Raw genomic sequence first — 82,317 nt, 5'->3', positions numbered from 1 at the left:
ATAGAAATGCGGCTATGGTCGCTGCCTACTCGACCGGCGGTTATAGCTACCAACAGATTGGGGATTTCTTCGGTGTGCACTTCACTACCGTGGCCAAGGCAGTTCGTCGTGAAAAGACCGCGAAATGAACGGTATAAAAGATAGACCTGACCCCGATTCGCACTGACCCCGATTCGCATTCTCCGATTCGCATTCTGGTAACAACTGACATTCGCGCAAACCAACTGAAGTAACTTGAAGGAGTTCCGTAATGAAGCTCCAATTCTTGGCAACGAGTTTAGTTTCAATGACTCTCACAGGGTGCGGCATTACTCATGGCCCATTCGGGATTGCTGCTCAGCCTGCCCCGCCCACATACGAGCTGTGGGTCAAGCCCGGAACTACGGAAGTAGAGGTTAAAAAAGCCCTGCTGGAATGCGGTGAACCCTCTACCGTCAGAGACACATACATCTATGAAAAAGCTCTGGGATTAAAAGGCACCAACGAATTACGAAACCATTTCTTTTTGGTGGATCGTTGCATGGAAGAGTCTGGATTCATCGCATCAGGAACTAAAACAACTTTGGAGTATTGCTTATGGGACCGACACCGACATCTTCCCGCCTGCCAAGCCGAGACTTCGCCTCCAGAACGTAGCGTGGAGCGTCGTATAAACAGCTGGTACTGCAAGATCAAAATCAATCAAGAGTATTGCCGAAGCCACTCCTTTAAAACTGAAACATGCGACGATCCAAACAGAACATTCAATAAGCCCCCACCGGAGTGCCGGATGTGAATAGGCCCAGTCAGTTCAAATTACATCTCAGCGAATCCGAATCAGGGTCCGAATCAGGGTCAGGTCTAGATTTTATACCCCGGAAAAGTCGCACCGCGCCATATCGTTAGTGCGGCCATGGTCGCCGCTTACTCGACCGGCGGTTATAGCCACCAACAGATTGGTGATTTCTTCGGTGTGCATTTCACTACCTTGGCCGAGGCAGTTCGTCGTGAAATGGGTGCGAAATTAACGATATAAATATAGACCTGACCCTGATGTCTCGACCCTGATGTCTCATATTGGAATGATGGTGGATCAAGCGCACGCGCGACGTCTCGTCAGATCACACCGCCCCCAGAAAAAACGGGGGGCTATTAGAAGCTTCTCGCAAATGCCACACACGGCTTACAAAAGATGACGATGTTCTAGACGTGTCGGACGGCGCTTGCTATATTCGCCCGCCACCAGAGCGCGTCTTCGGGCGCCGGGGTCCCGGCCATAGCGTGCAAGGATGCATCGCCACAGCCCTCCGTGTTCTGCCAACCACACCCATTGGGTTACGAGGTCAATCGAATGATCACCACCGCCGCATTCGGCAAGAAGGCCGCAGCCCTGATGTTGTTGGCTGCATCACTGCAGCTGTACGGTTGCGCCACCGAGAGCCACCGGACCTTAGAGGTACCGAAGGTTGCTGCAGCAGCCACGCCGTACACGGGAGAGCGCAGCCTGATTTCGGTCGGCAAGTTCGACAACCGCTCCAACTTCATGCGCGGCGTCTTTTCGGACGGGGTTGATCGGCTGGGGAGCCAAGCGAAGACGATCCTGATGACGCATCTGCATCAGACCGGGCGTTTCAACGTGCTCGACCGCGACAACATGTCCGAAATCCGACAGGAAGCTGCCCTCTCAGGTGCCTCGCAGCAACTGAAGGGCGCCACCTACGTCATCACTGGCGATGTGACCGAGTTCGGCCGCAAGGAAGTCGGAGACCACCAGTTGTTCGGAATTCTCGGCCGCGGGAAGTCGCAGGTTGCCTACGCCAAGGTGAGCCTGCAGGTGGTCAACGTCGGCACCTCTGAAGTGATGTTCTCGTCCCAGGGCGCCGGTGAGTACAGCCTGGACAACCGCGAAGTACTCGGCTTCGGCGGCACCGCGAGCTACGACTCGACGCTGAACGGCAAGGTGCTTGACCTCGCCATTCGCCAAGCGGTGGATGGACTGGTGTCGGGCATCCAGTCGGGCGCATGGCAGCCGGGGCGTAAATGACCGCCGCAGCAAAGCTCAGCGTGCGCGCGCCGTCACTCTCCTTCGCCACACGAATGCTCGTCATCGCCGGCGCGCTGTCCCTTGGGGCATGCGCGACGAACGAGCAGCTGTATTACTGGGGCGACTACCAGCCGCAGGTGTATGGGCATTTGACCGGGGAGAAAGGCCCGGACGAGCAGATTGCCAGACTCGAAGCGGGGCTCGAGAAAGCTCAGGCAAAGGGCAAGCAACTGCCGCCGGGGTACTTTGCGCACCTGGGCATTCTCTATGGCGAGAAGGGCGACGGCGACAAGATGCTGGGCTATTTCGATGCTGAAAAGCAGCATTACCCTGAGAGCACCGCCTTCATCGATTTTCTGATGAAGTCCAAGAACGGAAGTGTCAATTAAATGCGCCATTCAATGACCCGTTTTGCTGTCTCGCGCGCATTCATGCTTGTCGCGGTCGCGCTGCTTGCGACGGGCTGCGCCACCCAGCGTCCTTATGACTACACGGCCTTCAAGCAGAGCCGCCCGACTTCTATTCTGGTGTTGCCGCCGCTCAACAGCTCACCAGATGTCAAGGCGACCAACAGCGTGCTGTCCCAAGTCACCTATCCGCTCGCTGAATCCGGCTACTACGTCTTTCCGGTCACGCTGGTGAATGAAACGTTCCGGCAGAACGGGTTGGCCAATGCGGGCGAGATTCACGAAGTACCTCCCGCCAAGCTGCGTGAGATCTTCGGCGCCGACGCCGCGCTGTACATCACGGTGCAGCAGTACGGAACAACCTACGCCGTCATTGCGAGCGAGAGCCGCGTCACCGCCACGGCGCGCCTCGTCGACCTACGCTCGGGGAGCGTGATCTGGTCAGGCACCTCGACGGCCTCGAGCGCCGAGGGGCGCAACTCCAGCGGCGGACTACTCGGGATACTGGTGACAGCGCTGGTCAGCCAGATTATCGAAAGCTCGACCAACCAGGCCCACCCGATTGCCGGCGTAATGAGCGGCCGGCTGCTCGCCGCGGGCATGCCCAACGGCCTGCTTTACGGACCGAGATCCCCCAAGTACCTCAGCGACGGGAACGCGCGGCCGTAAGCGGGCAAATCGCCGCATCACTGGTTCAACGCACAAGGCCTCGGCAGAACATCGCCGAGGCCTTGTGCGTTCAGAGCCGATCAGGCGGCGAGGAAGAACGCTCCGGCGGCGGCGATCAGGCCGCCGAGAACGCGCTTGCTCCACATGGCGGCAGGCGTTTCGGGCATGCAGCGGGCCAGCACGTAGCCCGCTGCATGCAGCACCGCGGTGGCCAGCGCAAAGCCGGCGGCGTACAGCCATACCGATCCGTGGCCCATCTCGGTGAAGTGCGCGTGGCCGTGGAAGAGTGCGAACACAGCGACCATCGGCACGGCTGCCGCAAGCGGCAGCTTCACGACCAGCGCGATGAGCAGGCCCAGCACCAGCACTGACAGCGCGATGCCGGCTTCAACGGCGGGCAGCGCCACGCCGAGTGCGCCCAGACCTGCGCCCGCCAGCATGGCGAGCACGAAAGCCACCGGCAACGCCCAGCGTGCCCGGCCGACCTGGCGCGCGGCAAGCAGGCCGACAGCCAGCATGGCCAGCAGGTGATCCGCACCGCCAACCGGGTGACCGAAACCGGAGAAGAAGCTGGCGGATTCATGGCCGCCGTGGCCGGGGTGGGCAAGCGCGGCACCGGCGAAGAGTGCCAGCGGCAGGGCGGAGAAGAGTCGTTTCATGGTCGGGTTCCTCATGATGGATTCGGTCAGACAGGCTCGGGCGCGACGAGCAGGCCCTGGCGTTCGATGAAGTCGATGATCTCGGCCAGGCCCTGGCCGGTTTTCTGGTTGGAGAAGATGAAGGGGCGTTCGCCACGCATCTTTTTCGAGTCGCGGTCCATCACTTCCAACGAGGCGCCGACCAGCGGCGCGAGGTCGATCTTGTTGATCACCAGCAGATCGCTCTTGGTGATGCCGGGGCCGCCCTTGCGCGGGATCTTGTCGCCGGCCGAGACGTCGATGACGTAGAGCGTCAGGTCCGACAGCTCGGGCGAGAAGGTCGCCGCCAGGTTATCGCCGCCGGACTCGACAAAGATGATCTCAAGCCCCGGAAAGCGGCGGTTGAGCCGATCCACCGCTTCGAGGTTGATGGAGGCATCTTCGCGGATCGCGGTGTGTGGGCAGCCGCCGGTCTCGACGCCGATGATGCGGTCGGCTGCCAGTGCCTCGTTGCGCACCAGAAACTGCGCGTCCTCGGCGGTGTAGATGTCGTTGGTGACGACGGCAATGTTGTACTTGTCGCGCAGCGCGCGGCACAGCGCCAGCGTGAGCGCGGTCTTGCCGGAGCCGACCGGGCCGCCAATGCCAATGCGCAGTGCCTGGGTGGGTGTAGTCATGATCTGAACAGCCTCGTGTATTGCGTTTCATGCCGGCTGCTCGCAAGCGCGAGGCCGGGGTTGAAGTTGCTCCATTGCGGTTCGGGCAGCGTGACCGCCCGTTGCGCGAGTTCGGGAATGGTCTCGCCGAGCGTCGCGAGCAGCCGTTGGCCTGCGCTCTGGCCCAGCGGCACGGCCTTTACCGCCGCCATTACCTGATTTTCCAGCCACGCCCACAGATAGGCGGCAATGGCCTGCCCGCAATCGATATCCCACGCCGCCGCGGCCGCCGTCCAAGCCGTCGGAAATGCCGGCTCGTCCACCGCCAGCAGTCGTTCGCGCCAGCCCGGCAAGGCCGCGAAGGCGTCGAGATCGCCGAGCAGGCGCACCAGCGAGTACCCCATCTGCACGGTCTCGGCGCGCAACTCCATGGTTTCGCGGCTGGCGTTGAAGTCGGCGTTGAGTTCGGCGACGCGCGCATCGTCACCGTCGCGCCACGCCTGCATCAACGCGGCGGCGAGCGGCGCTTCGAAGCACGCGAGGTTATGCGCAAGCGCATCGCCGATCCATTGCGCCGCACCGGCTTCGTTCTTCACGGTGCCGTTCTCGGTGGCCCACTCCAACCCCTGGGAGTAGGTGTAGGCGCCGACCGGCAGGGTCGGGCTGGTGAGTTGGAGGAGGCGGATGAGGGGGAGCATCAGATGAGCTCCTTGTATTCGCGCTCCCCGCTGAACGCGTGGTGGCTCTCGATCAGCGTTCGTTGGCCGGGACTCGCCCCGGCGAGCGACCTACTTTCTTGTGATGCAACAAGAAAGTAGGCAAAGAAGTGCACCCCGCCGTCTCGGCCCTTGGGGCTTCCCTCGCTCCGGGCGGTTTCACCGGCCGGTCCTGAACTCGCTTCGCTCAGACAGCAGGACCGGACTTCCCCGGCGAAACCACCCTGCACTCGGCGAGCCAGAGGGGAGTTGGCACCAGGTGAACCACCAAGGCTGTAAAGAGCGGGGCGCGGTGGGCACGTCTTGTGTACCAACCCCTTGTGAGCCGCTGAGCGAAGAGCGCTCACGGCGGGGCCTTCCGGCCTTGCTGTTTGAGCGACAGCGAGTTCGCAAGGCCGGCCGCCGGGAGTGCTCGCAGCGAAGGGAGCCCGAAGGGCCGGCGAGGAGGGCACGCTTCTTTGCTTCCTTTCTTGGCGTGCACCAAGAAAGGAAGTCGCCCGCCGGGGCGAAATCCCGGCCGGTCGAGGCATGAATGACCGACTCCGCCCGCACAAACCAATGCGGCGCAATGCGCTGCGCTTATTGCGCCCTGCGCTCGGAGTAGGCGGGCAGGCGTGCCCCATCACGCACTCATCATGTGGATGCGCGCCCCGCTGCCATCACCGGGATGCTGATGCCCATGCGCATAGGCGCCGGCCTCCGGCTCGAACGGCGCCGACACAGCCTGCACCTCGGCGCCGAGGCCAACCAACATGCCTTCGAGCACGTGATCGGCCTGGATGCGCAGCCAGCCGTCCCCAATCTGTACTGCGACGTGGCGGTTGCCAAGGTGGTAGGCGGCGCGGGCCAAAGCGAAAGCGCCGTCGCAGCGCGCTTCGAGCAGGTCTTCGGGTGCGGACACGACTTCGACGATGCGACCGTCCTTGGCGCGCAGCTTCTGACCGCCTCGCAGCACGGTGCCGCGCTCAAGGAACAGGCCGACGTCCTCGCCGTTGGCGAGCTTGGCGCGCAGGCGGCTCTTGGTGCGGTAGCCGAAGTCGAGCTCCAGCTTTTCGGTGGCGGGCTCGGGGCCGTCGTAGAGGGATTCGAGTAGCAGCATCGACATTCTCAGAACAGGTAGTAACGCTGCGCCATCGGCAGCACCTCGGCCGGCTCGCAGGTGAGCAACTCACCGTCGGCGCGCACCACGTAGGTTTCGGGGTCGACGTCGATCGCCGGCGTGGCGCCGTTGTGGATCATGTCGCTCTTCTTCACGTTGCGACAGCCGCCGGCCGCCACCAGCGGCTTCTGCAAACCCAGCGCAGCGATTGCCGGATTGTTCAGCGCGGCCTGCGAAACAAAGGTGACCGAGGTCTTCAGCGCCTTGCCGAAGCTGCCGAACATCGGGCGGTAGTGCACCGGCTGCGGCGTGGGGATGGACGCATTCGGGTCGCCCATGGCGGCCGCGGCGATCATGCCGCCCTTGAGGATGACGCTCGGCTTGGTGCCGAAGAAGGCCGGGCGCCACAGCACCAGATCGGCCAGCTTGCCGACCTCGATGGAACCCACGGTATGCGCGATGCCGTGCGTAATGGCGGGGTTGATGGTGTATTTGGCGATGTAGCGTTTGACGCGGAAGTTGTCGTTCCCTTCTTTCGCCTGCACCGCAGGCGACACTTCGCTCCCCTCGCCCCCTTGGGGAGAGGGGTTGGGGGTGAGGGGGGCCGGCACAGGCGCCAACCACCCGCGCTGCACCTTCATCTTGTGCGCGGTCTGCCAGGTGCGGGTGACGACCTCGCCGACGCGGCCCATGGCTTGCGAGTCGGACGACATCATCGAGAACACGCCGGTGTCGTGCAGGATGTCTTCGGCGGCGATGGTTTCGCGGCGGATGCGCGATTCCGCAAAGGCCACGTCCTCGGCAATCGACGGATCAAGGTGGTGGCACACCATCAGCATGTCCAGATGCTCGTCGATGGTATTCACGGTGTAGGGCCGCGTCGGGTTGGTGGACGACGGCAGCACGTTGGGCAGGCTCACCGCTTTGATGATGTCCGGCGCGTGGCCGCCGCCCGCCCCTTCGGTGTGGAAGGTATGGATAGTGCGGCCTTTGAAGGCGGCAATCGTCGTCTCGACAAAGCCCGATTCGTTCAGCGTGTCCGAGTGGATGGCCACCTGAATATCGTATTCCTCGGCCACCGACAGGCAGTTGTCGATGGCGGCCGGCGTGGTGCCCCAGTCTTCGTGCAGCTTCAGGCCGATGACGCCGGCCTCGACCTGCTCGCGCAGCGGCTCGGGCAGGCTGGCGTTGCCCTTGCCGAAGAAGCCGAGGTTCATCGGAAAGGCTTCGGCCGCTTCCAGCATGCGGTGGATGTGCCACGGCCCCGGCGTGCAGGTGGTGGCCAGCGTGCCGGTGGCAGGACCCGTGCCGCCGCCGAGCATGGTGGTGACGCCGCTCATCAGCGCCTCTTCGATCTGCTGCGGGCAGATCCAGTGGATGTGGCTGTCGATGCCGCCGGCGGTGAGGATCATGCCCTCGCCCGCGATCACCTCGGTGCCGGCGCCGACGGCAATCGTCACGCTCGGCTGAATGTCGGGGTTGCCGGCCTTGCCGATGGCGGAAATACGCCCGCCCTTGATGCCGACGTCGGCCTTGACGATGCCCCAGTGGTCGACGATCAGCGCATTGGTGATGACGGTATCGGCCACGTCGGCCGACACGCGCTGGCTCTGGCCCATGCCGTCGCGGATGACCTTGCCGCCGCCGAACTTCACCTCGTCGCCGTAGATGGTGAAATCCTTCTCCACCTCGATCCACAGCTCGGAATCGCCCAGGCGCAGGCGGTCGCCGGTGGTGGGGCCGAACATCTCGGCGTAGGCACGGCGCGAGATGCGGGCGCTGGAGGTCTTCGCGGGCGAGGCATTGGCCGCACCCAGCGGCCCCATCACGTCGCCGGCAAAGCCGAACACCTTGCGGTCACCGGCCAGTGCGACCAGTTCGACCGTGCGCGACTGACCCGGCTCGAAGCGCACCGCCGTGCCGGCCGCGATGTTCAGGCGAAAGCCCTTCGCCGCAGCGCGGTCAAAATCCAGCGCGGCATTGGTCTCTGCAAAGTGGTAGTGCGAGCCCACCTGCACCGGGCGGTCGCCGGTGTTGGTGACCTTGAGCGTGATCGTCTCGCGGCCGGCGTTGAGCTCGATGTCGCCGTCCAGCGTCTTCATTTCTCCGGGGATCATGTCTCGCGCCCTCTTAAATAATCGGGTTGTGGACAGTGACCAGTTTGGTCCCGTCGGGGAAGGTCGCCTCGACCTGGATCTCCGGAATCATCTCCGCCACGCCTTCCATGACCTGTTCGCGCGTGAGGATGGTGGTGCCGAAGTGCATCAGGTCGGCCACCGTGCGGCCGTCGCGCGCACCTTCGAGGATGGCGCAGGTGATCAGCGCCACCGACTCCGGGTAGTTCAGCTTCACGCCACGCGCCAGTCGGCGTTCGGCCACGAGGCCGGCGGTGAAGATCAGCAGCTTGTCCTTCTCGCGGGGGCTCAGTTCCATTCGGCTCTCCAACGGGGCAAGGCCCCGGTTCAGGTGTTCCAGATACGCGGCGTTGCGGCAGGCCGACCGGTCAGCACCGGCCGCATCTGCGCCCACAAGCGCGCAAACCATTCACGCCCCGGCTCACAGGCCGGGCCCAGCCAGCGCGCCACCAGCACGCCCGGCAGCAAGGTCACGGCGCCCTCGCCCGCCTCGGAGGCAATCTCGCGCAGGGCGTCCCGCAGGGTCTCGTCGACTTCCGGGCCGATCAGCCACAAGGTGCCGCTCACCGGCAGGCCGGCCAGCCCCACCGGCGAATCAAGCAGCGCTCCGCCGCCCTCCACACAGCCGCGCTCGAGCCACAGCGGCTTGCCAGCAAGTTGAATGCGGGTATGTGTTGCAAAGCGCCCTTGGGTGAATCGCTCGCCCGAGCCGGTGCGCCCAAAACACGTCATCTCGGCGCCGATGAAGCGCGCGCCGGCTTCGAGCTCTATGTGCGTTGTCAGCGTGCCCTCGGCGCCATCGAACACAATGGATTCCTGCGGCAGCCATTCGCAAACGCCACCGGCCGCCACCTGCACGCTCTGCGACATCGTGGCCGGCCGGCCACCGCTGCGATACCACTTGCCGGCGCCCGGCGTGGTCAGCAGCGCATGTGCGCCCGCGCCGACGTGGGCAGTGATCTCCAGCGAGTCGCCGCCGACGATGCCGGCCGGCGGGTGCAGCACGATGGCGTGACACACCGCGTCGCCTTCCGGGTACAGGGGTTTCTGGATGCGCAGCGGTCCGAAGTGACGATTCCCGGCCAACACCGTGCGCTCGCCACGGCGGGCGAAATCGAGCGCAAGTGTCGCCTTCCAGCCCGTGGCACGCACGGCGGCGGGGGTGTCGTCGAGTTTCATGCGCGTACTGTAGCGAATGCCGCGCCGGACCACACTACGCAGGATTTCGTATGGCGCGGGTCCGAACGGGAGGGGAACGAGCGTCGTCGCTCAGCGCGGATGCCGAGCGACGTAAACCGTGCAGGATGATTCACCGCCGGTATAGGGGTTCGGGAACGGCACAACGTGCGCCGCCACCGATTCGAAAACCTCGCCGAGCAGCGCCTCGAAACCGGCGTGCGGCGGGTCGTCCGACCACAGCGCGAACACGCCGTCGGGCTTGAGCTGGCGCGTCATCGCACGCAGGGATTCGGCGGTGTAGAAGCCCGCATGCGATTCGTTGAGCACGTGCTGCGGCGTGTGGTCGATGTCGAGCAGGATGGCGTCGAAGCGCCGGCCCGGCTCGGCCAGAAAGCCGTCATCGGCCACCGCCAGCCGGAAGAAATCGCCATGCACGAAGCGGCAGCGCGCATCGGCCGTCAGCGTCGGCCCGAGCGGGCAGATGCCGGTCTCGTGCCACTCGATCACCGGCGCCAGCCAATCGACCACGTGGAGCGATTGCACCGCCGTGTTCTCCAGCACGGTCGCGGCGGTGTAGCCCAGGCCGAGCCCACCGACTATCACGTCCAGTTCCCCGCGCTCGAACGGCGCCAGGCCAAGCCGCGCAAGCGCTTCCTCGCTGGCCGTGAACAGGCTCGACATCAGGAATTCGTCGTTGAGCTTGATCTCGTACACGGTCACGCCGCCCAGACGCACCTCGCTGCGGCGGCGGATGCTGACCGCTCCGATGGGCGTTTCGCGGTAGTCGAGTTCGACAAAATCGATGTGCATGTCTGTGCGGGCCGGGCGGCCTCTCTGAAAACGGGGTTGGCAGCGCCGCGAGCGTCCGACGCCGCGCCGCTGCCGCGTCTTAACGCTCGGCCAGGCAGTCGGCGCAGAACACCACGGTAACGTCGCGTTCGAGTCGCTCGGGTTCGAGCGCCACGCCGCATTCACAACACGTACCGAAGCGGCCGCTGTTGATGCGGTCGCGGGTAGCGAGCAGTCTGCGGCGGCGCAACTGGATGCGCTCGACGGTAGACGGATCCTGCGGCACGGCGCCGCCAAGGGACGCATCGATGGAGGCTACTTCGTCATCAATGCGTGCGTGAAACGGGTGAGCATGGTGGGTCATCGCTGCTCCCGCGGTTGCCCGCGTCAATAAATCTGGTTATGCACTTCGTTGTGCTGCATCGCAGCAGGCACTATCATGCTGCCCTTCCGCTGCACACCCTCCTGCCGGAGCAGTCCGTTGTAACACGTTCCCCCGCCTGACTTCCGCCGACGCCAAAATAGTTCGGCAGATATCCCCGCCTTGCCGCTTCACGCTGCGACGGCGCGCGCTTCACGTGCCCGCTCGCGCTCGACCCCTGCCCATTTGCCGGGCCTCCGGACGAAGAACCATGTATCTGCAAACCATCCGAAAAGACTGGCTTTCCAACGTTCGCGGCGACGTGCTCGCCGGCCTCGTCGTCGCCCTGGCGCTGATTCCAGAGGCCATCGCGTTCTCGATCATCGCCGGCGTCGACCCCAAGGTCGGGCTCTACGCCTCGTTCTCGATGGCCGTCGTCATCGCCTTCACGGGTGGCCGCCCCGGCATGATCTCGGCCGCCACCGGCGCCATGGCGCTGCTCATGGTCACGCTGGTCAAGGAACACGGCCTGCAATACCTGCTCGCCGCCACGGTGCTCACCGGCGTGCTGCAGATCGCCGCCGGCATGCTGCGGCTCGACCTGCTGATGCGCTTCGTGTCGCGCTCGGTGGTCACCGGCTTCGTCAATGCGCTGGCCATCCTGATCTTCATGGCGCAACTGCCCGAGCTGATTAACGTGACGTGGGTGGTGTATGCCATGACCGCCGCCGGCCTCGGCATCATCTATCTGCTGCCGTTGGTGACGCGCATCGTGCCGTCGCCGCTGGTGACCATCGTCGTGCTCACCGCGGTTGCCATGTGGCTGAACCTGGACGTGCGCACGGTGGGCGACATGGGCGAACTGCCCGACAGCCTGCCGATGTTCCTGATCCCCGACATCCCGCTCAACTTCGAGACGCTGGCCATCATCTTCCCGTACTCGATGACGCTGATGGTGGTTGGCCTGCTCGAATCGATGATGACCGCCACCATCGTCGACGACCTCACCGACACCACCAGCGACAAGCGCCGCGAATGCATCGGCCAGGGCACGGCCAACATCGCCACCGGCTTCATCGGCGGCATGGCCGGCTGCGCGATGATCGGCCAGTCGGTGATCAACGTGAAATCCGGCGGCCGCGGGCGGCTTTCCACGCTGATCGCCGGCGTGGTGCTGCTGCTCATGGTCGTGTTCCTCGGCGATCTTGTCGGCCAGATCCCGATGGCCGCGCTGGTGGCGGTGATGATCATGGTGTCCATCGGCACCTTCAACTGGGCGTCCATCCGCAATCTGCGTGATCACCCGCCCAGCTCCAGCATCGTCATGGTCGCCACCGTCGTTGTCGTGGTCGCCACGCACGATCTGGCCAAGGGCGTGCTGGTCGGCGTGCTGCTCTCGGGCATCTTCTTCGCCCACAAGGTCGGCCGCGTATTGCGCGTGAGCTCGCGCACCGACGACCACGGCCGCGTGCGCCACTACCAGGTCAGCGGAGAGGTATTCTTTGCCTCGGCCGGCACCTTCAACGCCAGCTTCGATTTCCGCGAAGTCATCGAGCGCGTGCGGATTGACGTGACGCGCGCGCACTTCTGGGACATCACCGCCATCGACGCGCTCGACCGCGTGGTCATGAAATTCCGCCGCGACGGCACGGAAGTCGAAATCATCGGTCTGGATGAAGCCAGCAAGACGCTGATCGACCGCTTCGCCATCCACGACAAGTCCGACGCCGAAGCGCGGATGTCGAGCGGGCACTGAGGAGACGCACCCATGAACAACAAAGTAATCGGCTGCATCGACGGCACCGAAACCTCCGCCACGGTGTGCGAATACGCCACCTGGTCGGCGCTGCGCATGGCCGCCCCGCTCGAATTCCTGCATGTGCTCGACCGCCATCAAGAGGTCGCGCCCGTCAGTGACTTCTCCGGCAACCTCGCCGTCGGCGCGCAGGAAGATCTGCTGCGCCAGCTCGCCGACCTCGACGCCCAGCGCAGCAAGATCGCGCAGGAACACGGCCGCATGCTCATCGACGCCGCGCGCGGTCGCGCCGCCGAACTCGGCGTCAAGGCGCCCGAAGGCCTGCAACGCCACGGCACGCTGGTGGAAACGCTGGGCGAGATGGAAGAGACCACGCGGCTCATCGTGCTCGGCCGCCGCCACGTCGGCCAGGGCGCAGCCGACCAGCCGGTGCAGAACCACCGCCTGGAACGCGTCATCCGCGCCATCCACAAACCCATTCTCGCCACCGCCGCGCACTACAAGACGCCCGAGCGTTTCATGATCGCCTTCGACGGCAGCCCCACCGGCCGCAAGAACGTCGAACGCGTCGCCGCCAGCCCGTTGCTGGTCGGCCTGCCGTGCCACATCGTCAGTGTCGGCGGCGGCGCCTCGGTGAGCGACGCACAAGCCTGGGCACAGTCGAAACTGAACGCACGCGGCTTCGACGTCACCCTCGCCACTGACGACGGCGAGCCGGAAAAGGTGCTCGCCACCTACGCCGCCACCCACGACATCGACCTCGTGGTCATCGGCGCCTACGGCCACTCGCGCATCCGCCAGCTGATGATCGGCAGCACCACCACCAACCTCCTGCGCACCCTGCCGGTGGCGGTGCTGGTGTTGCGCTGAGCGCAAGCCCGCACTTGCACCGCCCTTCAAAGAAACCGCGCCCGCTGCAGGACACCCTGTAGCGGCGTCCCGCATTGAATCGGCTCGCCCGCCAGGCGCCCGCCTCCCGCCGCAGCACGTCCCCTAATCCTCAGCCCCATTCGTTGCGGACCTCCGTCTGCGGCCACCGTGCACGCCCCCCATCGGCTGATGGGAACCCTCCACCGGCACGCCACCGCTGCCGTGGGCTTCTCTTCGCTCGGCGCGACCCATGTCGTAATGCTATTCATCTATACAAAAAATCGGATATTTCAATGTGTTTCACGAGCGTAATCTGACTCGGCAATGACGTACGCCGTCGCCATGAATGCGCTCAGAACGCGCCCGTGGCGACCGCAGTGCATCACGCCGTCATCAAACGCATCAGCGGATCACATGGAGAATCCATCCGTGCATAACAACGCCTTTCATTCGACGTATCTCGCCGACCGGATCGGCAAGGTCGAACTGAGCAGCGACGCCGAACAACACGTCGCGGGCAGCTTCGGGGAGTTCGTGCTGACCTACACGGCCGGCTATTTCGGCATCGACGACACAGGCAGCCTGAAGATCGTGCATCGCTTTGCGAGCGACATGGGCAAGCCGCAGTTCGCCGACCCCAAGGGCTGGAACTACGTCACCGCCGAGGCCAGCAACGGCGCGGTGCTGGAAATGCGCTACGACCCCAAGGGCAACATCCGCCCGTGGGACAAGACCATCCACATCAAGGTCATGCGCGGCTTTCTGCGCGAGGGCGACACCATCACCATCCGGCTGGGCGACCGCCGCCAGGGCTCGCCCGGCATGCGCGTGCAGACCTTCTCGGAGCCGACCTTCGAGTACAAGGTGCTGGTCGACGCCTTCGCCACCTACAACTTCGTCGAGATCCCCGAGCAGCCGCCGATCTGCGTGGTGGGCGGCCCGCCGGTGCTGTTCAAGGCCATCCTGCCGACGCTGCGCCGCACGAGTGACCGCTTCCAGTTCGGCTTCAAGGGCGAAGACCGCTGGGGCAACCCCAGCCCCGCCGTAAGCGGGCGCTACCGACTGGTTGCGAGCCTGCCGGTCGAAGGCCTGCCGGAGTTCATCGACTACCCGCTCGGCGAACTGTCGCAGCGCGTGAGCGGGCTGCGGGCAAGCACGCCGGGCACGCTGGTGGTGAAGGTGCTCGACGCCTCGGGGCAGACCGTATGCGAATCGAACCCGATGACGATCGTCGAGGCCGCTGCGCTCTTGCCGTTCTGGGCCGACTTGCACGGGCAGTCCGAGGAAACCATTGGCACGAATTCTGCTGAAGATCTGCTTGTCTTCGCACGCGACCATGCCTTTCTCGACGCCATGAGCCATCAGGGCAACGACTTCCAGATCACGCAGAAATTCTGGCGTGAACTCAATGTGCTGACCGCACGGTTCAACCGGGACGATGAGTTCATCATCTTTCCCGGCTATGAGTGGTCCGGCAATACCGGGCTGGGCGGCGACCGCAACGTGATGTTCCGCGAGGAAGGGCGCCAGATTCACCGCTCGCACCACGCGCTGATCGATGACCTCTCCGACGCCGACACCGACGCGCACAGCGCCGAGGACCTGTTCGACGCGCTGCAGGACGAGGACTGCGTGGTGTTCGCCCACATCGGCGGACGCTACGCCGACATCAAGATGGCGCACGACGGGCGCATCGAGCGCTCCGTCGAGGTGCATTCGGACTGGGGCACCTTCGAGTGGCTCATCGAGGATGCGCTTGAGCAGGGCTACCGCGTGGGCATCCTCGCCAACTCCGACGGCCACAAGGGGCGCCACGGCGCGAGCCACCCCGGCGCCTCGCTGTTCGGCGCCTACGGCGGCCTGTCCTGCCTGCTCGCCGATCGGCTCACGCGCGACGCGCTGTTTGAGGCGCTGCGCAAACGTCACCACTACGCCACGACCGGCTGCCGCGCGCATGTCGAGACGGCGGTGAACTTCGACGCACCGGCCGAGCTCTTCGACGACGACCCGAACATGGGCGGCAAGCCGGTGGCGAACGTCACCACCTCGATGATGGGCGACATCCTGCGTTCCGACGCCGACGCAGTGACGCTCGACATCACCGTGAACACCGCATCACCGATCGAACGCATCGAAATCCGCAACGGCAAGGAGGTGCTGGAAACCTGGCGCCCCTACGCGGAAGCCGACCTCGGTCGCCGCATCCGTGTGATCTGGGAAGGCTCGGAATACCGCGGGCGTGGCCGCCAGTCGGTATGGGACGGTTCGGCCGAACTCGTCGGCGACCGCTTCGAGTCCTGCACGCCCATCAACATGTGGAACCTCGACAAGCCCATCGTGCGCGAGGACGAAACGCGGTTGTCGTGGAAGGCGCTCACCACCGGCGGCTTCGGCGGCTTCGACGCCGTGCTGGCCGACGGCGCATCGGGCCAGCTCAAGCTCGACACCCAGCTCGTAAGTGCGCAGCTCGCGCTCGACAGCATCGGGCTGGAAGACACCACGCTCACCACCGATGGCGGCATCAAACGCCAGATGCGGGTGTTCCGCCTGCCCGACACCCTCACCACCACGCGCGTCTCGCTGCGCAAACGCATCCCGTTGAGAACGGACGCGGGCGACAACGCGATTTACCTGTGCATCACGCTGGAAGACGGAAATCTGATCTGGACCAGCCCGACCTACGTTATCCGGTGACCCCGGTACGACGTTCCGTGACCGCGCCGCAGCCTGGTGTTGCCACTCAAACCTCCAAGGAGATGTCATGAAGTCAATCGCCGCTGTCATTGCCGCAACCTGCCTCGCCGTGGTCGCCGTACCGAGCTTCGCCGAGGACTATCCGTCGCGACCGATCCGCATGCTCGTACCCTTGGGCCCGGGCAGCTCCGGCGACATCCTCGGGCGCACCATCGGCGCAGAAATGGGCGAGGCCCTGGGTGCCAACGTGGTCGTCGAGAACAAGCCCGGCGCGGGCGGCACCATCGCCATGCGAGAGCTGTCCGGCGCCACCGCCGACGGCTACACCATCGCCCTGGCCTCGCAGGGCAACCTGGTGTTCAACATGGCGCTGTACTCCAAGCCCGGCTACGACACGCTCAAGGACTTCATTCCGGTGATCGAGATCGGCGGCGTGTCGAACGTGATGATCGTCCCGCCGAACAGCGACGTGACCACGCCGCAGGACCTCATCGACAAGGCCAAGAAGAATCCCGGCAAGGTCACTTTCTCGTCCGGCGGCGCGGGCACCAGCCATCACCTGTCGGGCGTGCTGTTCGGCCAGATGACGGACACCGACCTGCTGCACATTCCGTACAACGGCGCAGCCAAGGGCATCCTCGCGGTGATGGCGGGTGAAGTCGACGCCGGCTTCTTCAACACGCCGACCGTGGTCAGCCAGATCCGCGACGGCCGCCTCAAGGGGCTCGCCGTAACCAGCCTCACCAAGTCACCGCTGCTGCCCGAGCTCGCCACCCTCGACAGCGCCGCGATCAAGGGCTACGAGATCAACACCTGGTTCGGTCTGGTCGTACCGGCCGGCACGCCTGATGCCGTCGTCGCCAAGCTGCATGCCGCCGTCGCCAAGGCCCTGGGCAACCCGGAAGTGCAGAAGAAGCTCGGCGACATCGGCTTCGAACTGTCGCCGGTCGCCAGCTCGGACACCTTCAAGGCCCATATCGAGAAGGACTTCGAGACCTGGCCCGGCATCATCAAGGCCTCGGGTGCGGCGGTGAACTGATCGCACGGGCGGTCGGCTCCGGCAAGGCGCCGGGGCCGACGGCCATTTCCGAACGTAGCGAAGGACGCAAATGAGCTCCAAAGACGTCAAGGACATCGCCGGCGGCCTGTGCATGATCTGCATCGGCGTGTTCGCGGCGTGGTACGCACAACGCTACCCGATCGGCGAACTACGCAGGATGGGGCCCGGCTTCTTCCCCGTGGTACTGGGCGCGCTGCTCGTGCTGCTGGGCGTCGTCATCGCCATACCGGCCTTCTTCCGCAAGGGCACGCCGTTCCGCTTCGAAGCGAAAGGCTTCTGCTGGATCATGCTGAGCGTGATGATTTTCGCCTTCGGGCTGGTCAAGCTGGGGCTCGTGCTTTCCACCGTGGCCTCGGTCATCGCCGCGTCGATGGCCAGCGGCGTGAGCTGGCGAACCCGCATCACATTGGCAATCGCCGTCGCCGTCGTGACCTGGGCCGTCTTCAGCCTCGGGCTCGGCATGGCCGTGTCGGTCTGGTCGCGCTTCGGATGACCTCGATGACGACTTCCCCTTCAATCCGAATTCCCTTGAGGACCGCCTGATGGACTCCGGCACGATCGACGGACTGTTGCTCGGCCTGCAATCCATCATGCAGCCCGAACTGCTGTTCTACTGCTTCGCCGGGGTCTTCCTCGGCACCTTCGTCGGCGTACTGCCGGGCATTGGCTCGATCGCCACCATCTCGCTGCTGCTGCCGATCACCTATCACCTGCCGCCGGTCGGCGCCATCATCATGCTCGCCGGGGTGTATTACGGCTCGCAATACGGCGGCTCGACCTCGTCGATCCTGCTCAACGTACCGGGTCACGCAGCGGCGGTCGTCGCCTGCCTCGACGGCAACCCGATGGCCCGCCAGGGGCGCGCCGGCGTGGCGCTGTTCATGACCACGATCGCCTCCTTCGTCGGCGCCATGCTGGGCCTTGCGGCACTCGTGCTGTTCTCTCCGGCCATTGCCGAGGTCGGCATGCGCTTTGGCCCGGCGGAGTACTTTTCGATGATGGTGCTGGGGCTGGTTGCGGCCTCCACGCTGGCCTCCGGCTCACCGGCCAAGGGGCTCGCAATGGTCGTACTGGGCCTGCTGCTCGGCACCGTCGGCACCGACATCAACACGGGCACGGCGCGCTTCAGCTTCGACATGCCGGAGCTGATGGACGGCATCAACCTGGTTGCGCTGGCAATGGGCCTGTTCGGCATCTCGAAGCTGATCTCCAGCCTCGGCATGAACGCCGAGCCGCCCATCACCGACCGCATCACGCTGCGCTCGATGATCCCGACCCGCAAGGATGTGAAAGATTCGATCATGCCGATGCTGCGCGGCACCGGCATCGGCAGCCTGTTCGGCGCGCTTCCGGGCGCCGGCGCCTCGATCTCGGCCTTCATGGCCTATGCGGCCGAGAAGCGCCTCGCGCGTGATCCATCGCGTTTCGGCAAGGGCGCCATCGAAGGCCTCACCGCACCGGAGGCCGCCAACAACGCATCGGCCCAGACGGCCTTCGTGCCAACGCTTTCGCTGGGCATTCCCGGTGACGCGATCATGGCGCTGATGCTCGGCGCGCTGATGATCCACGGCATCCAGCCCGGCCCGATGCTGATCAACGATCAGCCCGAGCTGTTCTGGGGCCTGATCATGAGCTTCGCGGTCGGCAACGTGATGTTGATGGTGCTGAACATTCCGCTCATCGGGCTGTGGGTATCGGTGCTACGGATTCCGTACAACGTGCTCTACCCGGCCATCCTGGTGTTCATCTGCCTCGGCACCTACAGCGTGAACAACAACTGGTTCGACATCGTGCTGGTCGGCCTGATCGGCGCCTTCGGCTACCTGATGATGCTGCTGGATTTCGAACCCGCCCCGCTGCTGCTCGGCTTCGTGCTCGGCCCGATCATGGAAGAGAACCTGCGCCGCGCGCTGCTGCTCTCGCACGGCGACCTCACGACCTTCATCGACCGGCCGATCAGCATGTGGCTGCTGGTGGGCAGCGCTGCGATCATGCTGTCGTCGGTGATTGGTGTGCTGCTCCGCTCATGGCGCCGCAGGGTGCGCAACGCGGCAATTGCCGAAACGCTGGGCGCCGAGGGCAAGGCGGGCTGAATCCGGCAGCGCCTACTGCTCCTGCTGAAAGCGCCGCGCCTCGTGCCGCACGATCTGCATGAAGGCCTGAGCGGCCGGTGAAGTCGGGTGGTTGGCCTGACGCACGATCGACACCGGCCAGTGCAGTTGCGGGTTCCGCACGTGCACCGCCTGAATGCTGCCAGGCATCTGCGAACGCACGAAACTCGGCAGCAGCGCCACACCCATACCCGACTGGATCATGCCCACCACCGTCGACAGCAGCGTCACGCGCTGCTCGATCCGCGGATAAATGTTCTTGGCCAGCAACTGGCGGCTGATCTCAAGCCACGGAGGCGCATTGGGGTTGAGCTGAATGCACTGCAGCTCCGACAGCACCGACGCATCCACCTCTTCCGTGCGCGTCAGCGCACTGTCGGTGCGCACGAACAGCGCCACCCTGGACTCGAACACCGTCTCGGTCGCGATCTGCGAATCGCGCGACGAACTGACCGCACCGAGGCCCAGGTCGACCGCGTGCGACAGAATCTTGGCCTTGATCTCGTGCGCCATGCAGTCGGTGATGATGAGCTCCACCGTCGGATGCGCGCGCTTGAAGTGGTTGAGGATGCGCGGCAGCAGCACGGCGGCCGTCATGTGCCCCACCGCCACGCTGACCGACCCCGACTTCAGCGCCGCCTGGTCCTGACTCTCCTGCAGCGCCGTGTCGATCGACAGCAGCGCGCGCCGCGCCACGTCGGCAATGTGCGCGCCCTCGGGCGTGAGTTTCACATCGCGGCCACGCACCACCAGCGCCTGTCCGAGTTCCACTTCAAGCCGCCGGATCAGATGGCTGACCGAAGGCTGCGACAGGCCGAGCTGCTCCGCCGCCACTGTGAAACTCGCGGTCTGCCCAACTGCAATCAGGGCGCGCAATTGGCGCAGGGATACATCCGTCATCGGCTCATTCTGGCACGGAACATCGCCCGTATTGCTGCGCAATCCGTGCAGATTTCCTCACACCCATCCGAAGCATTCCTTCCCGCCAACTCGCACGCGAAGTGTTTGACCAACATATCGAAATTGTCATAGCCGCTGACAGCCTGACCCTGCCATACCGCAGGGCGTCGGAGCCCAGTGCACTGCGTCACATGCCCGCCCCAAAGCCGATGCAGCAACCCGAATACGCGATATGCATTTATTGTGCAGCCTTCCGAGCATCACCCGCGGAGGCTCCGCATGCGTCGCCTTGTCTGTCTGCTCTGGCTTGCCCTCACACCGGCACTCACGCTCGCCGGCGAAACCGCGCTCCCGCCCATGCTCGCCGACCGTTACCACGACGGCATCGACCCCGCGCCGTACTGGGTCAGCGAGAAGTACGACGGCGTGCGCGCCCGCTGGGATGGCCACGCCCTCACGCTGCGCGGCGGCGGCGCCATTGCCGCGCCGGATTGGTTCACCGCCGCACTGCCACCCGAAACGCTGGATGGCGAACTGTGGATGGGTCGGCGCACTTTCGACCGCCTCTCCGGCCTCGTCCGCCGCAACGCCCCCGACGACCCCGCCTGGCGCGAGGTGCGCTACATGCTCTTCGACCTGCCCGGCGCACCCGGCCCGTTCACCGCCCGCGTCGAGCGCATGCGCCAACTCGCCGCCACCGCCAACGTCCCGTGGCTGCAAGCCGCCCCGCAACGCCGCGTCGCCAACCACGCCGAACTGCAGCAATGGTTCGATGAAGTCGTGCAGGCCGGCGGCGAAGGCCTGATGCTCCACCACGCCGACGCCCACTGGACCCCCGGCCGCAACACCGCCCTGCTCAAACACACCCCTTGGCTCGACGACGAAGCCCGCGTCCTCGCCCACCTGCCCGGCAAAGGCCGACTGGAAGGCATGACTGGCTCGTTGCTGGTCGAATCCTCCGACGGCCGCCAGTTCCGCCTCGGCAGCGGGCTCACCGATGCGCAACGCCGCGATCCACCTGCGGTGGGGACGTTGGTGACGTATCGGTATCGGGAGCTGACGCCGAAGGGGATGCCGCGGTTTCCGGTGTTTGTGCGGGTGCGGGAGTTGCCGTGACCACTCTCCCGCCAATTGACAGCACAAACAGCCGAGCACAAACTAGTCAGGAAACTAGTCATATAGGTGAAATCATGCACTCATGGCCCGTACAAGACGCCAAGGCGCGGTTCAGCGAATTTCTGGATGCGTGCCTCGCTGAAGGCCCGCAGATGGTGACTCGGCGCGGTGCCGAGGCTGCCGTGCTGGTCCCGGTCAGCGAATGGCGCCGCCTGCAGTCCGCTGCCCGGCCTTCGCTCAAGGAACTGCTGCTGTCGGATCAGGCACGCACAGAACTGCTCGTGCCGCCTCGCGGCAAGGCCCGACGCCGCACGCCCGAAGCCCTGAGCTGACCAGCATGTACCTGCTCGATACCAACGTCGTCTCCGAACTGCGCAAACCCAAGCCGCACGGCGCCGTGGTGGCTTGGCTGCAGTCCGTCGATGATTCCTCCCTGTTCCTGTCCGCCGTCACCCTGGGCGAGATACAGGCCGGCATCGAACTCACCCGTGAGCAAGACCCGGCCAAGGCGACCGAAATTGAGGCTTGGCTGGAACTCGTCGCCAGCGCCTACAACATCCTGCCGATGGATGCAGCGGCCTTCAGGGCTTGGGCGAAACTCATGCACCGCAAATCCGACACGCTGTACGAGGACGCGATGATTGCAGCGACAGCGGCAACGAATGGGCTGGCGGTGGTGACTCGGAATGTCCGGGACCTCAAGGCGCTGGGCGTCGATGTCATCAACCCTTTCGCATAAGCTGTAGTGTCGGATCGGTGGGTCCGCCAAAACTACCAGCGGCGAAATCGTGGTCTGTCCCCTATTTGCGCGTGATGGCGTAACCCGATGTGCCGTGGGACATATGATGCTGCGAGGACAATGTAGTCCGGAGCTCAACATGCAGGGGACGCGATGGTGAAGGTATTTTTCTCATACACCCACAAGGACGAGGACTTGCGTAACCAGCTCGAAGCGCATCTTGCGTTGCTCAAACGCCAAGGTCTCATCGACAGCTGGCACGACAGAAGGATTGCGGCGGGAGACGAGCTTGATGAGTCTATTTCCGCGAATCTTGAATCCGCGGATATTGTGTTGCTCCTGGTCAGCAGCGATTTTCTTGCGTCGAATTACTGCTATTCGCGTGAGTTGGCCCGCGCGCTTGAGCTTCACGAGGCGGGTGGCACCCGTGTTATTCCGGTCATCCTGCGGCATTGCGACTGGCATTCGGCTCCGTTCGGGAAGCTCAGAGCGTTGCCGCGCGACGGACGCCCCGTGGTTGCATGGCCTGACCTGGACGAAGCCCTCGCAGATGTCGCGCGCGAGGTGCGGGCTGTCGTCGAGGCGGGCGCGCATCCGGGGGAGCGAGTTCCTGGCGTACTGGGTAGTGTTGCGAGGAGCATCTCCATGAGCGCTCCGCCCACAGCGCAGCATCAGCCTCGCTCAAGCAACCTGCGCCTGAAAAAAGAGTTCTCGGAGCGGGACCGTGATGAGTTCCTGCGGTCGAGCTTCGAGTACGCGTGCCGATACTTTGAGGGCTCGATTGATGCGCTGCACGAGCGCAATTCCGATGTCGAAGGTACATTCGAGCGAATTGATGGGAGAAGAATGGCCGCCGTGCTCTACCGCGGCGGCAAGAAGGTTGCGGAGTGCTCCGTTCGACTCGAAGGTTTGGGACGGGGAGGAGGCATCGCCTTCTTGTTCGATGCTTCGGCAATGTCCGGGGGATACAACGAGATGCTGAGCGTCGACGCTACTGACCAGCTGCTTTACTTGAAGTCGCTCGGCATGAACCATATCGTCGGACGCGAACAGCACCTGTCTGAAGAGGGGGCAGCCGAGTTCTTTTGGGGGATGTTTATCGCCCGATTGCAGGGTTGAATGCCTGTATTTCCGGAGGGGAATATGACTGACTTGCATCGTTTCCAGGTGGATGAAATCTGCGAGCGTGCGTTCGACCGCAAGCGGGAGAATTTCATCGTGGACCACGGGTTGGAAAATCAACCCGCAATCATCTGGCAGTGCATGCCCGTGGAACGCCTCGTAATTGATTTTGCGTCGGGATCTTTTGCGGCAATGCTTGAGACCGCTTCGAGCGACCTGTCGGATTTCCGGGATGGGTGGTGGTATGGATTCAGCACTGGACAGCGCGCGGCGAGAGTCTTTGACGGGTTCGCCTCCGCCAGTCCGCAAGACGCCTTAGCCCGTCACGGATGGGCCACCCAGTTGCACCGGGACGGCCATTTTCTCGCAGGTTTATGGAACTTCCCGGAAACGCATGAGCAGCAGGAGCACGCCAAACCGTTGGTGGCAGCGTTCCACGTCGAGGCGTTCGTCGATTTCGGCAGTTTGAGTGCTCGCCTCTTCGAAACTGCCGGGTATGCGGGCCCTGTGCTGTTCACCACCACGATGTGTTTTGCGGAGCGGTTCCGGTTCACGAATGACCACGGAGCAGTGAGTGCAACGCAGGTGAGACGTAAGCAGCTTCGCTGGTCGCTGGTCATGGCCCCGACGCCGAAGATGATTCCGGAAGTGTGTCTGGACATGGCACGTCAGTTCATGAGCGCCTTCGGTGTTGGCTTGCGACGACAGTGAGCGTTCAGCCCCTTGTGTCATGTTCCACAAGAATTTGTGGAAGCACCTCTCGGCGGGGCGGCCGCCCTTCAAGACTCCGAAAAAAGACATTCCGCGACCCCGAGCATTTCAACTTAAACCGCCAACTCTTCCCTCACGCCATCCGCATCCATATCCTCCCCCGCCCCGCGCATGACGATTTCGCCGCGCTCCATGAGCAGGTAGTGGTCGGATAGATCACGGGCGAAGTCGTAGTACTGCTCGACCAGCAGGATGGCCATTTCTCCGGACTCCGCCAGCATGCGGATGGCGTTGCCGATGTCCTTGATGATGGAGGGCTGGATGCCTTCGGTGGGCTCATCCAGGATGAGCAGCTTGGGACCGAAGGCCAAGGCGCGGCCGATGGCGAGTTGCTGTTGCTGGCCGCCGGAGAGGTCGCCGCCGCGGCGGTGCATCATCTGCTTGAGCACGGGGAACATGTCGAAGATGCGCTCGGGGATCCTTGCGCTGCCGGGGCAGGTGGCGAGGCCCATGAGCAGGTTCTCTTCGACCGTGAGGCGCGGGAAGATTTCGCGGCCTTGCGGCACGTAGCCGATGCCGGACGACACGCGTTTGTAGGACGGGGCTTTGGTGATGTCGGCGCCGTTGAGCGTGATGGCGCCCTGGGCTGAGGGGACGAGGCCCATCAGCGTTTTGAGCAGGGTGGTCTTGCCGACACCGTTGCGGCCCAGCAGGGTGGTGACCTTGCCGACGGGCACTTCAAACGACAGCCCGCGCAGGATGTGACTGCCGCCGCCGTAGTACTGGTGGAGGTTTTCTACCTTAAGCATGCCCGTTCACCGTCCCAAATAAACTTCAATCACACGTTCATCCGCCTGCACCTCGGCCAGCGGGCCTTCGGCCAGCACGGAGCCTTCGTGCAGCACGGTGACCTTGCCGCCAAGTGCTTCGACGAAGCTCATGTCGTGTTCGACGACGACCAGCGAGTGTTCGCCGGCGAGGCTGACGAAGAGTTCGGCGGTGCGTTCGGTTTCGTCGTCGGTCATGCCGGCCACGGGCTCGTCGAGCAGCAGCAGCTTGGGCTCCTGCATCAGCAGCATGCCGATTTCCAGCCATTGCTTCTGGCCGTGCGAGAGCAGGCCGGCGACGCGGTCGGCAGCGTCGGTGAGGCGGATGCGCTTGAGGGTGTCGGCGATGCGGTCGCGCTCGGCGTCGGACAGGCGCGCGAACAGCGCGCGACGCACGCGCTTGTCGGTTTTCATGGCGAGTTCGAGGTTTTCGAACACGGTGAGCTGCTCGAACACGGTGGGCTTCTGGAACTTGCGGCCGATGCCCATGTGGGCGATCTGCGGCTCGGTCATCTTGGTGAGGTCGATGGTCTGGCCGAAGTAGGCCTTGCCGGAGTCGGGCCGGGTCTTGCCGGTGATGACGTCCATCATGGTGGTCTTGCCGGCGCCGTTGGGGCCGATGATGCAGCGCAGCTCGCCCACGTCCACCGCCAGCGACAGCTTGTTGAGCGCGCAGAAGCCGTCGAAGGACACGGTGATGTCGTCCAGATACAGGATGACGTTGTGCGAGAGGTCGAGCTCGCCGGCCCGCACGACGTGCGGCGAGGGGCCGGTGGAGTGGCCACGCGGCTCGGCGCTGGTGGCGTCGTCCTCACGGCCACGCAGGAAGAAATCGGCATTCATGCGCCTGCTCCTTTCACGGCCGGGCCGCTGACGGGTTCGGTGGATTCATCGCGGGCAGATTCGCGCGCGGCGGGGGCAGCCGGAGTTTCGGGCTGGCTCTTGCCCTTACGGATGCGCGCCCAGAAGTCGCGCACCAGGCCGACGATGCCGTTGGGCATGAACAGCGTCACCGCAATGAACAGGAAGCCGAGCACGAAGGGCCAGTATTCGGGGAACGACACGGTGAACCAGGTCTTGGCGAAGTTCACCACGCCGGCCCCCACCACCGCCCCGACCAGCGAGCCGCGCCCGCCGACCGCCACCCACACCGCGATCTCGATGGAGTTGGCCGGGCTCATTTCAGACGGGTTGATGATGCCGACCTGCGGCACATACAGCGCGCCGGCCAGGCCGCACAACACGGCCGACAGCGTCCAGATGAAGAGCTTGTAGTGCAGCGGGTTGTAGCCGATGAACATGACGCGGCTTTCGGCATCGCGAATGGCGGCCAGCACGCGGCCGAAGCGCGAGGTGACCAGATAGCGGCCGAGCAGCAGGCAGAAGATAAGCAGCAGCGCGGACAGGGCAAACAGCACCACGCGGGTTTCCGGCGCGGTGATGGAATGGCCGAGGATGCGCTTGAAGTCGGTGAAGCCGTTGTTGCCGCCAAAGCCGGTTTCATTGCGGAAGAACAGCAGCATGGCGGCGTAGGTGAGCGCCTGCGTGATGATCGAGAAATACACGCCCTTGATGCGCGAGCGGAACGCAAACCAGCCGAACACAAAGGCCACCACGCCCGGCAGCGCCATGGCGAGGAAGATGGCCCAGACGAAGGAATCCGAACCCGCCCAGTACCAGGGCAGCTCCTTCCACGCGAGGAAGACCATGAAGTCCGGCAGATCGGCGCCGTAGCTGCCGTCGCGCCCGATCTGGCGCATCAAATACATGCCGAAGGCGTAGCCGCCGAGCGCGAAGAACATGCCGTGGCCCAGGCTAAGAATGCCGGCGTAGCCCCAGATCAGGTCCATGGCCACGGCGACGACCATGTAGCACAGGATCTTGCCGAGCAGGCTGACCCAGTAGGCCGACAGGTGCAGCGCGTGATCGGCCGGCAAGCCGAGGTGCGCAAAGGGCACCCACAGGAAGGCGACCAGCGCGAACACGGCGAGCGCGATGCGGGCCGAGGCCGGCATGTTGCTGAAGAGACGGATGGTGAAAGGCGTGCGCATGCTTCCGGCCCTTATTGGTCAGCGAACCGGCCCTTCAAGGCAAAGATGCCCTGAGGACGCTTCTGGATGAACATGATGATGAAAGCCAGCACCAGGATCTTGGCGATGACCGCGCCGGTCCAGCCTTCGAGCAGCTTGGAGAAGATGCCCAGACCGAAGGCCGCCGACACTGCGCCGGCGAGCTGGCCGACCCCGCCCAGCACCACGACCATGAAGGAATCGACGATGTAGCCCTGCCCCATGGCCGGGCCGACGTTGGCGATCTGCGACAGCGCGAGGCCACCGAGGCCCGCCACGCCGGCACCGATGGCAAAGGCCATGGTGTCGACCCGCGCGGTGGGTACGCCGACGCAGCCGGCCATCGGGCGATTCTGCGTGACGGCGCGCACGAACATGCCCAGCCGCGTCTTCTGCATCATCAGCCAGATCAGTGCGAGCACGAAGAACGAGAAGCCGAGGATGAAGATGCGGTTCCACGGCAGCGACAGGCCGGCGAACACCTCGACGCTGCCGGACATCCACGACGGGTTGGTGAGCTCAAGGTTTTGCGGGCCGAAGATCACGCGCGCGGCCTGGATCAGCACCAGCGAGATACCCCAGGTGGCCAACAGCGATTCGAGCGGGCGGCCGTACAAGTAGCGCAGCACGGTGCGCTCCATGACGATGCCGACCGCCGCCGCGACAAAGAAGGCCACCGGCACCGCCGCCAGCACGTAGTAATCAAAGTATTCCGGGAAGTGCAGGCGGAACAGGTTCTGCACCAGAAAGGTGGCGTAGGCGCCGACCATCAGCAGCTCGCCGTGCGCCATGTTGATGACGCCCATGACGCCGAATGTGATGGCCAGACCGAGCGCGGCGAGCAGCAGGATGGAGCCGAGCGACAGGCCCGAAAAGGCGGTGGCGACGGTCTGCGCGAAGGCCACGCGGCGCTCGATGGCGGTGATGGAATCGGTCGCGGCGGCGCGCACGGCGGGGTCGGCTTCCTGCCAGTTGCCGGCAGCGTCGCGCTCGACCAGCGGGGCGAGCAGCGTGAGTACGGCGCGCGAGGAAGAAGAGCCGAGTGCTTCGGCCGCGGCCAGACGTTCGGCGGGGTCGTCGGAGGCAAGCTGCACGCGCGCCATGGCCTGAATGATCAGGTCGCGAATGGCCTCGACCTTTTCGTTTTCGATCACGCGGCGGAACAGCGGCAACAAGGGCTCGGAAGCGTTGTTGATGAGGATTTCGGCGGCGGCGAGGCGTTCGGCCTGGCTGCCGGATTCAAGAGTAAGACCCGCCTTGGCGGTCGCGACGGCGCGACGCAGGCGGTTGTTCAGGCGCAGCGGCGAGACCTCGTCCGCGGCGATTTCCAGCGTTTCGCCGGTGGCCAGATCAATCACGGCGCCGTCACGCAGCAGCACGGCACGGCCATCCACGGCCGCGAAGTTGCCGGCTTCCATTGCCTCGACCACCTCGGCCCCGGTCGCACCGCCAATAGCGAGCGCCTCGATGGCGGAAATGCGGGTGGTGAAATCGGCCGAACCCAAGCCTTCGAACACTTCGGCGGGCAGGGTGGCGTGAGCCGGCGCAGCAACAAACGCGCAGACCAGAGCAAGGCGGCACAACAGCGTGCGGAACATGATCGGAACCTCGGAGAAACGGGAACGGCGGGAGACGGGGCCGCGCTGGCCGCCGCCCCCCGCCCGGTGCAGGCTTACATGCCCTGCTTGGACTCGTTACCGGCGATGAACGGGCTCCACGGCTGAGCGCGAACCGGCTTGTCGGTCTCCCACACCACGTCGAACTGGCCGTCTTCCGTGACTTCACCGATCAACACCGGTTTGTGCAGGTGATGGTTGGTCTTGTCCATGGTCAGCGTGAAGCCCGACGGCGACTTGAAGGTCTGGCCGCCCATGGCCGCGATGACCTTGTCGGTGTCGGTGGTGCCGGCCTTCTCGACGGCCTGCTTCCACATGTGGATGCCTACGTAGGTGGCTTCCATCGGGTCGTTGGTGACCACGGTGTCGGCGTTCGGCACGTTGTTGGCCTTGGCCCAGGCCTTGTACTTGGCGATGAAGGCCTTGTTCTCGGCATTCTCGACCGACATGAAGTAGTTCCACGCGGCGAGGTGACCCAGCAGCGGCTTGGTATCCACGCCGCGCAGCTCCTCTTCACCGACCGAGAACGCCACCACCGGCACGTCGGTCGCCTTCAGGCCTGCGTTACCCAGCTCGCGGTAGAACGGCACGTTGGAGTCGCCGTTGATGGTCGAGATGACCGCCGTCTTGCCACCCGCCGAGAACTTCTTGATGTTGGCGATGATGGTCTGGTAGTCGCTGTGACCGAACGGGGTGTACTCCTCCATGATGTCGGAGTCCTTCACACCCTTGCTCTTCAGGAAGGCGCGCAGGATCTTGTTGGTGGTGCGCGGATAGACGTAGTCGGTGCCCAGCAGCACGAAGCGCTTGGCGCCACCGCCCTCGGCACTCATCAGGTATTCGGTGGCCGGAATGGCCTGCTGGTTCGGCGCGGCGCCGGTGTAGAACACGTTCTTCTCGAGCTCTTCACCCTCGTACTGCACCGGGTAGAACAGCAGGCTGTTGAGTTCCTTGAACACCGGCAGCACCGACTTGCGGCTGACCGACGTCCAGCAACCGAATACCACTGAAACCTTGTCCTGCGAGATGAGCTGACGCGCACGCTCGGCGAACAACGGCCAGTTGGAGGCCGGGTCGACCACCACCGGCTCCAGCTTCTTGCCGAGCACACCACCGGCGGCGTTGATTTCCTCGATGGTCATCAGCGCGACGTTCTTCAGCGCGGTCTCGGAAATCGCCATCGTGCCGGACAGCGAGTGCAGCACGCCGACCTTGATGGTGTCAGCAGCGGACGCCGCGATCGGCATGCCGATGGCCGCGATGGAGGCAGAAAGTACGAGTGACTTGATGAAGGTACGACGGTTTTGCATGACGGTGTCCCCTGAACGTTGGAAAGGAATTCGCGTGTTGCAGTGCGAGTTCAGGGTAGGTCTGCAGTGATGCAGCGGGAATACGCAACATGGCGTAGGGGGTGCGTAGGCGGGCGCGCCGAGGGGCGCAGCGCAGCCCACACGGCATCCCCAAGCGCGGCCAGGATGGGCCAGCGAAGAGCGCGAAAGCCAAGCTCCAGCGCGAGAAGGTCCGCTACGGAAATAATCCACAAAGCTGACGCAAAACCGCCATACCGCAAACTTAATGCTGATGCGCTATGCCAATGCGCTGATACCATCCGGCGACACTTTCACCGGAGCCTCCCCGCCATGGGCACGCACGCATCATCCCAGACCACGCGAATCCTGACCCTGATGCTGCTCCTCGCAGCGGTGTTGCTGACTGGCTGCGCCACCCACTCACAGCCGCCGATCCGGCTCACGGCCGACACGCTGGCAACGTCAGATGAGACCATCGGCATCGCGATGGCCGCAGTGCCCACCGCCGACACATACTTCCCGGGCGCCAACTGCCTGCTGTGCATCGCCACGGCGCGTGGCTGGCATTCCACCATGACCACCCACGTACGCACGCTGCCGCGCGACGACCTCGACAACCTCAAGGAGGATCTGGCAAAGGCCTTTGAGCGCAAGGGGATGCGCGCGCAGGTGATCAGCGAGGACATCGCGCTCGACGACCTGCCGAAATTCTCGCGCAAGGAGGTCAATTTCGCCGTGCTCGACTTCTCGTCGCTCAAGAGCAAGTACCAGGTGAAGAAGCTGCTGGTGGTGCACTTCGAATCGCTGGGCGTGACACGCAACTATTCAGGCTACGCTCCGGTCCAGCCGCCGCAGGGCTTCGTGAAGGGCCGCGGCTATATCGTGGACCTCGATACCAACCGCTACGACTGGTACTCGGATCTGTGGATCGGGACCTCGGTTCGCGGCGCCTGGGATGAGCCGCCCGCTTTCCCCAACCTCTCCAACGCCTATTTCCAGTCACTCGCAATGGCGAGGGAGCGCATTCTTGCGCAGGTTGGCAATTAAGGCGGCCTCGATGACCCGCTCCGCGAGACTTCCCCTGCGTCCTGCTGCCGCTGCCTTGCTGGCGGCAGCCCTCGCACTGCTGGCGGCGTTGCCTGCGAGCGCCAATGAGGAGCAGGTGGTTTTCCGCTCGTCAGACGAGGCCGCAGTGTTCAAGGGGATGCAAGGCATCGGAGTTGGCGGTGGCATGGACACAGGGCAGTTCCTGTACCCGGCCCCGGACGCCGGCACCTTTCTGGTGTCGGTACTCACGCACGCCTTCATTGCCGACTCCGCGCAAAAGCGTGCGCAGCAAAGAATCGCAGAGGCGACTGACCGGGTGGTGCAGCCCTTCCTGCCCGACCTGGCCGATCTCACGCACGACAGCTTGTTGCGTCAGTCGGCAGTCGAGCTCGGGTTCCCAGACAGCGCTGTCATCGCCGCCGACGCTGCGCTGCCACCACAGGGCTGGACGGTACAGGGTCGGCCCGTCTTCCGGCTGACGCAGGATCTGCGCGCGCTGGTCCTCGAACACGCCATTACGATTTCCTTCCTCGATTCCGAGCGCACCCCGCTGCCGCTCCTGGTGGCAGTCGTGTCGTCCCCGCTCCACGATGACGAGCACATTGATCTTGATTCGACGGGGCGAATCCAATGGATACGGCAGACCAGCGCCGGCCTGATGGCTGAATCGCTGCGCATCGCGTTGCAGTTCGCGCGTAACGACATCACTGACACGCCAGAACAGCAGCGCACCCACAAGTATTTCGAAGGCAGCATCCTGCGTTACGAGCGCGGACAGCAGTTGCACGAAACCTGCAAGCGACGGGTGCTCATGACGCTACGCGGCGGCTTGCTTTCCATACCGGTTAGCACCAACAACGCTGCTGCAAGCGGGTGCACCGAGACGCTGTGACGCCACGTTCGGCCAACGCCGGCGAACGACCCGGACATCCCGCGCCCTTCCCTCTCCCGTCCATACACCTTGGGCTGCAAGACCTGATCCCGCGCCTCATGCACCATTGAGCTTGATCACAATATGATCGGATCACTCTCATTTTTCGACATCGGGCTGCCTACATCTCAAAGCAGCCAACTCTTTAGGATCACGAGCCAACTAAAGCCGTGACATTGCGGTGCCAAAGGGGTTTTGCTGATCATCATGTTCGCTGGTAAAGAACGGCGCGCCCTCAATGTGATAAACGCACGGCTCTTCCGAGAGGCACTCCTCCAAACCCCTCATAAATACTCGATGATCTTCACTCGCTTCGAAGCCTGGCGTGTGATCTTCGAGTGATTGCCACCGCACGATCAGATTGAAGTGCTGTGGAGTTTCGATCCCTTGCGCGAGCAGGTGACCGCCGTAACCCTTTGCGCGCCTGAGCAAAGGAGCCACTTCGGCGAATGCACTTTTGAACTGTTCAATTTGTTCTTTATGAACGGGCAGCACAGCAATTTCATACACCATGGCGATCTCCAAAGATGGCTTGAATGCTTAAGTACGATCCGGTGCGAGCGACGGCTCGACTGCAATCGCGATTTTTCCTCGAAGGCCGTTGTTGGGGCTCTCCAGGCGAGCATGGGCGAGGGCGAGGTCGGCAAGCGGGTAGACCGCGCCAACATGTGGCCGCAGCTGACCGCGCTCGATCAATGCGCTTAGCTCATCAAGCTTGCCGCGGTTCTGCCGCGTGAAAACGAAGTGATAGCTGGCGTTTTTGCCCCAGGCCTGAACAAGGTTCTGTGGCTTTGCGATGTCCACAATCGAGACCACACGGCCAAGCTGTGCGAGCGCATCGGGGCTACGGGTCAAGGTGTCGCCGCCGATGGTGTCGAACACGACATCAACTCCGTGGCCACCGGTTTCGCGCAGGACGGCGGCGACGTAATCTTCCTTTTCGTAGTCGATGAGCACATCGGCACCCACGCTTTCTGCGAACTCGAAGTTTTGTTCGCGCACCGTCGTGAAGACCTTGGCGCCCATGGCTTTTGCCAGCTGGATCGCCACATGGCCCACGCCTCCCGCGCCGCCGTGCACGAGGATGCTTTCGCCGACTCTGAGCTGCGCACGCACGACCAGTGCTTCCCACGCGGTCCCGCCGACCAGGGTCAGGCTCGCCGCCTCCAGATGGCTCAGCGCCGCTGGCTTCTTGCCGACAATGCTTTCGGCAGCCACGTGGTATTCAGCGTAACTTCCTGGCCCGTCAAAGATTTGCGGGGTGTACCAGACCTCATCGCCTGGCGCGAAGCTCGTCACGCCCGGCCCTACGGCTTCGACGACACCTGACACGTCGTGGCCGGTGATGGTCGGCAGCGGCACCAGGTCGGCATAGTCGCCACGTCTGACCTGGAAATCCAGAGGGTTGATGGAGGTTGCGTGCACCCGAACCAGTACTTGCCCCGCATGCGGCACCGGCTTGGGTACCTCACGGAGTTCGAACGATTCCGGGCCGCCAAATGACTTGAGTATCATCGCTTTCATGGTAAATCCTCGCTTCGGTAAAGTTGAATATCGAGATTTCTAGATGTTAAGTGGTAAAAAAAATTACGCGGTTTCTTGATGCTCTCAGTCCATAGCAACTCCTCACTTCTGTAAAAATAAATATCGCGATTTTTCGATATAACTGCTTAAATAATTACAGCTCTTTCCCCATCAGCTCGGCGAGAGCGCGGATGGCTTCTTCATTGCGCTTGTAATAGGTCCACTGACCGATGCGCCTGACTTTGACCAAACCCGCTCGCTGCAGAGTTGCCAGGTATCCAGACACCGTCGACTGCGACAGTCCGATACCTTCTTGAATGCTGCTAACACAGACCCCCACCGTGTGAACGTCACCTTCATCCTGTGGAGGAAAGTTCTTCTCGGGATCCTTCAAACCCTTCAGGATTTGAAGGCGTGTAGGGTTCGAGAGCGCTTTGAATATTTCGATCAGGTCCATGGCCGCCATAATATCGATATTTTTCGATATGTCAATGCACAGTCAACCGCGGTCAAGCAGGTGGCGATTCGGAACCTGCTACCTGCCCCCAATTTCAGCACCACGTACGGCTTCGGAGCCTCTCGGGGGGCTAGAGAGTCTCTTCCTTCGCTTGCGGCTTCCCGATCCGGCCGCCAGCGGCAGATCCGCCGCTGGGACGGCACTGACGGCCATCTGGAGTTTGGCAGCAAGCGCCGTCCCCGCCACGCCTTGATCATCGAGAGCTTCGACATCGACGTCTCCGGCGCCGGAGACGGCCGGCGCGCTACCGAGAGCGGAATATGCATTCGGAGGCCTTAGGCGGCCCTTACGATTTGTCATTACTCGACTTCGCAAATATCACTAGGATGAAAAGCCACAGCCGCGGATCAAGCAGGCTTCTTGAATGAAGCAGTACGGCTTCGTTCATGCAATGTCGGGCTCGCGGCTCTTGAGAAGAGTGGATTCTGAGCTGCTGGCACGCGGCGGCAGATCGTCATAGAGGAGACATACATGGCCAAAACCATCTACGAAGCACTGCGTGAAAGTCACGAGCTGCAGCGCTCACTCTGTCGACGGCTCGTAAGTCTCACGCCCGACTCAGGACACCGACAGGAAACCCTGCGGGAACTGCGAATAGAGCTGGCTGCGCATGCCGCCGCCGAAGAGCGATTTCTCTACGCGCCCATCCTGATGGACGACATGGGGCTGAACTCGTCGCGCCACGCGCTGGCGGAACACCATGAAATCGACGAATGCGTTGAAGACATTTACGGCGCAGATTACGAAGGCGGTAGTTGGCTGGCCAAGGCCAAGCAGCTTGCGCATCAGGTCGAGCACCACTTGGAAGAGGAAGAAACCAAGTTCTTCCAGATTTCGGGAAAGATTCTTTCCGATGCGCAGAAGACCGCGTTGGCCAAGCAGTACGAATCCGATTATCAACGCATGAAAGAAAAGCTATCCAAGGCCTGATGCCGACTGAATGAACTGCATTCTTCCCTGCATGCGACGAACCACTTTCTGAATGTTCAAGGGGATCGGGGCACTCACCGGCCCGGGGACCAACCGGCGGCGGTTACTTTTTCAGCCCAGTGTTTTGCTCACAGCCAGTCTTTGTAGCGCTCTAATACCCTGCCCAGCATGGAGTTTTGAGGGTAGGGCGTGTTCTTGTCGGTGCCGGACCGGCGCCACAACTCGTTGTAGCAATGCAGAAACCACGTTTCTTCCGGCACCTCATCGGCACCGGAGATCAGTCGTTGTGGGCAGTCCCACCAATCGACGGGATTGGCGAATTCGGGACTCATGATGGTCGGGGCGAGCGCCGGATAGGCTTTCACCAGCGTCGTGACCAGCTTGGGGCCGATGTCGCCATAAGTCAGCCTTTCAAGCGGGAAGCGGTCGGCAATGACGCGCGCCAGGTCAACGACATCACCGGGCGTGGGCGCCGGGTGGTGGATGACGTTGACGTTGATCTGCACCGATAAATTCTTTGTTCGCTCGGTGACGATAAAACCGTTCTTGCCCAGCGCATTCACAGAGTGTGCGGGCGCGAGACAAACCACGTCGGTATCAGCCCACAAGCCGCCTTCCTGGGACAGTACGAAATATCGAAATAAATCGGCAAAGCCCGCGTAGGAGCCGCCGTGATAGGTGAACACCCGGCTCTCGGGGACGACCCGGCGCGCATCGCAAAATTCCACGCCCGGCGGGACGTTCTTGATCTCGTCGTAGCTCCAGAGCTTGAGCCTGAAGCCGTTGGCGACAAAACTGACCGCGGCAAGTCTTTCGAGCATAGAGAACTCGCCATACGCCCAGAACATGTGTGCCTGGACCGGCGCGTCCTCGCTGCGCGCGTTCTGATTGCCCGGCGGCTTGCCGGCGATAGTGACCGGGAGGTCGTGGTCCTTGACGAACGAATAGCCGAAGCGGTTCGCAAGCTGGTTGATCGCCTTTCTCGGGTTCATCGGGCTTCGGAACGAGTGGTATCAGGACAAGGCTGCGGAGGCGTCGCGGCGGGCCGGCGAAGCGGCGTCCTCGTCATCATCCACCAGAAAACCACCGCTCTGATGCGACCACAGGCGCGCGTAGATACCGCCCTGCGCTAGCAGGCTGCGGTGGTCACCCTCTTCGACAATTCGACCTTGGTCGAGCACGATCAAACGGTCCATCGCGGCGATGGTGGACAGCCGGTGGGCGATGGCGACCACGGTTTTGCCTTCCATCAGGCGATAAAGGCTGCCCTGAATGGCGGCTTCGACTTCCGAATCGAGCGCGCTGGTGGCCTCGTCGAGCAGCAGGATGGGCGCGTCCTTGAGCATCACGCGGGCAATGGCGATGCGCTGGCGCTGCCCGCCGGAGAGCTTCACGCCACGCTCGCCGACATGGGCGTCGTAGCCACGCCGGCCCTGCAGATCGGTCAGGCCGAGGATGAAGTCATGCGCCTCGGCGCGCTTGGCGGCGGCGATCATCTCTTCGTCGGTGGCGTCGGGGCGCCCGTACAGGATGTTGTCGCGCACCGAGCGGTGCAGCAGCGAGGTGTCCTGCGTGACCATGCCGATGTGTTCGCGCAGGGATATCTGCGTGACGTCGGAGATGCTCTGGCCGTCGATCAGCACGCGTCCCTGTTCGATGTCGTAAAAGCGCAGCAGCAGATTCACGATGGTCGACTTGCCCGCGCCGGAACGGCCGACCAGGCCGATCTTCTCGCCGGGGCGGATGGTCAGCGTCAGGTCGTCGATGACCGGAGGCATCTCCGGCCCGGCGCCATAGGCAAAACGCACCTGGTCGAACTGGATCTCGCCGCGCGGCACGGCCAGCGGCTGCGCATCAGGCTGGTCGACAACACGGCGCGGCAGCGACAAGGTGTTGATGCCGTCCTGCACGGTGCCGACCTGCTCGAAGAGCTGCGCCATTTCCCACATGATCCAGTGCGACATGCCATTGAGCCGCAGCGCCATCGCGCCGGCCGCGGCCAGCGCACCGACACCGACCTGGCCTTGCGTCCACAACCACAGCGCAACGCCGGTGGTGCTCATGATGAGCAGCATCGACAGGACGTGATTGACGATCTCGATGCCCGACACCAGCCGCATCTGCGCGTGCACGGTGCCCATGAATTCCTTCATGGCGCCGCGCGCGTAGGCAGCTTCACGGCCGGCGTGCGAGAAGAGTTTGACGGTGGCGATGTTGGTGTAGGCGTCGGTAATGCGCCCGGTCATCAGCGAGCGCGCATCGGCCTGCGCACGCGAGACCTTGCCGAGCTTGGGCACGAACACCCACAAGGCACACAGATACAGCCCCAGCCACACCATGAAGGGCACGACCATCCACAGGTCGAAGCCGCCGACCACGAAGATCATGGTGACGAAGTAGATCGTCACGAAAACAAGGATGTCGGTCAGGATCAGCACGGTGTCGCGCACCGCCAGCGCCGTCTGCATGACTTTGGCGGACACGCGCCCGGCGAACTCGTCCTGATAGAAGCTCATGCTCTGGTCGAGCATCATGCGGTGGAAATTCCACCGCAGCCGCATCGGGAAATTGCCCGCCAGCGCCTGATGTTTGACCGTGGTCTGCAGCGCCACCAAGCCAATGCTCGCGACGATGACGCCACCGAGAATCGCCAGCGTGCCGCCCTCCTCCGCCCACAGATTGGCGGGATCAACCGTGGCCAGCCAGTCCACCACCTTGCCCAGCATGGCGAACAGCACGGCCTCGAAGGCGCCGATGCAGGCGGTCAGCAGCGTCAGCCCGATGACGAATGGCCGCAGCCCCTCGGTGCCGGCCCACAGAAAGGCGAAAAAGCCCTTGGGCGCCGGCGCCGGCACGGTTTCGGGATAGGGATCGACGCGGTTTTCGAAGAAGCGGAACAAAACTTGGATGCCTTGGGACTAGCCCTTGTGTAGCTCAGGATGGAACGGCAAGTGCTGCTGCGGGCAAGTCGTAACTGCACACCACTCGCACCCGGAAACTCGACGGCATGCCGTACATGAACGTGGTGGATTCGTGGCGCCTGCCTGCGGCGGCCGACGTGCCTTCCAGCGCGTCCAGCAGCGTGCCGACGAGTGCAGCGGGCAGATGCGCTGCCTCTGACTGCGGCGAAGTCTCTGTACGAGCGCCGCCTAGCCGGCGCAACGCTTCCCACAATCGGCCCAATCGTCTGTAGATTTTCCGCTCACGCTCAAGCCTGATCAGACAACGACATCGCGCACCGTCACGCCGCGCCTGCGGCAGCCAGGCGCCCAGTTGATCAACATTGAAGGTGATCTCGGGATAACCAGCACCAGGACGTCCGGCCGCGCTCTCGAACGCTGCGTCCACCAGACCACGAAGATACGCTCTCTGTTCCCACGACAGATCGCCCGAAATGCCCGCAATGGTCATCCAGACGTACTTCGCATAGCGATAGAAGTTGTGATGCCGTCGGTTGTCGCGCCTCGACTTCAATGCGGAGTAGGCAAAACGCTCGTCATCCGTGTGGCTGATGGCCTCGACAAAGGCCGCGGGATACTCGCCCTCGGAGAAGCCGGCCAGTTGCATGCGCGCATACAGATCAGCGTCCTCGCCACCCCAAGCCGTGAAGAACTCGTCATACCCGCCCAGAGCATTCCAGACCGACCGCTCCATGAGCGCCGTTCCCCAGGTCTCGTTCCCACGCTCGCCGTCGACCAGACCCGCGCGGTAAAAGCGGCCGACTGACAGGTTCTGACGCATCCACGACACCCAGCCTGACTGGACCAGGATGTCCGCATCGATGAAGCAGACCCATTCAGCCGTTGCCGCCTCGGCACCCATGTTCCGGGCCCGAGCGACACAGAAGCCGGGGTCATCATCCACCCGCACGACCGTAACCTGCGGCCAGTTGGCTTCCACCCAGTCGCCGGTGCCTTGCGGGCAGCCGTAATCGACCACCACGATCTCGTCCACACCGTCGGCAACCCAGCGCGGCAAGGTCTGTTGCAGATGGTGCAGGCGGTTCTTGCAGGTCGTGACGAAGGCAATTCGGTCCATGGCCACTCCGATCAATCGCGGTACAGGTTCCGCGCGAGGTCTGCGATACTCACTCACAACTACTCTGTCGGCAAGTTGAATGCCCTCCCCGACCACGCAACGCATCCTCGTCACCGGTGCGGCCGGTTTCATCGGCTCCCACCTCTGCGACCGTCTGGTCAACGCCGGGCACGCGGTGCTCGGGGTCGACAACTTCTACACCGGGGCGCAACGCAACGTGCAACACCTGCTCGACCAGCCGGGCTTCGAGTTGCTGCACCACGATGTCATCCATCCATTTGAGGCAGAAGCGGACCGCATCTTCAACCTCGCCTGCCCCGCGGCCCCGGTGCACTACCAGCGCGATCCAGTACGTACGACCGTCACCAGCGTGCAAGGCGCCATCAATCTGCTGGAACTGGCGCGCCGCAAGGGCGCCCGCATCCTGCAGGCTTCGACCAGCGAGGTGTATGGCGACCCGCTGGTGCACCCTCAGCCCGAAAGTTACTGGGGCCACGCCAACCCCATCGGACCGCGCAGTTGCTACGACGAAGGCAAGCGCTGCGCCGAAACGCTGTTCTTCGACTATCGCCGGCAGTACGGCATGCCGATCAAGGTCGCACGCATCTTCAACACTTATGGCCCGCGCATGCATCCCGACGACGGCCGCGTGGTGTGCAACTTCATCGTGCAGGCCCTGCGCGGCGAGCCGATCACGCTGTATGGCGACGGTTTGCAGACACGCTCGTTCTGCTACGTGGACGATCTGGTTGACGCGCTGATACGGCTGATGGACACGCCGGACGATTTCACCGGCCCCGTGAACCTCGGCAATCCGGTGGAAATGAGCATGCTGGAACTCGCGACCCTGGTGCTCGACCTGACCGGCTCGGCCTCGCCGCTGGTCTACCGCCCCCTGCCGCAGGACGATCCGCGCCAGCGCCAGCCCGACATCACGCTGGCGCGCAATGCGCTGGGCTGGGAGCCGAAAGTCGAGCTACGCGAAGGCTTGCGGCGCACGGTCGAATACTTCGACACGGTACTCAGCGCTTCGCGCGTCTAGACGCAGCAAACACCTCGGTTCATGCCCGCGCAGGCTGCAACGAGAATTCACAGCAAACGCCAAGGTGCAACGGCGACGGCAACCGGGCGCCATCCCCTTCTGCCCGGAGCGTGAGCGCGCGCGGCTCGCTTGTATCGGCGAACCGCCTGCGGACGGTGCTCACGATCTGCGCCTCGATGGCGCTGAGACCCCGCAAAGGCACGCCACGCAGTCGCGCAAGGGCTTTGCGCGCATCGCGCCGGACGCGGTAGCAGAAGTATCTGAGCCGGCCGTCGCCCCGGACAGGATGTGCTTCGACAGTCAGGGTCAGCGTGCAACGCGCGAGATGCCGGTACATCGCCGGCACCCAATCGCCTAACTCCAGCATGTCCAGCCGGATCACCAGCGGCGAAGCAAGCGCCCCGCCAGCCCACCCGCTGACCGCCGACTCAATGACCTGACTGATCCGCTTGCGCTCGGCGAATGGCAGCTCATCCGTGACCGATGCCAACACCATGCTTGCATGCTTGGCGCTCAGGTACAGCACGTTTGCGCTCAGCTGTCGGGCACGGTCGGGAAACTGCGAATACGTCAGGCGCTCGTTGTCACCGTGCGCGATGGTCGAGACAAAGTCGCATGGAAAGTCCGCCTCACTCAGACCTGAGCTGTGCAGGCGACGGTAAAGATCCCCGTCCTCACCGCCCCACCCCCGCAGCAACTCGTCATAGCCACCGCAATGCTCAAACGCATCACGCTCGACGATGAACGTCCCCCACAACTCTGGTTGCCGCGCCGCACCGGCCGGCGCCACCCGGAAGAAACACCCTGGCTGCAGAGCATTCCGCATCCAGCGCACCCACCCCGGCGCCACCACGGTATCGGCATCAACGAAGCAGATCCAGTCGGCCGTCACCGCCGCCGCGCCAAGATTGCGCGCTCTGGACAACGAAAACCCCGGATCGTCGTCCACGCACACCACCTTCACGTCCGGGAAATGCTCTTTCGCCCACGCCGCCGACCCTTGCGGACAGCCGTAGTCGACCACAATGAGTTCATCCGGCTGCTCTGCGACGAAGCGCGGCAAGGTCTGCTGCAGATGATGAAGCCGACCCTTGCAGGTCGTGACGAAAGCCACTCGGTTCATGAATTCCCCCAACATCCATCTGCAACGACACACCGGAACCCGCGCCCTCAAACACCCATGACAAGCCCGAATGGAAACCGGCTCTAACGCAGTAACACCAGCCGCGGCACCGCATCCTCGCCGCACAGCACCACGCCATTCTGCCGATGCCGCCTCCCCAGCGCCTCGACGATGGCTGGCGGGCAGCCCAGCGCGAGATATCCCGGTTCATCCATCCAGCGACCCGTCGGGTCTACCCCGCGCGCCGGCAGCACCAGCGGCGCAAAACGCTCCAGCTCGGCGCCCAGCGCGTTCGTGCGGGTGGTGTTGTCGGCCGCACCGAGCAGCTGCCCGTGCGGATTGCAGGCCGTGATAAAGGCCGCCGACGGCATGGCCTTATCCGCCATCAGCCCCGCAAGGTCCGAGCTGTGCTGTCCGATGCGCAGCACAAAGGGCACCTCGCCCAGCACGTGGTACTCCGCCGCCTCGTAGGCCGCAATCATCTGCGCCGGTACCGCGCTCTTGCTCGTCATGTCGATCACTTCACCGGAAAGTCGAAGAAGGTCTGCGGATGTGGCTCGTCGCGCAAGGTGTAGTGCCACCACTCTTCAGGCAGGTTGTTGAAGCCGTGGCGGCCCATCAGTGCCGCGAACCAGGCGCGATTGTGACGCACATGCGGAGGCATGTCGGGGTTGGCGGTGTGCGACAGCGGGTCGAACAGATCGAACGGCGAGCCCATATCGACTTCGGCATCCGCCTCCAGCGCCCCTTGCAGCACCGGCGCCGCACGCGCCGGATCGGTCACGGCCAATGTCAGGTCCACCGTGCTGCCGCGGCTGTGACCGGATTTCGCGGCGATGTAGCCGCGCTCGAACAACTCGCTCTTGGGCACGCGCGGGTAGTAGGTGGCCATCCGTTTCAGATCGTCAAGATCGCGTCCCCAGCGCACGAAATCATCTACTGCCCGCTGCGGCCGGAAGCAATCGAAGATCTTCAGCGTCAGACCATTAGCCTGCGCCTCGCTCTGAACCCTCGCGAGCGCCGCGGCAGCCGGATGACTGAGGATGCAGGTCGCCCGCTCGTAGCCCACCACCGGTCGGCCGAGGAAGTTCTCAGAACCCGCGTAGCGGATGTCGTACTGCGCCTCGGGGATGTGCGTCGGGACGTCGACAAAACCATCGGGGAGCGCAGCGGCGAAAGCTGGCGGATTACTCAGCAGCAGAACCAGGAAAACCAGGCGGGCTGTTTGCATCGTGATACTCGGATCGATTTGCACAGCGACGGATTATCCCATGCTGGCAATGATGTGCCCGGGCAGCCATGTATCGCCATTGTTGCAACATTCCCACCAAGCGGCTATGGTTCCTACATTGTCGATACACCGGAGATTCTCATGCAGATTACAGTCAAGAAATGGGGCAACAGCGCCTCAGTGCGCATTCCCGCCACGGTCATGTCGGATGCCCAATTGCAGATCGACTCGGTGGTTGATGTCCGGGTCGAAGAAGGTCGGATTGTCCTCGAACCCGTCCACCCGGATACGCTGGCGCTCGAAACACTGCTGGCCGGCATCACCCGGGAGAATCTGCACGGCGAAACCGACTTCGGCGAACCCGTCGGGAAGGAGGCGCTCTGATGGGCGCCTACACCCCCGAGGCCGGCGACATCGTCTGGCTGCAGTTCAACCCCCAGGTCGGTCACGAGCAGGCCGGCCACCGCCCCGCCGTGGTTCTGAGCCCTGCAACCTACAACGGACTGACCGGACTCATGCTGTGCTGCCCGATGACGACGCAGATCAAGGGCTATCCGTTCGAAGTCGTAATTGCGGGCGGAAACAAGCCATCTGCCGTGCTGTCAGATCAGGTGAAGAGTCTGGACTGGCGGATACGGCGGGCGGCCTTCAAGGGGAACGTGAGCCGGGATGAACTGGCTGAGATACGGCGGAATGCAGTGGCGCTGATCGGACACGGGGCGGGATAACGGAGGCTCACGCGACGTCAAGCGGCGTGACTGAGACGCCCTCTACCTAAATACATACTCCATCAAATTTGACGCCTACCATTTCTCTAAATTGGCATAAACAGCTTCGACAAAGCTATCGAAGACCTCTGACAAGCTGACTCTCATGGAGACCTCCTTCTCATATACATAAAGCTTCTCAACATCGAAAGCTGCGCCAATAAATGCGGCCTTTCGTCCCAAATAAATCGTATTCGCAAGGGTCAGCTTGGTGATATGGCTGTATTGACTGTAAAACTTCTGAGCAGACTCCAGAGGGCACAGTGCATCGTCGTTCAACTCTAATTTTCTCCAATTTCTCGCCAAATCTCGAACAGCGTTTTTCGTCGAATATTTATCGTCGATAAACTGCTGTAAGAAGCCCCACTCTTTATTTGAACACAGCAAAGAAAGCGCCATTGCCTCAACAACCTGCCGCATCAAGTTACCTGAGGCGGAGGCATGCCCAGACATGAGCAATTTAAACGACGATATGTGCATTGACATGGCAAAGTGCACCAAGCCTGAAACATAGGCACGACGTTCATCACCATTACACTTATCGACCGCCTCCCAGTAAGGAACAGCTCTCGCCATTGCCGCCGAAAACTGACGCGCCTCTTGGTGGAAGTGCCGCAAGTACTCGGAGCGAACATCAGCATCGGTGGAAGTCAGCACCTCATATATCACTTCTTCGGTTTTTGCTTTCATGGACGCATTCTCTCCGGGCCTTACCGTGACCTATTGCGGCGGTCGCACTGCCTAAAAGCTAGCTCAGCCCTGCAACCTCTGCATCGCCATGCCCGCCGCCGCCGTGCGTGTCTCCACGCCAAGCTTCTCGAACACATGCTCCAGATGCTTGTGCACGGTGCGCGGGCTGGTGCCGAGGATGTCGCCGATGTCGCGGTTGGTCTTGCCGCGGATGACCCATTGCAGCACTTCGGCTTCGCGGTTGGTGAGGCCGAAGGCGGACATCAGGGTTTCGACGGCGCTGGCGTCGTCTTCCTCGCGCAGCACGACCAGCCATTCGCCGTCGCCGTCGTCGTCGCTCTGGTCGTGGAAGGAGCCGAGCAGGCGCTTTTCGCCGTCGGCGGCGATCAGGGGCGGGACTTCGCGGCGCTCGCTGCGAGAGCGACGGGCGACATTGACCCATTCGGCGAGGCGTGCGGGGCAATCTTCGCTCACCGGCTCGAACCACTCGCGCAGCAGCTTGCGCGCCAGCGGGGTCTGCCACACCAGCCGGCCATCGCGAGCGCGCACGGCGACGGTGGCCTGGCCGAAGGCATCCAGCGCGGTGCGCGCCTGGCGCATCTCGCGGGCGTTGTGCACGTGGGCGGCGATGCGTGCCAGCACTTCGGCCGGGCGGATGGGTTTGGTGACGTAGTCGGCGCCGCCGGCGGCAAAGGCGGCGACGACGTGTTCGGTTTCGGTCAGGCCGGTCATGAAGATCAGCGGAATGGCGCGAGTGGCGAAGTCAGCCTTCAGCCGCCGCGCGACTTCGAAGCCGTCCATGCCCGGCATCATCGCGTCGAGCAGCACGACATCGGGCAGGCTCTGGCGCGCGCGCGCGATGGCCGCCTCACCACTGGTGGCGACCAGCACGGTGTAGCCGGATTCATCCAGGGCGTCGTGCAGCAGCGCGAGGTTGTCGGGCACATCGTCAACGATGAGGACGATGCCTTGCGTTGCCTCATTGCTGAACATCGTTGCCCTCCCCTGGTGTGCCGTCAGCGCGCAGCATGTCGCGCAAGGCGTCGAAACGGAAGGCCCGCGCCATTTCTCGGGCCACGCGCACGAAGGCGCCGCATTCGGGCTCGGTGTTCTCGATGTCGGCCAGTCGCGTAAGGATGCCGCGCAAATAGCCCAGTTCGATCACGGCATCGAGTTCGCGTCTTGCGGCCGCCGAGGGCAGACGCAACGGCTCGGCCACCTGCGGCGCGGGCGGCGACGGGGGCACAGGCGCGGGCGCCTCGACACACACCCACTCCAGCTCCAAGCGACGGCCGATCCAGTCGAGCAGGTCGTCGACACGAATGGGCTTGAGCATGAAGTCTTCCGGGCCGATGCCGACATCGTTGTCGAGGTTGCGGTCGAAGGCATTGGCCGAAATGATGGCGGCCGGCACTTCGTGGTGTTCGCCGGCACGCAGACGGCGCAGGGTCTCCCAGCCGTCAATGCCGGCCATGGCGAGATCCATGAACACCAGATGCGGACGCACTTCGCCGATGCGCTCCAGGCATTCCTCACCGCTGGCCGCCTGCGCCACCTCGAAGCCGAGTGGTTCGAGCACCGAGATCAGCAACTCACGATCTACGCGCTCGTTGTCCACCACCAGGATGCGACGTCGCACGCCCTTGTAGCCGATGCGACGCGCGCGCGGCAGCGCTTCGGCCGCTTGGCTGCCATGCAGGTGCGGCAGGAACAGGCGCACGCGGAAAGTGCTGCCCTTGCCGGGCACACTGTCCACAGTAAGTTCGCCACCCATCAGATTGGTCAGCATGCGGCTGATGGTCAGCCCGATGCCGGTACCCGCGGTGGCGCCGGCGCTGGCCGAGCGGCCGCGTTCGAAGGGCTCGAACACGCGCGCGAGCTCGTCCGGCTCGATGCCCGGGCCGCTGTCTTCGACCTCGATGGTGGCCATCTCGTGGCGATAGACCAAACGCACGCTGACTGCGCCGCGCGCGGTGAACTTCACGGCGTTGCCGATGATGTTGATGAGGATCTGGCGCAGGCGTTTTTCGTCGGCCCGCACCACCTCGGGCAGGGTGCCGGCCGGCTCGTAGGTGAAGCGCAGCCCTTTGTCACGGGCCTGCAGTTCGAACATGCCGACGATCTGCTGCATGAAGGCCGGGAAGGCCAGCGGCCGCACGTCGAGTGTGAGCTTGCCGCCCTCGATGCGCGCGATATCCAGCGTGCCTTCGATCAGCGACAGCAGGTGGTCGCCGCTCTTGCGGATCACCGTCACGGCCTGACGGCGCTTGGGCGGGATAGCCTCGTCGCCATCGAGAATCTGCGCGTAGCCGAGGATGCTGTTGAGCGGCGTGCGCAGTTCGTGGCTGATCGCCGTCAGATAACGGCTCTTGGCCGAGTTGGCTTGCTCGGCCACGCGGCGGGCGTTCTGCAATTGCTCGTCGGTGCGCTTGTGCGACTCGATCTCCTGCACCAGCAGCTGCGTCTGGCGGTTGGATTCCTCCTGCGCCACGCGCCGGCTCTTGTGCGTCAGCACCATCCACCAGGTGCCGATGCCGGCCACGATGAACAGCGCCACGAAGACTTTCAGGAACACGCCGTCGAGCGAGCCGGCGGCTTCCGCGCCAAGCGCCTGGGCCTCATGCACGTAGATCAGCCCGAGCAGCAGACCAAGAAAGCACACGATGGCGCCGGTCAGCAGCAGGTAGTGCCCCAAACCGGCATCGAGCACCGGCAGCAGGCGGGCCGGCAGACAGCGCCGCAACAGCGCCGACCACTGCGCGCTGATGCGCGCATGTGGCTTGCACAGGTCGCCACAGCGCGCATCCAGCGTGCAGCACAGCGAGCAGATCGTGCCGCGGTAGGCCGGGCAGAAGCTGGTGTCCTCGACCTCGAAATACTCGTTGCAGACGGTGCATTTGCGCTGGCCCTCGACCGGCGGCTCGGGCGGGCGGGCGAGGTAGTAGCGGCCTTTGGTCCACCACGCGATCAGCGGCGACACCACCAGCGCCGCGACCATCGCGACAAACGGCGCGAAGGGCTGGATGCCGTCACCGAACAAGCCGACGAAGGTCGCCACCGACAGCGCCGAGGCCACCAGCATGGCGCCGACGCCGACCGGGTTGATGTCGTACAGGTGGCTGCGCTTGAACTCGATGCCTTTGGGCGACCAGCCCATCGGCTTGTTGATGACCAGATCGGCCACCACCGCCACGATCCACGAGATCGCCACGTTGGAATACAGGCCCAGTACCTGACCCAGCGCGCTGAAGACGTTCATCTCCATCAGCAGCAGCGCGATCAGCACATTGAACACCACCCACACCACCCGGCCGGGGTGGCTGTGTGTGAGGCGCGAGAAGAAGTTCGACCACGCCAGCGAACCGGCGTAGGCGTTGGTGACGTTGATCTTGAGCTGCGACACGATCACGAACAGCGCCGTGACACCAACCGCCCACGCAGCGGAGTCGAACACCAGGCCGAAGCCGAGCAGATACATCTGGTTGGGGTCCACCGCCTTGTCGGCCGGCATGCCCTGCTTGAGCAGCATCCACGCCAGCAGCGCGCCGCCGAGCATCTTGATCACGCCCATCACCACCCAGCCCGGCCCGCCGAGCACCACGCCGGTGAGCCAGCGTCCCTTGTTGGCCTCGGTGCGTTCCGGCATGAAACGCAGATAGTCGGCCTGTTCCCCCATCTGCGTGATCAGCGCGATACCGACCGTCATCGCCGCACCGAAAAGGTGCCAGTTGAAGCCGCCCTCTCCGCCCGAGGCGCCGGGATAGTGCCAGAGCTCCCACAGCACCGAGGCGTCCTGATTGAGCACATACACGAACGGCAGCGCCAGCAGGAACAGCCAGATCGGCTGGGTGAAGGTCTGGATGCGGCTGATCACGGTGATGCCGTGCGTCACCAACGGGATGACCACCAGCGCGCAGATGAGGTAGCCCCACGCGGGCGGGATGTCGAAGGCCAGCTCCAGCGCGTAGGCCATGATCGCCGCTTCGAGCGCAAAGAGAATGAAGGTAAAGCTCGCGTACACCAGCGAGGAGATGGTCGAGCCGATGTAGCCGAAGCCCGAGCCGCGCGTGAGCAGGTCCATGTCCACGCCGTGGCGGGCGGCGTACAGGCTGATCGGCAGGCCGGTGATGAAGATGATCAGGCCGATCGCGAGGATGGCCCAGAAACTGTTGATGAAGCCGTAGCCGACCAGCATGGTGGCGCCGACCGCTTCGAGCACCAGAAAAGACGCAGAGCCGAAGGCCGTATTGCCCACCCGCAGCGCGGACCAGCGGCGGAAGCTGCGCGGCGTAAAGCGCAGCGCGTAGTCCTCCATGGTCTCGTTGCCGACCCAGCTGTTGTAGTCGCGCCGCACCTTGACCACGCGCTGCACGGGGTCGGACCCGCCCACGTCGGCGACGGCCGGTGCAGCGGCGGATGAGGCCGGAGTCGCGGGATTTTCGTTCATCGGGCAAGCATACAGGGGCGCTTGGCCGGTCTGCATCTGAGCGTAATCACATGGCTGAAAAGCAAACCCCATGCCCACACAATTTCACGACAGGGCAATGGTGTGTCGGCTTCCGCGGCTATTCCCGAGCGGGGACCGGGTCCGCTGACGGCGTGGAGGGTTCGGCTGGCTCCGCGGGCTCGACTGGGTCCGAGGATTCGGCTGGCTCCGCAATCGGCGGCGCGGCCGCCGCCGGCGCGTCGGGTGTCGGTTCGGGCGTAGGCTCCGGTGTCGCTGGCAGCTGCGCTTCGGCCGCCCCTTCCACCACCTCGAACCGCAGACGTCCGATCATCTGGCCCGCCTCCGTCAGCACCTCGATGCGCCAATGTCCGACCGCTTCCTGCGGGAAGTGCTGTTTGTGCGTCCAGGCGCGATAGCCCTTCTCCCGCCCGCCCTGGATCTCGATCGGAATGCGGTCGACCTCAACGCCGTTGAGCAGCCACACGTGAAAGATGCGTTCCTGCAGACCCAACGGCGCGTCGATGGCGGTGTAGGCGTAGAGGCCGCGCTGCTGCAACTGCGCGGCGCTGACCTGGCGCACCGGGTTTTGCGGCGCGCGGCTCTCGCGGTCCACCTGCAGCGACACCTCGATGTCCGCAAGCCTCAGCGTCGAGGGCGGCACCCAGAAACGGCCATACCAGCCGACCAGGCCCAGGATGGCGATCAGCAACACCAGCAGCGCACCGCGCCAGTAGCTGGGCGCCTTGATCGCGACCGCGAGACTGGGGAAGGACAGCACCACGGCCGCCAGCAGGGCATACATGTAGCTCTGCGCGGTCGGGATGTGCAGGATGATGGGCAGCACCGTAAGCAGCACCACGAACAGCGCCAGCGTGTGATAGCCCAGATACAGCCAGCGGCGCGGCGCGAGCCACTTGTAGTAGACGGGGTCTATCACCGAGACGAGCGCGGCGCCAATCAACGCGCCGGTGAACAACGCTTGGGCGCTATTCCACACGGTGGCGAACACCAGAAAGGGCAAGGCGAAAAACAGGCTTTCCTGGTGAATCAGCTGCGTGGCGTAGCGCAGCACCGGTTCCGGCAGGCGGAAGCGGAAATGCACATCGAGCCAGTGCCGCAAGACGTTTTCCATCACCAGCCAGAGCCAGCTCACCAGCATCACCAGCGCAATCACGCGGGCGAAATCCTCCTGCCGGTCGACCAGCACGAAGCTCGCCACACCCGACAGAAAGCCGAAGATCGCGATGATGCCGCGGTGCCTGCGCAGAATCACCGCCAGCCGCAACACGCGTGTCTTCCACTTGCTCATGACGCGCCCACACCTTTCACTGCGAGCGCTCCGCCGCCAGCCGGAAAGCCAGCTCGGTGAGCGCGGCATAGGCCTTACCGCTGTCAGCGTCCCATTCGGACACGGCTGCGTTCTGCAGGGCGACCACGTCGCGATCACCCCGTGCGGCCGGGCCGGTGAGCGCGTCGCGGGCACCGAGCGCGACCACGTTCTCCAGGGCGCCGCGCGAAATCGCGGCGAGCATGCGGTCGGCGACGTCCGCCGGCACACCCGAATCGACGTAGGCCTTGCGCGCCACGTCGAGGACGACCACCAGGAAGTTCGACGCGAACACCGAGCCGGCGTGATACAGCGGCTTCTTCGAGCCCTCCAGCGCAAAGCACTCGGCACCAATGGCCGCAAACAACGCGGCGAGTTCCGCTGCCAGCGTGGCCTCGCCCTCGATTCCGCAAGGCGTGCCGGCAAAGCGGCCCGCCGCGAGCACCGGGTCCGCAAAGCTCATGACAGGGTGCACGCTGGCGATGCGCGCGCCGACGTCGGCCAGCGGCGCCAGCGTCATCGACGGCGTGAAGCCGGATAGGTGGAACACTCCATCGCCAGCCCGCACACGCCCGCTGGCCGCCAACGCGGTGGCGGCCGTGGCGATGTCGCGATCGGGCACACCCAGCATCCACAGCGCCGCCGGGTGCATCTCGTCCAAGCCTGCAACGGCACGTCCCTGGCCGATGAAGCGCGCTGCGTCCTGCGCGCTGGTCGGAGAGCGCGTCAGCACGTCGCCGATCGCACACGGGCCAGTGCCAGCCCACAGTCGTGCAAGCGTGCGCGCAGCACGGCCGCAACCGACGATGTTGAGCAGAGGGCTATCAGCTTGGGGCACGGCGGCACTCCGGGCGGGCAAGGCCGAGGTGGCCGCAGGCAAAGAAAAACACGTTGAAGCGCAGCATGGGCGCGGCAAATCCTAGTTTTTGACGAGGCCGCCATCCACGATCAGGTTCTGCCCCGTCACTGCACGTGCCCACGGCGAGGCGAAGAACATCACCGCATCGGCAAACTCGGCTGGGGTGGTAACGCGGCGCAGCGGGGTGTGGGCAGCCACCAGATCGAACACCGTCTCGGGCGTGGCGGACGAAGCATCGGTGGTGCGTAGCAGCCCGCCGGACACCATGTTCACGGTGATGCCGTCGGGCCCCAGATCCTGCGACAGCGTGCGCGTCAGCGACAGCAGTGCGGCCTTGGCGGCGGTGTAGTCGTGGTAGGGCACGACCGGGTTCTGGAACAGGTTGGTGCCGATGTTGATGATGCGCCCGGAACCGGCCTGCTGCATGCCGGGCAGCGCCATCTGCGTGGTGTTGAGCGCGCCGCGCACAATGCCTTCCATCTGCTGCGAGATGCTCTCCCAGCGCAGCGCGTCGGCGTGCTCGCGGGCATCCCCATTGAAGCTGAAATCCGGCAGGGCATTGTTCACCACCGTGGTGATCGGCGCGCCGAAGTGCGTCTGCGCCCGATCGAACATGGCCAGCACCATGGCCGGGTCGCACACGTCGGCCTGGGCAGCGATGGCGTGCTCGGGAAATTCGTCAACGATGGCGGCTGCGCGCTTCTCGCTGGTCAGATAGTTGATGACGACACGTGCGCCTTCGCGCAGGAAGGTGCGGCTGATCTGTTCGCCCAGGCCGCGCGCACCGCCGGTGACGAGCACGATCTGGTCCGCCAGGGCGGGAGAGGATGGATTGTGGTGCATGCGGATACCCCCGAAAGTGGGTCGAACTGACAGCGCAAATGAGAACACAGGGCGGCGTCTCTGCCCAAACGCCGACTCACACCGTTGCAATCTTCCCAGCGCTGTCGGGCTGAGCCAGCCAGCGCTGCAGCAGGCGATAGACGTCGAGCGCAAAGCTGCGCGGTGGCAGGGCCGCGAGCAGCGCTGCGAGCGCCTCATCATCGTCGGCGCTGCCCAGATGGCACCACTGGTCGAACACCTGATGCGCTACCGCATCAGTGTGCGCCGAGTGTTCGGTCACGATGATCGGCCCGTCCCACGGCCACGGCTTCACGCCCAGCGGCGCCAGGGCGCCAAGCAGGCGCTCGTCGTGCTCCTCGGGCGTTTCGCGCGAGGCGCACACGCCGGCGCACTGCCCGGCCCGTCGCGCCGAACAGGCGCCGACCCCGGCCGCCTCCATGCCGAGCCGACGCGGGCACAAGCCATAGGCGGCCACCAGTTCGCGCAGCACGGAATCGGCCTCCTTCTTCCCGCGAAAGGCGCCGAACAGGCCTTCCCATTGCGCCGGATCGGTGCCGTCGAGCTTCACGCGCTGCAGCTGTGGCGCGCTGCGGCGGCGCACGTTCACGCGCAGCGCGCAGGCCGCGTCACCCGCATTCGGCACACGGTTGTGGCGCGGGCGATGGCTGCGCACCAGTTCCAGCTCGCGCAGGCTGGCGGCCAGTTCGCCGGCCGTTTCGATCCACTCCAGTCGCCGCACGGCGCGCGCCAGATCGCCCTCCTTGCCCTTGCGCTCGATGGCCGCGAAATGCTCCATGACGCGTGCGCGCAGGCTCGCGCTGCGACCGACGAACAGGACTTCGTCCGCCTCGCCGTAAAACAGGTACACGCCGGGCGCGTCGGGCAGGCCTTCGAGAATGCCGGCCGGCAGCTTGGGCGGACGGGCCGGAAATTTCATGGCCTTGTCCCACGCCGCTTCAAGCGTGTCGGCCGGAAAGGTCCCGCGCGCAAGCTGCAGGAACTGCCACAGCACGTCGGCGTCGCCCATGGCGCGGTGGCGCGCATCGCACTGGAAACCATGGCGCTCGATCAGCGCATCGAGCCCGTGGCGGTGGTATTCGGGCTGCAGCGCACGCGAGAGCTTCACGGTGCACATCACCGGCGCATCGAACTCCACCCCCAGCCGGCCGAACTCGTTATGGATGAAGCCGTAGTCGAAGCGCGCGTTGTGCGCGACGAACACTGCGCCGTTGAGCAGCGCGCGCACGCGCGGCGCCAGCGTCTCGAAAGCCGGCGCGTCGACCACCATGCTGTCGGTGATGCCGATGATCTGCTGGATGAAGGGCGGGATAGTCCGGCCCGGATTGACCAGCGTCTCCCAGCGCTCGACGATCTCGCCGCCCTCGACGCGTATCGCGGCAATCTCCGTGATGCGGTCGGAGACCGGGTTGGCGCCGGTGGTTTCGAGGTCGATCAGGACATAGGTGTCGGGAATGGGCACGGGCAGACCAGGGCTGTGGGCGGAATCAGGGGCGCGGTGTCTCCGGCTGAATCGACGGGGCCGTGCCAGCGCCGAAATCGGGAACACCCCCTGATTCTACGGCCAGCCCTCGAGCATACCAATCACCACCGTCGCCCGCGCGGCCCGACGCGGGCCCGCGCCGACTTCGCGGCAACGGCTTTTACGGTTGTCGCTGTTGCGCTATTTTCCGGTTTGCCCAAACGACGACGGCGTGTTTTTTTGCGACCGATGTCACATTCCGGGAAGCAGATTCGTCCTTGCTGTGTAGTCCCTCAAATCTCACTGCGGAGCCTCACATGCAAGCCCGACTCGACCCCTTCAAAGCCTCCCCCGAATCCATGCGCGCGCTGTTTGCGCTCGAAGAGCACGTGCGCGAGTGCGGGCTGGAATACAGCCTCATCGAACTGGTGAAGACACGCGCCTCGCAGATCAACGGCTGCGCCTACTGCGTGCACATGCACACCCGCGACGCGCGCAACGCCGGCGAAACCGAAGAGCGTCTGTACCTGCTGTCGGCCTGGCGCGAATCACCGCTGTACTCCGAACGCGAGCGTGCCGCGCTGGAATGGACCGAGTCGCTCACGCTGCTGGCCGATACGCACGCACCCGATGCCGCCTACGCCGCACTGGAAGCGCAGTTCAACCCGACCGAACGCGTGAAGCTCACGCTGCTGATCACCACCATCAACGCGTGGAACCGCTTTGCCGTCGGCTTCCGCTCGATCCACCCGAGCTGACATGGACCCGGCCGCCGTCTTCACGCCACTGCGCCGCCGACTGCTGCGCATTGCCTACCGCATGCTCGGCTCGATGGCCGAAGCCGAGGACGTGGTGCAGGACGCGTGGCTGCGCTGGGCCGATACCGACCACGCGACGGTGCGCGACGCAGAGGGTTTTCTGGTGCGCATCGTCACGCGGCTGAGTCTGGACGTGCTGAAGTCGGCGCGCGTGTCGCGGGCCGACTACATCGGGCCGTGGCTGCCCGAGCCGGTATTCGACCCCGACGCCGACGACACGGCAGACGCCATGCCGGCGCTGATGATCGCGCTCGAACGCCTGACGCCGCTGGAGCGCGCGGCGTTTCTGCTGCACGACGTGTTCGGCGCAAGCTTCGACGAAGTTGCAGAGGCCATCGGGCGCGATGCGGCGGCATGCCGCCAGCTTGCGCATCGCGCCCGCGCACACGTGCGTGCCGACCGGCCGCGCTTCAAACTGCCTGCGCAGGACGCCGCGAAGATCGCCGATGCCTTCTTTCTCGCCACGCGCAGCGGCGACCATGCGGCACTGCAGACCCTGCTGACGCAGGACGCGGTGTTCCACTCGGACGGTGGCGGCAAGGTGCGCGCCGCGCTGCGCCCCATTCTTGGCCGCGACAAGGTCACACGACTGATGTGCGGGCTGGCGCGCAAGAGCGGCCATGCACGGCCGCCGGTGCTGTGGCGCGGCACGCTCGACGGCCTGCCGGCCTTCATCACGCTGGAAGCCGGCGGCGTGCTGCAGACCACTTCGCTGGCCATAGAGAACGGGCAGATCGCCGAGATCTACGTCGTGCGCAACCCGGACAAGCTGGCGCGCCTGCGCGCGCAACTCGGCGTGGATTGAGGCGAAGTCAGGATTCGACCGGCTGCTGTCCGCTGAAGCTCGCGAGCATCTGCACGATGTCCGCGCGCGGCAGCTTGCGGCCGATGAAGACGATGCGGCTGCGCCGGTCGGCATAGGGGCCCTCTGCCGGCCAGGCCGGCAACGACGACGGCGGGTACACAGCGTGCTGCACACATTGCACGACACGCGGCAACGGGTCGCCGACAACGTTCAGCAGCCCCTTCACACGCAACACGCGCTCGCCGCAGGCGTGCAGCAGCAGCCCCAGCCCGTCAGAGAAGCCGAGCCAGTCGAGCGGCTGGTCGAAAGTCAGTACAAAACTGCTCACGTCGCTGTCGTGATGCGGCGTCGCCGCGGCGCGCGCAGCGCCGGCCGGTGCATAGCGCGTGGTGCCCAGCGCGGCCTGGCGGCGTACGGCCTCCTCACCCAGCCATGCGGCCGCATCAGGCAGCTTTGCCGACGGGTCGTACAGCCCGCAGCCGGCCAGGGCGCCGTCGGGCGCCTGTCCGCCGAAGATTTCGATCTGCGGTGCTGCGGGATTGAGCTGCGCCAGACGGTCGGCCAGCGCAGCGCGTTGTTCCGGCGTCGACAGGTCGCATTTGGTGAGCAGCAGGCGGTCGGCCATGGCGACCTGACGCTGCGCCTCGCGCTCGTTGTCGAGCTGGGTTTCGGCGTGAGTAGTGTCGACGGCCGTGATCACCCCGTCGCAACGGAAACGCGCGGCAATGAACGGCTCTTCCATCAGGGTGTGCACCACCGGAGCCGGATCGGCCAGGCCGGTGGTCTCGATCAGCACCCGTTCCAGGCTGATTTCGCGCTGCGCGGCGCGCTTGAACAGGCTCTTGAGGGCGCGCACCAGATCGCCCTGCACGCTGCAGCAGATGCAGCCGCCATCGAGTACGAGCAGCGTCTCGTCAATCTTGTCGACGAGGTGATGATCCACCGCGACGTCGCCGAACTCGTTGATCAGCACGGCCGTGCCACTCAGCGCCGGAGTGCCGAGCAGGTGGTTCAGCAGGGTGGTCTTGCCGGCCCCGAGAAAGCCGGTGAGGACGACGACCGGGACGCGGCGTTCGTCCGTCACGTCAGCAACTGATTCAGGACTTCTTCGAAACGCGCTCGAGCGCCTCGTGGCGCTCCTGTGCTTCGAGGCTCAGCGAGGCGCTCGGACGGGCGAGCAGACGCGGGATGCCGATCGGCTCACCGGTTTCGTCGCACCAGCCGTAGCTGCCATCGTCGATGCGACGCAGCGACTGCTCGATCTTCTTCAGCAGCTTGCGTTCGCGGTCGCGCACGCGCAGCTCCAGCGCATGCTCTTCTTCGACCGTGGCGCGGTCGGTCCAGTCTGCAGCGACTTCGTTTTCCTGCTGCAGATGCTGGGTGGTCTCACGTGCGGAGTCGACCAGCGTCTGGCGCTCGGCTTGCAGCAAGGCGCGGAAAAACTCGAGCTGCGCTTCGGACATATATTCTTCTTCCGGCGCTGCCAACAGTTCTTCCTTGGTCAGCGGGCGGACGGCGTCATTCTTGATCGCATTCATCGTTACTTTCCCTGGTGCTTGTCCGGCCTTCCGGACGACTGCCAAAAAGCTTCCGGCGGGGGACGATACACCAAGCTGAAAGGATGCAACAGCCCGAACGCCATCTACTGCGCCCCCACGGGCTATCATGTGCACGCCCATGAGCCAACACGACCACACCACCTCCTGCTGCGAAGAACTCACGCTGGACGATGCTGCCGACCGCTGCCGCGCGCGCGGCGCCAGCCTGACGCCGATCCGTCGTGCCGTGCTCGGCCTGCTGCTCGACGAGCCCGGCGGCATCAAGGCCTACGACCTGCTCGACCGCATGAAGAAGGTGCACCACTCGGCCACGCCGCCGACGGTGTATCGCGCACTCGACTTCCTCATCGAACAGGGTCTGGCGCACCGTATCGCTCGTACCAACCAGTTCGTCGCCTGTCACCACGACGGGCACGACAAGGCGGTGCTGTTTCTGGTGTGTCCGGAGTGCGGCACCATCACCGAACTGCACGATGACGTGGCGCTGGCAGGCCTGATGAAGGGCCTGAAGGCGGCCGGCCATACGCTGGCCAGCCCGGAAATCGAGCTCAGCGCGGTGTGCGGCGCCTGCGCCGCGAGCAAGGCCAAGCCGTCTTAAGCGCGTTCAGCGCAACGACGACTGTTCCATCTGGATGAATACGTTCCAGGCGTTGAGGCGGTTGGCCTCGCGGAAGGCCGGCATCTTTTCCCACGCGCTCCAGTCGATACCGGCATAGGCCTCGTCGAAGGACTTCATTTCCTCCACGGCCTTGCCCAGCTCGGTGCGCAGGTAGCGCAGATAGTCGCGCGTCATCACCAGATCAGCCTGCGGGTTTTTCGACACCGGACCGTGTCCGGGGACGAGGATTTTCGCGTCGATTTCCAGCAAGCGGTCCAGCGCCTTGAGCCAGCCACGCGTATCGGCGTTGCCGACAAACGGTACCCGCCCGCGAAACAGCAGATCGCCGGCGAACACCAGATCATCCTCGACCACATGCAGCACCACGTCGTCGGGCGAATGCGTCGGGCCGACATAGATCACACGCATGGTGACGCCGCCAAGACGAAGCTCCGCGCCCTCATCATCAAGCCAGCGGTCCGCCGGCGTCGGCACGGTCTTTTCGTCGACAAAGGGAAAGAGGTCGGCACGGCGCTGCTCGAGGCGGGCCACCGCTTCCTCCGAACCCAGAATGGCCGCGCCGGCCTTGTGCGCCCAGATCTCGATGCCGCGCTCGCGGAAGGCCTGCAGTCCATAGTAATGGTCGGCGTGGTAGTGGCTCACCACAACCAGCCGGATTGGTTTGTCGGTGACCTTCGCGATCTCGGCAATGAGTTGCTCGCCCAGCACCGGCGTGCCGAGCGCGTCCAGCACCACCACGCCTTCATCGGTAACCACAAAACCCGCGTTCGACATGAAACCCTCGTTGGCCGAAGACGCCATGCCGGCCTTGCCGAGCACATACCAGCTATGCGGCGCGACCTGCACCGGGGTCATGTCGATGGCGTGTGCCAGCGGCGTTGCCAGCAGGCAGGTGGCCAGCAGCAGGCGGGTTGCGAAGGCGCGCATCATCGGTCTCCAATTATTGCTATATCGGCATATGCTAAAACTCGCTTCAACACCTGTCGAGGCGGCAAACTTGAAATCGCGCGGTCGGGCCCATTTAATACGGGGGCACCCAAGTGCAAACCTTGTTCCAGTCTTAGAAAGGGAGAATTCCATGAGCACAGCGAAAACTCCGCTCACCGTCGTATACGACAGCGGCAACCTGGCCAGCAGGCTCGAAGTCGAGCAACTCAAGGCCAAGGACAGGGCCGGGCTGATGACGCTCGTCGACATCGCCTCGGGCACCAAGGCCGAAGAGTATGGCTGCTCCAGCGACGCAGTCAGGAAGACCATCCACGTGCGCGACGCGGACGACGAGACCTTTGTCGGCATCAACGCCATCGATGCGATGCACGACGCCATCGGTCTGGGCGGCTACTTCCGCTTCTGCCGCACTCCGGGCCTGACCTCCGGCCCGTCCGGCTTCTTCCGGCAGAAGAAGGCCGCCTGAGCGGCCTGACACGCCCGCAACGTGCGCCGTTGCGGGCTCATACTGCGGCCCGAAGTGCTCTAGACTGAAGCTTTCCACGACGCCGCGCCCACCATGCCTGCCGCCGCCCTGCCGGACAACGAACCAGAACGACTGGCTGCGCTGCGCGCGCTGCTGATTCTCGACACCCCGCCGGATGAACGCTTCGACCGCATCGTCGGCTTCGCCGCAGCGGAGTTCGACGTCCCCATTGCGCTGCTCTCGCTGGTCGATGCGGATCGCCAATGGTTCAAGGCCCGCGTCGGTCTCGATGCGTGTGAAACCTGCCGCGAACACGCCTTCTGTGCCTACGCGCTGCACGCCGATACACCGCTGATGGTTCCCGATGCCCGGCTTGACGCGCGCTTTGCCGACAATCCGCTCGTCACTGGTCCGCCCGGCATCCGCTTTTACGCCGGGGCGCCGCTGCGCCTGGAGAACGGGCTGGTACTCGGCACCTTGTGCGTCATCGACACCGAACCTCGCGAGCTCGATGACATGGACCTGCGCATCCTCGAATCCCTGCGCGATCTGATCCTCGGCGAACTTCTGCTGGGGAGCGACTCGTGAACAAGCCACGACGCGCTCCCAGCGTGCTGCTGGCCGAGGCCAACGGGCTTCTGCGTCAAACCGTGTCGATCACCGCCCGCAGCGCCGGGCTGGCTGACGTGCAGGAAGTCTCGAACCTCGCTTCAGCGCGCAAACAGCTGATGGAACGCAAATTCGATGCGCTGATCCTGCATCTCGACGGGCAACGCGACGCGCTCCAACTGATCGAGACGGTGCGCGCAGGGCGGGCTTTCACAGACAAGGATGTCGGCATCGCGCTGATCGCGGACCACTGCGATCACGCGCTTGCCAGCGAGATCTTCTCGCTCGGCATCCGACATCTGCTGCTGCAACCGTTCAAGGTAAAGACCGTGCTGTCCGCAATGGACGCCTTGCTTCAACCCCCCGGCAAGACAGCCATGGGGCACTGAAAGGCCGGCTCAAGGCGCCTGCGCAAGCAGTCGATCGAGCGCGTTGGCGAATTTCTGACGGTCCGCCTGACCGAAGGCGGCTGGCCCGCCGGTCTGCACCCCGGTGCTGCGCAGCGTGTCCATGAAGTTGCGCAGGTCGAGCAACTCGCGGATGTTCTCCTTGCCGTAGCGTTCGCCGCGCGGGCTGAGCGCAATCGCACCCTTTTCGACGATCTGCGCCGCCAGAGGAATGTCCGCCGTAACCACCAGATCGCCCTCGACGGCACGCTCGACGATCCAGTCGTCGGCGACATCGAAACCGCCGGGCACCTGCACTGCGCGAATATTCGACCCAGCCGGTACGCGCAGCATCTGATTGGCGACCAGTGTGAGTTCGCGGCCGGTGCGTTGCGCCGCGCGGAACAGGATGTCCTTCACGGCCACCGGGCAGGCGTCGGCGTCGACCCAGATGTGCATCACGCGGCCTCGTGGCGCGCCACGCAGCGGGCACAAATGCAGGCCTTGCCGCGCACGGCTTCCGGCAGGCTGTCGATCAGGGCTAACGGGATCGGCGTGGTGGTGCACCAGCACGGCACGTCGAAACTCCCGCTGCCGGCCGGCCCGCAGGCATTCGGGCCGCCACACAGCGGGCATTCGGTGGCCGGGATGGGAATCGGGGTCGGGGCGTTCATGCGCCGAGCTTAACCGATCAATCCCAGGCCAGCGTCCCCCCCGTCTGATATTCCGTGACACGGGTTTCGAAGAAGTTCTTTTCCTTCTTCAGGTCGATCATTTCGCTCATCCACGGGAAGGGGTTGTCGGCGCCCGGATAGACCTCGTCCACACCGATCTGACGGCAGCGACGGTTGGCCACGAAGCGCAGATATTCCTTGAACATCGGCGCGTTCAGCCCAAGCACGCCGCGCGGCATGGTGTCTTCGGCGTAGCGGTATTCCAGCGCCACGCCCTGCATGATCAGCTCGCGGATTTCCTCGCGGAAGGCCGGCGTCCACAGGTGGGGGTTTTCCTGCTTGATGGTGTTGATCAGGTCGACACCGAAATTGCAGTGCAGCGACTCGTCACGCAGGATGTACTGGTACTGCTCGGCCGCGCCGGTCATCTTGTTCTGGCGGCCCAGCGCGAGGATCTGCACGAAGCCAACGTAGAAGAAGATTCCTTCCATGATGCAGGCGAAGACGATCAGCGAGCGCAGCAGTTGCTGGTCGGTCTCGGGCGTGCCGGTCTGGAAGTTGGGGTCGGTCAGCGTATCGATGAAGGGGATCAGGAAGTCGTCCTTGGCGCGGATGCTGTCGACCTCGTGATAGGCGTTGAAGATCTCACCCTCGTCCAGCCCCAGCGACTCGACGATGTACTGATAGGCGTGGGTGTGGATGGCCTCTTCAAAGGCCTGACGCAACAAATACTGGCGGCACTCCGGTGCGGTGATGTGGCGGTAGGTGCCGAGCACGATGTTGTTGGCCGCCAGCGAATCGGCGGTGACGAAGAAGCCGAGGTTGCGCTTGACGATCAGGCGCTCGTCGGCGGAGAGCGCGTTGGGGTCTTTCCACTGCGCGATGTCGCGCTGCATGGAGACCTCCTGCGGCATCCAGTGGTTGGCGCAGCCGGCCAGATACTTTTCCCACGCCCAGTGGTACTTGAACGGCACGAGCTGGTTCACGTCGGTGGCGCCGTTGATGGCGCGCTTGTCGGAGGCGCGCACGCGCTGGCTTTCGGGCGCGGCGGTGGCTTGCGCCGCAGGGTTGGGGCTGGGGGCTTGCGGTGCCGCCGGGGCGGCCGCGATGTTGTCTTCGAAATCGAGCATGTCTTGTCCTTGCTTTGTGTCGTGTGCGTAGCGGCTTACTGGCAGGCTTCGCAGTCGGGATCGTCGATGGCGCAGAACTTGGGCTCGCCGCCCTGGGCAGCGCTTACGGCCGAAACAGTGGCCGCCACGGCGTTGAGCTCACCGCCGCTGCCGGTGGATTTCTCGGCCGAGGTGGCACCCAGCGAACGCAGGTAGTAGGTGGTCTTGAGGCCACGGTTCCACGCCAGCATGTAGGTGTCGTGCAGCTTCTTGCCCGAGGCGCCGGCGACGTAGATGTTCAGCGACTGCGCCTGGTCGATCCATTTCTGGCGCCGTGCTGCGGCTTCCACCATCCAGGCGGTATCGATCTCGAAAGCCGTGGCGTAGAGCACGCGCAGGTCCTCGGGTACGCGCTCGATCTTGCCCAGCGCGCCGTCGTAGTACTTGAGGTCGGAGATCATGACCTCGTCCCACAGACCGCGCGCCTTGAGCTCGGCCACCAGCGATTCATTGACCACGGTGAATTCGCCGGACAGGTTCGACTTGACGTAGAGATTGCGGTACTCGGGCTCGATGCTGGCCGACACACCGATGATGTTGGCGATGGTGGCGGTCGGGGCGATGGCGATGCAGTTGGAGTTGCGCATGCCGTATTCGCGGATGCGCGCACGCAGACCATCCCAGTCGAGCGTGCTGGAGCGGTCAAGCTCGACCGGTACGCCGCGCTCGCGCTCGAGCAGGTCGACCGAATCGAGCGGCAGGATGCCCTTGTCCCACAGGCTGCCGCGGAAGGTCGAATAGGCGCCGCGCTCGCGCGCCAGCTCATTGGAGGCGCTGTAGGCCTGGTAGGCGATGGCCTCCATCGAACGGTCGGCGAACTCGATGGCTTCCTGCGAGGCGTAGGCAATGCCCAGTTTGTGCAGGCAATCCTGGAAACCCATGATGCCCATGCCGACCGGGCGGTGGCGCAGATTGGAGTTGCGCGCCTTGCCGACCGCGTAGAAGTTGATGTCGACGACGTTGTCGAGCATGCGGATGGCCGTCTTGATGGTGCGCGCAAGCTTTTCGTGATCGAGCTGGCCGTCCTTCAGGTGGGCCAGCATGTTCACCGAGCCGAGGTTGCACACGGCAATTTCGGTGTCGGAGGTGTTCAGCGTGATCTCGGTGCACAGGTTGGAGCTGTGCACGACGCCGACGTGCTGCTGCGGCGAGCGCAGGTTGCACGGGTCCTTGAAGGTGATCCACGGGTGGCCGGTCTCGAACAGCATCGACAGCATGCGACGCCACAGCTGCACGGCCGGCACGCGCTTGAAGTGGCGGATTTCGCCGGCATCCGCCTTGGCTTCATAGGCCACATAGGCCGCTTCGAACTTCTGGCCGAAGAGGTCGTGCAGGTCGGGGACATCGGCCGGCGAGAACAGGGTCCATTGGCCGTCTTCGCGCACCCGCTTCATGAAGAGGTCGGGAATCCAGTGCGCGGTGTTCATGTCGTGCGTGCGGCGGCGGTCGTCGCCGGTGTTCTTGCGCAGGTCGAGGAATTCCTCGATGTCGAGGTGCCAGGTCTCCAGATAGCCGCACACCGCGCCCTTGCGCTTGCCCCCCTGGTTCACCGCCACGGCGGTGTCGTTGACCACCTTCAGGAACGGAATCACGCCCTGGCTCTTGCCGTTGGTGCCCTTGATGCGGCTGCCCAGCGAACGCACCGGCGTCCAGTCGTTGCCCAGACCACCGGCGAACTTTTGCAGCATCGCGTTTTCCTTGATGGCCTGGAAGATACCGTCGAGGTCGTCGGACACGGTGGTGAGGTAGCACGACGACAGCTGCGAATGCAGCGTGCCGGCGTTGAACAGCGTCGGCGTGGAGCTCATGAAGTCGAAGCGCGAGAGCACTTCGTAGAACTCGATGGCGCGCGTTTCACGGTCGATCTCGCTGATCGCCAGACCCATCGCCACACGCATGAAGAAGCACTGCGGCAGCTCAATGCGGCGCTCGTCGACGTGCAGGAAGTAGCGGTCATACAGCGTCTGCAGACCGAGGTAGCCGAACTGCAGGTCGCGCGAGGCATCCAGCGCGGCCGAGATGCGGGCCAGATCGAACTGCGCCAGACGCGGGTCGAGCAGCCCGGCCTCGACGCCGATCTTCACGTAGGCCGGAAAGGCCTCAGCGTAGCGCGCCGCCATGTCGCTCTGCGCCACCTCCTCGCCCAGCACTTCAAGGCGGATCTGGTGCAGTTGCAGGCGGGCGGTGACGTAGTTGTAGCCCGGCTCACGCTCGATCAGTGCGCGCGCGGCGAGCACCAATGCCTTGTGCACTTCACCCAACGGGATGCCGTCGTACAGATCACGCATGGCCGCATCGACCACCGGCGCCACCGCCACGTCAGCCAGCCCGAGGCAGGCTTCCTCGACGATGCGCAGCAGACGCTCACGCTGCAACGGCTCACGCCGACCGTCGACCTCCACATGCAGCTCGGGCGCGCTGCGCGGCGCTTCCAGCGCACGTTCAGCGGAACGTTTTTCGCGGTACAGCACGTAGGCGCGCGCCACTTCCTGCTCGCCGCCACGCATCAGCGCGAGCTCGACCTGATCCTGGATGTCCTCAATGTGGATGGTGCCGCCATCGGGCTTGCGCCGCGCCAGTGCCGCGACTACGACTTCGGTGAGCTTGCCGACGACATCGCGCACACGCGTCGACGACGCGCCGTGTCCCCCCTCGACCGCGAGGAAGGCCTTGCTCATGGCAACGGCGATCTTGCCGGGATGGAAGTCGACCACCGAACCATTGCGGCGGATGACCTTGAACGGGGGCAGCGAGAGGTCTAGCTGAGGGCGATCCATGGGAGCTCCTGGAGTGACGTGCGGGGAGCTCCGGACAAACACGCGGCAACCGCCGGCCTCACGGCACGGCGGAATACGGTCGTCGGACGGACAAGAGAGATGGTGTAAGCCATGTCCTCGCCGGGGCACCCCGCCCCGATTGCGTTGAAGGAAGTGGCAGCACGGCAGGTCTCCTGACTTCCGGGTCATGATCTGTCGCCAGCCTTCCCGGGGTGCACCGAAATGCAGGGCCCAGTGGCATGGGGAGGGCGACAGACTCGCCGGTTACAGTTGCGGGGGCAGTTCCGGCATTAAACCGGATTCCCTTTTCATGCCCGGCCGTGGAGCCGGGCAACCGTGAAGCTGGATTGGATTCTGGATTCTGAAGCGGAGGAGGTCAAGCGCGGTTACACACTACCCCTAGTAGGTTGTGTGCAAAAAACTACTACATGCTGCGGCCAAAGCTGCCGTCGCTGCGGATGCGCCCGATGCGCATCACTTCGGGAACACGGCGTACGCCGCGCATCACGGTGGCCAGATGCATGCGGTCGCGGATCTGGATGGTGATGTTGAGCGCGATGTAGACACCCTGCTCGTTGTCCATCGTGACGTTCTGGATGTTGCAGTCTTCCTCGGCGATTGCGCTGGCAACGCGCGCCAGTACGCCGCGGCCTTCGCGCGTGATGATCTTGAGCGTGACCTCGAAGGAACGCTCGTGCGCGGGCTCCCACTCGACGTCCACCCAGCGCCCGCGGTCGCCGCGCACCTTGGCCACCGCTGTGCAATCGTGACGGTGCACTTCCAGCCCCTTGCCCTTGCGGATGACGCCGATGATCGGGTCGCCCGGAATCGGCTGGCAGCAACTGCCGAACTGCACCGCGATGCCTTCGGCCCCGCTGATCTGGATCGGCGAGATGGACTTGGGCTTGATGACGTCGGGTCGGCCGGATTCCTGCTCCTGCGCCTGCACCAGACGGCGCGCGACGATGACCGGCAGGCGCTTGCCCAGCCCGATCTCGGAATAGACATCCTTCTTGCTCTTGACGCCGCGATCCTTGAGGAAGCGATCCCACGCGAAGGTGCTGATCTGGCCAAGCGCAAGGCCATGCGGACGCAGCGCCTGGTTGAGCAGGCGCTCGCCCAGCGCCACCGATTCCTCGTTGTGAGCATTCTTCAGGAAGTGGCGGATCTGCGCCCGCGCCTTGCCTGTGCGCACGTAAGTCAGCCAGGCCGGATTCGGGTTGGCGTGCGCGGCGGTGATGATCTCGACCTGGTCACCGTTGTGCAGCTCGGTGCGCAGCGGCATCAGATCAGTGTTGATGCGGCAGGCCACGCAGCGGTTGCCGATGTCGGTGTGCACGGCATACGCGAAATCGACCGGGGTCGAGCCGCGCGGCATCGACAGGATCTTGCCCTGCGGCGTGAACACGTAGACCTCGCCGGGGAACAGGTCGATCTTGACGTGTTCGAGGAATTCGGTGGCCTCGGCCGAGGTGTGCTGCAGCTCGAGCAGCGACTGCAGCCAATTGTGCGTGCGCTGCTCAAGCTCGGTCAGCGTTTTCTCATCGTCCTTGTACAGCCAGTGCGAGGCCACGCCAGCGTCCGCGATGTGGTGCATCTCGGCGGTGCGCACCTGGATTTCGATCGGCGTACCGAAAGGGCCGATCAGCGTCGTGTGCAGCGACTGGTAGCCGTTGGCCTTGGGAATCGCAATGTAGTCCTTGAACTTGCCCGGCACCGGCTTGTAGAGCGAATGCAGCGCACCGATGGCGACATAGCAGGTCTGCATGTCCGGCACGATGACGCGGAAGCCATAGATGTCGAGCACCTGCGAGAAGGACAGACTCTTCTCGACCATCTTGCGGTAGATCGAGAACAGGTTCTTCTCGCGCCCGAAGATGTCGGCTGCGATGCCCCACTGCGGCAGACGCTCTTCCAGCGCCTTGAGCACCTTGCCGACGACTTCGCGCCGGTTGCCGCGCGCGGCCCGGACGGCCCGGTCGAGCACGCGGAAACGCAGCGGGTACTTGTGCTCGAAAGACAACTCCTGCAACTCGCGGTACAGCGTGTTGAGCCCCAGGCGGTTGGCGATCGGAGCGTAGATGTCGAGCGTTTCGGTGGCGATGCGGCGACGTTTGTCGGGGCGCACATGGTCGAGCGTGCGCATGTTGTGCAGACGGTCGGCCAGCTTGATCAGGATCACCCGCAGATCGTTGGCCATGGCCAACAGCATCTTGCGGAAATTCTCGGCCTGCGCTTCCTTGCGCGAGCGGAATTCGACCTTGTCGAGCTTGGACAGGCCGTCCACCAACTCGGCGGAGACCTTGCCGAAACGTCCGGCGATCTCCTGCTTGGAAATGTGGGTGTCCTCCATGACGTCATGGAGGAGTGCGGCAATCAGCGCCTGCGCGTCGAGGCGCCAGTCGGCAATGATGTCAGCGACGGCAACCGGGTGCGAGATATAGGGGTCACCACTGCTGCGGAACTGGCCCTGATGGGCATCGGCCGAGAAGTGATAAGCAGCCTCGATGAGGCCGATGTCTTCGGACTTGAGATAGGTTTCGAGCTTGGCCTTGAGGCGGCCGAAGTCCAGCGACAGCACGCTCGATGAAGGCGGACTGAACGGATTCTTGGGCAGCGGCGCTACATCGGTCGCGATAGCCATCAGCCTACTCCCGCTGCAACCAGGGCAAACACGCGCACACTGCCGCCGACGGGCGCCGGCAGTGTCGATCAACGCTTAGGTTCGCATGCCCTGAGTTCAAACACCCTCCCCGGAGATCAGGCCTGGCCGCGGTTAAGCACCTCAAGCCCGACCTTGCCTTCGGCGATCTCGCGCAATGCGATGACCGTCGCCTTCTCCTTGCCGTACTTCTCTGCCTCGATCATGGGACTTGCGCCGACCGTGAGCTGGCGCGCACGGAAGGTCGCCGCCAGCGTCAGCTGGAAGCGGTTCGGAATCTGCTTCAGACAATCTTCAACGGTAATGCGGGCCATGATCAATCCTGCTCAAGAAATTCAATGTAACGCGAATGCCGCGCTCGCTGCCGCGCACAACGCAGCCGCGAAGCGCGGACGATGGCTACGAGGTCGCCAATGGCGTCCTCGAGAACATCATTGAGTATAACGTAGTCGAACTCCCCCACATGGCGCATCTCGCCGCGCGCCCCCAGTAAACGCCGGGCAATCACGTCGTCGGGATCAGTGCCACGCCCGCGCAGGCGCTGCTCCAGCACCTCGAAAGACGGCGGCAGAACAAACACACCCACCGTCTCTGGAAAGGCCTTGCGCACCTGCTGTGCACCCTGCCAGTCGATCTCCAGCAAGATGTCGTCGCCTGACGCGATCTGCTCGCGGATCCAGGCCTTCGAGGTGCCGTAATAGTTGCCATGCACCTCGGCCCACTCGAGGAATTCCGCGTTGTCGCGCATGTTGCGGAAGGTCGAAATATCAACGAAATGGTAGTGCTGCCCATCCACCTCGCCCTCGCGCGGCGCGCGCGTGGTGTAGGAAACCGACAGCCTGACGTGCGGGTCGCGCTTGAGCAGACCGCCGACCAGCGTGGTCTTCCCGGCGCCCGAGGGGGCGGTGATGATGATGAGGGTTCCAGGCACGCTATTTTCCCGTTCGGATCCGGGCGGGCCGGATCCTGATTTCCTATCAATGGCGCGATCTTACGTCAGGCCGTGGCGCTACGCCCAACCAAGCATCAGGGACGCTACGCTGCGCAGTTCGTTGGTCAGCAAGCCCCGCTGAGAGGCCATGGCGCGTAAGGCGCCCAGACTGACCCATACCACATCATCGGAAAATCCCTCGGCAAGCTCGGAAGGGATCTCGATCACGCAATAGCTGGCCACCGAGTGCATGAAACGCCCGCCTTCGTCCGACTGCTTCGCGCTGGCGTGCACGACCAGATCCTTTCTCGCCAGAACGCCCTCCACCCCAGGCGGATTGGCGTGCCCGATGCCGGTCACGAAGGACGGCGTGAACTGAGCCCCTTCCTTCAGCCCCGGCTCGAAGCTGATGCTGAGCATGAACTGCAGGATCCCGTCACGCTGGGCGCACAGCAGCGCGATCTGCCCGCTGTCGACGTTGGTCATCAGCGGCTGGCACCATGCCGACACTTCGCGCACATCGGTCTCTACGGAGAAAGCCTGAACGCTGGGGTCTTTCAACGGCGGCCGTGGCTCTATGGCCATGTCGTCGATTCGCCAGGATTGCAGGCTGTGCAGCGCGACACGCTCAAGGCGCAGAGTGCTCGATCGCCGCGCGCGCTCCAGCTGCTCAACGGCCTCCGCCAGTTGGGCATCATCTACTGCCTGCAGTGATGCCAGCAGGGCCTCGCCAAACCCTCCGTGGCCGGCATGACGGGCAAACGCCTCGCTCCCCGCGTCCGTCAGTAACGCCCAGTCGGCGCAGAAGATCACCGAGCGCGAATCGGTATTGATCGCGAAGTCCGCCAGCAGCGCGGACTTCACGTCGCTCGCGGAGAACCAGCGCCAGAGACCGTCGCCAGGTGTCAGAGCCGCCTCATCCACTTCGACCACCATGTTGCGGTTGTACTTTCCGATGAAGCGGTCGCCTTGCTCGGACTGCTCAACGTCCAGCCAGCGGCGCACAACGGGACCGTCGTCCTGAAAAAGATCGAGCATTTGCGTCGCTGCACCACCGTGCACACGCATGTAATTGCTCCAGGTCGCTTGTACCGTGGGGCCGACCTGCGTACCCCCGATCGTGCCGGGCTCTGCCTTGGCCTGCAGCAACCACTCGAAACCACCATCCCCAACGCGCCGGACCACGAAACCGAGAATGCCGATCTCGGGCTGGTCGATCATCGGCAGTTCGAGCCCCTGCAGGTGGGGCAAGGACGACTCGCAGCGGCAACCGCGTATCGCGAAGAAACGGCCGCTGACGTGACGAAGCGCCCCATCCTCGTGAACCCAGTCTGCGCACTGGCTCAAGGGGATGCGACGAACGTCCATCCGGGTCAGCAAGCGACGCTCGTCCAGCCAGCACCCGATCGCATCATCAGCTCTTTCAGCCATCAGGCACTTTCCCCGGACGCCCAGTCCTTCGCGTATTGAAATATGCAGGCAGGATCGGGTACATCCTGCGGCACCTCTCCTGTTCGCCGACGCAAGGACTTGCGCCCCCGCTCACCCCGCTTTTCCCCGGTGAGTACACACCACAGGGAGAACGTGTCGAGACCAGTGCAACGAAACAGCTGCGCGCTCAGCGGGTTGATGAAAATGGACACCGGCCGCCACGCAGCGCGGGAACGTCGTCGCCGGCGCCTTGCCTGCACTGCGTCGGAATCGGCAAATGACTGCACATCGCGCCGGAACGCCTCTATGCTAATTGCATCTGCCATCACATTGACCCAAGCCCGTTGAACCGCCGCCGGAGTCTTGTAGTCAAGCCCGGCCTTCTTACCGGACTGGTTATGCTCATTGGCCTTCAGCACTGTGACCTCAGCACTGCCGACAACTTCGACGCCCGCCCTCCAGGCCCTCATCCCCCAATCTTCAATCGGCGTTCTGTACAGCTCTCGGGCTGGCCGCCAAGCGCCCACTGCAGACACCAACCGGCGGCTGAACACCCAAGCACTGGCCGGCTCGATGGGGGCATAGCGCCCCCAGAAACTCGACTGCAGCAAACGCTGAACCTCGCCCCCACCGCTCAGCACTGGGAGGCCGGACGACGCGTCCAGACCAGCGCTCGACACGGCGCGCCCGATGAAAAACTCGGCATGCTGCGTGGCCAAGGTCTGCAAAGCCACCTCAAGATGCCGGGGCAGCCAGACGTCGTCATGGTTGAGGAAAGCGATGTATTCGGTCGTCGCCACCGCCATCCCGGCCGAATTGGGCAAGGCCTGCTCGCCACAACGCCATGGCAGATTGAGGTAGCGCACTCGGGCATCGCGCAGGAATGGCGCCAAAGCTGCCGCAGTCGCCTCGTCGCAGGCGTCGCCGACGATCAGCAGCCTCCAGTCCGACACGGTCTGCAGGAATACCGACTCTACGGCACACACCAAGGCATCCGGCCGCCCGTAGGTCGCGATGACCACGGTCACCCGCGCATCGCCAACGCTACCGGCATCGCTCATGGCAGCATCCATCTCACTCGATGTTCTGCACTTGCTCGCGCATCTGCTCGATCAGCACCTTCATCTCCATGGCGATGCTGCTGATGTCGCCCGCCGCCGACTTCGAGGCCAGCGTGTTGGCCTCACGGTTGAGTTCCTGCATCAGGAAGTCGAGCCGCTTACCGGCCTGTCCGCCGGCGTCGAGGATGCGCTCGACTTCATCGAGATGAGCAACCAGCCGGTTGAGTTCTTCATCGACGTCGACACGCTGCGCGAACACCGCAACCTCCTGACGGATTCGCTCCTCGTCGAGCGCGGCAACCGCTTCACGCAGACGGTTGGTCAGTCGTGCCTGGTACTCGGCAACAACCTCCGGAATCCGCGGCTGGGCACGGGCCACGAGTGCGCGCATGGCCGCGGCGCGCTCACGGATCATGGCCGCGAGCTTTTCACCCTCGCGCGCGCGACTGGCGACAAAGTCGTCGAGCGCCACCGCCACCAGTTTCGCAACTTGCGGGCGCAGGCTTTCGGCCTCGAGGCGGTCCTCCGCGAGCATGCCCGGCCAGCGCAGCACTTCGGCCACCGACAGGCCCTCTGCCTCCGGCAAGCGCGCCCGCACAGCGGCTTCGGCGTGACGAAGTTGTTCAAGCAGCGCGGAATTGATCGCCAGATGCGGGACACCGCCGCCGTCCACCTGCAGACTGAAGCGACATTCAAGCTTGCCGCGCGACAGTCGCGCCGACAGAGCCTCACGCAGGACCGGCTCGAACAATCGAAGATCGTCGCCAATGCGGAACACCAGATCCAGAAAACGCGAGTTCACACTCCGCAGCTCCAGATGCAGCGTGGCGCGGCCGACTTCGCACTGCTGGACGGCAAAGCCCGTCATGCTACAAATCATCGGTCATTTCTCCGGAAAGTCCTTTCCATCCATTACACTCCTCCAACACAGCCTGCAGCTGGCCAACCACTGACGCCGCAACCGCTCCCGAACATGTCTGCCCTGGCAAATGCCGCCCTTCCTGCCGGATTCGTGATTGATCAGTACCGCATCGAGAAGCAGCTCTCGCATGGCGGCTTCTCGATCGTATATCTGGCCCGCGACGAGGCCGGCACGCCGGTGGCGATCAAGGAATACCTGCCGAATTCTCTGGCCCTGCGTCAACCGGGCGAAACCGCGCCGCATATCTCCTCGCAATACCAGTCGGCCTTTCGCTATGGCATGAAATGCTTCTTCGAGGAAGGCCGCTCTCTCGCCAAGCTGATGCACCCTAACGTCGTGCGCGTGCTGAACTTCTTTCGCACGAACGGCACGGTGTACATGGTGATGGAGTTCGAGAAGGGGCGTACGCTCAACGAGTATATCCAGAAACACCGTGGCAAGGTCCCGGAGCGCTTCATCCGCGCGGTGTTCAGCCGCACGCTCAACGGGCTACGCGAAGTGCATTCGCACAAGATGCTGCATCTGGACATCAAACCTTCGAACATCTACCTGCGCACCAACGGCACGCCCGTGCTGCTCGACTTCGGTGCGGCACGCCAGACGCTGGCCTCCGAGCAACCCATGCTCAAGCCGATGTACACGCCGGGCTTCGCCTCGCCCGAGCAATACGGTGAGCGCGAAAAGCTCGGCCCGTGGAGCGACCTGTACAGCGTCGGCGCCAGCATGTACGCCTGCATCATCGGCAGCGCACCGCCTCGCGCCGACGAGCGCACACGTATCGAAACCATGATGCCCTTGGCCGAGCGTAGCCCTCAGGGCTATTCTCAGGCGCTGCTCGAAACCATTGACTGGTGTCTGCAGCTGGATCCGCTCAAACGGCCCCAAAGCGCCTATTCACTGCAGAAATCCGTGATGCGACGCGAAGAGGGTGACGCACTGCCGGCCGGCCTGTTCGCCGACGCCGGCACCCGCTTGAAGTCATTCATCGGGCGTAGCTGAGGACGCAACGGTAGTGAAGTTCACGATCTTTCAGGACAGCCGCATCGGCAAGCGCAAGACCAACCAGGATCGCATCGCCTATTCGTATTCGCGCGAGGCCTTGCTGATGCTGGTCGCCGACGGTATGGGTGGCCATCTGCATGGCGAGATCGCCGCGCAGATCGCCACCGAGATCATCGTCGGCGCCTTCCAGCGCGAGGCGCGCCCGGCACTCGAAGACCCGACGCACTTCCTGCGCAACGCGCTCGACGATGCACACAACGCCATCCTCGATTACGCCTTCGACAAATACCTGCCCGAAGCGCCCCGCACCACCATCGTGGCCTGCATCGTGCAGCAGAGTTCGGCCTGGTGGGCGCATGCCGGAGATTCTCGTCTGTACGTGCTGCGCCATGGCGACATCGTGACGCAGACGCGTGACCATTCGCGTGTGCAGATGCTGCTCGATCAGGGCCTGATCCAGCCCTCGGAGGCCGATCGCCACCCCGAGCGCAACCGCATCTACAGCTGCCTCGGCGGCGACCATCCGCCGCAGATCGACCTCTCCCCGCGCATCACGCTGTGGGAAGAGGACGTCGTGGCCCTGTGTTCCGACGGTGTGTGGGGCCCGGTCGGCAATGCCGGTATGGTGGCCGGCCTGTCCGACGGCCATATCATGCAGAGCGTGCCGGATCTGCTCGACCGCGCCGAGAAACTCAGTGGCGCGGTCTGCGACAATCTGTCCATCGTGGCCATGCGCTGGCATGGCGGTGGCCCCGACGCCGCTGCGGCCATCGAGACCGAAATGCTGGCGCCGGATCACTTCACCACGCACATGGACAGCTTCGACACCACCACGCTTTCCAGCACCGACGCCGAATTCAGCGACGAAGACATCGAGCGCGCGATCACCGAAATCAATTCGACGATCCGCAAGTTCAACAAGTAGGAATCCCCATGCGACACGATCAACGACGCCCGGACCAGCTCCGTCCGGTGCGCATCACCCGTCATTTCACGCGCCACGCCGAAGGCTCCGTACTCGTCGAGTTCGGCGACACGCGCGTGCTGTGCACCGCCAGCGTAGAGGAATCCGTACCCGGCTTCCTGCGCGGCAAGGGTCAGGGCTGGCTCACCGCCGAATACGGCATGCTGCCGCGCTCGACCCACACCCGCAGCGGGCGTGAGGCCGCACGTGGCAAGCAGAGCGGGCGTACGCAGGAGATCCAGCGCCTGATCGGCCGCAGCCTGCGCGCCGTGGTGGATCTGACCGCTCTCGGCGAGCGCCAGATCATCATCGACTGCGACGTGCTGCAGGCCGACGGCGGCACGCGTACGGCCTCGGTCACCGGCGCCTGCGTGGCGGTGTGTGATGCACTCAACGGCTTGCTCGCCGCCGGCCTGCTCGCGAAGAGCCCGCTGCGCGACATGGTCGCGGCGGTGTCGGTCGGCATCGTCAATGGCCAGCCGGTGCTTGATCTCGACTATGTCGAAGATTCCTCCTGCGACACCGACATGAACGTGGTGATGACCGGCTCCGGCGGCATGATCGAGGTGCAGGGCACGGCCGAGGGCGTCCCCTTCTCGCGCGCCGAGCTCGACGCCCTGCTGGCATTGGCCGAAAACGGCATTCTGCAACTGGTCGAAGCGCAGAAGATCGCTCTCGCACAGGAGTAAGCCATGCTTCAGCGTCTGGTACTGGCCAGCAACAACGCCAAGAAGGCCGCCGAACTCGATGCCCTGCTCGCACCGCTGGGCATCGAGGTCATCTCGCAAGGCTCGCTCGGCATCCCAGAGGCCGACGAGCCCTACGCCACCTTTGTCGAGAACGCGCTGACCAAGGCGCGCCATGCCGCGGCCCATTCCGGCCTGCCGGCCATTGCCGACGACTCCGGGCTGTGCGTGGCCGCGCTCGGCGGCGCGCCGGGCGTACTCTCCGCCCGCTTTGCCGGCGAACCGCAGTCCGATGCGCGCAACAACGCGCTGTTGCTCGAACGTCTGAGCGGTGTCGACGACCGTCGCGCGCATTTCTATTCGGCCATCGTGCTGGTGCGCCATGCCGACGACCCGCAACCACTGATCGCTGACGGCGAATGGCATGGCGTGATTCTCGAGGCCCCGCGCGGTGAAGCCGGCTTCGGCTACGACCCGCTGTTCTGGCTGCCGGAACTGGAACAGAGCGCTGCCGAACTCGACCCGAAGCTCAAGAACACCCTGAGCCACCGCGGCGCCGCGATGCGCCACCTGCTTGAGCGCCTGGAGCGCTACGGCACGTGAGCCACCCCGTGCATCGCCTCGCGGTGCAGCCCGCCCGCCGCGCTACCGCTGACACCCCCGCACCCGCTGCATCTCCGCCGCTGTCGCTGTACGTGCACTACCCGTGGTGCGTGAAGAAATGTCCGTATTGCGACTTCAATTCGCACGCAGTGCGCGACGGCGATGATGCGGCGGAGCTCGAACGCCGCTACATCGACGCGCTGATCGCCGACCTCGCAGCCGCAGCGCCCGCCGTGGCCGGCAGGCGTATCGACACCGTGTTCTTTGGCGGCGGCACGCCCAGCCTGATGACGCCACAAAGCCTCGCACGCGTCATCGACGCTATCGCGCAATACACAACGCTGGATCGGGACGCCGAGATCACGCTAGAGGCCAACCCCGGCACCTTCGAGATGGAGCGCTTCCGCGGCTTTCGCGCGGCCGGCGCCAACCGCCTGTCCATCGGCATCCAGAGTTTCGACGACACGCACCTGCACGCGCTCGGCCGCATCCACGACAGCACCGAAGCACGTCGCGCCATCGGCATCGCACTGCAACACTTCGAGCGCGTAAACCTCGACCTTATGTATGCACTGCCCGGCCAGGATATCGCCGGCGCGCTGGCCGATCTCGACACCGCGCTGTCTTTCGGCACCGAGCATCTGTCGTGCTACCACCTGACGCTTGAACCAAACACGCCGTTCTTCCAACGCCCACCGGCACTGCCCGACGATGACACGGCCGCCGACATGCAGGAGGCCATCGAGGCACGCCTGGCCGCGGCCGGATACGAGCACTACGAGACTTCAGCCTTTGCGCGGCCCGATGCACAAAGCCGCCACAACCTCGCCTACTGGACCTTTGCCGACTATCTGGGCATCGGTGCCGGCGCCCACGGAAAACTCAGTACGCCGACCGGAATCGTGCGCGAGATGCGCCACAAGCACCCCCAGCGCTATCTCGAAAGCTCGGCGGGCGGCGCCTTCGTGCAGGAATCGCGCAGCGTTGCGCGCGAAGAGCTGCCATTTGAATTCATGATGAACGCACTGCGCCTGACCGGCGGCGTGCCAGCCGCCAGTTTCGAGCAACGTACTGGCTTGCCGCTGTCCGTCATCACCGCGCAACTGGCCGAGGCACGTGCAGCCGGCCTGCTCGACTCGGACGAAACCGTGCTACGCCCCACTTTGCGTGGTCAGCGCTTCCTCAACGAGTTGCTGGAAATCTTCCTGTAAATCAGGCCGGCACCGCCGGCCTGCGACAAACGGCCGCGACCAGCCGCGTTGTCTCGGCCGGATTAAGGCGCCTCACACAGGCAGTGCACATAGATGTGGCGCGGATCGTTCCACGTCAGCAGAGCCTCGGCTTCACGCTGCAGGGAGGCGAACAGCGTTGCGAACGCACCCTGCGGGGTCGAACCGCTGTCGGCCGAGACGAACTCGCCGATGCTGCGCATGAGCTGTTCGCGCGGCGAGGCCGCCGGCTCGGGCCACACCACCTCGTAATCCTCCAGCCCGGCGCGGTCTGCCGCAGCCGCGATCGCTCCGTGCAGGCCGCCGAGCGCATCGACCAAACCCAGCTTGTGCGCGGCCTCACCGGTCCACACCCGACCACGCGCAACGCGGTCGACTTCCTCGACGCTCATACCGCGCGCCTCGGCGACCGTCTGCAGGAAGCGGCGGTAGCCGAAGTCGAGCGAACGTTGCATGACCTCAATCGCCTCCGGCGACAGCGGCCGGCGCGGATCGGGCACGCCGGCGAAGGGTCCGGTGGCCACCCCGTCCACGCCCACACCAAGGCGGTCGAGCGGTGCGGACAGATCGGGGAATAGCGCAAAGATGCCGATCGAGCCGGTCAAGGTCAGCGGATGAGCGTGGATCTCGTCCGCGCCGGTAGCGATCCAGTAACCGCCCGACGCAGCGGTAGCGCTCATCGAGGCAATCACCGGCTTGCCGGCGCGGCGGGTCTGTTCGAGCTCACGCCGGATCTGTTCGGACGCCCAGGCGCTGCCGCCCGGGCTGTCGATACGCACCACCAGCGCACTCACCGAAGGGTCATCGCGCACCTCGCGGATCTGGCGCGCGAAGCTGTCACCGCCAATGGTGCCGGCCGTGCCGCTGCCATCCATGATCGCGCCGTGTGCCACCAGCACGGCAACGCGCCCCGGCACTTCGCGTTCGGGCTGACTGGCGAGATAGCGCCCAACGCTGACGGCCGTGCCTTCGCCAAAACGCTGCTCGGACAGCCCGAAACGCTTGGCGAGTTCTGCACGCCATTCGTCAGCGGTGCTCAGCCGGTCGACCAGCCCGGCGTCGAGCGCGGCTTTCGCCGGGCTGCCATCTGCAGCCTCCAGCGCGTCGCCGAAGTAGCGTACCCAGGCGTCAATGGCCGAAGGGCCAAGCTTGCGGCTGGCCGCGATATCGGCGCGCAGCGTGCCCCAGATGTCGGCGAGCAGGTCGCTCGTGTTTTCGCGGCTCTCGGGCGACATGTCGTTGCGCGTGAAGGTCTCAGCGAAGGATTTGTATTCGCCTACGCGAAACACATGCACCTTGATGCCGAGCTTTTCGAGAGCACGACCGAAGTAGTTGGAATAGCTGGCCAGCCCGCGCAGCAGCAGGAAGCCGTCGGGCGACAGGTGCACTTCGTCGGCCACGCTGGCGAGGTAGTACTGCCCCTCGGTGAAACGCTCGCCGCGCGCCAGCACCGGCTTGCCGGCATCGCGGAAAGCGGCAATCTCGGCACGCAGCTCGGACAGACGGGCGATACCGCCACCCGCCAGGTCGTCAGTCTCGATCACCAGTGCGGTGATGCGCTCGTCCTCGCGCGCCGCACGCACGGCGTTCAGCAGATCGCGCAGCGCGGTCTCGCTGGCGATGCCGCTATCCGGGCTGATCAGGTCCAGCGGTGAGCCGCCGCGCGTCTGCTCGACCAGCATGCCGGACGGGCGCAATACCAGCACCGAACCTTCGTCGATGCCGGGAGACGGCTTCCACCACGCGATGGCGATCACCGCCAGCAAGGCGATGAGCACCAGATTGAACAACGCCCGGCGCAGGAAATCGACGCAGCGGAAGAGGAAGCGGAACACCCCGCCAATGAAGCGGAATACGGCCTTGATCACGTCACATGCCTCCCGAACCCGGCTGCCGGATGATCAGCTTCGCCGGAACAACAGATCCCACACACCATGGCCAAGCTTCAGACCGCGGTTCTCGAATTTGGTCACCGGCCGCCACGCAGGGCGCTCGGCAAAGCCCTCGGCGGTATTTGCCAGCAAAGGCTCGGCCGAAAGCACTTCCAGCATCCACTCGGCGTATTCCTGCCAGTCGGTGGCGCAGTGCAGATAGCCACCCGGCTTAAGCCGCGAGGCGATCAGCGCGACGAACTCGGGCTGGATGATGCGCCGCTTGTGGTGACGCTTCTTGTGCCACGGATCGGGGAAATACACATGCACGCCGGCCAGCGCGCCAGGCTGAATCATGTCGCGCAGCACTTCCACCGCATCGTGCTGGCAGATGCGCAGATTGTCGAGGTCCTGCTCGGCAACGAGCTTGCACAGGTTGCCAACGCCGGGGCCATGCACCTCCATCGCCAAAAAGTCCGTCGCGGGGTCGGCAGCGGCAATGCGCGCGGTGGTCTCGCCCATGCCGAAGCCGATCTCGACGACTTTTGGCGCGGCGCGCCCGAACACCTCGTCCAGGTCAACCGGCGCGATGCGATACGGCATGCCGACCTTCGGCAGCATTTCGTCGAGCGCGCGCTGCTGCGCGACCGTCATGCGGCCCTGACGCAGCACAAAGCTGCGAATGCTGCGGCTGGAGAAACGCTCTTCCGGGTTGTCCGGCAGCCGCGCAGGGTATTCGGGTGAATCGTTCATCGGAGAATCCGGCGGTGAATGCAAAAACGGGCCCCACGGGCCCGTCATGGTGTCGTCTGTCGTGATCGGCTCAGGAGCCGATCAGCCCGCTGGTCGGCGAACTCGGATCGGCCGAATACAGCTTGCGCGGCATGCGCCCGGCCAGATACGCCATGCGGCCGGCCTCGATCGCCAGGCCCATGGCGCGCGCCATGGTCACCGGCTGTTTGGCCAACGCAATGGCGGTGTTCATCAGCACGCCGTCGCAGCCCAGCTCCATGGCAATGGCGGCATCCGAAGCCGTGCCGACACCGGCATCGACAATGACCGGCACCTTGCTCTGGTCGATGATCAGCCGCAGGTTCCACGGGTTGAGAATGCCCATGCCCGAGCCGATCAACGAAGCCAGCGGCATGATCGCGGCGCAGCCGATGTCTTCGAGCATGCGCGCCTGGATCGGGTCATCCGAGCAATACACCATTACGTCGAAACCGTCCTTGACCAGCACTTCGGCGGCCTTCAGGGTTTCGGGCATGTTCGGGAACAGCGTCTGCGGATCGCCGAGCACTTCGAGCTTGCACAGCGGATGGCCGTCGAGCAGTTCGCGCGCGAGGCGCAGCGTGCGCACGGCATCGTCGGCCGAGTAGCAGCCGGCCGTGTTCGGCAGGATCGTGAATTTTTCGGGCGGCAGCGCATCGAGCAGATTCGGCTCGTCCGGATTCTGGCCGATGTTGGTGCGGCGGATCGCAACGGTGACGATCTCGGAGCCGCTCGCGTCGATGGCTTCACGCGTTTCGGCGAAGTCCTTGTACTTGCCGGTACCGACAAGCAGGCGCGAGCCATAGGACTTGCCGGCGATGACGAGGGAGTCGTTCATTCTGGAACCTTGAGGAAGATGCGGATGCGACTTGCGGGCGGAAAATCAGCCGCCACCGACGGCGACCACGATCTCGAGCCGATCGCCTGCCGCGAGAATGGTCTCGGCGTGGCGGCCCTTGGGCACGATCTCGCCGTTGCGCTCCACCGCGACGCGCTTGCCCGCCAGCGCACGCTGCTCAAGCAGCGCCAGCACGCTCAGGCCGTCGCGATACTGTTCGGACTTGCCGTTGACGATAAGTTCAGTCATGGAAAGAGGTGTTGCAGGTACTTGAAGAAGCGTGGATTCTAACATGCCGTGAGATGTAGATTGGAGCCCAGTCATTACCGCCCAACCGCCGATTCCTCTGACTGCGACCTTCTTCTGTGCGCCGGGATCGATCAGCCTGGCGATGGTCGGCGCGTGGCTGGAAGCGGGACACCGCGTGTCGGCCTTGGTCGTCGGCCATCCCGATCCCCTCACGCAGGATCATTGGCAGCCCCTTGTTGATCGAGGCATCCGCATCATCGGCACCCCTTATCCGGTGGACTGGGACAGTCTGACGGCCAGGCTCGGTCTGGACGCACAGGCCGCCGACGTCCTGCTGTGCTACGCCTTCATGAACAAGATCCCTCAGGCGCTGCTGAACGCGCATCGTCATGGCGGGCTCAACTTCCATCCGTCGCTGCTGCCGCACTATCACGGCCCGCATCCGATCCGGTGCATGGTGGCGGACGGCACTACCGGCCTTTACGCAGGCGTGTCGCTGCATGTGATGACCGACGAGTACGACCGCGGTGACCTGCTCGCCCAGGCAAGCATGACGCCGGCCGACTTCGGCGATGTGCGGCGTTGCCGCCGGGCGCTCGCATCCCACATCAGCCGGCTGGCCGTCGAAGCCGTGCCGGCGTTCTGTGCGGGGCAACTGGAACCGGTTCCGCAATCCGGCGAGGGCTGCGAAGCACGACAGGTCCCGGAAGAAGTGATCATGTCCGGCAGTACGTGGAGCGCCGCCGACATCCGCGCTGCATGCGTGGTTCTTGCCCGCACGAGTCGGTTGTTTCTGACCACCAAAGATCACCGCGGCGCCATTCAGATCAGCGGCATATGGCGCGAGGTGGCAGACCGAGCCACGGGACAACCCACGTGGATACGATGGCACGCCGTCGAGGCGGACTGCACGGACGGACGCCTCATGCTGTGGCGCAACACCCTGATCGCCCGTCTCGTTCGCCACTGCATGAAGTCACTGCGACGACGCTAGGCGCACGGAAAGAACAAGGCCCGGCGCAAGACATGCGTCGGGCCTTTGGGCGGAACAGCAATTCAGAGCTTCTTGCCGATCTTTCCGCCCAGTTTGGCGCCAAGTTTCGCAACACCGCCACCGACCGCCTTTGCTTGAATGCGGAAACCAATCAGTTTCGATTGATCCAGCGCGATCTTTTCCTTCATTACGAACTCCTTGAAGTTTGGCCCGAGAAGGGTAAGCAATCTTCCCCGCGCGGCATTGAAGAGTCAAATCAAGGTCCCGTCAAAGCCAACGACGCGCTGCTCCTGGCGCCCGCTGAAAGTCGCAAGGGCCAAAAGAAAAGCCCGGAACAAATGTTCCGGGCTCTCTGCGTCACAAGCTGCCGGCGTCAAACCTGCGGCGGCTTGGCCCCGACCTTGGATTGACCGACCTGGGAACCCAGCGCCCCAACTCCACCGCCAACCCTTTTGGGCTGGATGCGGAAACCGAGCAGTCTGGACTGATTCAGTTGCATCTGTTTCATCCTGCGTTCTCCATGACCGAAATGGCCTGGAGCATCTTCCACCCCGTGCCACGATGCGTCAATGGCGCACACCTCAAGGCCGCTTGGCCGGCCTCCACGGCAGTGACCGGATGTAGTTCAGGTCCGCAAGCCGCACACCGATGTCACCACCCGCCGGCAGCGCCCCAAGCGCGGCGAGAATGCGTGCATTGGCGCGCTCGATCAAGGGTGCGCGGGGCATTTCGGGAAAGGGATCATTCTCGTAGGGCACCACGCCCAGGGTCGGGTTGGTGTTGATCTCGTAGATCTGCACCCGGCCATCAACGATGCCGAAATCCGCCCTCCCGAACTCGATGCCGCCCGCCTCGAACGCCGCCATCAGTCCGAAGGGATCGCCCTCGGCACACACGAAATCGCGCTCCTCGGTGCGCAGACGGCGCCAGTGGTCGCTATCGCACACTGCCTCCGGGTTGCCGTACTTGGCCACCCAGCTGTCCTGGCGAATCATGTGGTGATGGACAATCCGGTCGCCGACCCGGTAGGCGGCGTACTTGCGCCACAAACCGTCGTCGCCCGGCGCCCCGCGATACTCGACCACCAGCAGACTGCTCTCCGGCACCCCGCGAGCCCGATATTCGTCGAGCACCGCCTGCAGTTGCGCCATGTCGTTGAGCAAACGGGCATCCGGGCTGTGATGGTCGTTCTCGAAGCGCACGAACACCGGCCAACGTGCCGGCGTGCGCCGTTCCTCCACCCGCAAGGTCTCGAAATCATTGATCCCCGCCTCGTAAAGACGGCGCTGCAGCGCATAGCGTCCTGCCGCGCGCAGTGGATGATTGAGCACAGTCGCACCGGCTTCCTCCAGCCGACCAGCGATCAGCGACACACGCCGACGCTCGGCATCCGTCAGTCGTTCAATGTCGAGGAAAACCCAGGTGCCGCCGTTGATGCTGCGTGCCCGCAGCAAGCGCTCGTAGCTGAGGACGCGATAGCGGAAACCGACCTGCCCGAAGCGGCCCTTGCGCAGGGCTCGCAAGGTGTAGCGGTGATCCCGCGTCGCGACGAAGTGAATCACGCGGTGCGCAGCGACTGCATGTAGGTCAGCGCCTCGGCCATGAGCGCTTGGCCGGTCGTGGTCAGCCGCCCGTACTCACGCACGACTGCGTATCCGTCAAAGAAATTGCGCAAATCAGCGTCACGCGCCTCCCGCGCAAACGCCGCCTCGGACGCGGACAATTCACCCGAATCAAGCAGGCTCGACAGTGCCCAGTGCATGCGAGCCGACACATAGGTCGCGTGATAGATGCCGTCCATCGGTCGCGGGTCGTCGCGCAAGGGCGACGGGTACAGTTCTTCGTCTGCGTTTTCGACCAAGGCTTCGTCAAAACTGAAACCGAACAACAGGCTGTGCGCACTCTCGTGCGCCAGCGCCTCGATCATCGCGATCTCGTCCGTGTGGTGCTCGGCATTGAGAAACAGCGCTCCCCACAACATGTAGCTCGACCCGCCGGCGAACTGGTAGCCCGCACCGGGCTTGCCTGTGACGAAGATCAGGTCGCGCACCAGCGCGCGGAATTCCTGTGCGAGCGCCGGCACGGCCCGTTCGAGGCGCTCGAGCGACGCAAGCGCCAGGCGGCGAGCCTCATCCGCCATCTGCGCTGCAGGCTGCAGAAAGCCGAAGCGCGTCAGCGCGTCGTTGTCCATGAGGCGCTGATAGCGCGCCGCATTGGCCGGCGAGCCCGATTCATCGAGGGTGACAATGCGCAGTCCGGCAGCCGTCAGCGGCTGCTCACGCGTCAGTTCGTCGAGCAGGTCCAGCGCACGGTCGGTTTCCCCATCGATCAAGGCCGACGCAGCTTCGTAATAAAGCCCGAAGGTCGAGGGCGGATACGACACACCAGCTCGCATCCGGCTGATCGTCGCTTCCAGCGCCTGCGTGTCGGCCGACAACTGTTCGCGCAAGGTTTCGGCAAGATAGGCCAGACTGTCGGCAAGCCCGGCGCGCATGCGTGCGTCCATGCTCGCGGCACGGACGCCGTCCGGAAAGAAGTTGGGGCTGACGTCCATTGACGCGATCTCAGAGAAGAAAAGGGCCGGCGAGAGGCCGGCCCTTGGGAAACACCTAGACTTGAGACGGCACGAGCGTCGCGGAAATCGGCTTCGCCCCGACCTTCGCACCAAGCTTCTGTGCTGCGTGCCCTACACTCTTCGGTTGAATACGGAAACCAAGCAGACGCGACTGTTCAAGCATCACATTTTTCATCGGCAAATCCTCATCAAGGTTGGATCGGGACCCCAGCTTGGGCAAGCCCAGGAAAACAGGCCAATTGAATACTAGCCCTGCGCCCTGATCACCACAATCCTCCGGCAGACCCGGTCGGGTTGCGCCTATCATCGCTGCAAGAGCACAAACCGCC

85 protein-coding genes and 1 riboswitch are annotated in these 82,317 nt (G+C 64.3%); of the genes, 33 read left to right on the top strand and 52 right to left on the bottom strand.

The window, feature by feature from the left end; translation table 11 throughout:
* Positions 1-250 precede the first annotated feature (250 nt).
* From AC6H0N_RS06315 to AC6H0N_RS06300, 4 genes are all read left to right on the top strand, one after another.
* Entirely contained in the window at positions 251-775 is a 525-nt protein-coding gene (locus AC6H0N_RS06315) for a hypothetical protein (protein ID WP_497573217.1), read from the top strand.
* A gap of 555 nt (positions 776-1,330) precedes the next feature.
* Positions 1,331-2,023, top strand: a complete 693-nt coding sequence (locus AC6H0N_RS06310; protein ID WP_497573216.1) for a CsgG/HfaB family protein — start codon at positions 1,331-1,333, stop codon at positions 2,021-2,023.
* Positions 2,020-2,412, top strand: coding sequence for a DUF4810 domain-containing protein (locus AC6H0N_RS06305; protein ID WP_497573215.1), 393 nt, complete (start codon positions 2,020-2,022; stop codon positions 2,410-2,412). Before AC6H0N_RS06310 ends, AC6H0N_RS06305 begins: the two co-directional genes overlap by 4 nt.
* A gap of 12 nt (positions 2,413-2,424) precedes the next feature.
* Complete coding sequence (locus AC6H0N_RS06300) at positions 2,425-3,099, top strand: DUF799 domain-containing protein (RefSeq protein ID WP_497573214.1); 675 nt, start codon at positions 2,425-2,427, stop codon at positions 3,097-3,099.
* An 80-nt stretch (positions 3,100-3,179) separates the two neighbouring features.
* On the opposite strand, the gene AC6H0N_RS06295 is transcribed toward AC6H0N_RS06300, so the two are convergent.
* From AC6H0N_RS06295 to AC6H0N_RS06255, 9 genes are all read right to left on the bottom strand, one after another.
* Positions 3,180-3,758 (bottom strand): HupE/UreJ family protein, encoded by a 579-nt coding sequence (locus AC6H0N_RS06295; RefSeq protein ID WP_497573213.1) that lies wholly within the window; start codon positions 3,756-3,758, stop codon positions 3,180-3,182.
* 26 nt (positions 3,759-3,784) lie between these two features.
* Complete coding sequence (ureG, locus tag AC6H0N_RS06290; protein ID WP_497573212.1) at positions 3,785-4,414, bottom strand: urease accessory protein UreG; 630 nt, start codon at positions 4,412-4,414, stop codon at positions 3,785-3,787.
* Complete coding sequence (locus tag AC6H0N_RS06285) at positions 4,411-5,091, bottom strand: urease accessory protein UreF (protein WP_497573211.1); 681 nt, start codon at positions 5,089-5,091, stop codon at positions 4,411-4,413. The genes ureG and AC6H0N_RS06285 overlap by 4 nt, the downstream gene beginning before the upstream one ends.
* Positions 5,092-5,731: 640 nt before the next feature.
* A complete protein-coding gene (gene ureE, locus AC6H0N_RS06280) occupies positions 5,732-6,208 on the bottom strand; it encodes an urease accessory protein UreE (RefSeq protein WP_497573210.1) in 477 nt (158 codons plus the stop codon).
* Between the two features lie 8 nt (positions 6,209-6,216).
* Positions 6,217-8,325, bottom strand: a complete 2,109-nt coding sequence (gene ureC, locus AC6H0N_RS06275; RefSeq protein WP_497573209.1) for an urease subunit alpha — start codon at positions 8,323-8,325, stop codon at positions 6,217-6,219.
* A gap of 13 nt (positions 8,326-8,338) precedes the next feature.
* A complete protein-coding gene (locus tag AC6H0N_RS06270; RefSeq protein WP_497573208.1) occupies positions 8,339-8,641 on the bottom strand; it encodes an urease subunit gamma in 303 nt (100 codons plus the stop codon).
* Positions 8,642-8,670: 29 nt separating this feature from the next.
* The gene (locus AC6H0N_RS06265; RefSeq protein WP_497573207.1) at positions 8,671-9,522 is read right to left on the bottom strand and encodes an urease accessory protein UreD; all 852 of its coding nucleotides are present in this window, start codon (positions 9,520-9,522) and stop codon (positions 8,671-8,673) included.
* Positions 9,523-9,612: 90 nt separating this feature from the next.
* Positions 9,613-10,332 (bottom strand): polyamine aminopropyltransferase, encoded by a 720-nt coding sequence (locus tag AC6H0N_RS06260; protein ID WP_497573206.1) that lies wholly within the window; start codon positions 10,330-10,332, stop codon positions 9,613-9,615.
* A gap of 79 nt (positions 10,333-10,411) precedes the next feature.
* The gene (locus tag AC6H0N_RS06255) at positions 10,412-10,675 is read right to left on the bottom strand and encodes a hypothetical protein (protein ID WP_497573205.1); all 264 of its coding nucleotides are present in this window, start codon (positions 10,673-10,675) and stop codon (positions 10,412-10,414) included.
* A gap of 268 nt (positions 10,676-10,943) precedes the next feature.
* On the opposite strand from AC6H0N_RS06255, the gene AC6H0N_RS06250 reads away from it, so the two are divergent.
* From AC6H0N_RS06250 to AC6H0N_RS06225, 6 genes are all read left to right on the top strand, one after another.
* Positions 10,944-12,428 (top strand): SulP family inorganic anion transporter, encoded by a 1,485-nt coding sequence (locus AC6H0N_RS06250; protein WP_497573204.1) that lies wholly within the window; start codon positions 10,944-10,946, stop codon positions 12,426-12,428.
* Positions 12,429-12,440: 12 nt separating this feature from the next.
* Positions 12,441-13,298: a universal stress protein gene (locus AC6H0N_RS06245; protein ID WP_497573203.1), complete on the top strand. Its 858-nt coding sequence runs from the start codon at positions 12,441-12,443 to the stop codon at positions 13,296-13,298.
* A 414-nt stretch (positions 13,299-13,712) separates the two neighbouring features.
* Positions 13,713-15,992 (top strand): DUF3604 domain-containing protein, encoded by a 2,280-nt coding sequence (locus AC6H0N_RS06240; RefSeq protein ID WP_497573202.1) that lies wholly within the window; start codon positions 13,713-13,715, stop codon positions 15,990-15,992.
* Positions 15,993-16,059: 67 nt separating this feature from the next.
* A complete protein-coding gene (locus AC6H0N_RS06235; protein WP_497573201.1) occupies positions 16,060-17,031 on the top strand; it encodes a Bug family tripartite tricarboxylate transporter substrate binding protein in 972 nt (323 codons plus the stop codon).
* Between the two features lie 70 nt (positions 17,032-17,101).
* Positions 17,102-17,545 carry a tripartite tricarboxylate transporter TctB family protein gene (locus AC6H0N_RS06230; protein ID WP_497573200.1) on the top strand — a complete coding sequence of 148 codons (444 nt, stop codon included), beginning with the start codon at positions 17,102-17,104 and terminating at the stop codon, positions 17,543-17,545.
* Between the two features lie 49 nt (positions 17,546-17,594).
* The gene (locus AC6H0N_RS06225; protein WP_497573199.1) at positions 17,595-19,145 is read left to right on the top strand and encodes a tripartite tricarboxylate transporter permease; all 1,551 of its coding nucleotides are present in this window, start codon (positions 17,595-17,597) and stop codon (positions 19,143-19,145) included.
* Positions 19,146-19,157: 12 nt separating this feature from the next.
* Here AC6H0N_RS06225 and AC6H0N_RS06220 read toward each other — a convergent pair whose 3' ends face one another.
* The gene (locus AC6H0N_RS06220; protein ID WP_497573198.1) at positions 19,158-20,063 is read right to left on the bottom strand and encodes a LysR family transcriptional regulator; all 906 of its coding nucleotides are present in this window, start codon (positions 20,061-20,063) and stop codon (positions 19,158-19,160) included.
* A gap of 279 nt (positions 20,064-20,342) precedes the next feature.
* Here AC6H0N_RS06220 and AC6H0N_RS06215 point away from each other — a divergent pair, with 279 nt between their 5' ends.
* The 5 genes from AC6H0N_RS06215 to AC6H0N_RS06195 all read left to right on the top strand — a co-directional run bounded on the left by AC6H0N_RS06215 (position 20,343) and on the right by AC6H0N_RS06195 (position 23,751).
* Positions 20,343-21,179, top strand: coding sequence for a DNA ligase (locus AC6H0N_RS06215; RefSeq protein ID WP_497573197.1), 837 nt, complete (start codon positions 20,343-20,345; stop codon positions 21,177-21,179).
* 74 nt (positions 21,180-21,253) lie between these two features.
* Positions 21,254-21,511 carry a type II toxin-antitoxin system Phd/YefM family antitoxin gene (locus tag AC6H0N_RS06210; RefSeq protein ID WP_497573196.1) on the top strand — a complete coding sequence of 86 codons (258 nt, stop codon included), beginning with the start codon at positions 21,254-21,256 and terminating at the stop codon, positions 21,509-21,511.
* 5 nt (positions 21,512-21,516) lie between these two features.
* On the top strand, positions 21,517-21,918 hold the full coding sequence (locus tag AC6H0N_RS06205) for a type II toxin-antitoxin system VapC family toxin (protein WP_497573195.1): 402 nt from the start codon (positions 21,517-21,519) through the stop codon (positions 21,916-21,918).
* A gap of 153 nt (positions 21,919-22,071) precedes the next feature.
* Positions 22,072-23,037 carry a toll/interleukin-1 receptor domain-containing protein gene (locus AC6H0N_RS06200; protein WP_497573194.1) on the top strand — a complete coding sequence of 322 codons (966 nt, stop codon included), beginning with the start codon at positions 22,072-22,074 and terminating at the stop codon, positions 23,035-23,037.
* A gap of 24 nt (positions 23,038-23,061) precedes the next feature.
* Complete coding sequence (locus tag AC6H0N_RS06195) at positions 23,062-23,751, top strand: hypothetical protein (protein ID WP_497573193.1); 690 nt, start codon at positions 23,062-23,064, stop codon at positions 23,749-23,751.
* Between the two features lie 113 nt (positions 23,752-23,864).
* On the opposite strand, the gene urtE is transcribed toward AC6H0N_RS06195, so the two are convergent.
* From urtE to urtA, 5 genes are all read right to left on the bottom strand, one after another.
* Complete coding sequence (urtE, locus tag AC6H0N_RS06190; RefSeq protein ID WP_497573192.1) at positions 23,865-24,560, bottom strand: urea ABC transporter ATP-binding subunit UrtE; 696 nt, start codon at positions 24,558-24,560, stop codon at positions 23,865-23,867.
* A 6-nt stretch (positions 24,561-24,566) separates the two neighbouring features.
* The gene (urtD, locus tag AC6H0N_RS06185) at positions 24,567-25,421 is read right to left on the bottom strand and encodes an urea ABC transporter ATP-binding protein UrtD (protein WP_497573191.1); all 855 of its coding nucleotides are present in this window, start codon (positions 25,419-25,421) and stop codon (positions 24,567-24,569) included.
* The gene (urtC, locus tag AC6H0N_RS06180; RefSeq protein WP_497573190.1) at positions 25,418-26,629 is read right to left on the bottom strand and encodes an urea ABC transporter permease subunit UrtC; all 1,212 of its coding nucleotides are present in this window, start codon (positions 26,627-26,629) and stop codon (positions 25,418-25,420) included. The genes urtD and urtC overlap by 4 nt, the downstream gene beginning before the upstream one ends.
* Positions 26,630-26,640: 11 nt before the next feature.
* On the bottom strand, positions 26,641-28,245 hold the full coding sequence (gene urtB / locus AC6H0N_RS06175; protein WP_497573189.1) for an urea ABC transporter permease subunit UrtB: 1,605 nt from the start codon (positions 28,243-28,245) through the stop codon (positions 26,641-26,643).
* A gap of 74 nt (positions 28,246-28,319) precedes the next feature.
* A complete protein-coding gene (gene urtA / locus AC6H0N_RS06170; RefSeq protein ID WP_497573188.1) occupies positions 28,320-29,573 on the bottom strand; it encodes an urea ABC transporter substrate-binding protein in 1,254 nt (417 codons plus the stop codon).
* Positions 29,574-29,903: 330 nt separating this feature from the next.
* Between urtA and AC6H0N_RS06165 the strand changes: the two genes are divergently transcribed.
* Both AC6H0N_RS06165 and AC6H0N_RS06160 read left to right on the top strand, forming a co-directional pair.
* Positions 29,904-30,620, top strand: coding sequence for a hypothetical protein (locus AC6H0N_RS06165; RefSeq protein WP_497573187.1), 717 nt, complete (start codon positions 29,904-29,906; stop codon positions 30,618-30,620).
* A complete protein-coding gene (locus AC6H0N_RS06160) occupies positions 30,529-31,512 on the top strand; it encodes a hypothetical protein (RefSeq protein WP_497573186.1) in 984 nt (327 codons plus the stop codon). The genes AC6H0N_RS06165 and AC6H0N_RS06160 overlap by 92 nt, the downstream gene beginning before the upstream one ends.
* A gap of 201 nt (positions 31,513-31,713) precedes the next feature.
* Here AC6H0N_RS06160 and AC6H0N_RS06155 read toward each other — a convergent pair whose 3' ends face one another.
* The 3 genes from AC6H0N_RS06155 to AC6H0N_RS06145 form a co-directional block, all read right to left on the bottom strand.
* A complete protein-coding gene (locus tag AC6H0N_RS06155; protein WP_497573185.1) occupies positions 31,714-32,064 on the bottom strand; it encodes an antibiotic biosynthesis monooxygenase family protein in 351 nt (116 codons plus the stop codon).
* Positions 32,065-32,091: 27 nt separating this feature from the next.
* Positions 32,092-33,075 carry a zinc-dependent alcohol dehydrogenase family protein gene (locus AC6H0N_RS06150; RefSeq protein WP_497573184.1) on the bottom strand — a complete coding sequence of 328 codons (984 nt, stop codon included), beginning with the start codon at positions 33,073-33,075 and terminating at the stop codon, positions 32,092-32,094.
* Between the two features lie 154 nt (positions 33,076-33,229).
* Positions 33,230-33,532: an ArsR/SmtB family transcription factor gene (locus AC6H0N_RS06145; protein WP_497573183.1), complete on the bottom strand. Its 303-nt coding sequence runs from the start codon at positions 33,530-33,532 to the stop codon at positions 33,230-33,232.
* Between the two features lie 531 nt (positions 33,533-34,063).
* Between AC6H0N_RS06145 and AC6H0N_RS06140 the strand changes: the two genes are divergently transcribed.
* Complete coding sequence (locus tag AC6H0N_RS06140) at positions 34,064-34,522, top strand: hemerythrin domain-containing protein (RefSeq protein WP_497573182.1); 459 nt, start codon at positions 34,064-34,066, stop codon at positions 34,520-34,522.
* A 128-nt stretch (positions 34,523-34,650) separates the two neighbouring features.
* On the opposite strand, the gene AC6H0N_RS06135 is transcribed toward AC6H0N_RS06140, so the two are convergent.
* The 3 genes from AC6H0N_RS06135 to AC6H0N_RS06125 are packed head-to-tail and all read right to left on the bottom strand — an operon-like array spanning position 34,651 to position 38,560.
* Positions 34,651-35,514 (bottom strand): glycosyltransferase, encoded by an 864-nt coding sequence (locus AC6H0N_RS06135; RefSeq protein ID WP_497573181.1) that lies wholly within the window; start codon positions 35,512-35,514, stop codon positions 34,651-34,653.
* Between the two features lie 21 nt (positions 35,515-35,535).
* A complete protein-coding gene (locus AC6H0N_RS06130; protein ID WP_497573249.1) occupies positions 35,536-37,431 on the bottom strand; it encodes an ABC transporter ATP-binding protein in 1,896 nt (631 codons plus the stop codon).
* Between the two features lie 25 nt (positions 37,432-37,456).
* Positions 37,457-38,560, bottom strand: a complete 1,104-nt coding sequence (locus tag AC6H0N_RS06125; protein WP_497573180.1) for a glycosyltransferase family 2 protein — start codon at positions 38,558-38,560, stop codon at positions 37,457-37,459.
* A gap of 79 nt (positions 38,561-38,639) precedes the next feature.
* Here AC6H0N_RS06125 and AC6H0N_RS06120 point away from each other — a divergent pair, with 79 nt between their 5' ends.
* Positions 38,640-39,602: a UDP-glucuronic acid decarboxylase family protein gene (locus tag AC6H0N_RS06120; protein ID WP_497573179.1), complete on the top strand. Its 963-nt coding sequence runs from the start codon at positions 38,640-38,642 to the stop codon at positions 39,600-39,602.
* A gap of 19 nt (positions 39,603-39,621) precedes the next feature.
* Here the strand turns inward: AC6H0N_RS06120 and AC6H0N_RS06115 are convergent, their stop codons facing one another.
* The 3 genes from AC6H0N_RS06115 to AC6H0N_RS06105 all read right to left on the bottom strand — a co-directional run bounded on the left by AC6H0N_RS06115 (position 39,622) and on the right by AC6H0N_RS06105 (position 41,956).
* Positions 39,622-40,725, bottom strand: coding sequence for a glycosyltransferase family 2 protein (locus tag AC6H0N_RS06115; protein ID WP_497573178.1), 1,104 nt, complete (start codon positions 40,723-40,725; stop codon positions 39,622-39,624).
* A gap of 83 nt (positions 40,726-40,808) precedes the next feature.
* Positions 40,809-41,237: a DUF3293 domain-containing protein gene (locus AC6H0N_RS06110; protein WP_497573177.1), complete on the bottom strand. Its 429-nt coding sequence runs from the start codon at positions 41,235-41,237 to the stop codon at positions 40,809-40,811.
* A 5-nt stretch (positions 41,238-41,242) separates the two neighbouring features.
* Positions 41,243-41,956, bottom strand: coding sequence for a M15 family metallopeptidase (locus AC6H0N_RS06105; protein WP_497573176.1), 714 nt, complete (start codon positions 41,954-41,956; stop codon positions 41,243-41,245).
* A gap of 141 nt (positions 41,957-42,097) precedes the next feature.
* On the opposite strand from AC6H0N_RS06105, the gene AC6H0N_RS06100 reads away from it, so the two are divergent.
* Positions 42,098-42,340 carry an AbrB/MazE/SpoVT family DNA-binding domain-containing protein gene (locus AC6H0N_RS06100; RefSeq protein ID WP_497573175.1) on the top strand — a complete coding sequence of 81 codons (243 nt, stop codon included), beginning with the start codon at positions 42,098-42,100 and terminating at the stop codon, positions 42,338-42,340.
* Positions 42,340-42,684: an endoribonuclease MazF gene (gene mazF / locus AC6H0N_RS06095; RefSeq protein ID WP_497573174.1), complete on the top strand. Its 345-nt coding sequence runs from the start codon at positions 42,340-42,342 to the stop codon at positions 42,682-42,684. Before AC6H0N_RS06100 ends, mazF begins: the two co-directional genes overlap by 1 nt.
* 75 nt (positions 42,685-42,759) lie before the next feature.
* Here mazF and AC6H0N_RS06090 read toward each other — a convergent pair whose 3' ends face one another.
* The 7 genes from AC6H0N_RS06090 to AC6H0N_RS06060 form a co-directional block, all read right to left on the bottom strand.
* Positions 42,760-43,413 (bottom strand): hypothetical protein, encoded by a 654-nt coding sequence (locus AC6H0N_RS06090; RefSeq protein ID WP_497573173.1) that lies wholly within the window; start codon positions 43,411-43,413, stop codon positions 42,760-42,762.
* Positions 43,414-43,476: 63 nt separating this feature from the next.
* The gene (locus tag AC6H0N_RS06085; RefSeq protein ID WP_497573172.1) at positions 43,477-44,406 is read right to left on the bottom strand and encodes a response regulator; all 930 of its coding nucleotides are present in this window, start codon (positions 44,404-44,406) and stop codon (positions 43,477-43,479) included.
* On the bottom strand, positions 44,393-47,860 hold the full coding sequence (locus AC6H0N_RS06080) for a hybrid sensor histidine kinase/response regulator (RefSeq protein WP_497573171.1): 3,468 nt from the start codon (positions 47,858-47,860) through the stop codon (positions 44,393-44,395). Before AC6H0N_RS06080 ends, AC6H0N_RS06085 begins: the two co-directional genes overlap by 14 nt.
* Positions 47,861-47,978: 118 nt before the next feature.
* Positions 47,979-49,169 carry a DUF5924 family protein gene (locus AC6H0N_RS06075; RefSeq protein ID WP_497573170.1) on the bottom strand — a complete coding sequence of 397 codons (1,191 nt, stop codon included), beginning with the start codon at positions 49,167-49,169 and terminating at the stop codon, positions 47,979-47,981.
* Between the two features lie 16 nt (positions 49,170-49,185).
* Complete coding sequence (locus tag AC6H0N_RS06070; protein WP_497573169.1) at positions 49,186-50,025, bottom strand: Rossmann-like and DUF2520 domain-containing protein; 840 nt, start codon at positions 50,023-50,025, stop codon at positions 49,186-49,188.
* Positions 50,026-50,106: 81 nt separating this feature from the next.
* The gene (locus AC6H0N_RS06065) at positions 50,107-50,889 is read right to left on the bottom strand and encodes a 3-oxoacyl-ACP reductase (protein ID WP_497573168.1); all 783 of its coding nucleotides are present in this window, start codon (positions 50,887-50,889) and stop codon (positions 50,107-50,109) included.
* Positions 50,890-50,965: 76 nt separating this feature from the next.
* Positions 50,966-52,369: an exonuclease domain-containing protein gene (locus tag AC6H0N_RS06060; RefSeq protein WP_497573167.1), complete on the bottom strand. Its 1,404-nt coding sequence runs from the start codon at positions 52,367-52,369 to the stop codon at positions 50,966-50,968.
* A gap of 317 nt (positions 52,370-52,686) precedes the next feature.
* Between AC6H0N_RS06060 and AC6H0N_RS06055 the strand changes: the two genes are divergently transcribed.
* Positions 52,687-53,127, top strand: a complete 441-nt coding sequence (locus tag AC6H0N_RS06055) for a carboxymuconolactone decarboxylase family protein (RefSeq protein ID WP_497573166.1) — start codon at positions 52,687-52,689, stop codon at positions 53,125-53,127.
* Between the two features lies 1 nt (position 53,128).
* A complete protein-coding gene (locus AC6H0N_RS06050) occupies positions 53,129-53,992 on the top strand; it encodes a sigma-70 family RNA polymerase sigma factor (RefSeq protein WP_497573165.1) in 864 nt (287 codons plus the stop codon).
* A gap of 7 nt (positions 53,993-53,999) precedes the next feature.
* Here the strand turns inward: AC6H0N_RS06050 and AC6H0N_RS06045 are convergent, their stop codons facing one another.
* Positions 54,000-55,076: a CobW family GTP-binding protein gene (locus tag AC6H0N_RS06045; RefSeq protein ID WP_497573164.1), complete on the bottom strand. Its 1,077-nt coding sequence runs from the start codon at positions 55,074-55,076 to the stop codon at positions 54,000-54,002.
* Between the two features lie 13 nt (positions 55,077-55,089).
* Positions 55,090-55,530, bottom strand: coding sequence for an RNA polymerase-binding protein DksA (gene dksA, locus AC6H0N_RS06040; protein WP_497573163.1), 441 nt, complete (start codon positions 55,528-55,530; stop codon positions 55,090-55,092).
* 139 nt (positions 55,531-55,669) lie between these two features.
* On the opposite strand from dksA, the gene AC6H0N_RS06035 reads away from it, so the two are divergent.
* Complete coding sequence (locus AC6H0N_RS06035; RefSeq protein ID WP_497573162.1) at positions 55,670-56,149, top strand: Fur family transcriptional regulator; 480 nt, start codon at positions 55,670-55,672, stop codon at positions 56,147-56,149.
* Positions 56,150-56,155: 6 nt separating this feature from the next.
* Here the strand turns inward: AC6H0N_RS06035 and AC6H0N_RS06030 are convergent, their stop codons facing one another.
* Positions 56,156-57,100 (bottom strand): MBL fold metallo-hydrolase, encoded by a 945-nt coding sequence (locus AC6H0N_RS06030; protein ID WP_497573161.1) that lies wholly within the window; start codon positions 57,098-57,100, stop codon positions 56,156-56,158.
* 148 nt (positions 57,101-57,248) lie between these two features.
* Between AC6H0N_RS06030 and AC6H0N_RS06025 the strand changes: the two genes are divergently transcribed.
* The 3 genes from AC6H0N_RS06025 (at position 57,249) to AC6H0N_RS06015 (ending at position 58,582) form a co-directional block, all read left to right on the top strand.
* A complete protein-coding gene (locus AC6H0N_RS06025; protein WP_497573160.1) occupies positions 57,249-57,584 on the top strand; it encodes a hypothetical protein in 336 nt (111 codons plus the stop codon).
* A 93-nt stretch (positions 57,585-57,677) separates the two neighbouring features.
* Positions 57,678-58,172 carry a GAF domain-containing protein gene (locus tag AC6H0N_RS06020; protein WP_497573159.1) on the top strand — a complete coding sequence of 165 codons (495 nt, stop codon included), beginning with the start codon at positions 57,678-57,680 and terminating at the stop codon, positions 58,170-58,172.
* A 23-nt stretch (positions 58,173-58,195) separates the two neighbouring features.
* Positions 58,196-58,582, top strand: a complete 387-nt coding sequence (locus AC6H0N_RS06015) for a hypothetical protein (RefSeq protein WP_497573158.1) — start codon at positions 58,196-58,198, stop codon at positions 58,580-58,582.
* 9 nt (positions 58,583-58,591) lie between these two features.
* On the opposite strand, the gene AC6H0N_RS06010 is transcribed toward AC6H0N_RS06015, so the two are convergent.
* The 10 genes from AC6H0N_RS06010 to AC6H0N_RS05965 all read right to left on the bottom strand — a co-directional run bounded on the left by AC6H0N_RS06010 (position 58,592) and on the right by AC6H0N_RS05965 (position 70,164).
* Positions 58,592-59,038: a YaiI/YqxD family protein gene (locus tag AC6H0N_RS06010; protein ID WP_497573248.1), complete on the bottom strand. Its 447-nt coding sequence runs from the start codon at positions 59,036-59,038 to the stop codon at positions 58,592-58,594.
* Entirely contained in the window at positions 59,038-59,253 is a 216-nt protein-coding gene (locus tag AC6H0N_RS06005; protein ID WP_497573157.1) for a cysteine-rich CWC family protein, read from the bottom strand. The genes AC6H0N_RS06010 and AC6H0N_RS06005 overlap by 1 nt, the downstream gene beginning before the upstream one ends.
* A gap of 17 nt (positions 59,254-59,270) precedes the next feature.
* Positions 59,271-60,383, bottom strand: a complete 1,113-nt coding sequence (locus AC6H0N_RS06000) for a ribonucleotide-diphosphate reductase subunit beta (protein WP_497573156.1) — start codon at positions 60,381-60,383, stop codon at positions 59,271-59,273.
* A 35-nt stretch (positions 60,384-60,418) separates the two neighbouring features.
* Complete coding sequence (locus AC6H0N_RS05995) at positions 60,419-63,199, bottom strand: ribonucleoside-diphosphate reductase subunit alpha (RefSeq protein WP_497573155.1); 2,781 nt, start codon at positions 63,197-63,199, stop codon at positions 60,419-60,421.
* Positions 63,200-63,345: 146 nt separating this feature from the next.
* Positions 63,346-63,553, bottom strand: a riboswitch (cobalamin riboswitch).
* A 70-nt stretch (positions 63,554-63,623) separates the two neighbouring features.
* Positions 63,624-65,843, bottom strand: coding sequence for a RelA/SpoT family protein (locus AC6H0N_RS05990; RefSeq protein ID WP_497573154.1), 2,220 nt, complete (start codon positions 65,841-65,843; stop codon positions 63,624-63,626).
* 116 nt (positions 65,844-65,959) lie between these two features.
* Entirely contained in the window at positions 65,960-66,175 is a 216-nt protein-coding gene (rpoZ, locus tag AC6H0N_RS05985; protein WP_497573153.1) for a DNA-directed RNA polymerase subunit omega, read from the bottom strand.
* Between the two features lie 2 nt (positions 66,176-66,177).
* Positions 66,178-66,792, bottom strand: a complete 615-nt coding sequence (gmk, locus tag AC6H0N_RS05980; RefSeq protein ID WP_497573152.1) for a guanylate kinase — start codon at positions 66,790-66,792, stop codon at positions 66,178-66,180.
* 78 nt (positions 66,793-66,870) lie between these two features.
* Entirely contained in the window at positions 66,871-68,223 is a 1,353-nt protein-coding gene (locus AC6H0N_RS05975; protein WP_497573151.1) for an NDP-hexose 2,3-dehydratase family protein, read from the bottom strand.
* A complete protein-coding gene (locus AC6H0N_RS05970; protein WP_497573150.1) occupies positions 68,223-69,284 on the bottom strand; it encodes a glycosyltransferase family 2 protein in 1,062 nt (353 codons plus the stop codon). Before AC6H0N_RS05970 ends, AC6H0N_RS05975 begins: the two co-directional genes overlap by 1 nt.
* A gap of 13 nt (positions 69,285-69,297) precedes the next feature.
* Entirely contained in the window at positions 69,298-70,164 is an 867-nt protein-coding gene (locus tag AC6H0N_RS05965; protein WP_497573149.1) for a YicC/YloC family endoribonuclease, read from the bottom strand.
* 93 nt (positions 70,165-70,257) lie between these two features.
* Here AC6H0N_RS05965 and AC6H0N_RS05960 point away from each other — a divergent pair, with 93 nt between their 5' ends.
* The 5 genes from AC6H0N_RS05960 to hemW are packed head-to-tail and all read left to right on the top strand — an operon-like array spanning position 70,258 to position 74,672.
* A complete protein-coding gene (locus tag AC6H0N_RS05960) occupies positions 70,258-71,205 on the top strand; it encodes a serine/threonine protein kinase (RefSeq protein WP_497573148.1) in 948 nt (315 codons plus the stop codon).
* A 13-nt stretch (positions 71,206-71,218) separates the two neighbouring features.
* Positions 71,219-72,133 (top strand): PP2C family protein-serine/threonine phosphatase, encoded by a 915-nt coding sequence (locus AC6H0N_RS05955; RefSeq protein WP_497573147.1) that lies wholly within the window; start codon positions 71,219-71,221, stop codon positions 72,131-72,133.
* A gap of 8 nt (positions 72,134-72,141) precedes the next feature.
* Positions 72,142-72,861, top strand: coding sequence for a ribonuclease PH (gene rph / locus AC6H0N_RS05950; RefSeq protein WP_497573146.1), 720 nt, complete (start codon positions 72,142-72,144; stop codon positions 72,859-72,861).
* A gap of 3 nt (positions 72,862-72,864) precedes the next feature.
* A complete protein-coding gene (rdgB, locus tag AC6H0N_RS05945) occupies positions 72,865-73,461 on the top strand; it encodes an RdgB/HAM1 family non-canonical purine NTP pyrophosphatase (RefSeq protein WP_497573145.1) in 597 nt (198 codons plus the stop codon).
* Positions 73,458-74,672, top strand: coding sequence for a radical SAM family heme chaperone HemW (hemW, locus tag AC6H0N_RS05940; RefSeq protein WP_497573144.1), 1,215 nt, complete (start codon positions 73,458-73,460; stop codon positions 74,670-74,672). The genes rdgB and hemW overlap by 4 nt, the downstream gene beginning before the upstream one ends.
* Positions 74,673-74,734: 62 nt before the next feature.
* Here the strand turns inward: hemW and sppA are convergent, their stop codons facing one another.
* The 4 genes from sppA to thiS all read right to left on the bottom strand — a co-directional run bounded on the left by sppA (position 74,735) and on the right by thiS (position 78,419).
* A complete protein-coding gene (gene sppA / locus AC6H0N_RS05935; RefSeq protein WP_497573143.1) occupies positions 74,735-76,558 on the bottom strand; it encodes a signal peptide peptidase SppA in 1,824 nt (607 codons plus the stop codon).
* A 33-nt stretch (positions 76,559-76,591) separates the two neighbouring features.
* Complete coding sequence (trmB, locus tag AC6H0N_RS05930) at positions 76,592-77,314, bottom strand: tRNA (guanosine(46)-N7)-methyltransferase TrmB (RefSeq protein WP_497573142.1); 723 nt, start codon at positions 77,312-77,314, stop codon at positions 76,592-76,594.
* Between the two features lie 70 nt (positions 77,315-77,384).
* Positions 77,385-78,170: a thiazole synthase gene (locus AC6H0N_RS05925; RefSeq protein WP_497573141.1), complete on the bottom strand. Its 786-nt coding sequence runs from the start codon at positions 78,168-78,170 to the stop codon at positions 77,385-77,387.
* A 45-nt stretch (positions 78,171-78,215) separates the two neighbouring features.
* Positions 78,216-78,419 (bottom strand): sulfur carrier protein ThiS, encoded by a 204-nt coding sequence (gene thiS, locus AC6H0N_RS05920; RefSeq protein ID WP_497573140.1) that lies wholly within the window; start codon positions 78,417-78,419, stop codon positions 78,216-78,218.
* Between the two features lie 175 nt (positions 78,420-78,594).
* Here thiS and AC6H0N_RS05915 point away from each other — a divergent pair, with 175 nt between their 5' ends.
* Positions 78,595-79,413: a formyltransferase family protein gene (locus AC6H0N_RS05915; protein WP_497573139.1), complete on the top strand. Its 819-nt coding sequence runs from the start codon at positions 78,595-78,597 to the stop codon at positions 79,411-79,413.
* A 62-nt stretch (positions 79,414-79,475) separates the two neighbouring features.
* On the opposite strand, the gene AC6H0N_RS05910 is transcribed toward AC6H0N_RS05915, so the two are convergent.
* From AC6H0N_RS05910 to AC6H0N_RS05895, 4 genes are all read right to left on the bottom strand, one after another.
* Positions 79,476-79,601 (bottom strand): hypothetical protein, encoded by a 126-nt coding sequence (locus AC6H0N_RS05910; RefSeq protein ID WP_497573138.1) that lies wholly within the window; start codon positions 79,599-79,601, stop codon positions 79,476-79,478.
* Positions 79,602-79,786: 185 nt separating this feature from the next.
* Positions 79,787-79,912 carry a hypothetical protein gene (locus AC6H0N_RS05905; RefSeq protein WP_497573137.1) on the bottom strand — a complete coding sequence of 42 codons (126 nt, stop codon included), beginning with the start codon at positions 79,910-79,912 and terminating at the stop codon, positions 79,787-79,789.
* Between the two features lie 82 nt (positions 79,913-79,994).
* Positions 79,995-80,975, bottom strand: coding sequence for a hypothetical protein (locus AC6H0N_RS05900; RefSeq protein WP_497573136.1), 981 nt, complete (start codon positions 80,973-80,975; stop codon positions 79,995-79,997).
* Entirely contained in the window at positions 80,972-81,967 is a 996-nt protein-coding gene (locus tag AC6H0N_RS05895) for an aKG-HExxH-type peptide beta-hydroxylase (RefSeq protein ID WP_497573135.1), read from the bottom strand. Before AC6H0N_RS05895 ends, AC6H0N_RS05900 begins: the two co-directional genes overlap by 4 nt.
* Positions 81,968-82,317: the final 350 nt, after the last annotated feature.

It is taken from the genome of Pseudazoarcus sp. NS34 (assembly GCF_059703725.1).
The sequence above is the reverse complement of the archived record's forward strand: the minus strand, read 5'-3'. Positions and strand labels throughout refer to the sequence as shown.

Coding starts and splice junctions, on each gene's coding strand:
- AC6H0N_RS06050 (WP_497573165.1), top strand. CDS start 53,129: ATGGACCCGGCCGCCGTCTTCACGCCACTGCGCCGCCGACTGCTGCGC.
- AC6H0N_RS05925 (WP_497573141.1), bottom strand. CDS start 78,170: ATGAACGACTCCCTCGTCATCGCCGGCAAGTCCTATGGCTCGCGCCTG.
- AC6H0N_RS06165 (WP_497573187.1), top strand. CDS start 29,904: ATGGGCACGCACGCATCATCCCAGACCACGCGAATCCTGACCCTGATG.
- AC6H0N_RS06080 (WP_497573171.1), bottom strand. CDS start 47,860: ATGAACGAAAATCCCGCGACTCCGGCCTCATCCGCCGCTGCACCGGCC.
- urtE (WP_497573192.1), bottom strand. CDS start 24,560: ATGCTTAAGGTAGAAAACCTCCACCAGTACTACGGCGGCGGCAGTCAC.
- AC6H0N_RS06235 (WP_497573201.1), top strand. CDS start 16,060: ATGAAGTCAATCGCCGCTGTCATTGCCGCAACCTGCCTCGCCGTGGTC.
- AC6H0N_RS05965 (WP_497573149.1), bottom strand. CDS start 70,164: ATGATTTGTAGCATGACGGGCTTTGCCGTCCAGCAGTGCGAAGTCGGC.
- AC6H0N_RS05975 (WP_497573151.1), bottom strand. CDS start 68,223: ATGGCTGAAAGAGCTGATGATGCGATCGGGTGCTGGCTGGACGAGCGT.
- AC6H0N_RS06300 (WP_497573214.1), top strand. CDS start 2,425: ATGACCCGTTTTGCTGTCTCGCGCGCATTCATGCTTGTCGCGGTCGCG.
- AC6H0N_RS06140 (WP_497573182.1), top strand. CDS start 34,064: ATGGCCAAAACCATCTACGAAGCACTGCGTGAAAGTCACGAGCTGCAG.
- AC6H0N_RS06220 (WP_497573198.1), bottom strand. CDS start 20,063: ATGACGGATGTATCCCTGCGCCAATTGCGCGCCCTGATTGCAGTTGGG.
- AC6H0N_RS06265 (WP_497573207.1), bottom strand. CDS start 9,522: ATGAAACTCGACGACACCCCCGCCGCCGTGCGTGCCACGGGCTGGAAG.
- AC6H0N_RS06115 (WP_497573178.1), bottom strand. CDS start 40,725: ATGAACCGAGTGGCTTTCGTCACGACCTGCAAGGGTCGGCTTCATCAT.
- rph (WP_497573146.1), top strand. CDS start 72,142: ATGCGACACGATCAACGACGCCCGGACCAGCTCCGTCCGGTGCGCATC.
- AC6H0N_RS06255 (WP_497573205.1), bottom strand. CDS start 10,675: ATGACCCACCATGCTCACCCGTTTCACGCACGCATTGATGACGAAGTA.
- ureE (WP_497573210.1), bottom strand. CDS start 6,208: ATGCTGCTACTCGAATCCCTCTACGACGGCCCCGAGCCCGCCACCGAA.
- AC6H0N_RS06125 (WP_497573180.1), bottom strand. CDS start 38,560: ATGGACCGAATTGCCTTCGTCACGACCTGCAAGAACCGCCTGCACCAT.
- AC6H0N_RS05995 (WP_497573155.1), bottom strand. CDS start 63,199: ATGGATCGCCCTCAGCTAGACCTCTCGCTGCCCCCGTTCAAGGTCATC.
- AC6H0N_RS06160 (WP_497573186.1), top strand. CDS start 30,529: ATGAGCCGCCCGCTTTCCCCAACCTCTCCAACGCCTATTTCCAGTCAC.
- AC6H0N_RS06240 (WP_497573202.1), top strand. CDS start 13,713: ATGGAGAATCCATCCGTGCATAACAACGCCTTTCATTCGACGTATCTC.
- AC6H0N_RS06200 (WP_497573194.1), top strand. CDS start 22,072: ATGGTGAAGGTATTTTTCTCATACACCCACAAGGACGAGGACTTGCGT.
- urtC (WP_497573190.1), bottom strand. CDS start 26,629: ATGCGCACGCCTTTCACCATCCGTCTCTTCAGCAACATGCCGGCCTCG.
- AC6H0N_RS06245 (WP_497573203.1), top strand. CDS start 12,441: ATGAACAACAAAGTAATCGGCTGCATCGACGGCACCGAAACCTCCGCC.
- AC6H0N_RS06315 (WP_497573217.1), top strand. CDS start 251: ATGAAGCTCCAATTCTTGGCAACGAGTTTAGTTTCAATGACTCTCACA.
- AC6H0N_RS06065 (WP_497573168.1), bottom strand. CDS start 50,889: ATGCACCACAATCCATCCTCTCCCGCCCTGGCGGACCAGATCGTGCTC.
- AC6H0N_RS06250 (WP_497573204.1), top strand. CDS start 10,944: ATGTATCTGCAAACCATCCGAAAAGACTGGCTTTCCAACGTTCGCGGC.
- urtB (WP_497573189.1), bottom strand. CDS start 28,245: ATGTTCCGCACGCTGTTGTGCCGCCTTGCTCTGGTCTGCGCGTTTGTT.
- AC6H0N_RS05905 (WP_497573137.1), bottom strand. CDS start 79,912: ATGCAACTGAATCAGTCCAGACTGCTCGGTTTCCGCATCCAGCCCAAA.
- AC6H0N_RS05970 (WP_497573150.1), bottom strand. CDS start 69,284: ATGAGCGATGCCGGTAGCGTTGGCGATGCGCGGGTGACCGTGGTCATC.
- thiS (WP_497573140.1), bottom strand. CDS start 78,419: ATGACTGAACTTATCGTCAACGGCAAGTCCGAACAGTATCGCGACGGC.
- AC6H0N_RS06230 (WP_497573200.1), top strand. CDS start 17,102: ATGAGCTCCAAAGACGTCAAGGACATCGCCGGCGGCCTGTGCATGATC.
- AC6H0N_RS06120 (WP_497573179.1), top strand. CDS start 38,640: ATGCCCTCCCCGACCACGCAACGCATCCTCGTCACCGGTGCGGCCGGT.
- AC6H0N_RS06035 (WP_497573162.1), top strand. CDS start 55,670: ATGAGCCAACACGACCACACCACCTCCTGCTGCGAAGAACTCACGCTG.
- AC6H0N_RS06150 (WP_497573184.1), bottom strand. CDS start 33,075: ATGAAAGCGATGATACTCAAGTCATTTGGCGGCCCGGAATCGTTCGAA.
- urtD (WP_497573191.1), bottom strand. CDS start 25,421: ATGAATGCCGATTTCTTCCTGCGTGGCCGTGAGGACGACGCCACCAGC.
- AC6H0N_RS06055 (WP_497573166.1), top strand. CDS start 52,687: ATGCAAGCCCGACTCGACCCCTTCAAAGCCTCCCCCGAATCCATGCGC.
- AC6H0N_RS06310 (WP_497573216.1), top strand. CDS start 1,331: ATGATCACCACCGCCGCATTCGGCAAGAAGGCCGCAGCCCTGATGTTG.
- dksA (WP_497573163.1), bottom strand. CDS start 55,530: ATGAATGCGATCAAGAATGACGCCGTCCGCCCGCTGACCAAGGAAGAA.
- AC6H0N_RS06260 (WP_497573206.1), bottom strand. CDS start 10,332: ATGCACATCGATTTTGTCGAACTCGACTACCGCGAAACGCCCATCGGA.
- AC6H0N_RS05910 (WP_497573138.1), bottom strand. CDS start 79,601: ATGAAGGAAAAGATCGCGCTGGATCAATCGAAACTGATTGGTTTCCGC.
- AC6H0N_RS06005 (WP_497573157.1), bottom strand. CDS start 59,253: ATGAACGCCCCGACCCCGATTCCCATCCCGGCCACCGAATGCCCGCTG.
- AC6H0N_RS06225 (WP_497573199.1), top strand. CDS start 17,595: ATGGACTCCGGCACGATCGACGGACTGTTGCTCGGCCTGCAATCCATC.
- AC6H0N_RS06305 (WP_497573215.1), top strand. CDS start 2,020: ATGACCGCCGCAGCAAAGCTCAGCGTGCGCGCGCCGTCACTCTCCTTC.
- urtA (WP_497573188.1), bottom strand. CDS start 29,573: ATGCAAAACCGTCGTACCTTCATCAAGTCACTCGTACTTTCTGCCTCC.
- AC6H0N_RS06205 (WP_497573195.1), top strand. CDS start 21,517: ATGTACCTGCTCGATACCAACGTCGTCTCCGAACTGCGCAAACCCAAG.
- trmB (WP_497573142.1), bottom strand. CDS start 77,314: ATGAACGATTCACCCGAATACCCTGCGCGGCTGCCGGACAACCCGGAA.
- rdgB (WP_497573145.1), top strand. CDS start 72,865: ATGCTTCAGCGTCTGGTACTGGCCAGCAACAACGCCAAGAAGGCCGCC.
- AC6H0N_RS05960 (WP_497573148.1), top strand. CDS start 70,258: ATGTCTGCCCTGGCAAATGCCGCCCTTCCTGCCGGATTCGTGATTGAT.
- AC6H0N_RS06210 (WP_497573196.1), top strand. CDS start 21,254: ATGCACTCATGGCCCGTACAAGACGCCAAGGCGCGGTTCAGCGAATTT.
- AC6H0N_RS06270 (WP_497573208.1), bottom strand. CDS start 8,641: ATGGAACTGAGCCCCCGCGAGAAGGACAAGCTGCTGATCTTCACCGCC.
- AC6H0N_RS06030 (WP_497573161.1), bottom strand. CDS start 57,100: ATGATGCGCGCCTTCGCAACCCGCCTGCTGCTGGCCACCTGCCTGCTG.
- AC6H0N_RS06100 (WP_497573175.1), top strand. CDS start 42,098: ATGCAGATTACAGTCAAGAAATGGGGCAACAGCGCCTCAGTGCGCATT.
- AC6H0N_RS06215 (WP_497573197.1), top strand. CDS start 20,343: ATGCGTCGCCTTGTCTGTCTGCTCTGGCTTGCCCTCACACCGGCACTC.
- AC6H0N_RS05895 (WP_497573135.1), bottom strand. CDS start 81,967: ATGGACGTCAGCCCCAACTTCTTTCCGGACGGCGTCCGTGCCGCGAGC.
- AC6H0N_RS06075 (WP_497573170.1), bottom strand. CDS start 49,169: ATGAGCAAGTGGAAGACACGCGTGTTGCGGCTGGCGGTGATTCTGCGC.
- AC6H0N_RS06285 (WP_497573211.1), bottom strand. CDS start 5,091: ATGCTCCCCCTCATCCGCCTCCTCCAACTCACCAGCCCGACCCTGCCG.
- AC6H0N_RS06295 (WP_497573213.1), bottom strand. CDS start 3,758: ATGAAACGACTCTTCTCCGCCCTGCCGCTGGCACTCTTCGCCGGTGCC.
- AC6H0N_RS06090 (WP_497573173.1), bottom strand. CDS start 43,413: ATGAAAGCAAAAACCGAAGAAGTGATATATGAGGTGCTGACTTCCACC.
- AC6H0N_RS06110 (WP_497573177.1), bottom strand. CDS start 41,237: ATGACGAGCAAGAGCGCGGTACCGGCGCAGATGATTGCGGCCTACGAG.
- ureG (WP_497573212.1), bottom strand. CDS start 4,414: ATGACTACACCCACCCAGGCACTGCGCATTGGCATTGGCGGCCCGGTC.
- AC6H0N_RS06000 (WP_497573156.1), bottom strand. CDS start 60,383: ATGCTCGATTTCGAAGACAACATCGCGGCCGCCCCGGCGGCACCGCAA.
- AC6H0N_RS06135 (WP_497573181.1), bottom strand. CDS start 35,514: ATGAACCCGAGAAAGGCGATCAACCAGCTTGCGAACCGCTTCGGCTAT.
- AC6H0N_RS05990 (WP_497573154.1), bottom strand. CDS start 65,843: ATGGCTATCGCGACCGATGTAGCGCCGCTGCCCAAGAATCCGTTCAGT.
- rpoZ (WP_497573153.1), bottom strand. CDS start 66,175: ATGGCCCGCATTACCGTTGAAGATTGTCTGAAGCAGATTCCGAACCGC.
- AC6H0N_RS06105 (WP_497573176.1), bottom strand. CDS start 41,956: ATGCAAACAGCCCGCCTGGTTTTCCTGGTTCTGCTGCTGAGTAATCCG.
- AC6H0N_RS06145 (WP_497573183.1), bottom strand. CDS start 33,532: ATGGACCTGATCGAAATATTCAAAGCGCTCTCGAACCCTACACGCCTT.
- AC6H0N_RS06155 (WP_497573185.1), bottom strand. CDS start 32,064: ATGGTGTATGAAATTGCTGTGCTGCCCGTTCATAAAGAACAAATTGAA.
- AC6H0N_RS06025 (WP_497573160.1), top strand. CDS start 57,249: ATGAGCACAGCGAAAACTCCGCTCACCGTCGTATACGACAGCGGCAAC.
- AC6H0N_RS06195 (WP_497573193.1), top strand. CDS start 23,062: ATGACTGACTTGCATCGTTTCCAGGTGGATGAAATCTGCGAGCGTGCG.
- mazF (WP_497573174.1), top strand. CDS start 42,340: ATGGGCGCCTACACCCCCGAGGCCGGCGACATCGTCTGGCTGCAGTTC.
- AC6H0N_RS06085 (WP_497573172.1), bottom strand. CDS start 44,406: ATGTTCAGCAATGAGGCAACGCAAGGCATCGTCCTCATCGTTGACGAT.
- AC6H0N_RS06010 (WP_497573248.1), bottom strand. CDS start 59,038: ATGCACATCTGGGTCGACGCCGACGCCTGCCCGGTGGCCGTGAAGGAC.
- ureC (WP_497573209.1), bottom strand. CDS start 8,325: ATGATCCCCGGAGAAATGAAGACGCTGGACGGCGACATCGAGCTCAAC.
- AC6H0N_RS06020 (WP_497573159.1), top strand. CDS start 57,678: ATGCCTGCCGCCGCCCTGCCGGACAACGAACCAGAACGACTGGCTGCG.